General features: G+C 52.6%; 84 protein-coding genes, 1 tRNA gene and 1 pseudogene. 49 read left to right on the top strand and 37 right to left on the bottom strand.

Translation table 11 applies throughout. The annotated features are described in order from the left end of the window. Positions 1-39 precede the first annotated feature (39 nt). From B156_RS0124115 to B156_RS0124055, 12 genes are all read right to left on the bottom strand, one after another. Complete coding sequence (locus tag B156_RS0124115) at positions 40-777, bottom strand: SDR family NAD(P)-dependent oxidoreductase (protein WP_018622358.1); 738 nt, start codon at positions 775-777, stop codon at positions 40-42. A gap of 77 nt (positions 778-854) precedes the next feature. Continuing rightward, positions 855-1,424 (bottom strand): Crp/Fnr family transcriptional regulator, encoded by a 570-nt coding sequence (locus B156_RS0124110; RefSeq protein WP_018622357.1) that lies wholly within the window; start codon positions 1,422-1,424, stop codon positions 855-857. A gap of 204 nt (positions 1,425-1,628) precedes the next feature. Beyond that, complete coding sequence (locus tag B156_RS0124105) at positions 1,629-2,006, bottom strand: VOC family protein (protein WP_018622356.1); 378 nt, start codon at positions 2,004-2,006, stop codon at positions 1,629-1,631. 179 nt (positions 2,007-2,185) lie between these two features. Continuing rightward, positions 2,186-2,689 carry an SRPBCC family protein gene (locus B156_RS0124100; protein ID WP_018622355.1) on the bottom strand — a complete coding sequence of 168 codons (504 nt, stop codon included), beginning with the start codon at positions 2,687-2,689 and terminating at the stop codon, positions 2,186-2,188. Further along, on the bottom strand, positions 2,686-3,006 hold the full coding sequence (locus B156_RS0124095; protein ID WP_018622354.1) for an ArsR/SmtB family transcription factor: 321 nt from the start codon (positions 3,004-3,006) through the stop codon (positions 2,686-2,688). The genes B156_RS0124100 and B156_RS0124095 overlap by 4 nt, the downstream gene beginning before the upstream one ends. A 600-nt stretch (positions 3,007-3,606) precedes the next feature. After that, positions 3,607-4,101, bottom strand: a complete 495-nt coding sequence (locus B156_RS0124085) for a hypothetical protein (protein WP_018622352.1) — start codon at positions 4,099-4,101, stop codon at positions 3,607-3,609. A gap of 219 nt (positions 4,102-4,320) precedes the next feature. After that, positions 4,321-4,773: an IS200/IS605 family transposase gene (gene tnpA, locus B156_RS0124080; protein ID WP_018622351.1), complete on the bottom strand. Its 453-nt coding sequence runs from the start codon at positions 4,771-4,773 to the stop codon at positions 4,321-4,323. A gap of 952 nt (positions 4,774-5,725) precedes the next feature. Further along, positions 5,726-6,517: a winged helix-turn-helix domain-containing protein gene (locus B156_RS30560; protein ID WP_018622350.1), complete on the bottom strand. Its 792-nt coding sequence runs from the start codon at positions 6,515-6,517 to the stop codon at positions 5,726-5,728. A 93-nt stretch (positions 6,518-6,610) separates the two neighbouring features. Beyond that, complete coding sequence (locus B156_RS31865) at positions 6,611-6,820, bottom strand: hypothetical protein (RefSeq protein ID WP_018622349.1); 210 nt, start codon at positions 6,818-6,820, stop codon at positions 6,611-6,613. Between the two features lie 299 nt (positions 6,821-7,119). Then, positions 7,120-7,992 carry a hypothetical protein gene (locus B156_RS0124065; protein WP_018622348.1) on the bottom strand — a complete coding sequence of 291 codons (873 nt, stop codon included), beginning with the start codon at positions 7,990-7,992 and terminating at the stop codon, positions 7,120-7,122. Positions 7,993-8,180: 188 nt separating this feature from the next. Then, entirely contained in the window at positions 8,181-9,986 is a 1,806-nt protein-coding gene (locus tag B156_RS0124060; protein WP_018622347.1) for an AIPR family protein, read from the bottom strand. Between the two features lie 243 nt (positions 9,987-10,229). Further along, a complete protein-coding gene (locus tag B156_RS0124055; RefSeq protein ID WP_018622346.1) occupies positions 10,230-12,515 on the bottom strand; it encodes an NADP-dependent malic enzyme in 2,286 nt (761 codons plus the stop codon). A gap of 168 nt (positions 12,516-12,683) precedes the next feature. Here B156_RS0124055 and B156_RS0124050 point away from each other — a divergent pair, with 168 nt between their 5' ends. After that, on the top strand, positions 12,684-15,506 hold the full coding sequence (locus B156_RS0124050) for a hybrid sensor histidine kinase/response regulator transcription factor (RefSeq protein WP_026261023.1): 2,823 nt from the start codon (positions 12,684-12,686) through the stop codon (positions 15,504-15,506). Positions 15,507-15,594: 88 nt separating this feature from the next. On the opposite strand, the gene B156_RS0124045 is transcribed toward B156_RS0124050, so the two are convergent. Further along, positions 15,595-16,257, bottom strand: a complete 663-nt coding sequence (locus tag B156_RS0124045) for an outer membrane beta-barrel protein (RefSeq protein ID WP_018622344.1) — start codon at positions 16,255-16,257, stop codon at positions 15,595-15,597. 202 nt (positions 16,258-16,459) lie between these two features. Between B156_RS0124045 and B156_RS0124040 the strand changes: the two genes are divergently transcribed. The 9 genes and pseudogenes from B156_RS0124040 (at position 16,460) to B156_RS0124000 (ending at position 28,756) form a co-directional block, all read left to right on the top strand. Beyond that, entirely contained in the window at positions 16,460-17,686 is a 1,227-nt protein-coding gene (locus B156_RS0124040; protein WP_018622343.1) for a serine hydrolase domain-containing protein, read from the top strand. A 49-nt stretch (positions 17,687-17,735) separates the two neighbouring features. Beyond that, positions 17,736-19,223 (top strand): serine hydrolase domain-containing protein, encoded by a 1,488-nt coding sequence (locus tag B156_RS0124035; RefSeq protein WP_018622342.1) that lies wholly within the window; start codon positions 17,736-17,738, stop codon positions 19,221-19,223. Positions 19,224-19,255: 32 nt separating this feature from the next. After that, entirely contained in the window at positions 19,256-20,323 is a 1,068-nt protein-coding gene (locus B156_RS0124030; protein WP_018622341.1) for a DUF3500 domain-containing protein, read from the top strand. A gap of 198 nt (positions 20,324-20,521) precedes the next feature. Then, positions 20,522-21,622: an alpha-hydroxy acid oxidase gene (locus tag B156_RS0124025; protein WP_245563813.1), complete on the top strand. Its 1,101-nt coding sequence runs from the start codon at positions 20,522-20,524 to the stop codon at positions 21,620-21,622. 4 nt (positions 21,623-21,626) lie between these two features. Then, positions 21,627-21,994, top strand: a pseudogene (locus B156_RS0124020) (lactonase family protein). A 230-nt stretch (positions 21,995-22,224) separates the two neighbouring features. After that, a complete protein-coding gene (locus B156_RS0124015; RefSeq protein WP_018622339.1) occupies positions 22,225-25,335 on the top strand; it encodes a VPS10 domain-containing protein in 3,111 nt (1,036 codons plus the stop codon). Between the two features lie 286 nt (positions 25,336-25,621). Then, on the top strand, positions 25,622-27,328 hold the full coding sequence (locus B156_RS0124010; protein ID WP_018622338.1) for an IlvD/Edd family dehydratase: 1,707 nt from the start codon (positions 25,622-25,624) through the stop codon (positions 27,326-27,328). A gap of 120 nt (positions 27,329-27,448) precedes the next feature. After that, on the top strand, positions 27,449-27,871 hold the full coding sequence (tnpA, locus tag B156_RS0124005; RefSeq protein ID WP_018622337.1) for an IS200/IS605 family transposase: 423 nt from the start codon (positions 27,449-27,451) through the stop codon (positions 27,869-27,871). Positions 27,872-27,985: 114 nt separating this feature from the next. Then, complete coding sequence (locus tag B156_RS0124000; RefSeq protein WP_018622336.1) at positions 27,986-28,756, top strand: SDR family NAD(P)-dependent oxidoreductase; 771 nt, start codon at positions 27,986-27,988, stop codon at positions 28,754-28,756. Positions 28,757-28,788: 32 nt separating this feature from the next. Here B156_RS0124000 and B156_RS0123995 read toward each other — a convergent pair whose 3' ends face one another. The 5 genes from B156_RS0123995 to B156_RS0123975 form a co-directional block, all read right to left on the bottom strand. After that, positions 28,789-29,409: a DJ-1/PfpI family protein gene (locus tag B156_RS0123995; protein WP_018622335.1), complete on the bottom strand. Its 621-nt coding sequence runs from the start codon at positions 29,407-29,409 to the stop codon at positions 28,789-28,791. A 29-nt stretch (positions 29,410-29,438) separates the two neighbouring features. Further along, positions 29,439-30,404 carry an EamA family transporter gene (locus B156_RS0123990; RefSeq protein ID WP_018622334.1) on the bottom strand — a complete coding sequence of 322 codons (966 nt, stop codon included), beginning with the start codon at positions 30,402-30,404 and terminating at the stop codon, positions 29,439-29,441. A 127-nt stretch (positions 30,405-30,531) separates the two neighbouring features. Then, positions 30,532-31,944 carry a leucine-rich repeat domain-containing protein gene (locus B156_RS0123985; protein ID WP_018622333.1) on the bottom strand — a complete coding sequence of 471 codons (1,413 nt, stop codon included), beginning with the start codon at positions 31,942-31,944 and terminating at the stop codon, positions 30,532-30,534. Positions 31,945-32,136: 192 nt separating this feature from the next. Further along, the gene (locus B156_RS0123980; protein ID WP_026261020.1) at positions 32,137-34,233 is read right to left on the bottom strand and encodes a CehA/McbA family metallohydrolase domain-containing protein; all 2,097 of its coding nucleotides are present in this window, start codon (positions 34,231-34,233) and stop codon (positions 32,137-32,139) included. A gap of 46 nt (positions 34,234-34,279) precedes the next feature. After that, entirely contained in the window at positions 34,280-36,265 is a 1,986-nt protein-coding gene (locus tag B156_RS0123975) for a glycoside hydrolase family 127 protein (protein ID WP_018622331.1), read from the bottom strand. A gap of 294 nt (positions 36,266-36,559) precedes the next feature. Between B156_RS0123975 and B156_RS32295 the strand changes: the two genes are divergently transcribed. The 6 genes from B156_RS32295 to B156_RS0123935 all read left to right on the top strand — a co-directional run bounded on the left by B156_RS32295 (position 36,560) and on the right by B156_RS0123935 (position 43,234). Beyond that, entirely contained in the window at positions 36,560-37,141 is a 582-nt protein-coding gene (locus B156_RS32295; RefSeq protein ID WP_040586284.1) for a hypothetical protein, read from the top strand. A gap of 232 nt (positions 37,142-37,373) precedes the next feature. Further along, positions 37,374-38,477 carry an alcohol dehydrogenase catalytic domain-containing protein gene (locus tag B156_RS0123955; protein WP_018622328.1) on the top strand — a complete coding sequence of 368 codons (1,104 nt, stop codon included), beginning with the start codon at positions 37,374-37,376 and terminating at the stop codon, positions 38,475-38,477. After that, positions 38,477-39,295 carry an alpha/beta hydrolase gene (locus tag B156_RS0123950; RefSeq protein ID WP_018622327.1) on the top strand — a complete coding sequence of 273 codons (819 nt, stop codon included), beginning with the start codon at positions 38,477-38,479 and terminating at the stop codon, positions 39,293-39,295. Before B156_RS0123955 ends, B156_RS0123950 begins: the two co-directional genes overlap by 1 nt. Before the next feature lie 76 nt (positions 39,296-39,371). Continuing rightward, a complete protein-coding gene (locus tag B156_RS0123945; RefSeq protein WP_018622326.1) occupies positions 39,372-40,634 on the top strand; it encodes an MFS transporter in 1,263 nt (420 codons plus the stop codon). A gap of 153 nt (positions 40,635-40,787) precedes the next feature. Next, positions 40,788-42,623, top strand: coding sequence for a hypothetical protein (locus B156_RS0123940; RefSeq protein ID WP_018622325.1), 1,836 nt, complete (start codon positions 40,788-40,790; stop codon positions 42,621-42,623). A gap of 107 nt (positions 42,624-42,730) precedes the next feature. After that, on the top strand, positions 42,731-43,234 hold the full coding sequence (locus B156_RS0123935) for a methylated-DNA--[protein]-cysteine S-methyltransferase (RefSeq protein WP_018622324.1): 504 nt from the start codon (positions 42,731-42,733) through the stop codon (positions 43,232-43,234). A gap of 41 nt (positions 43,235-43,275) precedes the next feature. Here the strand turns inward: B156_RS0123935 and B156_RS0123930 are convergent, their stop codons facing one another. From B156_RS0123930 to B156_RS0123920, 3 genes are all read right to left on the bottom strand, one after another. Continuing rightward, positions 43,276-44,400, bottom strand: coding sequence for a GHMP family kinase ATP-binding protein (locus B156_RS0123930; RefSeq protein WP_018622323.1), 1,125 nt, complete (start codon positions 44,398-44,400; stop codon positions 43,276-43,278). 212 nt (positions 44,401-44,612) lie between these two features. Further along, positions 44,613-44,990 (bottom strand): hypothetical protein, encoded by a 378-nt coding sequence (locus tag B156_RS0123925; protein WP_018622322.1) that lies wholly within the window; start codon positions 44,988-44,990, stop codon positions 44,613-44,615. Between the two features lie 224 nt (positions 44,991-45,214). After that, the gene (locus B156_RS0123920; RefSeq protein WP_018622321.1) at positions 45,215-46,957 is read right to left on the bottom strand and encodes an alpha-amylase family protein; all 1,743 of its coding nucleotides are present in this window, start codon (positions 46,955-46,957) and stop codon (positions 45,215-45,217) included. 175 nt (positions 46,958-47,132) lie between these two features. Between B156_RS0123920 and B156_RS0123915 the strand changes: the two genes are divergently transcribed. Both B156_RS0123915 and B156_RS0123910 read left to right on the top strand, forming a co-directional pair. Next, positions 47,133-47,822, top strand: coding sequence for a DUF421 domain-containing protein (locus B156_RS0123915; RefSeq protein ID WP_018622320.1), 690 nt, complete (start codon positions 47,133-47,135; stop codon positions 47,820-47,822). A 7-nt stretch (positions 47,823-47,829) separates the two neighbouring features. Then, positions 47,830-48,519 carry a DUF421 domain-containing protein gene (locus tag B156_RS0123910; protein WP_018622319.1) on the top strand — a complete coding sequence of 230 codons (690 nt, stop codon included), beginning with the start codon at positions 47,830-47,832 and terminating at the stop codon, positions 48,517-48,519. An 81-nt stretch (positions 48,520-48,600) separates the two neighbouring features. Here B156_RS0123910 and metG read toward each other — a convergent pair whose 3' ends face one another. Continuing rightward, positions 48,601-50,664 (bottom strand): methionine--tRNA ligase, encoded by a 2,064-nt coding sequence (metG, locus tag B156_RS0123905; RefSeq protein ID WP_026261018.1) that lies wholly within the window; start codon positions 50,662-50,664, stop codon positions 48,601-48,603. A 128-nt stretch (positions 50,665-50,792) separates the two neighbouring features. Between metG and B156_RS0123900 the strand changes: the two genes are divergently transcribed. The 4 genes from B156_RS0123900 to B156_RS0123885 all read left to right on the top strand — a co-directional run bounded on the left by B156_RS0123900 (position 50,793) and on the right by B156_RS0123885 (position 54,953). Then, positions 50,793-51,914 (top strand): AAA family ATPase, encoded by a 1,122-nt coding sequence (locus B156_RS0123900; RefSeq protein WP_018622317.1) that lies wholly within the window; start codon positions 50,793-50,795, stop codon positions 51,912-51,914. After that, positions 51,907-52,410: a hypothetical protein gene (locus B156_RS0123895; RefSeq protein ID WP_018622316.1), complete on the top strand. Its 504-nt coding sequence runs from the start codon at positions 51,907-51,909 to the stop codon at positions 52,408-52,410. Before B156_RS0123900 ends, B156_RS0123895 begins: the two co-directional genes overlap by 8 nt. Continuing rightward, complete coding sequence (locus B156_RS0123890; RefSeq protein ID WP_018622315.1) at positions 52,388-53,413, top strand: NAD-dependent epimerase/dehydratase family protein; 1,026 nt, start codon at positions 52,388-52,390, stop codon at positions 53,411-53,413. Before B156_RS0123895 ends, B156_RS0123890 begins: the two co-directional genes overlap by 23 nt. A gap of 115 nt (positions 53,414-53,528) precedes the next feature. After that, complete coding sequence (locus B156_RS0123885; protein ID WP_018622314.1) at positions 53,529-54,953, top strand: tetratricopeptide repeat protein; 1,425 nt, start codon at positions 53,529-53,531, stop codon at positions 54,951-54,953. A gap of 75 nt (positions 54,954-55,028) precedes the next feature. Here B156_RS0123885 and B156_RS0123880 read toward each other — a convergent pair whose 3' ends face one another. Both B156_RS0123880 and B156_RS0123875 read right to left on the bottom strand, forming a co-directional pair. Next, positions 55,029-55,613 (bottom strand): hypothetical protein, encoded by a 585-nt coding sequence (locus B156_RS0123880; protein WP_018622313.1) that lies wholly within the window; start codon positions 55,611-55,613, stop codon positions 55,029-55,031. A gap of 282 nt (positions 55,614-55,895) precedes the next feature. Beyond that, positions 55,896-56,861, bottom strand: coding sequence for a mechanosensitive ion channel family protein (locus B156_RS0123875; RefSeq protein WP_018622312.1), 966 nt, complete (start codon positions 56,859-56,861; stop codon positions 55,896-55,898). Between the two features lie 51 nt (positions 56,862-56,912). Here B156_RS0123875 and B156_RS0123870 point away from each other — a divergent pair, with 51 nt between their 5' ends. Then, the gene (locus tag B156_RS0123870; RefSeq protein ID WP_018622311.1) at positions 56,913-58,091 is read left to right on the top strand and encodes a cysteine desulfurase family protein; all 1,179 of its coding nucleotides are present in this window, start codon (positions 56,913-56,915) and stop codon (positions 58,089-58,091) included. A gap of 41 nt (positions 58,092-58,132) precedes the next feature. Here B156_RS0123870 and B156_RS0123865 read toward each other — a convergent pair whose 3' ends face one another. Continuing rightward, positions 58,133-58,486 (bottom strand): hypothetical protein, encoded by a 354-nt coding sequence (locus tag B156_RS0123865; RefSeq protein WP_018622310.1) that lies wholly within the window; start codon positions 58,484-58,486, stop codon positions 58,133-58,135. Positions 58,487-58,561: 75 nt separating this feature from the next. Here B156_RS0123865 and B156_RS0123860 point away from each other — a divergent pair, with 75 nt between their 5' ends. The 13 genes from B156_RS0123860 to B156_RS0123805 all read left to right on the top strand — a co-directional run bounded on the left by B156_RS0123860 (position 58,562) and on the right by B156_RS0123805 (position 73,119). Then, complete coding sequence (locus B156_RS0123860; protein ID WP_018622309.1) at positions 58,562-59,020, top strand: OsmC family protein; 459 nt, start codon at positions 58,562-58,564, stop codon at positions 59,018-59,020. Between the two features lie 221 nt (positions 59,021-59,241). Continuing rightward, positions 59,242-60,036, top strand: a complete 795-nt coding sequence (locus B156_RS0123855) for a thymidylate synthase (protein ID WP_018622308.1) — start codon at positions 59,242-59,244, stop codon at positions 60,034-60,036. Positions 60,037-60,045: 9 nt separating this feature from the next. After that, complete coding sequence (locus tag B156_RS0123850; RefSeq protein ID WP_018622307.1) at positions 60,046-60,606, top strand: pentapeptide repeat-containing protein; 561 nt, start codon at positions 60,046-60,048, stop codon at positions 60,604-60,606. After that, positions 60,584-60,745 carry a hypothetical protein gene (locus tag B156_RS32290; protein WP_245563812.1) on the top strand — a complete coding sequence of 54 codons (162 nt, stop codon included), beginning with the start codon at positions 60,584-60,586 and terminating at the stop codon, positions 60,743-60,745. The genes B156_RS0123850 and B156_RS32290 overlap by 23 nt, the downstream gene beginning before the upstream one ends. Positions 60,746-61,091: 346 nt before the next feature. Further along, positions 61,092-62,837, top strand: a complete 1,746-nt coding sequence (locus tag B156_RS0123845) for a helix-hairpin-helix domain-containing protein (RefSeq protein ID WP_018622306.1) — start codon at positions 61,092-61,094, stop codon at positions 62,835-62,837. A gap of 137 nt (positions 62,838-62,974) precedes the next feature. Then, the gene (locus tag B156_RS0123840) at positions 62,975-65,383 is read left to right on the top strand and encodes a TonB-dependent receptor (protein WP_018622305.1); all 2,409 of its coding nucleotides are present in this window, start codon (positions 62,975-62,977) and stop codon (positions 65,381-65,383) included. Then, positions 65,383-66,444: a DUF4249 domain-containing protein gene (locus B156_RS0123835; RefSeq protein WP_018622304.1), complete on the top strand. Its 1,062-nt coding sequence runs from the start codon at positions 65,383-65,385 to the stop codon at positions 66,442-66,444. The genes B156_RS0123840 and B156_RS0123835 overlap by 1 nt, the downstream gene beginning before the upstream one ends. A gap of 52 nt (positions 66,445-66,496) precedes the next feature. Continuing rightward, positions 66,497-67,492 carry a glycosyltransferase family 9 protein gene (locus B156_RS0123830; protein WP_018622303.1) on the top strand — a complete coding sequence of 332 codons (996 nt, stop codon included), beginning with the start codon at positions 66,497-66,499 and terminating at the stop codon, positions 67,490-67,492. Between the two features lie 267 nt (positions 67,493-67,759). Then, the gene (locus tag B156_RS29815; protein WP_018622302.1) at positions 67,760-67,993 is read left to right on the top strand and encodes a hypothetical protein; all 234 of its coding nucleotides are present in this window, start codon (positions 67,760-67,762) and stop codon (positions 67,991-67,993) included. A gap of 203 nt (positions 67,994-68,196) precedes the next feature. After that, entirely contained in the window at positions 68,197-70,542 is a 2,346-nt protein-coding gene (locus B156_RS0123820; protein WP_245563811.1) for a T9SS type B sorting domain-containing protein, read from the top strand. Between the two features lie 142 nt (positions 70,543-70,684). Beyond that, positions 70,685-71,272, top strand: a complete 588-nt coding sequence (locus tag B156_RS0123815; protein ID WP_018622300.1) for a fasciclin domain-containing protein — start codon at positions 70,685-70,687, stop codon at positions 71,270-71,272. A gap of 115 nt (positions 71,273-71,387) precedes the next feature. Continuing rightward, positions 71,388-71,663 carry a hypothetical protein gene (locus tag B156_RS0123810; protein ID WP_018622299.1) on the top strand — a complete coding sequence of 92 codons (276 nt, stop codon included), beginning with the start codon at positions 71,388-71,390 and terminating at the stop codon, positions 71,661-71,663. 229 nt (positions 71,664-71,892) lie between these two features. Then, on the top strand, positions 71,893-73,119 hold the full coding sequence (locus tag B156_RS0123805; protein WP_018622298.1) for a L,D-transpeptidase family protein: 1,227 nt from the start codon (positions 71,893-71,895) through the stop codon (positions 73,117-73,119). Here B156_RS0123805 and B156_RS0123800 read toward each other — a convergent pair. Next, positions 73,089-73,826 carry a murein L,D-transpeptidase catalytic domain-containing protein gene (locus tag B156_RS0123800; protein WP_018622297.1) on the bottom strand — a complete coding sequence of 246 codons (738 nt, stop codon included), beginning with the start codon at positions 73,824-73,826 and terminating at the stop codon, positions 73,089-73,091. The two genes, B156_RS0123805 and B156_RS0123800, sit on opposite strands and share 31 nt — an antisense overlap. Positions 73,827-73,918: 92 nt before the next feature. Between B156_RS0123800 and B156_RS0123795 the strand changes: the two genes are divergently transcribed. Beyond that, positions 73,919-74,659, top strand: a complete 741-nt coding sequence (locus B156_RS0123795; protein WP_018622296.1) for an EcsC family protein — start codon at positions 73,919-73,921, stop codon at positions 74,657-74,659. Positions 74,660-74,719: 60 nt separating this feature from the next. Here B156_RS0123795 and B156_RS0123790 read toward each other — a convergent pair whose 3' ends face one another. Together B156_RS0123790 and B156_RS0123785 are read right to left on the bottom strand one after the other, a co-directional pair. Then, on the bottom strand, positions 74,720-75,241 hold the full coding sequence (locus tag B156_RS0123790) for an RNA polymerase sigma factor (protein ID WP_026261016.1): 522 nt from the start codon (positions 75,239-75,241) through the stop codon (positions 74,720-74,722). Positions 75,242-75,481: 240 nt separating this feature from the next. Beyond that, positions 75,482-76,480, bottom strand: coding sequence for a glycoside hydrolase family 43 protein (locus tag B156_RS0123785; protein WP_018622294.1), 999 nt, complete (start codon positions 76,478-76,480; stop codon positions 75,482-75,484). 128 nt (positions 76,481-76,608) lie between these two features. On the opposite strand from B156_RS0123785, the gene B156_RS0123780 reads away from it, so the two are divergent. Next, positions 76,609-78,123: a sulfatase family protein gene (locus B156_RS0123780; protein WP_018622293.1), complete on the top strand. Its 1,515-nt coding sequence runs from the start codon at positions 76,609-76,611 to the stop codon at positions 78,121-78,123. Between the two features lie 195 nt (positions 78,124-78,318). Here the strand turns inward: B156_RS0123780 and B156_RS0123775 are convergent, their stop codons facing one another. The 7 genes from B156_RS0123775 to B156_RS0123745 all read right to left on the bottom strand — a co-directional run bounded on the left by B156_RS0123775 (position 78,319) and on the right by B156_RS0123745 (position 85,612). After that, complete coding sequence (locus tag B156_RS0123775) at positions 78,319-79,173, bottom strand: DUF2911 domain-containing protein (protein WP_018622292.1); 855 nt, start codon at positions 79,171-79,173, stop codon at positions 78,319-78,321. 185 nt (positions 79,174-79,358) lie between these two features. Next, entirely contained in the window at positions 79,359-80,360 is a 1,002-nt protein-coding gene (locus B156_RS0123770; protein ID WP_040586281.1) for a 3-hydroxyacyl-CoA dehydrogenase family protein, read from the bottom strand. A 267-nt stretch (positions 80,361-80,627) separates the two neighbouring features. Then, a complete protein-coding gene (locus B156_RS30555) occupies positions 80,628-82,514 on the bottom strand; it encodes a tetratricopeptide repeat protein (protein WP_018622290.1) in 1,887 nt (628 codons plus the stop codon). A 128-nt stretch (positions 82,515-82,642) separates the two neighbouring features. Continuing rightward, positions 82,643-82,717 (bottom strand) — tRNA-Val (locus B156_RS0123760). Positions 82,718-82,748: 31 nt separating this feature from the next. Next, positions 82,749-84,095 (bottom strand): MFS transporter, encoded by a 1,347-nt coding sequence (locus tag B156_RS0123755; protein WP_018622289.1) that lies wholly within the window; start codon positions 84,093-84,095, stop codon positions 82,749-82,751. Positions 84,096-84,176: 81 nt separating this feature from the next. Then, entirely contained in the window at positions 84,177-85,064 is an 888-nt protein-coding gene (locus tag B156_RS0123750; RefSeq protein ID WP_018622288.1) for an alpha/beta fold hydrolase, read from the bottom strand. Positions 85,065-85,153: 89 nt separating this feature from the next. Further along, on the bottom strand, positions 85,154-85,612 hold the full coding sequence (locus B156_RS0123745; RefSeq protein WP_018622287.1) for a hypothetical protein: 459 nt from the start codon (positions 85,610-85,612) through the stop codon (positions 85,154-85,156). Positions 85,613-85,735: 123 nt separating this feature from the next. Here B156_RS0123745 and B156_RS0123740 point away from each other — a divergent pair, with 123 nt between their 5' ends. Next, on the top strand, positions 85,736-87,382 hold the full coding sequence (locus B156_RS0123740) for a T9SS type A sorting domain-containing protein (protein WP_040586300.1): 1,647 nt from the start codon (positions 85,736-85,738) through the stop codon (positions 87,380-87,382). 37 nt (positions 87,383-87,419) lie between these two features. Further along, positions 87,420-89,474 (top strand): thioredoxin domain-containing protein, encoded by a 2,055-nt coding sequence (locus B156_RS0123735; RefSeq protein ID WP_018622285.1) that lies wholly within the window; start codon positions 87,420-87,422, stop codon positions 89,472-89,474. 22 nt (positions 89,475-89,496) lie between these two features. On the opposite strand, the gene B156_RS0123730 is transcribed toward B156_RS0123735, so the two are convergent. Beyond that, positions 89,497-89,922 carry a secondary thiamine-phosphate synthase enzyme YjbQ gene (locus B156_RS0123730; RefSeq protein ID WP_018622284.1) on the bottom strand — a complete coding sequence of 142 codons (426 nt, stop codon included), beginning with the start codon at positions 89,920-89,922 and terminating at the stop codon, positions 89,497-89,499. A 30-nt stretch (positions 89,923-89,952) separates the two neighbouring features. Continuing rightward, complete coding sequence (locus tag B156_RS0123725) at positions 89,953-90,783, bottom strand: hypothetical protein (protein ID WP_018622283.1); 831 nt, start codon at positions 90,781-90,783, stop codon at positions 89,953-89,955. A gap of 200 nt (positions 90,784-90,983) precedes the next feature. Between B156_RS0123725 and B156_RS0123720 the strand changes: the two genes are divergently transcribed. The 9 genes from B156_RS0123720 to B156_RS30545 form a co-directional block, all read left to right on the top strand. Next, a complete protein-coding gene (locus B156_RS0123720) occupies positions 90,984-92,195 on the top strand; it encodes a pyridoxal phosphate-dependent aminotransferase (RefSeq protein ID WP_026261014.1) in 1,212 nt (403 codons plus the stop codon). Positions 92,196-92,378: 183 nt separating this feature from the next. Next, positions 92,379-93,179, top strand: a complete 801-nt coding sequence (locus tag B156_RS0123715; protein WP_026261013.1) for an LOG family protein — start codon at positions 92,379-92,381, stop codon at positions 93,177-93,179. Positions 93,180-93,648: 469 nt separating this feature from the next. Then, entirely contained in the window at positions 93,649-97,680 is a 4,032-nt protein-coding gene (locus B156_RS0123710; protein WP_169518275.1) for a hybrid sensor histidine kinase/response regulator transcription factor, read from the top strand. Positions 97,681-98,080: 400 nt separating this feature from the next. Beyond that, on the top strand, positions 98,081-98,584 hold the full coding sequence (locus B156_RS0123705) for a T9SS type A sorting domain-containing protein (protein WP_018622279.1): 504 nt from the start codon (positions 98,081-98,083) through the stop codon (positions 98,582-98,584). A gap of 45 nt (positions 98,585-98,629) precedes the next feature. After that, on the top strand, positions 98,630-100,945 hold the full coding sequence (locus B156_RS29805) for a hypothetical protein (protein WP_018622278.1): 2,316 nt from the start codon (positions 98,630-98,632) through the stop codon (positions 100,943-100,945). Positions 100,946-101,111: 166 nt separating this feature from the next. After that, positions 101,112-101,264 carry a hypothetical protein gene (locus B156_RS31595; protein WP_018622277.1) on the top strand — a complete coding sequence of 51 codons (153 nt, stop codon included), beginning with the start codon at positions 101,112-101,114 and terminating at the stop codon, positions 101,262-101,264. A 659-nt stretch (positions 101,265-101,923) separates the two neighbouring features. Beyond that, positions 101,924-106,285 carry a hybrid sensor histidine kinase/response regulator transcription factor gene (locus B156_RS0123690; protein ID WP_018622276.1) on the top strand — a complete coding sequence of 1,454 codons (4,362 nt, stop codon included), beginning with the start codon at positions 101,924-101,926 and terminating at the stop codon, positions 106,283-106,285. Between the two features lie 104 nt (positions 106,286-106,389). After that, entirely contained in the window at positions 106,390-114,120 is a 7,731-nt protein-coding gene (locus tag B156_RS30550; protein ID WP_018622275.1) for an FG-GAP-like repeat-containing protein, read from the top strand. Positions 114,121-114,491: 371 nt separating this feature from the next. After that, the coding region (locus tag B156_RS30545) for an Ig-like domain-containing domain (RefSeq protein ID WP_026261011.1) at positions 114,492-115,343 on the top strand (852 nt) is incomplete at its 3' end.

Below are 115,343 nucleotides of genomic sequence, written 5' to 3'. Positions count from 1 at the left end.
ATTAGGGCCGTTGGCGTTAAGGCTACTCCAGGCCGTTTTTCACCAGGGACTCACTTCCGTTCCGTCCTCTATATCGTTACTGAAAAATTGCCCGGTCGGTGCGTCATCGGCCGTCAGGGTGTGTTTTATGATGAAAGCAGCCGCACTCTCTACGGTTCCGGGGCCGCTGTGGTGATTGAAGTCGGTGGCGGTGTAGCCGGGGTCAATGGCGTTCACTTTGAAGGGCAACTCGCGCAGTTCGTATGCCAGCAGAATGGTGAAGGCGTTCAGCGCGGCCTTTGATGGCACGTAGCTTGCCAGTTTAACCCCGTAATATTGCCAGGTTGGGTCACTGTGTAGGGTTAGCGACCCTAGCCCGGAGGTGATGTTGCTGATGCGCGGGCTTTCCGACTTTTTGAGCAAGTCCAGAAAAATCTGCGTCACGCTGATAGTGCCGAAGTAATTGGTATCGAACACGTCCTGAATGTCGCTGATGGGAGTTGTCAGGGCACTTTCGGGAAAGCCTTTGCTGATACCGGCGTTGTTGATTAAGATGTCCAGCTTGCCCTGCTCCCGTTCCACAATGTCTTTGGCCGCCAGAATGGTATCCGGCTTCGTAACATCGATTTCGATAGCCCTGAGGTGCTGGAACCCGGCTTCGGTCAGCTCCTCTACGATTTCGTTTCCCCTGTTGATGTTGCGGCTGCCCAGGTAGACGAACAACCCTTTTTTCGACAGTTGTTTGGCTGTTTCCAGGCCAATGCTCCTATTGGCTCCGGTGATTAGTACTGATTGCATGTTGCTTTTGTGTTGATTGATGAGGCAAAGGTTGCCCGTTCAAACAGGATATCAGTTGCCATTTGGCAAAAAGCGAATCAGCGAATGTTTTTTCTGATTCGGCTTAGGGACGATTGGGTCATGCCCAGGTAAGAGGCCAGGTAGGAGAGGGGAATGCGGTTAATGAGATTGGGGTAGCGTTCCATAAAACTCAGGTAGCGCGTAGTGGCATCTTCCGAAACCAGCGGGCTGATTCTGGCTACTTTCTGGAGCAATGCTTTGGAAATGATTTTGCGAACCATGGCATCCCAGCCGACAATGGTATTCAGCAGGTCTTCCCAATCCTGCTTGGAAAAAACGATGAGGGTACAGTCAGTAACGGCCTGCACGTAGGAAGAGGAGGGTATATCGTTGTCGAAGCTGCTGAGGTCTACAACGAGGTTATTCTCTTCGATAAAATACTTGGTAATCTCTTCGCCCCTGTTGTTGTAGTAACAAACCCGCGTAATGCCTTCTATAATGAAGCCGACCTGCCGGGATACTTTCCCCGCTTCCGAAAAATACGCGTCTTTAGGCAGGGTCAACTCGATGGCCTTCTTCGAAATCAGGTCTATTTGCTGCTGGTTCAGGCTCCCGAACTGTAGGATATACTCGATCAACTGGTTCATGGGCGCAAGGTAACCATCGACTGTCTGTCGGCAGTTGCCATTTGGCAAAAAGTAGTTTTCAGGTAAGTATCCGTAAATGGCGGTCGCTTGGGTGAACTGCTTCGTGTTAAAAAGAGCCAGTGGAGAAACGGAAATTCGTCAGACTACTAAACGAAACAGGGTGCCGGGGCAGCAGCGGAGCGAGGGCAAAAGAAACCGCACGCCTTAACCAATGTCCTCCCAAAGCTCGATGCTGTTTCCCTCGGGGTCAAGGATATGAACAAACTTACCGTAGTCGTACGCGGCAATGTCATCAATGATGGTGACGCCATCGCTTTTTAGCTGCTCCACCAGGTCTTCAATGTGCTCGACCCGGTAACTGATCATAAAGTCTTTTTTGGATGGCTCGAAGTAGTCTGTGTTCTTTTCAAAAGCACCCCAAACGGTTGACCCCTGTTTGCTGGGGTCATCGGCATCGCGCCAGTGGAACGTAGTGCCGTACTCATTCATGGGCAAGCCAAGATTATGTGCGTACCAGTCTTTCATTTTCTGCGGGTCATCGCATTTAAAGAAGATGCCGCCTATGCCGGTTACTTTTTTCATGTCTCTAAAAAATATAAGTAGTGTAGTAAATAGGTAGTTAGCATTACTACCCCGTTCGGATTATCCGTTGCGGTAATAAGGCTAACTACTACCAGGCCCGTCTGGATTTTTATTATTGATGATTTTACGTCCGTATGGCCCCTGTCGACAAAACCTTCTGGTAGCGGCCGTTTTCCTCTCTACCGTCGTTGCGATAACGTTGCCAGTAATTCTTCCAGCTGCTTCGTTGTCATCGTAAAACCTTCCCTGAAGCCCATTTCCAGCATCTGCTCCAGGCGGGCAAGGGATTCATTGTAAATAGTAATACTGACTTTTGTCGTCCCGTTTTGTTCGCTGAAATTCATATCCCATTCAGAACCGGGTAATTCAGGATTTTCATCCTCGTCGGCAAAAGCATTTAACAGTTTGAAATTGGTTTTTGGCGTAATGGACGTATACGTCTGAATCGACCAGCGCTCTTGTCCTTCAGGGCTTACCATGGCATAAAACCGTCGTCCGCCAACGTCAAAATTCATAAATTTCGTTTTCGAGGTCCAGGGTTTAGGCGCCCACCACTGGTCGAGAATTTCCTGTTTGGTAAACGCATCCCATACCAGCGAAAGGTCGGCGGCAAATTCTCTGGTAAAGTGTACCGTCTTTGTTGTTTTGTCAACGGTGAAATCAACTAGCACATCGTTTTTCATTTTTTCTCCTGTTTAATGGTTGCTAATACCGTGTCAAGTTGATTGAATTGGGTTTCCCAGATTTTTCTGAATTGGTTTACCCATTCATCAACCTCTTTCATTTTGTCAAGCTCAAGTGAGTAGTAAATTTCCCGGCCCTGTTGTTCCTGTTTCACTAGTTCGCATTCGGTGAGTATGCGAAGGTGTTTGGAAACAGCCTGTCGGGTCGTGTTGAAGTTGTCGGCAATGGCGTTCGGTGTCATTGCCTGCAAGGCAATCAGGGTAATAATGGCCCGCCTTGTCGGATCGGCTATGGCCTGGAAAATATCTCGTCTCATACGGGTTGAATTAATAGATAAGCAATCAATCGGTTGCAAATGTATGCGCAACTGTTCGGTTTCTCAAATTTTATTCAGCCTAAAAGAAGATTAATTGGAATTGGCAGCCTGGAGGAGCGTGGCCAGGTTACTGCCAGCAATAATTACCGCCAGCCCACTTTCTGCGGTTCGACTACCGCCAAAGTCAACCTGTTTACATCGCGTTTTGAGAAACCGGGCCGGAGCAGGTGAGTTAGCAAAAAACGTTGATGAAGCCGATGCGCTATTGCCTTGACTAGCACAGCTGTCAGCTTTGCGAACGTTAATCTGCCATCTGCCTAACTACTTGTACAGACTGGCTTGCGCTTACCGGGTAGGAGAGGGAAGAAGCGGTCAAAACCCACCGGGCGGGGCCGACGGCTTAGTGAATCAGGCTATACACAATGCCATGGCTTTCTTATCTACAAAGATTTCATGCCTACGGCATTTTTAGCAGAAACTCTGTACACAATGCATCGCTTTCTGTAAATAACCGAAGGCCTGAGATGAGTATAGAAAAGCCAGTCTTTTTTTGTCTGCTCTGGGAAGCTAATTCCCCGGATTTGTGGGTGTTTATTCTTTTTAAGCCGCTGAAGTAATGACCGTCATATAGTAGTTTATACAGTGTAATACGGTCAATAGTAATAACTCCTTGTTTTTGAAATTATCAAAATCCTGGGTTGTTTCAATTGTATAATCAAAGTTGAGTTTATTCCATTTGAAGTCTGTTTCAGCAGCCATCAGTTCTCTTTTATCTGTATCGATCAGAATGAATTTACTGCTTAAAAGTCCTTTAAGTGTCAGTAAAAAAGCATTTTCCTGGTTGTCGAAAAAGGTTTTGATGATAATTCCTTTCCAACCCATTTCGAATGCCAGTAGGGTTTGGGTATCGTCCTTCAATTCAATTTTCGAATTCCAAAAGCCTACGGGTTCAAGTCGATAAGTTGCGCCGTCAGACAATACAATTTCAGCGTCGAACGAATACCATTTTTTATAGATTAATTCTCCCAGACTTTGATCCCCCGATAGTAAGCTGAAATTTCGAGAGTTTGTTGAATTTGCTTTGTACTGTCCCATTATGTTGAATTTTTACTGCGTCGATCAAAGGAATGGGCGTTACCCTTTTCTATGATATTACGAAATGGGCGTTACCCATTCCTTTGATGTTACGAAATGGGCGTTACCCACTTCTATGGTATTACGCCCTTTCAGGGCTATACATATCAGCCCTGAAAGGGCGGACTCTTTTAACACAGGGCAACAGCCCTGTGCTGAGCCCTAGAAGGGTGAAACATCTCAATCCCAAACATATCGTTCATCATACTCTACAGTATACTTCTTTAAGAAAGCCCGATATTCATCCTGAAAGCTCTTTTTACTGTGGTGCTCATGCTGATTGATAATATAAGCGATCACAGTATCTACTTGAGATGGATTGACCGAAAATGCCCCATATCCATCCTGCCAATAAAAATTATGGTAATCTTCTCCTTTCGTCATTATCCATTTAGATGAATGTGACTTTACTTCTTCCACCAGCTTCATCAACGCTATTTTTTTGGAGAGTTTACAAAGGATGTGTATATGGTCGATGTAGCCACCCACTTTTATAGGTTGGCATTCCAGCTTGTTACAGATACCTCCCAGGTAGCTATGTAATTCTTGTTCCACGGGTGGCTGGATGAATGGTTGCCTGTGTTTAGTGCTGAATACCAGGTGGATATAATTTTGCACCAATGATTGTCCCATACTTTACATGTTATCACGCCCCTTCAGGGCTTGGCGGGTAATGCTCGTTTTAGTAGGAACGGGCGATGCCCATCCCTAAGATAATACGCCCCTTCAGGGCTTGGTGGGTAATGCTCGTCTTGGTAAGAACGGGCGACGCCCATCCCTAAGATAGTATGCCCCTTCAGGGCTTGGTGGGTGAATAGCCCTAAAGGGGCGTAATCTGTTAGCGATGGGCATCGCCCATTGATGACAAAACAATCCCATAAACAGTCAAGCCCTGAAAGGGCGTAATTAATAAGTAGTTGACTATTCATGTGATGATTTCAGGAAACAACCTCTGCATTAAATCCATTTACACAAAGTCAATTTGCTCTATTCTCTCTGCTTATGTTGGACCGTTGGTGGCCATAATGTGGACGAGTTCGCCGTAGTACAGGTAGTAATGGTGACGCCGTTTTCCCGGAGTTTATCGACCAGCGCTTCGATGTGCTGGGTGCGGTAGTTGATCATGAACTCCTTATTGGCCGGAGAATAGAAGCCGTCTCATTGCTTGAACGGACTTCATTGCAGCACAGGTACCTCATCGAAACGGGCAAGGTCTGTAGCCTCAAAACTTACTTTACCCCATGCATTGATGTCGAACCCAAAATTTCTGGCGTTCTACGATCTGGTTCTCTCCGGATTGTCATGAAAAAGGTAAACACTGCCAATGCCCATTACTTTGGGCGTGGTGCCATTCGGAACTATAGATTTGCTTTCTGGTTCATTCATTTTATCAGGTCAGAATTGGTGAGAATTTTTGGGGACGAGAGCAGTTAATTAACCATAAAGAGATTTTTTCTTTTCTTTTGTTATAATGTAACGTTCAGATTGAACTACGAATCTTGAATTTTTGAATTTGGATAGAAAATAATAACGTAAAAATATACAGCGAATTAGCTTAAGATTATCATGATTAATAAAACGTACTTCACGTTAAAAAGATGTTTTTTCTGTGATATTCTAAATATTTTTTTGAATTTTCAAACACAAATATTTTCATATTACTATTAATTTCTAATGCTTCGGGTTTACTTAATTGCTGTGATATTATTATTCTTCCATCATTCTCAAATGTTATGTAACCTAAATCGAAAAGCTTGTCGAATGTTGGTATTAACAGAAATCCGTTGAATTTATCAAGACGCTCTGTGTTATCTGCAAATCTCCAAGGTTTTATATGCGAGGCAATCAATATGTTGGAAAACGTGTATCCTGATAAGCAACATTTTCCGTAAAGTCTCAGTAAATCTTTTCTGAAATTACCTTGACCAATTCTACTAAGAATTAAGTTTAATTTTTCAGTTTTACTTAATATCTTACTTGATTTTATCTCAAGTATCTTTCTTTCTATATTTACTATATTAATGTTTTCTAGAATATAGTTATCAATCTCATGTTTATTTATTCTAGTTGGGTTTGAATCGCTGGCCAATATTTCTGTAAGAAACTCAAAATATTCTTTTCCCTCATTTGTAATTTCCCATTTGTTTTTACTGGAATTTAATAAATATCCTTCTTTGACTAAATGGCTTCTAACAAATGCCAATTCATTTCTCCATTTTTCTTCGTTTCTTGAAGGTAGAATTTCAAAATCTTTTTCGAAGAGTTTGATTATTCCACTTTCGAGAAGATAGGTTAGCACTTCATTCTTTGTAAAGTTACTTCCTAAATTGTTGAGTGCGAAGAGTATAAGGAATCTATTTTGTTGTTCTTTTGTCATTTTATTTTAATGCGAAATTTATATTGTATTGAAAATTAGGGCTAGGCTAAACCAAAGATTTAGCCTAGAACCCTAATTACTTTGAACCGAAAACTATGTAAATCTCACGTGGACTTCATCGGGCCGGTCAACATTCCAGGACTCAAAACTCGCCGAATCCCAAGCACTGATTTCGAACCCTAAGTTTTTAGCATACCACGCTCTCGTCTCTTCTGGATTGTCAGAAAAAAAGAAGATACCGCCAATGCCGGTTACTTTGGGTGCTATGTTGTTGCCTGGCGTTTTACTTTCCGGGTGTTCCATTATATCAGATTGTAACTTGTGTGACTATTTCAATTAAAATCGGTATAATAAATCTACTCTTCTTGTTATCTTTTTTAGTATAGTGTCATTTGTAGATGGTCATGTAACGGACAGGGCTTTATGCAGGCTAGGAGTTAGTATTCCGTCTGCCCATAACCGCTACTGATTGAAAATATATTATTGAATTTATTTACAAAAGCTGATAGATATTTGTCGGCTGGAACTGAAGTTGGGATTTGCAATTAACTGATGTTGCAAGGTGAGGCCCAACTTGCATAAAACCCAATTTTATATGCAGTTTAGTCAGTCTGATTAAACATATCAAGTTCTAAGTCATCACCATCAAATTCTTTATAAATGAAGTATTTGTCGATATGATAAATTACCACCTCAAGTCCTTTCATACTTTTAGTTTCCTTGCTTAAAATTGATAATTTAAACATCAAAATATTATTTCTTAAAAGCTCTATAGTTTTATCACTAATTTTTACTGTTAAGTCTGCAATTCCTTGCAGTTTTGTAAAATAATCATGTTCGATATAAAATCCATTTACTTTGATATTTTGTTTTGAACCTAAACTGTCAATTGTAAAAGCTTTTGCAAATGCAGTATTCATTTGAAACTCAGCCGGATTGTACACAAATGTTGTATTTAAAAGCCTTTCCCCAAATTCACTTATACTCTCTTCATTATAATAAAGTGAGGATTGTCCACTTGTCGATGCTGAAGAATATTGCACTCTTTGCCCACCAGCCAAAATTGTTCTTACACCAACACCAAATAATTTGGTTAACTGCAACAAACGATAATGTGTAAATAGTAAGTCACGGAAAAAGAATAAAAAAATGTGAGCATGCAATTTGTCAATATGTTGTAAATCAACTGTCCCTGCTATGCCATCATTCAACACTATTATTTTCTCATTGGGGAAGGGGTCGATATTTATTAGTTTTGCTGTTCCAGCAATTAAATGCATTTCGCTAAGTAGATGAAAAACGTCATTCTTTTGCAAATTATTTAAGTCCCAATTATTCTTTTCTAGTAAACTGCCAAATCCGCAAATGTCTGTCCAACTTGAAATGCAATCACCAATAGAAAGTAATTTTTGCTTTGATTTCGCTCTCCATGTTTCTGCGTCCTGATATTCTTTACTGTCAAAAGGTTTTGCCATTATAGAGGGTGCTTTTAAATTGCATACAACGAGCAGGTATTGCCGATGGTGGGGAATTTTATATTCGTCCGCCCGGAACTGCTGCCTAGCTTTTTGATAAAGATAAATATTAAGAACTAAAGCTGGTCTTTATTCATCAAGCCACAAACCACAGCACAGAAGAATTACTGCTGATGATTGCTCCAATGTCAAGCCCCACTATTGGCAATACCAATGTTGGCAGAAGTTTTGGTCGAAAAGTAATCAATAATATCTTGACGGAATCTTGCACTGTCAAACCATTTGGAGTAATTGTAACTTTGGTAGGTGGTTACTTCTTGCGTCTTTTTATTTATTCTTGTTTTTGTTTCTGCAATATTATCCTTGTAATGTTCCAAAAATCCTTTCCAATGTTGGTTAACAAGTTTGTATGAATTGTCTGCTATAGCATTGTAGTCTACAAGTTTACCTGGTTTAAACAGCACCGTCATTACAAAAACTTTTGCATAAGTAGAGAGGTCAACCCGTTGAGTGGGTTGTTTCATCTCATCAAGTTTCTGAAAACATAGATAACCAAAATAAGAATTATCCAACTTATCACCTGCTGTCAAAGACTGGAAGGTGATGCCTTGCTTGAGAAACAGCTTTTTCTCTCTTGCTTTTGTAATTCTTCCGTTTGCACAATAGAACATTCTGAAAAAGAGATTTCTTTCCATGACTGCTTCTTGTGGGATGTATCCATTGAATACGCCATCTGCAAATTCACCTCTTTTTCGCTCATAGAGTAAGCCATATCTATCAAATAAACATTTTTGTATTTCAATTTGCAACTTTTCATTTGACATTTTATCAGCATGAATTACTGGTGTCTGCTTGTTAGTTGCTTCAGAAATATCATTTATTAACTCCACTTTGCTTTCATGCTTATTGTTTTCAAGAAGTGTAATTATTTTAAGTAAAACCTCTTTGTTAAGAAAAACTTTTTCGACATCTTTTTGTATGTTCTCTTCGTAAATTCTACTTAATGTATAGGAAGTTTGTCCGCCATTAATTATTTGTGGATTTTTTACTATTAACTGAGCTTTGTTTTTTTGACCGATTTTTTCATTGATATAAGTCTCATCAGACAGCATTGTTATACCGTTATTAAAAAGAGCAAATTCGTTTGTGTACTTTTCAATTATAGTTTCTCGGATAGCATTATTTACGTTCTTGCCTTCATGCCCCAAATAACTCCGAGGATTATATTTGAGTATAGAGTTTTTATACCTGTACATTATTCTTCCTAACTCAATTGTAGGTACAAACAAAACCGTTATTTCGCATTCTCCTTTTTTCGTTTGTACTGTATAACTTATTTTACTACCAGCATTCTTGTTGCTTAAATCAATATTAATATTTAAATCTGTCGCATTAAAAAAGGTACCTGTAATAACCGGGAATACAAGTTTGTCATAGCATTGTTCGAAATCGAAAACCTCGCTTGCAAATCCACCTGTTAGTTTTCTTAAGTCGCTTTGTTTAATATTGAAAAGATTTGCAAGGATAATTACCTGATTAGAATAACGAGCAATACTTTCTGTTGTCGATATTTCACGTTGGAGTTGCTTAATCTTCCCATTATACTCATTGCCATTTTCATCAAATTCTTCCCCATCAAGAACTCTATTTACGTCCATCACTAAAATTTCCTCCAAGGCAATTTCTTTAGTTTCAAAATTGCTACTATTCGTTCTAAACTTTGATTGGATAAAATATACTGTTTTATTCTCTTTATTTATATAATAGCCGTCTATTCCTCCGTCATAACTTTCGTCTGTAATAAAATGTTCTCTTTCATTGAAATCAAGAAGCCCAAAACTTACTTTTAAATACAAATGAATAAATGCTCGGGAACGAGCTTGATTTAATTCTTCTGTATCCTTCGGCTTCTTGGGATACTTCTTGGTCATTGAAGAGGGAGCCTCTTTAATGATTGTGTCAAGAATGTTTAGTAAGGTTTCGAATTTTGTCATAAAATTTCTGCCAGCTCGTAAATATACGCATGTTTATACTCATTCAATAAAGCACTATAGAGCTTTGACTGATAACCGATCTTTTTGTATATCTATTTGACAGTTAATTATTTATGTATACTTAGTTTGAAGTGCAATACGAAAAGCGCGTTGCGTATTTCGTATTGTTGCCATAACAATTAGTATTACCAACAATACAGAATACGCAATGCGCATTTTGTATTGTTGGGTATATAAATAGGCTCACCCAACCCCCTGCGCTTCCACCACCGCAATGGCGACCATATTCACGATTTCGCGTTCGGAGGAGCCGAGCTGGAGGACGTAGACGGGTTTGCACATGCCCAGCAGAATGGGGCCGATCGCGTCGAAACCAACGGAGCGCGGGCCGGCCGCTTCCCGCATCAGGTTGTAGGCTATGTTGGCGGCTGAGAGGTTGGGGAAAATCAGGGTGTTGGCCCCTTCGTCTACCAGTTTGCTGAGGGGGTAATTCTGCCGCAGCAGGTCGGTGTTGAAGGCCAGGTGGGCCTGCATGGAGCCGTCCACCACCATGTCGGGGTGTTTCCGCTGGAGAATGTCCGTTGCTTCCTGCATCTTGTCGGCGTCTTCGCCTTTGGCACTGCCGAAGTTGGAATAGGTCACCAGCGCAATGCGGGGCTTGATGTTGAACCGCTCCACCGCCCGCGCCGTCAGTTCGGTAATCTCCACAATATCCTGCGCCGTGGGATTCACGTTCACGGTGGTATCCGAGAAGAACAGCGGCCCCCGGTTGGTGAGCAGGATGTACATCCCCGCCACTTTCTGCACCCCCGGCTCTTTGCCAATCACCTGCAGCGCCGGGCGAATGGTATCCGGGTAGCTTTGCGTCAGGCCGGAAATCAGGGCGTCGGCCTGCCCGGTTTCCACCATCATGGCCCCGTAGTAGTTGCGCGACAGCATCCGCTTCCGGGCTTCGGCGGCACTGATGCCTTTGCGGTACCGCTTCTTGTAGAACTGCTCGCCAAACTGCTCCACCGTAGCCAGTTGCTCGTGCGCCCGTGGGTCAATGATGGGCACGTCGGCCAGGTCGAGGCTGTTCTGGGTAATCATGGCCTGAATGGTGGCCTGTTCGCCGAGCAATATGGGGTGGGCGATACCCGAATCCCGCACCTGCTGGGCCGCTTTGAGCACTTTCAGGTTTTCGGCATCGGCAAAGACTACCCGTTTCGGGTTGGTGCGGGCCTTGTTGTTGATGACCCTGGAAATCCGGGTATCCTGCCCCAGTCGGCGGGCCAGCTGACTTTCGTAGGCGTCCCAGTCGGTAATGGGGTGTTTGGCCACGCCCGATTCCATGGCGGCTTTCGCCACGGCCGGGGCCACCGTTTCGAGCAGGCGGGGGTCAACAGGTTTGGGAATGATGTAATGACGGCCAAACAGCAGGTTGTCCGTGCCATAGGCCATGTTCACCAGATCGGGAACGGGCTTTTTGGCCATGTCGGCCAGGGCGTGAACGGCGGCCAGTTTCATGGCTTCGTTGATTTCGGTCGCCCGAACGTCCAGCGCTCCCCGGAAAATGTACGGAAAGCCCAGCACGTTGTTCACCTGATTGGGGTAGTCCGAACGGCCCGTTGCCATGATGATGTCGGGCCGGGCGTCGATGGCGTCTTCGTAGCTGATTTCGGGCGTGGGATTCGCCATCGCAAACACAATCGGGTTGTCGGCCATCGACCGTACCATGTCCTGACTCACCGTGTTGCCCTTGGATAAGCCCACAAACACGTCGGCCCCCACGAAGGCTTCTTCCAGCGTGTGCATATCGCGGCTGGTGGCAAACAATGATTTCCGCTCGTCGAGGTCGGTGCGGTCGGACCGGATAACGCCCTTGCTATCGCACATCACCACATTGTCTACATTGGCTCCGAGGGACACGTACAGCTTGGTGCAGGAAATGGCCGACGCCCCCGCGCCGTTGATCAGGATTTTTACGTCCTGAATGGTCTTGCCCACAATTTCCAGCGCGTTGAGCAGGGCAGCCGCCGAAATGATGGCCGTGCCGTGCTGGTCGTCGTGCATAATGGGAATATTGAGGTCGGCCTTGAGCCGTTCCTCAATTTCAAAGCATTCCGGGGCTTTTATATCTTCCAGATTGACCCCGCCGAAGGTGGGTTCCAGAATTTTGACCATCCTGACGAACTCATCCACGTTTTTGGTGTCGAGTTCAATGTCGAATACGTCGATGTCGGCGTAGATTTTAAACAGCAGCCCTTTGCCTTCCATCACGGGTTTGCTGGCTTCGGGGCCAATATCGCCCAGGCCCAGCACGGCGGTTCCGTTGCTGATAACGGCCACCAGGTTGCCTTTGGCGGTATATTTGTAAACGTCTTCTTTATTTTCGGCGATGGCTAAACAGGGTTCGGCCACGCCTGGCGAGTAAGCCAGCGAGAGGTCGGCCTGGGTGCTGTATTCTTTGGTTGGGATAACTTCCAGTTTGCCGGGGCGGCCGTTGGCGTGGTACGCCAGGGCATCCTCACGGCGAATTTTTTGTTGCATAAAAAGGAGGGTAGACTAGGTTTTTCGTGGGCAAGATAAAGAGAGTTCCCTAATGCCGTTACATAAGAGGTAGATTAATGGCCGATTATAACCGCCGGTTCTGAATTGTTTTGTAGTCAAATACGCATAGATTATCTTTGGACAATACCAAAAACGGCTCCCTCCTCCATGCATCATTCAGCGAATCGGCTAAACAGGCAGACGGGTTTGTGTTCAGGCGAATATCGACCTAACCGGGCAACCCTCGCCCAACTGCTGATGCTGGTCGTCTGGATGGGTACGGTGGCCTGTCAGTCGGACTCTTCCGACAGTAAATCGCTCCGCATCGGCTTTTCGCAGCGCACCAGTGCCGACACCTGGCGCAAAACGATGCAGGAGAACATGAGCCGGGAGCTGTCATTCACACCCGAAATCGACTTCGTTATAAAAGATGCGGGGGGCCAGAGTAGCCGTCAGGTGAAGCAAATCCAGGAACTGATCGACCAGCGTGTCGACCTGCTGATTGTGTCGCCCAACGCGGCCCTGCCCATTACGCCCATCGTGGAAAAAGCCTACCAGCAGGGAATCCCGGTGGTTATCCTGGACCGGCGCACCGCGTCCGACCAGTACACGGCTTACGTGGGGGCGGATAACGTAGAGGTTGGCCGCACGGCGGGTACCTACGCCAGCGCCCTGCTGAAAGGTAGCGGAAACGTGGTCGAGATTGGTGAATCGCCGGGTTCATCGGCCGACATCGACCGGCACCGGGGTTTCATCGAAGCCATTGACCGCCACCCTGCCCTGCGACTGGTGACCAAGCTGGAAGGTGATTGGGATAAACAATCCTTCGCCGGTAAGCTGACGCAACTGCTGACCGCCACGCCCTCCATCGACCTTATCTTCGCCCAGAATGACCGAACGGCCCTGAAAGCCTACGCCGTCTGTCAGAAACTGGGGCTGCAAAACCGGGTGAAAATCATTGGGGTGGATGGATTGCCCGGTAAAAATGAAGGCATTGGCCTCGTGGACCGGGGCATCCTGAACGCCACCGTGCTTTACCCGACGGGGGGCAAGGAAGCCATCCGAACGGCGGTGGCCATCCTCAAAAAACAACCCTTCAAACGCGAGAATCGCCTGACCACCACGCTCATCGACTCTACCAACGTGCGGATCATGCAACTCCAGAACGAAAAAGTGATGGAGCAGCAACAGGATATTGAGAAGCAGATCCAGCGCATCGACGAACTGAACCGCACCTACGCGTCGCAGAAAAACACACTTTACCTCATCGTTACGCTGTTGCTGATAGCCATTGTGCTGGGAGGCTACGCGCTGTACCTGTTCCGGTCGAAGCGGACGGCGTACGAACTGCTCGAAAAACAGAACGGGGCAATACGGGCGCAGAAAGACGAAATCGAGCGCGTATCGGCGCAGGCACGGCTGGCCACGGAAGAAAAACTCCGGTTTTATTCCTACATCTCCCACGAGTTCAACACACCCCTGAGCCTGATTCTGACCCCCACGGAGGACATGTTGAGTCAGAAAACGGTCCCTCCCCACGAGTTGAAGAGTAACCTGTCGCTGGTGCAGAAAAACGCGTACCGGTTACTGCGCCTAATCGACCAGATGCTGGATTTGCGCAAGACGGACGCGGGCAAGCAGCGGTTGCACGCGGCCGAGCAGGACCTGGTGGCGTTTATTCAGGATATTGTGCAGGACTTTCGGCGGAAAGCCGAAAAGCAGCGAATCGACCTGCAATTCATCCCGTCCAGCCCCCGACTGCCGGTCTGGTTCGATGGGGAAAAGCTGGATAAAGTTATCGTCAATCTGCTGGCCAACGCCTTCAAATACACGCCCAAAGGGGGGCTGATTCACGTGCGGCTGGATACGCTGGATGGCCGGGTCAGGATTCAGGTGGAAGACAATGGCGACGGGATGACCCCCGATGAGCAGGCCCACGCCTTCGATTTGTTCTTCAGCGGAACAAAGACGTTCAATCTCTCCAAAGGGCTGGGGCTGGCCCTGTCGATGGAGTTTATCCAGCTGCACCAGGGCGATATCAGCGTACAGTCCGAAAAAGACAAAGGAACCACGTTTACCGTGTTGCTGCCCCTGGGGAATGCCCACCTGGATGCCGATGAGCTAGACGGTGCCATCAGCCAGAAAACCGCCCTGTATCAATCGCTGATTGACGACACCGAGGGCGAAATGGAAAGCCAGCAACCCGTTGCGCTGCCGGACAGGCAGGCGGCTACGGTATTGGTGGTGGAAGATAACGACGAGTTACGTGCCTTTCTGGCAGCCCGGCTGGGGAAGGAATTCGACGTAGTGGCCGAACGTTCGGGACTGGCCGGGTGGGAGCGGGCGCTGGAAACAATCCCCGACCTGATTATCAGCGATGTGATGATGCCCACCGGCGCTGACGTGTCGATGGATGGGTTTCAACTGACGCAGCGCGTCAAAACCGACTGGCGTACCTCCCACATTCCCGTTATCCTGCTCACGGCCAAAGGGCAGATGGAAAGCCGGATTGAAGGCACGCGGGCGGGGGCTGATATGTACCTGACCAAGCCATTCAACACTGCCTACCTGCTGGAGTCCATCCGCACCACGCTGGCGAACCGGCAGAAGCTGCAACAGCGTTTTGCGTCCGATTTCTCCGCCCAGACCGGTAACCGGGAAGACAAGAAATTTATCAATGAGCTGGCCGCCCTGGTGGAGCAAAACCTCACCGACCCGGCGTTTGGCGTAGAAAAACTAAGCCGCGACATGGGCCTTTCCCGCGTGCAGTTGTACCGCAAAGTACAGGCCGTGCTGGACATGAACGTGATGGACTACCTGACGGACATTCGGCTGAAACGGGCCAAGTATCTCCTTCGCGAAACCACCAAATCCATGGCTGATATTGCGGTAGAAACCGGCTTCAACTCCCCCGCCTATTTCACTACCTTCTTCAAGCAGCACACCCGAAAAACCCCCTCGGAGTACCGCCGGTCGCCAGTGGAGGTATGATGGTAAACACGATTGGCTTGAACAGGTCTATGAAGAAACACAGGCACGGCAAACGCTACCCCAATTCCCTTTTTGTTGGCTTGTTGCGTCAGAAGGAATAGACCAGTTGGGTTAGGGCGTTCAGTTGGTAGGCTACAAAGTGATCGTAGTCATTGGCGGGTCTGAACTGCCAGATGAGCATGGGTTGCACCAGGAGCGATACGTGGGTACTGACCCGATAAGCGATTCCGGCACCCACTACCGGCCGGTAATCGTCGGACCGGCTAAAAACCACTTTCGCTTCCGTTTGCCCCGAGTTGCTGTCGGGCCGGTAGAGCGTTGACCGGCGCAGGCTGGTAAGCACCCCAACCGAAAAATAAGGCGAGAGCCGCTGTTGACGGGAGCGGTAATTGACCAGCAGAGGAACCTGCGTGGTCTGCGAAATAATACGGGCGGAGATAGGTCCCGGCGCAAAGGGAAAGGGGCCTTCGTAGCCCAGCCGGTTGTACCAGACACCCGTAGACACCGACCAGGATGGCGTAAACCGATAGTGTCCCATGACCCCGGCTGCATAACCAAACGACGATGTGTTGGTAGAGAACACCGACGATTCAAACTGCCCATTGCCAACGGGTTGCAGGTAATTAAGCCGGGCACTCAGGTGGGCATAGGCCGGAGCCGCCGTTGCTGACACCGAAAACCGACCCTGTGCCGCAACGAATGCGGTAGACAGCAGCCACAAACCAACTAACAGATAGTACGTCTTTTTCATGACAAAGGGATAGGGGTGATGATAGCCCTTAAACAGCCGATGGGTCGAAATGGTTGAGACTGCCCAAACAGGTAACTGCCTTGCAGGAGGCAGGTATCAAAACGAAAAAGTCTGGCAAAGCTGGCTATTTGCCAACCCGGCACCGAAGGCGTCAAAAAAAGCCGTTTATTTAGGCGTTTAATCAACGCTAATGCTTCCTTAAATGACTGCAAAGCTACTTACACTTCTTTTGTTATTCAGTACCATCACCCTGGCCCAGAATAAGGCAAAAGTCAAAACCACTCCTTATTTCCCAACGGCGCAGGTCTGGCAACATAAAACCCCGGCCGAGATGGGGCTGTCAGCGGCTAAAATTCAGGAGGCTATTGATTTCCACCGGGCCAACGAAATAAAAAACCCCCGGAGCATGGAACAGTCGCACTACCAGTCGTTTGGTAAAGAGCCGTTCGGCTACGCGATTGGCCCGTTCAACGACCGGGGTGAGCCCTCCGGCCTGATCGTGTATAAAGGCTATATTGTAGCCGAATGGGGCGAGCCGCAACGCCCTGATATTACCCACAGCGTTACCAAGAGTTTCCTCTCCACGGTAGTCGGGCTGGCTGTTGACCGGGGGCTGATTCGGAGCGTTACCGATACCGTGGCGGGTTATGTGCCGCCCATCGAACTGTATGGACAGCCGGTCACCCGCCCGGCGGATGAGTTTGGCAAACCCGAACTACTCAACCTTTTCAACACTCCGCACAACCGCACCATCACCTGGGACGATATGCTGCGCCAGACCAGCGACTGGGAAGGAACCCTCTGGGGCAAAACCGACTGGGCTGACCGGCCTGATGCTGACCCGTCCAAGTGGCTTAACCGAACCCGGAATAAGCCCGGAACGGTGTACGAGTACAACGATGTGCGGGTCAATGCTCTGGCCCTGGCCGCTACTAGTGTCTGGCGGAAACCCCTGCCGCAGGTGCTGAAAGATAACATAATGGATGTTATTGGAGCCTCTACCACCTGGCGCTGGACGGGTTACCGCAATTCATGGATTGTGCTGGACGGGCAGGCCGTTCAGTCGGTGAGTGGCGGTGGGCACTGGGGCGGGGGNATGTTTATAAATGCCTTCGACATGGCTCGGTTCGGGTTGCTGACGCTTAACAAAGGCAACTGGAACGGGAAGCAGTTGATTTCCGAAAAATGGATCAGTCAGGCTACTACGCCTACCACGGCCCAGCCCACCTATGGCTACATGAACTACTTCCTCAACACCAATCAGAAACTGTTGCCATCAGCGCCAGCCAGCAGCTATTCGCACATTGGCAACGGAACCAACGTGGTGTACGTCGACCCCGAGCATGAGTTGGTGATGGTGCTGCGGTGGATAGACAGCAAAGCGGAAGATGGCGTTGTGAAACGCGTGCTGGACGCGTTTCAGCAGTAAGCGAACAGTCAACTAACCATCAGTAAATTAATGCCTTAACTCGTAACTCATGAATCGGTCTCTACTCATCTTCGGGCCTGCGTTCCTGTTATTATCTGGTCTGACCGGCAATGCTCAGGAAACGCCCCGCGCCAAACTGATTGCCCGGGGAAAGGTACTGGAATTGAAAACGCCGTACAAAGCCCCGCCCGGCGATGCACTGTCGCATAACACGTCGGGGTACGCCAAAATCATGTGCTCGGCGGTGTTTGTTACGGGACTGAAGCCCGACTTTGCCGCCGAGAATGTAGGGTATTTCACCAGTCCCTACACTGAGCGGGCGAAGGTGAGCAAACCCGTTATTGACTACGACAAAAAAACGGTGTCCATCACCCTGCCCAACAGCGTAACCCGTACCGCTATTTACACCGGCGATCAGGGCTGCGTGACCCTGCCGGAAGGAAAAAATTCGCTGGGCTACACCCCCGTTAAGGTACCCCGTAATCTGCCCGATGCTGCCACCACGCCCTGGCCCATGGGTGATGCGCTGCCCACCAGCCCCATGCCTGCCGAAGTGGACATGGCGAAGGTACAACAGGCCGTTGATGCCGCTTTTGAACCCACCGACGCCCTGACCGCGGCTTTTGTGGTCACCTATAAAGGGCGCATCATTGGCGAACGGTACGGCGAGGGTATTACGAAAACTACCCCGCTGGAAAGCTGGTCGATGGGCAAGAGCCTGAGCGCGACGCTGCTGGGTATGCTGATGAACCGGGGTGTGTATACGCTCGACCAGCCAGCCCCTTTTCCGCAGTGGCAGGGGAAGAATGACCCGAGAGCCAAGATCCGAATCAAAGACATTATGCACATGTCCAGCGGGCTGTATTGCCGGGCACCGCAGGACCCCGATTATGATCCGTCCCTGGGCTACCCTGATCATTTGTATCTGTACACCGATGCCGGTAATTCATTTGATTACGCGGCTAACCTGCCGCAGCAGTGGTTGCCGAATACCGTAGGACGTTACCGCAATTCGGACCCGGTGCTGACGAACTACCTCGTACGACTGGGGGTTGAAAAGCTGGGGGAGGAGTACCTGACTTTTCCGCAACGGGCGTTGTTCGACAAGATAGGCGTTCGGACTATGATTATGGAAACCGACCCCAGCGGTAACTTCCTGACGCAGGGCTACGAGTTTGCATCGGGTCGGGACTGGGCGAGGCTGGGTAACCTGTATTTGCAGGAGGGCATGTGGCAGGGTAAGCGATTGCTGCCCGAAGGCTTTACCAACTTTGTGAGTACGCTGGCAGAGCCCTGGGTGGCTGATGGCCGACCCATTTACGGCGGCTTATTCTGGATTAACGGCGATGGTGCCCGACCCATCCCGAAAGAGGCTTACATGATGCTGGGCGCGGGCGGGCAATCCACGGCCATTATCCCCTCGCACGACCTGGTTATTGTCCGGCTAGGGCACTACAAAGGCTCCAGCGCGGGGGGCAAGGCGCTCGACAAAGCGTATACCCTGCTCATGGAGGCTGTTCCCGCAAAAAAGAACTAAGTTTCAATTCCCCTACCTAACTACCCTTACTCATGAAACAAAGTACGTATTTCCTAGTCTTTTGCCTGCTGTTCACCCTCCGGGGACTGGCCCAGCCGGGTAGTACGGCTGCCGAGTCGGCAAGTCGGTTTTTGAGTACGCTCAGTGCCGAAGAGTTACGAAAGACTCAGTACGCCTTTACCGATAGCTTGCGGTATAAATGGACGAATTTACCCGTGGGTATGGCTCCTCGTCCAGGCATACAGTACGGTTCCCTGTCCGACAAAAGTCGGATGGCCTTTCATCGGGTGCTGTCGGCCATGCTCAGTTCGCAGGGGTACCTGAAAACAACCAGTATCATGCAACTGGACGATATTCTGAACACGCTTTACCAGCAGGCCTTCGACAAGGGCGAGATCAATCAGAAGATGCTGACCCAGATGCAGAATCTGAAGTGGGCACACGGGAACTACTACATCTCCGTCTGGGGTAAGCCACAGGCTACCGAACCCTGGGGCCTGAATTTTGGCGGGCACCACATGGCACTGAGCCTTACGTCGGATGGGAAGAACATCGTCATGTCGCCCTATTTTGTGGGTACCGACCCCGCCGAAGTGAAGTCGGCCAAGTACGCGGGTCTGCGGGTACTGAGCAAGGAGGAGGATTACGGATTTATGCTTATCAACGCCCTGACGGAGGCCCAGAAAAAAGTAGCCATGCTCCCGCAGGACGTTCCAAAAGATATTATAACCAACCCCCAAAGCAGCCAGCGCATTACCACTTACTACGGCATCCCGGCCGCGCAGTTTAGTGAGGCTCAGCTGGATATGCTGAAACTATTGATTCAGGAATACACCCATAATTTCGAGCACCAGAAAGCCCACCAGTTGTTCAGCAAAATCCTGAAATCGGGGCTCGATAAGGTGTACTTTGCCTGGGTGGGTAGTCTGGAAAATAACAAACCGCACTACTACATCATCAACGGCCCCGATTTTTTGATTGAGTACGATAACGTTGGTTTTCAGAACGACGGCAACCACATCCACGCCATCCTGCGCGAAAAAGGCAATGACTTCGGCGCCGATGTATTGAAAGAGCATTACCAGGCGGTGAAGCACTGAGTACAGTGTAACAAACGTTTTCTGTCCTTCCGACCGGTCCGCCGGTGCGGAAGGAGGAATCTTCAGTAACAGCAGAAAACTTACGTTCCAATGTACTAAATACATTGTGCAATAAGTAATTGGTAGTAAAAACGGGCTGAATCTGTCTTCAATTGGCGATACAGAAGGGCGTTTTTCTACCTAATAAGGCGCGTTTTTATGCGTGATTCAAACGGACAGAGCAGACAGATGGAACAGGATATAAGCCATAGAGTAGGTGCGCTGGGTACGTCACCGGGCCTGGCTTCGCCCCTGAACCTGTTCGATATCGAGCGCATGGCGGAGGGGAAAATGACCCCGATGGCCTACGAATACGTGGCGAGTGGGGCTGCCGATGAATTAACCCTCCGCTGGAACCGGCAGGCCCTGGACAGTATTAAACTCAACCCAACGGTCCTGACTGATGTGAGCCAGATTGATACCCGCGTTACGCTGTTTGGGCAGGAACTGGCGTACCCCATTTTAATTGCCCCAACGGCTTACCATCAACTCATGCACCCCGAGGGGGAACTCGCCACGGCCCGTGGGGCAGGGGCTGCGAACGCTACCTACGTAGTTAGCTCCTTCACCACCACGCCCATGCACGAAGTAGCCGCCGTGGCTACCCAGCCCCTGTGGTTTCAGCTCTATGTGCGCGACGACCGGGCACTTACCAAAGCCCTTGTGCAGGAGGCTGAGGACCAGGGCTGCCGCGTGCTGTGCGTAACCGTTGATACCCCCGTACCCGGTATTCGCAACCGGCAGGAAAAAGCGGGGTTTGCACTGCCCGACGGTGTACGAACACCCCACATGCCTGGATTCCTGTCCGAAACGAAGCCGTTTACCTGGCAGGACATCGACTGGCTGCAATCGTTTACCAGACTACCCATTATGCTGAAAGGGATTATTAATCCCGGCGATGCTGAAAAGGCCATTCAGGCCGGGGTGTCGGGCATTATTGTGTCCAACCACGGCGGTAGGAATCTGGACACGGTACCCGCTACCATTGAGGCTCTGCCCCGCGTGGCCGAGCGGGTAAACGGACGCATTCCCATTTTGATGGATGGCGGTATCCGCCGGGGAACCGATGTGCTGAAAGCCCTCGCCCTGGGCGCGCAGGCCGTACTGGTGGGTAAACCCGTTTGTTTCGGACTGGCCTGCGGAGGTGCCGAAGGCGTAGCCAACGTCATGAACATCCTCAGAAATGAACTTGAACTGGCCATGATCCTGACGGGCCGATCAACCATTGCCAGCGTTGACCGCTCTGTTATCTGGACATAAATTGATGAGAAGCTATGAAAATCAGGAGTCCGATGACTATATGGGCCGGAAGTGGGCGGCTAACATTCATACATCGCCCGATGGCCGGTTTCTGTACGCGTCTAACCGCGGCCATGAGAGTCTGGCTGTTTTCAGCATCGCTCCCAAAACGGGGCAGCTCACGCTGTTTGGCTATCAGCCCGTTAATAGCAAAACGCCCGTAACTTCGCCATTGACCCTACGGGTAGTTTTGGGCTGGAGGCCAACCACGATTCGGATAACATCACTATTTTTAAACGGGATAAACGAACCGGTAAACTGACAGCTACAGAAATTGGGATTGAATGTGAAAGTTTAATTCATGTCATTTTTCTTTTGGCAAATCCGTTATAAACCATTTATTATTGGTAATACGGGTTAAAAATCCGCTGAAAAAAGAATAGTCTGACTATTTTTGGGGTAGACTATCCTTTTGCTTATACACCGTTGGCTGAAGCCCAACGGCAATGGATTGGAAGTCCGTCGGGGACTTACGTTAGCTAGTCTCTCCGGGACTTTTTATGGATTGCCGCTTGCCTGACCGTCTACCCATATTCCCATTACTTTATCAACTACCCGTTCGTATGCTCAAACAACTCCTTATCTGCCTTACAGCCAGCCTGCTATTAATTCATGTTGCTCAAGCGCAGCAGCCCAAAGCCAGCGCATCGCTGATGTTTGACCCAGTCCTGTATGAGGGCATCAAATGGCGGGAGCTAGGGCCGTTCCGGGGTGGACGTTCCTGTACCGTTACGGGCGTAAAGGGCAAACCTAACCTGTATTATTTTGGCAGTGTAGGGAGCGGTGTCTGGCGGACGACCGATGCCGGGCAAACCTGGGGCAACATAACGGACAACTACTTTGGCGGCACCGTTGGGGCCGTGACCGTGGCCGAAAGTGACCCCAATGTGATTTACGTGGGAGAGGGGGAGCAAACCCTGCGCAACAACGTAGCCTCCGGCAATGGACTCTGGAAATCGACCGATGCCGGAACGACCTGGAAAAGCATTGGCCTGACGGATTCCAAACACATTGCCCGCATCCGGGTCCACCCCAAAAATCCGGACCTGGTCTACGTAGCGGCCATGGGTAATTTGTGGAAACCCAACAGCACGCGGGGTATTTTTCGCAGCACGGATGGTGGACAGACCTGGAAAAAGATTCTGTACATCAACGACCAGGCCGCAGCTGCCGACCTGATTCTCGATCCGAACAACCCACGTATCATGTACGCCAGCACCTGGAACATAAAGCGCAACGGCTACCGGATGGACAGCGGTGGCCCCGATTCCAAACTCTGGAAAAGTACCGACGGGGGGGACACCTGGGAGAACCTCTCCGATAAGCCGGGGATGCCTAAAGGAACCAACGGCATTATTGGCGTCACGCTGTCGCCCAAAAACTCCAGCCGCGTGTGGGCCATCATTGAAAACTCCGAAGCACCCGGCGTGTACCGCTCCGACGATGCCGGTAAAACGTGGAGCCGGATCAATCAGGACCGTGCCCTGCTCCAACGGGCCTGGTACTACTGCCGCATTTACGCCGACTCCCAAAACGAAGACCTGGTGTACGTGATGAACGTGAGCTACGGCGTATCCAAAGATGGCGGCAAAACCTTTGAGCTGAAAAACGCGCCCCACGGCGACCACCACGACCTCTGGATTGACCCCGATAACAACCAGCGCATGATCATTGGCGATGACGGGGGTGGGCAGGTGTCCAACGATGGCGGTAACAACTGGACCACCTACCACAACCAGCCAACGGCGCAGTTCTACCGGGTATCGACCGACAACAGTTTTCCGTACCGTATTTACGGGGCTCAGCAGGATAACACCAGCATCCGTATTCCGCACCGCACAACGGGCAGTGCCGTAACCGAAAAGGACTGGACGGCGCTGGCCATTGGCGAGAGTGCCCACCTGGCGCCCGACCCGCTACACCCCGAGGTGGTGTATGGTGGTGATTACAAAGGATACATGACCATGCAGGATCTGGCTACAGGGCAGGAACGATCGACCAACGTATACCCCGACCTGCCCGCCGGTTCCGGTGCCGACGTTATGAAATACCGCTTCAACTGGAACTACCCCGTCTTTTTTAGCCCGCACAACCCCAAAAAACTCTATGCCGGTTCCAACCACCTGCACGTCAGTTACAACGGGGGTGAAAGCTGGGACGTGATAAGCCCCGACCTGACGAGGGCCGATCCCGAAACCATCAAATCATCGGGTGGGCTGATTACGCAGGATAATACCGGAGCCGAATATTACGCCAATGTTTTTGCCGCTGCCGAATCGCCCTACACGGAAGGCGAAATATGGACCGGCTCCGACGATGGGCTGGTACAACTGACTACCGACGCCGGAAAAACCTGGAAAAACGTTACCCCTTCCCTGTCGCCAAAGTTCAACATGATCAATGCGGTGGAGGTGAATCCGTTCGTGAAAGGTGGGGCGTACATTGCCGCTACGGCCTACAAATTTGGCGACTACACGCCTTATATCTACAGAACGCTTGACTATGGAAAAACCTGGACCGTAGCCACCAAAGGTATCCCCGCTGATGAATTCGTGCGGGTTGTTCGGGCCGACCCGAAGCGAAAAGGGCTGCTGTACGCCGGTACCGAAAAAGGCGTTTGGGTTTCGTTTGATGATGGGGAGCGCTGGTCGAAACTACAGCTTAACCTGCCCCCGGTGCCCATCCATGACCTGGCCGTAAAAAATGACAACCTGATTGCCGCTACCCACGGGCGCAGTTTCTGGCTGATTGACGACCTCACTCCCCTGCATCAGCTCAATAAGGATCAGACAGTAAAGGACGTTGTGCTGTATAAGCCTATGCCGTCCTACCGTATGGCGGGGAGCAGCAAACGGGAGGCCTCACTGGAAGGCGAAAACCACCCCAACGGTGTGCTGATCCATTATTTTGTAAAGAATATCGATGGGAAATCAGATGTCCGGCTCGATATTCTGGAGAGCGATGGCGACACCATCCGGTCGTTCAGCAACAAAGCGAAGGAGAAAGCCAATCAGCTGACCGTGAAAGCCGGTGGCGCCCGTTTTGTGTGGGACATGCGCTACCCCGGCTACAAAACATTTCCGGGCATGGTGTTTTACGGTTCTCCCAACATGGGACCCAAAGCCGTACCCGGTATCTACAAGGTTCGGCTAACGGTGAACGGCCAGTCACAAACCCAGGACTTCGAGATACTGAAAGACCCGCGCCTGACGACTACCCCGGCCGATTTTCAGGCCCAGTTCGACTTCCTGATGAAAGTGCGGGACAAGGTAACACAGGCCAATGAGGGCATACTCAACATTCGAAAAATCAACGAGGACCTGAGTTACCTGAAAAAGAAAATGGAAGCCGACCCTAAAAATAAAGACGTCAACGAGGCCATCAAAACGTTTGAGGATGAGCTGAAAAGGCTTGAAAACACCATCCACCAAACTAAAAACAGCAGTGTTCAGGACCCACTCAATTATGGTATCAAGCTCAACAACCGGCTGGCTCACCTGATGTCGGAGCAGGCCCAGGGCGACTATCCACCCACCAAACAGGGGGAAGAGGTCCGGCAGCAACTCTCGAAACAGGTGGACGAACAACTGGGGAAACTCGCCGAAACTATCGGCACCAACCTGCAAAAAATCAACCAGATGGCGAAAGAAAAGGGCGTTATGTTCGTGAACTGACAAGCCCTTTTTAGTAGATCAGTGAAAATACAGTAGGGTATTTTGTCATGCTGAGGCACGAAGCATCTCTATGTAGTTTAGTTCTGACTGCTCTACATAGAGATGCTTCGTGCCTCAGCATGACAAAACCGGCTTTTCAAATAATCTAACCTTACTTTAGACGACCTATTTATGTCTGAATACATATAGGAAAAACCATCCGTTTTGGCGACTAAAACGAAGCTCTTAAAAGTATAACGGCCCATTCACCGGCTTTACTGATTACTGTTTATTGATACCTGAAAAGATGCCCCTACGCTCAAGAGACTGGTTTGGCCGCACCGGAAAAGACGGCTTTATTTACCGCGCCTGGATGAAAAATCAGGGTTTCCCGCACCATGAATTTGAAGGGAAACCCGTCATTGGCATTTGCAATACCTGGTCGGAGTTAACGCCCTGCAATGCCCACTTCCGCGAACTGGCCGAAGCCATCAAGCGGGGCGTCTGGGAAGCGGGCGGCTTTCCGCTGGAATTCCCGGTGATGTCGCTGGGGGAGTGCCAGATAAAACCCACCGCCATGCTGTTTCGTAATCTGGCCAGTATGGATGTGGAAGAAAGCATCCGGGGCAACTCCATCGACGGGGTTATTCTGATGTGCGGTTGCGACAAAACGACGCCTTCGCTCGTAATGGGGGCGTGTAGCGTCGACATCCCCACTATGGTGGTATCGGGTGGACCGATGCTGGCGGGCCGTTTCCAGGGTCGGCGCATTGGCACCAGTGACCTCTGGCGGTTTGCCGAATCCTTCAAAATGGGGGAGATGAGCCAGGCGGAGTTTATTGCCGCCGAAGCCAGTATGGCCCGCAGTCAGGGGCATTGCGCCGTAATGGGTACGGCCAGTACCATGGCGGCCATGGTCGAATCGCTGGGGCTGGCCTTGCCGGACAATGCCACCATACCAGCGGCCGATTCGCGCCGGAAAGTATTGGCCCACATGACCGGTGTTCGGATGGTCGAACTGGTTAAAGAAGATGTAAAACCCTCCCAGATATTGACGCGTCAGGCGTTCGAGAATGCTATCATGGTCAATGCCGCCCTGGGTGGTTCAACCAATTTTATCCTCCACCTGACGGCCATTGCCGGTCGCGTGGGCGTGGATTTGTCGCTGGACGATTTTGATACGTTGTCCGCTAAAATACCATTGTTGGCTAACCTCCAACCTTCGGGTGAGCATTTCGTGGAGGATCTGTTCTACGCCGGTGGTTTACCCGCCATCATCAATGAACTGCGTCAGTACCTGAACAACGATGCCCTGACAGTGAATGGCCGCTCAATTGGCGAAAACTGCGCTGAAGCCCAACGGTACGACAAAGCCGTAATTGCTTCAGTTGATGAACCGTTCAAACCTGAATCCGGTATCGCCGTTCTGCGGGGAAATCTGTGCCAGAACGGAGCCGTTATCAAGCCCTCGGCAGCTTCGCCCGAACTGATGCAGCATACCGGCCGGGCGGTGGTATTCGAGAACATCGACGACTACAAAACCCGCATCGACGACCCCGAGCTGGACGTCGATCCCACCTGCGTACTGGTCCTGAAAAACGTAGGGCCGAAGGGCTATCCCGGCATGCCCGAAGTAGGCAATATGCAGCTGCCCGCCAAGGTGCTGGCCCAGGGCGTACACGATATGGTGCGTATATCAGACGGGCGTATGAGCGGCACCGGTTTCGGCACGGTAGTCCTGCACATATCACCCGAATCGGCGATGGGGGGGAACCTCGCACTGGTACAAAACGGTGATCTAATCACCCTCGACGTTGACAACCGGAGCCTGCACCTGCACGTGTCCGATGAGGAACTGGCCGGGCGGCTGGTGCATTTCAAACCACTGGATTTAGGCTACGACCGCGGCTACGTGAACATGTATATCCGGCACGTAATGCAGGCCCACGAAGGCGCCGACTTCGATTTTCTCCGGGGTGGTTCAGGCAGTGAGGTCAAGCGTGATTCGCATTGATGGGTTGTCCCGTTTTTTTCCATCATCGCGTTTCGTTCCGCAAGCGGGGGAATTAATTCCCCCGCTTGCGGAACGAAACGCGATGATGATTGCCGAATCTTTACAATTAACTCATAGTCAATGGGGAATCACGTTGCCGTTTACGTTCATCTGATCTGGACAACGAAAAACCGGGAATCACTCTTGCACAAGAAGTTGCGGTATAATCTGTTCGATCATATCCGAACAAAAGCGGTGGATGATAACATCGACATCTGCATACTCAACGGTGTTGATGATCATGTACATTGCCTGGTAGCTCTCCGTTCGACGCAAACCATAGCGGGTACTGTTAAAGTAATAAAAGGGGAGTCGTCACGGTGGATAAACGAGGGGAAGTTAACTGACGGGCTGTTTGTCTGGCAGGAGGGATATGGTGCCATTTCGGTAAGTCCGGCCGACGTACCCCGTATTACCCGTTATATTTTCAACCAGGAGCAACATCACGCTGACCGTACAGTAGAGGAAGAATTACAGAAATTTGCCCTGTACGCCCAGGAATGATAAAAAATACAGGATTTTCATTTGTGTGTTCCGCAAGCGGGGGAATTAATTCCCCCGCTTGCGGAACGAAACGCGATTCTGATTTCCGAACTATAGACCATCACAAAAGATTGCATGAATAATTTCTCTCAGCAAACTGCCATCATCACCGGAGCCGGAACCGGTATTGGTTTTGCCATTGCAAAAGCATTAGTCCAGCAGGGTGCTAACGTGTTACTCAATGATTATGACGAGGCTCTGGCTCACAAAGCCGCTTTCGCTATTCAGCAGGAGGGAGAACGGACGGGCCAGTGCGAGGCATGTTTTGGTGATGCTTCCGATGTTCAGTTTATTCAGTTTATGGTCGATACGGCGGTGAACCGGTTTGGGTCAGTGGATATTGCTATTGCCAATGCCGGAATCACCATCTTCGGCGACATCTTCACAACGACGCCGGAATCGTTTCAGAAAATTGTGGACCTGAACCTGCGGGGAAGCTTTTTTCTGGCCCAGATGGCCGCCCGGCAAATGCGGGCCCAGCAGCGGGGTGGTAGTGTTCTGTTTATGTCGTCGGTGGTAGGGCATCAGGCACATCCGGGATTGCCCGTGTACAGCATGACCAAGGCAGGGCTGGAGATGCTGGCTAAACAACTGGTCATTGATTTTTCGCCCCTCGGCATTACCGTCAACGCCATTGCGCCCGGTGCTACATTAACCGAACGCACCCTGGATGATCCCACCTACATCCCCATCTGGTCGCGCATAACACCCATGGGCCGCCCGGCCACGGTGGAGGATATCACAAATGCTGCGCTCTTTTTAATTGCCCCTGCCTCAAGGCATATTACCGGCCAGAGTCTGGTGGTTGATGGAGGCTGGACGAGTATTAGCCCACCACCGGTTTAACCGGGAGAAGCCCATAGCTGGTGGGGGGATAGTTACTGCCAGTAATCGTACTGCATGTACCGGGCGGTTTCGTCGGCTACGTCCTTCCCCAGCAAGCGGCTTACCACGTACAGCGACATGTCGATACCGGCTGAAATACCCGCCGAGGTGACGATTTTTCCGTTGTCGATATACCGTTCTGCCGGACGTAGTTCCGTGTCTGGTGCTGCCTGACGCATCCCGTCGATGGCCATAAAGTGCGTGGTGGCGGCCAGCCCGTCGAGCAAACCGGCTTTGCCCAGTATGAACGAACCCGTACAAACCGATAGTACCAGTTCCGAACGTTCGGCCGACTGGCGTACCCAGTTCAACACAACGGGGTTGTTCATTTCCCGGCGCGAACCAAAGGGCGTCCCATCGGCCTGAAAGCCACCCCCGCCCGGCACAATGATGATGTCCGCTTTTGGGTGGTTGTCGAGCCGGTATGCAGGATTTACCGACAGGCCATTGCGGGCATTGACCGGCGTAGTTTCGGCTACGGTAAAGACGGCAAACGGCGGTTCGCTGAAACGGGTTTGATTTGGACTCCGGCCCGCTACGCCAAAGACCTCAAACGGCCCGGCAAAGTCGAGCACTTCAATCTCATCGAAAAGAAGAATGGCGACGTTTCTCATAATTTTAAAGAGCGAACCGAAATGAATAGCTATCGTACAGGCTTTTCACTCCGGTTCGGCGTTCCGATTCGTTCTTTACCCAGCGTAATCAGGACCACACCCACCAGTGCCACAGCCGCTCCCATGAACGACTGACTGGAGAAGACTTCACCGGCAAACATAGTACCCAGCATGACCGCCACTACGGGGTTCACAAACGCGTAGGTCGAGAGTAATTGGGGAGGAGCATTCCGGGCTAACCAGGAATAGGACGAAAACCCGATGATGCTCCCGAAAATAACCAGGTACAGCACCGCTCCGAGGGCTTTGGTCGGGGCGTAGACAATACTCCAGGGAACAACCGGTTCTACGGCCAGACTGACCAGCAACAGAATAAAACCGCCTACCAGCATCTGGATCCCGCTCGATAACATACCCGATGGCAAGGTTAGCCGGGGTGTGAGCAGGGTGCCGATAGCCCAGGAGAAATTCCCGAAAGCAATCAGGCCTGTACCAATCAGGTTGGCATGGATACCACCTGTACCGTGCAGTTTATCGGGTTTTATCAGGAAATAAATTCCAATCAGGCCTAGTACCAGACCCGCCAGAGCCAGGTTTGTTGGTCGTTGTTTGCCAAAGGAAACCCAGTTCAGCGACAGCAGAAACACGGGTAGCAGCCCACCCAGTAAAGCCGCCATGCCCGTTGGAATATATTGAATACCAACCGTTAAACAGCCGTTGGCAATAGTCAGTAACAGCACACCAATGATAGCCGCCGATTTCCACTGAACCCTGGTAGCGCGGGGCGTACCCGTTAGTCGGGCGTAGGTGTACAGTAGCGTACCCGCTATGATGTACCGGATCGAAGCCATATACAGGGGTGGCATCTGTTCGGTCATGAAGTGAATGAACAGATACGTTGAGCCCCAGAGAATATAAACAGAGAGCAGGGCCGCCCATAACGTAACACGATTGGGAACGGGCACAGTAGAAACGGGTGAAATAACGGCTTGCATACGGCTAACTGACAGACAGTTGAGGAACACAAAATTATTGTATTTTTCTCCGTTGCCGACTGTTTTTTTACCCGTTCTATGATTGATTATGAAAATTCTAAGCAGAATTTTATTTGGTTAGTTTTAGTCAATATGTCACCTGCGTTTTGTTTGCTTCAAGCTGCTTTATCATCGGCGCGTAGGGACTGCTCATGGCTTCCCGGCCAAAGAGCGGATTGCTGCCCAGGTACACCCGTTTCAGCCTCCTGATGGATAGCAGTACGGTCGGAAACTCCTGTAAGTTGTTGTTATTCAAGTCCAGTTCTTCCAGCGCGGGCAGTGAACTCAACACGGGTGGTACTACAGTCAACTCATTGTAACCCAGATCCAGCACGTGCAGATTGGCCAGTTTGCCGAATTGCTGCGGCAGGTTGTCCAGCTTGTTATGATGGACGAACAGCGTTCGTAACCGGCGTAGTTTGCTCATGGAGGCCGGTAATTCACGCAGATCATTATAGGCCAGTGCCAGTTGGTCGAGCCGCTTTAGGCGGTTTAGCTGCTTCGGAAGGGCGGTGAGGTGATTGTAGTACAAATCCAGCACTTTCAGGCGTTTTACTTGTCCGATTGATTTAGGGAGTCGGGGCAAGCCTGCTCCGTACAGATTCAGGTCCGTTAGCCGACGCAGGCCACGGAACGAGTTGTTACCGAGCTGGGTAAGGTTATTGTTGCCAAGCCATAAGCTCTCCAGCCGACGGTTTTGGCGTACCGTTTTTGGCACACGGGTCAGGGAGTTTTTCTGCATGTTGATAGATCTGACGGACTTGTTTCGTGAGAAAAACACGCTGTCGTCTACCAACCGGTTCGACATCAGATTCAGCCGCTGTAGCCTGGGTAGGGCCGTTAACTTAGCCGGTAAGGCGGTCAGGTAATTGGTACCCAGGTTGATTTCTTCGGCGTTTGTGAAACGGTATATTACGGGTGGTACCTGGTCCAGGTCCAGCCCGCCAAACTGAATAATTTTAACCGTATCGGGGCGGGTTGTACGGCTGGCTTCGGCCAAATCGCCTATAATACCTGCTCCCCGTGGCGCTTTTCGAGGTTCGGGTGTTGACACATAAAGATTGCTGCCAATACGAAAGGGGGTCCAGATGAGTGACGACCTGACCGGCAGCGGATACTCGGCAAGATAAGCAGAGAGTAAGGAAATAAATACGGTTTCGGTGCTGGCTGGAGGTCGTTGGCCGTTAACCATGTATTGGTACAGCAGCAGGTCCGCATGGCCATCGGCCCGGAAAAATCCCTGTACGTTGAGCATAAAGGGCGTAGCAGGCCGAAAATTGTTCTGTTTGAGAAATCGCCTGAAATCATTCCAGTAATCGGCAGTTAGCTTCTGGAAAACCACGTCGCGGGCAACGGCGTTTTCGCCCGGACCAACGACGGGGGCGTAAGCGCGGTAGAGCGTCTTATAATCCACCGAATCAGTCGCGGGGGACACCTTTACCTGTGCTAAACTCGGTATCATTATCAACCCAAACCATACGGAAAACAGGTGCTTTTTCATGGTATAACGTATATTCTAGGTAAATAACGAAATTTGTAGTTAAATAAGCAACTGGCCCCTGAAATCGTTTGTGCAAACTTGGGAAGCAGTACATGATAGTGTGGACACGGCGTTTTTCCGCAGCGCGACTTTAGGGTTGGTATCTGGCTGTAATCGGCTGGTGAAGCCGGATGCTGTAAAGCGATGGTGTGTTTACTCTTCCAGCCAAACCTGCTGGGTAAAAGCACCGTTCACGGCGGCATCCCAGACCTCTACCCGCACCCATTTTCGGCCTTTGAGGGTAGGTGTAAACCGGAACGTTTGTTTGCCAAACGGGAGGGTTTTAGTGAGGTCGATTCGTTCCCGGAAAACCTGTTGCCCGTCGCCCGATATGACTTCGGCAAAGGTCAGGGGGAAGGTCCAGTCAATAGTCATTGCGATGGTGGCCTTGCCATCCTTTGGGAGACGAGTAGTTTCACCGGCCCCTTTGCCATTCACCGTAAACGCTGGCAGCAACACTTCCCCCGTGGATACAAAAAACTTCCCCTGTTGCATAACGTCCAGCACGGGTTGCCACCCAGCCTTGTAATCCGGTAGTTTATCCAGTTGCAGGTAGTTGACGTTTAGGTGGGCGTACATTTCGTTGGCGGGTTCAATGCTGAAGAGGTCGGCCTCGGCGATAACGTGTTTTTTAAATCCCCAGTTAGCCATGTCGTCCATCAAATCCAGCACCCTTGCACTTAGGCGCGGTTTCGATAGATCGGCCGGAATGTTTTTCCAGGCAGCCCCGAAGAAATGATCGGATTTGTAAAATGCTTCGTCTTTGTAGGCATCCGGAAAACCCGTCGACCCTTTGGTACGGGCGTGGGCCGTCCAGGCCAGCCCATTTTCGGCTTCCAGCAGGTGCAGCATATCGGCTTTATCGGCAATGCGATATACCTTCCCATAGCGGGGATCATCCGTCACAAAAGGCATTTCGGGCTGGCGGGCCATAATCCAGTACACGGGCTTTGGGAAAAAACTGAGCCAGTGCCCGCCAAAAAACTCATTGGGTTCTTCACCGGGCAGCAGCAGAAAATTGGTGTCCGACCAGCGTTGACACATATCGTGAAGGGTTTTTAATTCCAGCAGTCGCTGATCGTCGGGACCTTTGGGGTGCGCCGTGTAATGAAACTCCGCCAGATGGACAATGTCGATACCCGTATTTTTGAGGACCTTAACGAACGTGGGTGTTTCCGGCACGGGCTTGTTGGCGAGCAGCACCTTCATGACAAACTCGTTATGAAAATGACTCGACATGGTTTTGTACCCCGCCAGTGTCGGGTATTTGTCATTGTGCGTAAACCGCTTGACGGCCTCCAGCGTGGGCGCGGCAACATCCGTACTGAGCAGGCAGAAGAAGTTCATCCGCTGCTGGGTTTTGGGCGGTGCATTCACCCAGGGTACCCAGCGGTTGTCGCCCATCAGGTCCTGTCGGATGCCAAGGCCAAAGTCCGGTATCAGGCTCCGGTAATTACGCCCATACCACGTAAAATCCAGGTTATAGGCTTCATCCAGTGGGTAGAAATATTGGTGTGGTGCCGGAAAAACAGCCAGGCTACCCGCTGTATTCGAGCCGATGATGGTCCGGTATTTTACGCCCTGTGCCCTGTTAAGCTGGCTTATATCGGCCGGAACGCTCTGCATCCGGTTCGTCGTATCGGCCCAGGCAATAGTTTCCCAGACGGGCGGTCGGCCGTTGCCGTCTTTACTAACCATACCGGCATCGTACAGGTAAGCGGTAGAGTCTGCCTCCGTTGCCATCACGGCTGCTACGTTGAACAGCGGGCTACCCTGATACACCGTTATTTCGAGTGCCCCACCAAACGTAGCGGCCTGTACGTCGCCCACCCGGATAATGGTGCGGGTTCCTTCGGTGCGTACGCTGGCCTTTCGTTTGTTCAGGGTGACAGCGTAGGATGAATGAGGCAGTTTGTTTGTCTTATCAAAAAAGATGTTCCAGCCATTCTGGGAGATTAAATCACGCTTTCCGAGGGTCACGACAAAGGCCGGGTAGATGGCCCGCGCAATTTCCTGAAACCTGCCCTGTCGGGTCAACTGCATACTGCTGAACAGAGGGGCATCGGGCCTGAGGTCGATTACCAGTTTCGCCTGCTGATTGGCGCCACCCGGCCAGCGTACGGTCAACTGATTATTCCGACTGACTACATCCGTACCACTCTGTTTCCGGTAAGCAACTAAATCAACCGGGCGTTGGGCATGCATCAGCGTACTGATGAGCAGGCTGACCACTAGACTAATTCGCTTCATGAAATTGGGCATGTAATAGCTCGCTGACTGATAATTAGTGGATGGTTCAGTCCGTGATGTTAATTTCTTTGATTCGACTGGGCAGCCAGACCTGCATGGGGCTTTTTCCGCGGTTGGCCCAGGTGTAGTAGGGGATTGCCGTGATGGTTTTTGGTCTTGTCTGCACCGATAAACCATCGGCCGCTGGCGCCACAACCGTGACGCGGGCCTGAATGGCTACTACGGATTCGTTCAGTACCTGATAAGGCTTCGTATCGAAGGTGGCGTTGGCGGGCACCATTATATTCCAGGCCCGCCCCTCATTATCGGCCCCTTCCACGCAGTACACCAGCGGGCCGCGTTGCAGGGCAATACGGTCTTGGTCGGCTTTAACATCCGGCCGGGCGGCTACCTGCCGAACGGGCATGGGTAATTTTACCTCGACAACATCGCCCTTTTGCCAGGTGCGGTCAAGGATGGCGTACCCTTTTTCGGTCTGGTAGGGGACGGATTTTCCGTTGAGTAATAATTCCGGTTTTGCTGCGTCCGCGTCGGTAAACCGGTACAGTCTGCCCGGTACGGGTACATTTCCTGCCCAGCCGGGAATGCGGATATGCAGGGCGTAGGCCACTTTTTTAGCGGGGTTGGCCGTAATTTTTACGTTGCCTTCCCAGGGGTAGTTCGTTTCCACCCGGAGCGGTACGGCCGTTTTGCCCATCGGGATGGTGGTATTACTGGCCACGAACAGGTTGACCCAGATGCCCTGCGCTGATTGCCCGTAGACATACTCCCCCAGCGAAGCAACCAGCCGGGCGATATTGGACGGACAGCAGGCCGTACCGAACCACTCGCTGCGGGCATTATTACCTACCGACGACAGCGGGTTGCCGTAGAAAAACCGGTCACCACTCAGGCTCAGTCCATCCAGGGCACCGTTGTACAGGCTCCGTTCCAGCACGTCGATGTATTTGCTTTCGCCGGTGAGCAGGTTCATGCGCTGATTCCAGAACACCATGCCTACCGACGCGCAGGTTTCGCAATAGGCCGATGCGTTGGGCAGGTCGAAATCGTCCGAAAATCCTTCGTTCTGCCCCGACGAACCAATGCCACCCGTGAGGTACATATTCCGGTGAACCACGTCTTCCCAAACGCTGGTCATGGCGCCGAGATAACCGGGGTCGTTGGTGGCGGCTGCTACGTCGGCGGCACCCGTGTACTGGTACATGGCCCGCACGGCGTGGCCGGTAATTTCTTTCTGGTCTTTTACCGGTACGTCGTCCTGGCAGTATTTAGGGTCTTTCCACTGGTCCCAGATTTTTCCCTTCCCGTAGCCATGCCCCCGCTGTTGCAGAAACCAGTCGGCCAGCTTCAGGTATCGGTCCTGTTTTGTCTGGTGATAGAGCCGCATCAGGGCCAGTTCAATTTCCTGGTGCCCGCTCACCCAGTGCCGGTTCGGAATCCGAAAGGTTGAGTCGATATGGTCGGCAAAGCGGATGGCTACGTCCAGCAGTTTCCGTTTGCCGGTGGTGTTGTAATAGGCTACGGCGGCTTCCATGAGGTGCCCGGCGCAGTAGTCCTCGTGCTTTTCCATGTCGGTCCAGCGTTTGTCGAGGCCCGTCAGGGTGTAGTAGGTGTTCAGGTAGCCGTCGGGCAGTTGGGCAGCCGCAATCCTATCAATCCAGGCGTCGGCTTTTTGCTCGATGGCGGCATCGGGATGGTTTTTGAGCGAATAGGCTATCGCTTCCAGGGCTTTGTACACATCGCTGTCGTCATAGTAAATCCCTTCGTGCGTGGTGTTATCCGTCGCTCCGGCTAGTTTCCGGGCTACTTTCTCGAAGTTGCGAATGCGGCCCGTTTTATCTTCGGTCTGCACAATGCAGGCGTTCAGCGTAGCCGTGGCTACCTTGTCCATTTTAGGCTTCCAAAACTGGTCGGTAATGGTTACCTGCGAAAACCGGACGGGTTCAAAGCGCTGAACCAGTAGCTGAGCCTGTGCGGGAAGCACGGCGGTGATAAACAGGGCAACAAAACAGCGTAATCGGGTGGTAGTCATAGGTGTACTGGTAGAAATTTTGTCCTGTCAGTACACCTTCCCGTATAACCCAACCGGAACGTATGCCGAAGAGGATGCGGGAAGACGATTAAGAACAGATTAGAAAATAGGGATGAAATAAAACGTTAACGGCAATTCCGGTATTTTTGGTTTTTAGTTGAGCTTGTTTCGACTCCTGATCACGGCGAAATTGAGGTTTTCCAGCAAGCATGGGGGTAGCCTGCCAAGCTGGTCAACCGTTTCTTGGTTATGGTCTTCGGCTCTCCATATCTTTTCTCAAGAACACCGGAACCAATGACTACTATTTTTACTAAATCCTTGTGCACGGCGCTGATAACCATCGCTATGCTTACTTCATGCAGCCGTCCGGTTGCTTATTTTCAGCGCGGACCCATTACCTTATCCACTCAATCCAACGCACAGATTGTGGTGCTGGCAACCCCTGATCAATACCCCGCCGAACCAATTCAGTCGCTTAGTCAAACGAGTGCCGTAACTGGTCAGCCTGAAGCTTACGTTCGGAAAGATACCAGATTATCGACCTCCAAAACCCTGAGCAAGCGGATGATTCGGACGGTACTAACCTCAACGGCTGGAATACGGAGTTCCGATGCGATTCGTGCTCCCTACAAAGTGAGCGGCATCGAGCGGCTATTGCTGAAGAAAATGAATAAAAAAATCAGCAAACAACTGGCCCCCAATCATCCCGAAAAAGCGTTGGTAAACAAAGGGAAGCTGTTTGGTAGTCTCGTTTTACTGATAGCCGGTCTGTTAATGCTGATTTTAGGTACTGGAACGCTTGCCTTCATTGGCCTGATTGTAGGGCTGGTTGGTGCTTTGGGCGTACTGGTGAGTGTACTTGGCATTGATTCCTAGCCAGGTTTACCTGTTGCCGCACCAAACGGAATGAGGTGCCGGAAGACTCAGGTTTCTGGTGCTTCGTCGGGCTAACGGGTTACTGCAAAATCCTGCAAGCTGTAAGTAGCCCTACCGTTCTGCTCGTTGTAAGTAGGAAGTTTTAGGGCATCACTTTGTTTTCGACGTGATTCATGGGGATTCATCCGGTCAACACCCGAACTGAAAACCATAAACCGAAAACCATAAACCAATGCAGGTTGAAGCCGCTATTGCCACCGGAAACGGACGTTTTGATATTGACATAATCGAGGTAGGTGAGCCGCAGGGCGACGAAGTATTGGTGGAACTGAAGGCCGCCGGTATCTGCCATACGGACTATGATTCGCTGTCCTGGGGGAAACCCATTGTGATGGGCCACGAAGGAGCGGGCCTCGTTCGGAGTGTGGGGCCGCTGGTTCGGAAGGTGAAGCCGGGGGATGCGGTTATCCTCAACTGGGCCATACCCTGCGGTCACTGTTTCCAGTGCCTGGAAGGAAACCAGCATATCTGTGAGATTAACTCACCGGTTACGGCTGGCAATAAAGTCAGTGGGGGCCATGCCGCCCTGGAGCGTACAACCTACAAAGGCCAGCCCATCGAACGGTCGTTTAGCCTCGGCACCATGTCGGGGGCTACCGTGGTGCGGGAAGCAGCTGTGGTAAAAACAAACGTCCCCATACCTTTCTCGTCGGCGGCTATTGTGGGCTGTGGCGTCATGACGGGCGTGGGGTCGGTGGTCAATGCGGCCCGGGTAAAACCCGGTCGATCGGTGGTGGTGGTCGGGACGGGGGGCGTGGGCCTGAATGTGATTCAGGGTGCCCGCATTGCCGGTGCCGGGATGATTATTGCTGTGGATGTGAACCCAGCCCGACTGGAGATGGCCACCCGGTACGGAGCCACCCACACCCTGCTGGCTGACCAGGCCGACAAGGGTCTGACGCAGTCGGTCATCGCCGTAAAACAGCTAACGGGTGGCCGGGGAGCCGATTATGCGTTTGAATGTACGGCCATTCCCGAATTGGGCGCAGTGCCGCTGGCCATGGTTCGGAACGCGGGGGTGGCCTGTCAGGTGAGTGGTATCGAGCAGGAAATCAGCATCGACATGACCCTCTTCGAGTGGGATAAAATCTACATAAATCCCCTGTACGGTAAATGCCGTCCGGAAATTGACATCCCCATTCTACTGAATCTCTACCAGAAAGGCGACCTGCTATTGGATGAACTGGTGACCCGGACGTATTCATTGAACCAGTTAAACGAAGCCTTCGACGATATGCTCAATGGGCGTAATGCCAAAGGCGTACTTGTTTTCTGATGGATAACCCGTTCCGAACCATCGAACTATCCGACCCTGCTTATGAGCACGACGGGTTGCGCTATATCACGGTGAAAACGCCCAATCTGGCGGGTAGGGGAGATATTACCGTCTGGTTACCGGCCCCTGAATTGATGGGGACGGAACCATTGCCACTCGTCATACTCCTGCACGGCGTGTACGGCAGTCACTGGTGCTGGTCGCTGAAAGGTGGTGCCCACCGAACCGCCGACCGGCTGGTGCGGACAGCGCAAATCCGCCCGATGGTGCTGGCCATGCCGTCTGACGGACTTTGGGGAGATGGCAGTGGCTACCTGCCGCACAACGGGCGTACCTTCGACCGCTGGATTGTGGACGATGTGCCGAAGGCAGTCGCCGAAGTTTTGCCCGAAAATCGACGGTCTGGCTTTCCATCTCAGCAATTTATTGCGGGTTTGTCGATGGGCGGATTCGGTGCGTTGCGACTGGCGGCCAAGTACCCTGACCAGTTCGGGGCGGTGCATGGCCTGTCGTCCATTACCGACCTGAACCAGATGCCGCTTTTTGCGGAAGAACCGCTCCGCGAATACCGGCAACCGGACCCCACCGACGAATCGGTACTGGCGCTGATGGTGCAAAACCGGGACCGGCTACCACCCATTCAGTTCGACTGCGGTACGGACGACCTGCTCATTGAACACAATCGAACCCTGCACCGGGCGTTGACGGAGCAGGGCATTCCCCACCAGTACACCGAATATCCGGGTGGGCACGAGTGGCCCTACTGGCAGGAACACCTGACCGACGCACTGCTGTTTTTTAATCGGTGGATGGGGTAATTTTATAGCCGGTTAATGGTTAGCCAGTTTAGTCAGGTAGTTACCAAAAGGCACACCAAGAATAAAAACTCGTTTTATGACACCCACCCAAGTCACTACTACCACTGCTGAACCCGGATTACTGTCGCGGGCCTGGCTGGTGGTGGGGCTGCTTTTCATCGTGGGCATGCTGAACTACCTCGACCGGGTCATGATCACCACCATGCGCGGTTCCATTGTGGAGGCTATTCCCATGACCGATACCCAGTTTGGGTTACTAACGGCGGTGTTTTTATGGACCTACGGACTATTGAGCCCGATGGCGGGTTTTCTGGCGGACCGGTTCAGCCGAAGCCGGGTCATTATTGGCAGTCTCTTCATCTGGTCGGCCGTTACCCTACTGACTGCCTATTCCACAACCTTCGGCGAGTTGCTGGTAACGCGCCTGTTGATGGGCGTAAGCGAAGCCTGCTACATTCCGGCCGCGCTGGCCCTGATTGTCGATTATCACCGCGGCAGCACCCGTTCGCTGGCAACGGGCATTCACATTGGCGGGATGATGCTGGGGCAGAGCCTGGGGTTCGTGGGTGGCTGGCTGGCGCAGGACAATACCTGGAACAGTCCCTTTCGGATTTTTGGCATTGTGGGCATTGCGTATGCCCTGATACTGGTTTTCTTCTTGAACGATGCGCCGTTGAGTCCGGTGTCCGCCGTTTCGGACACACCAAAAAACAGCGTTCATTTTGCATCGGCAGTGAAAAATCTGTTCAGTCGCGGAACATTCGTGCTGGCCCTGCTCTTCTGGGGTTTTTTGGGGATGGTGGGCTGGCTTGTTATCGGCTGGTTGCCTACTTATTACCAGGAACACTTTCAACTGTCGCAGGCAGAAGCGGGTCTGTACGCCACGGGGTACGTTCAGACAACGGCCCTGGTTGGGGTATTGCTGGGGGGCGCGCTGGCCGACCGCTGGAGTCGGACCAATCCCCGCGCCCGGCTGCTGTTACCCGCCATTGGCCTGTTGATAGCCGCGCCCAGTGTTTTTCTGGCCAGTGTAACGACTGTATTGCCAATCGCCATCATCGGCTTTGTGGTCTACGCCTTCACCCGCATGTTCAGCGATGCCAACATGATGCCCATTCTCTGCCTGGTGACCGACGAGCGGTACCGGGCAACGGGGTACGGAATCCTCAATTTATTCAGTTGTATTGTGGGCGGAGTGGGTATTTACGCGGGTGGGGTGCTCCGGGACCGGCACATCGACGTAAGTAGTCTGTTTCAGGTTGCCGCCGTCCTGATGGTGGTGTGTGCCGGTATCCTGTATCGCATCCGCCCCAAGCCGGAAACGGCAGGCGTAGTATAGGGGCGGGGTATGGGAGTTTATTGCCCAGATAGGGCCTCATAAAACGTGCGATTTCTGTCATTCCGACGACAGGAGGAATCTCAAGTGGGATGCCTGAGATTCCTCCTGTCGTCGGAATGACAAAGAATAATCAAAGCTTTACGTTACTGTGTAGTGAGTGGTAAAAAATACCTGAAATCCCGGCGGCAGTTTTTACGTAAAACATTGGCGGGCGTGGCGGGAACAGCCCTGTTACCTGGTTCATCCAGCGCGGCACCCGGCGTCGTTACGCCTGGCCCCGGGAGTGATGCTGCGGCAGGGGTACCGAATCCGGTTGTCGGGATGCACCGCAACCTGTTCAATGGGGATACCTGCGTTTATTTTTACAATCCTGAATTGTGGCTGCCCGAGGATGTTACTCTGAAAACGGTAACCAACACCCGAACGGGTAAGCTGAACGCCAAACCCAAGCCCGAAGGAGGACCGTTTTCTGCAAAGGCTATTCACCGCTACGTAGCGATGCTGGCAGGCTCAGGCATCGACACATTTGTTATCAACGCCAATGCATCCCGGGCCTGGTACCCCAGCCGCACCATGCCGAGTATTCTGGATGGCTATAAGCGGGGCGACCGGGATTTCTTTCGTGGTCACGCCGTTTGTGTGGGGGCTAAGAAACCGGCCGAAGAAGAAGCGTTTATCGATTCGATTATGCCGTTCATGAATCAGTATCAGGACTTGCTCGATGTCGGGGTAGACTGGCTGGCAGAAACGACTGTCGCCTGTCGGGAACAGAAAATTGCCCCCTGGGTCAGCATCCGCATGAACGATATGCACGGTTCGACCAACGCAGCGGGCAGTTTTTACAACGTACCCCTGCTCAAACAGCCCGAAATGCGACTCAAAAACTATTCGTATGGGCTGTATAATCTGCCAACCCGGCAGGGACTTAATTATGAGAAGCAGGAAGTCCGTGACTTTATGTTCGCCCAAATTCGGGAGGTTGTCGAGGAGTATGACTTCGACGGGCTGGAACTGGACTGGTGGCGAAATCCGCTCTGCTGCGAACCCAATGCGTCGGCCCAAACGCTCGCCATGATGACCGACTGGTTTCGTCAGATTCGCGCCCTGACGGAACGGCAGGCCAAAAAGAACGGGCGACCCTATCCGTTGGGGCTGCACATACCGGGTCGGCTGGGTATCCTGAAAAGCATCGGGCTGGACGTTGTAACCCTCTGCCAGGAAGGAATTATCGACTTTATCAGCCCGTCGGGGTTCTGGTGTACGACCTGGGATATGCCCCACGACGCGCTTCGGGCGCAGGTTGGAAACCGGGTGGCTATCTACGGTGTCATTGAAGACGGGGTAAATAATCTGCCGACGATGGACCCTGTACGCGACCAGACCCTGCCGATGCGCTACCTGTCGGCCAGCCCTGAACTGATGCGGGGCAATGCCGCCGGGAAACTGGCCATGGGAGCTGATGGTATCGAATGGTTCAACTTTTACAGTACAGACGCACCCCGCCTACCGGACCTGCGAGCCGATTATTCGTCGATGCGGGACATCGATAAACTGGATTCGTTGCGGGGGCAACCCAAACACTACTCCTTTGGTATTGGCGGGCGGAATTCAAATATGATTCCCTATGATTTACCGGCTCAACTCCCGGTGACCCTGGAATTTAATGCGCACCACGCCTTCACCGTCGCGATGTGCGCCGAACCAGACTCATCGGGGCTGGCACTGACCATTCAGATTATCACCAGCGCAGCCGACGACGTGACCATTTTAGCCGTTTCCTTCAATGGCACCTGGCCCCTGACAAAGCGTGACTGTGTCGAAAAACTCCTTTTCCCCTGCGGACCGCTTACGCATTTTACCAAAGAACACGTCGGGTATAATTACCACTTTCCCGTGGCATTGATACGGGACGGCTGGAATGAAATTGTGGTAGAAAATGCGGGTAAACAACCCATAACCGTGTCTTGTATTGAATTAGGGATAGCCTAGCCGAAATGCCGCTGATTCATTATCAAAACTACCCGCCTTTTGTCCGTTAATCGGTTAATTTGCGGTAATAATAGGAACGGGTCAATAAGGAATAGCTGACCAGCGAAATGACAACCACCATTTTTGATTCACCCCTCGGCCTGGTTCGGATTACCGGCGATGCCGAGGGCATTGCTAAGATTTCCTGCACGGATACCCCTACGTACAGCGAGATACTGGATATGTCGCCCGATAGCCTGCTCGATAACCCGGTTCGGCAGGCGGTCGAACAACTGATGGCCTATTTTGCCGGGACGCGTCAAACGTTCGATTTTCGACTCAATCCCGTAGGGACGACCTTCCAGCAAACCGTTTGGCGGGCGTTACTCGATGTACCGTTCGGCACCACCGTATCATACCTGGCTCTGTCCCGGCAGATTGGCGACGAAAAAGCGATTCGGGCCGTGGCGGCTGCCAATGGCCGTAACCCCCTCTGGATTGTGGCGCCCTGCCACCGCATCATCGGCTCCGACGGCTCACTGACGGGCTATGCCGGTGGGCTCTGGCGCAAGCAGTGGCTGCTGGAGCACGAAGGTGCCTTCGCCCGGTCAACGCAGCTATCCTTGTTTTAACACGGTATGTTTGGCCCATCCTAACAGAAAAACCTGCTGACTCACTCATTGACCGATTCCCGCATAACGGGGGAGTAGTTTTCGGTGGTCGTGCCCATATCGACCGAGACAATGTAAGCGCGTCCGCCTTCCCGTTCGATGGCTTCGGCAACCTGTTCGGCATTTTTGGGGGCGTAGGCAAACATGCAGCCTCCCCCACCCGAACCGTTTATTTTGCCGCCCAACGCCCCGGCTCCCAGGGCGGCATCGAGCATCCGGTCAATTTTTGGGGTCGAAATGCGCTGGGCATCGCGCAGATTGGCGTGGTGTTCGGTGAGTAACCGCCCGAACTGCGCATCGTCCAGCGGTAAATCATCAGTTGCCCGGAGCAACGTGAGGGCTTCCCGCAGCAGATCCCGGTTGGCCAGTGTTCCTTTCAGCAGGATATAATCGTCTTTTGGCAGGATATCCCGGTATTCTGAAATCGCCGTGATGGGCGTGGTTTGCAGAGAGAAAGCGGGAGTAAGTTCGGTCAACTGTTTGGCAATCCGTAACATACCGTATTTTACCCGGCCCAGAATACCAATGGTGTCTTTGGGGTCCTGCGAATTTCCGAGCACGAACGTACCGAGGGTCGGGTGGTAGGTTTCGAGGTGAATGGCGGGTTGTGATTCCAGGTAGATGACACCGCCGACGGCGGTTGAATAGTGGTCCATCATGCCACCCGGTTCGCCAAACTCCAGCACCTCGGCCCGGTAGGCCAGTTCGGCCAGTTGTTCGGGGGGGAGCTGCTGTGGGTTGTCGGCCAGTTGGGTTAGCACGCTGAGCCAGGTAATCAGCAGGGCCGACGAACTCGACGTACCCGCATTGATGGGGATATTTCCCCGCACCTCGCCGTCAATACCCGCACTGAACCGAAACCCGGTGCGGGCCAGTACGTTGATGGCACTGCGGAAGTAGTCGCGGTCGTGCTGGTAGGGGAGTGGTAACGCAGTCAGATCAAACTGTTCGGAGTGACTAATATCCGGCAGGTTCAGATGAACCCGCTGTCCGGCCGTACGTACGGCGGTGATCTGAATGCGGCAGGAGATAGCGGCCGCAATGACGGGCAGACCCAGGTAGTCCTGATGTTCGCCGAATAGACAGATGCGGCCGGGTGTCGATGCCGTAATGGCGGGGTTAATCATGGGGGTTGAAATGCGCTAAATGGACGACGAACATACACTCTTTACCGCAAATGGCCGTGTCTCATCAGGGATTCGGGCGTTTAAGCGCAGCATGACTGATGAGACACGATTCGATTTGGTAATACAACAGATCCTCAAATGAGTTGGAACATGAGCAGGAAGGCAGTTTTACGGCGCCCCTCCAGCTTTGATAGCGAACGAGCTGTTACTGCTTATTTCACCCGTTTGGCAACCGCGTCGAAGTTGTACACCTCCCCTTTGAGGGTATCCGCATCCACCTTCGTCAGGTTTAATGTTAAATCGGCCGCCTGGGGCGAATCAAAGGAGATGGCCAGTTTGTCGCCGTTCTCCTCTATTTTAGTAATGGCCATTTTGGGCTTGGTGGCATCGACCGCATCCGTCAGTTCGCCGGTGAGTTTGCCATCTTTCCGAACCAGATCGGTTACCAGTTTCACATCGCCATTGGGGGTTCCGGCAATCGAAATTTCCCATTTCCCGGCAAAAAAGTCAGTGGTTGGAGTGGTTTGTGAAAAGCCGTTACTGGCAATGCCCAGGAATAAAACGACGAAAAGCATACCGATTTTTTTCATTGTTGTACGAGATTTAGAATGAGATTTTAGTGACTTACCTACCGTAAATCCGGGTCAAGTTAACGCCTTATTCACAGTTTTGGGTCGTCGCTGTTTATTTTGTGATGGCGTGGCAAGCTATATCCGGGAATTAACTTTCCGGACAGGTAAACCGGAGAAGCGGGAACGGTTCGTTTCAGCCCGTTCAGTGATTGATTTGACCGGTGTGTAACCTTACTGGGTAACTAATCACGTTGTAACCGGTACCAACTGTAGCCATAGCCTGCCAGCGGAACCTGGTATACGCCGTTAGCGCCTGCCCGACTGGTCTTGTTGGTCGTCAGGCTAACCAGTGAACTGCCGGATTTCAGGCCCGTCGTTAGCTGGCATTGCTGGGGTTCGGAACTGAAATTATGAACCATGACTAATGATTTCCCTTTCCAGCTATACTGAATAGCCAGCACATGCTCTGAACCCGTGTCCAGCAGTTTCCACTTTCCCCAGCCAATTTCGGGACACTGTTTTCGGAGGTGAGCGAACCGGGTAATCTGGTTCAGTAAAGACGTTGAATCTGCCTGTTGAGCGGCCACATTCACCACCGGATACCGGTAGGGGCCCCGGCTAATGACGGGCCGCACTGGTTTTGCCGCTTCCGAAAAGCCGCCATTGAGTCCACCCGACCATTGCATGGGCGTTCGGATAGACAGGCGCTCCTTCAGGGACAGGTCGTCGCCCATACCGATTTCCTCTCCGTATCGGATAACGGGCATGCCGGGCAACGAGAATAGCAGACTATAAGCCATTTCGACCAGACGGGGGTCGCCCAGCATGGGAGCCAGTCGGCGACGAATGCCCCGGTCGTAGAGTTGCATGGTTGTATCGGCCCCCATGCGGTCGTATACTTTACGCCGTTCCGAATCGCTCAGCCTACCCAGATCAATTTCATCGTGGTTTCGCAGGAAATGCGCCCATTGCGCCGTAGGGGGTATGTCTTTGGTATCCTCCAGGGCTTTTCGCAGTAGCTTAGTTTCGCCGGTAGCCAGGGCGTAGAACAGGTGCTGATTGGCAAAAAAGTTGAACATCGTCTGCATGTTCTGCCCATCTTTCCCAAAATAAGGTTTCTGTTCGTCGGGGGCAACATTGGCTTCCCCCAGCAGGATAGCATCCCGTTTGTGCCACTGAATGTACTGATGCAACTGGGTAATTATATCAAACTGGTGTTCCGGATTTTCCGGGTCAAAATCGGGAGTGGCTATTTCAATCAGGAAGGGTACCGCATCTACCCGAAAGCCAGCAACGCCTTTATCCAGCCAATGCCGGATAATTTTTCGCATCTCCCGCTGCACGGCCGGATTCTGCATATTCAGGTCGGGCTGGAAGTCGTAGAAGCGGTGGTAGAAATAGTCACCGGCCTGTTTATCGAAGGACCAGACTTGTTTTTGCACCCCCGGAAATACCATCCCTTTATCCCATTTTTTGGGCCTTTCCTTTGACCAGACGTACCAGGAGCGATAGGGCGAATCGGCCCGTTTTCGGGCCTGCTGAAACCACGGATGCTGGTCGGAGGTATGGTTCGTAACCAGATCCATAATGACCCGCATACCCTGCTGGCTGGCCTGCTTCATGAAAGTGTCGAAATCCTGATCCGTTCCCAGGCGCGAATCGACGCTATAAAAATCGGCGATGTCGTACCCGTCGTCTCTATTGGGCGTTGGTTGAAAAGGCGCCAGCCAGATCGTTTCAACACCCAGTTTCTTCAGGTAACCGAGTTGATTGGTGAGGCCTCTAAAATCACCAACACCATCCTTATTGGAGTCTTTGAAAACCTCCACGTCTACACTATAAACAAGGCTGTTTTTGTACCAGAGCTCTTCAATAAAGTCGGTTGGCGTTGGAGTGGGGGGTGTTTCCTTCGATTGTGTTTCGGCAGTATCCTGCTGGCAGGCTGTCAAAAAGAGGGCTAATAAAAGCAGGGGGAGTTTTTTCATGAATGCCATGGGTGTTCCTGCACCACCAACATATGGGCAAATCACTCTGTTTGATGAAGCTCCTATTCCCGATTGTACGGCCTGCTTTTTTAGAAGTAACTTATAAAATATAGGAATAAAACAGAAAGTTTTGTCCTTCGCCAATCATTTAGCCTGCATGAAAAGTTAGAGGAAAATGGACAAAGAAGCTATCCATCTGGGCGATTGGCATCGCCTGTTAATTGGTGAAGCCCCGGTGGAGTTTTTGCTGGAGGTATTCATCCGTACTACGTTTATCTACCTGGCTGTGCTGGTGGTGATGCGCCTGCTTGGCAAGCGCATGAACGCGCAGCTTACCAATCTGGAACTGGCCGTGATGCTCACCATGGGCGCCATTATTTCTCCTGCCATGCAGCTACCGGACCGGGGCCTGCTGGCGGGGGTGCTAGCCCTCCTGTGCTCGCTTACTTTTTTAAGAGGCACCAACTGGCTTGGATTCAAGAGTAGTAAAGCGGAAAAAATAATTCAGGGAACCGAAACGGTAGTGGTTAGAGATGGGATCATTCAGCTCGATGCCATGGCCAGAAATCGGCTGTCGCACCAGCAGATTTACGCTGCGCTACGGGCAGACAAGGTCTATAACTTGGGTATGGTGAAGCGAATGTATCTGGAGGCTTACGGGATGTTCAGCATTTATCAGGGTAGGGAGAACAAGCCGGGTTTATCCATACTACCCCTCCCCGACACCGAGATTCGTTCCATTCAGTTACACCCTGATAGCAGCACCCTTGCCTGTACCAATTGTGGTCATACGGTTCTGGCAGAACCCGAACAGCAGCCCTGTTCCGTTTGCCAGGCCAATGAATGGGTAGACGCAATTTTATAAATCAAACATGGATAAGGAAGCTATTCATTTATACGACTGGGCCCGGATTCTGATTGGTCAGGTTCCAGGTCAGTTTTATATCGAAATCCTGATACGAACGGCTTTCATTTACCTGCTGCTGGTTGTTTCTATGCGGTTAATGGGTCGGCGTATGGCTTCCAAATTGAGTCGGAATGAAATGGTAGCCATGGTTTCACTCGCGGCTGCTGTTGGGGTGCCAATTCTGGATGCACAGCGCGGGCTGTTACCCATACTGATCATTGCGGTGGTCGTGGTATTTACCCAGCGGCTTGTTTCCTACTGGGCTGCCAGAAACCAGAAATTTGAAGGAATATCGCAGGATATACTGAGTACGCTGGTGGAGAACTCCGTTATGCAACTGGCTACCATGGAAAATGCACAGATTACCCGTGAGTTGCTTTTTGCGGTGCTGCGATCAAAAGGCATGACGCATTTAGGGCACGTTAAGCGGCTGTATATGGAAGCTAATGGTTCGTTTACCCTAATTGAAGAACTGGAGCCGAAACCAGGCCTTTCGATACTGCCTGAATGGGATGCTGAGTTTATCCGTCAGCAGCCTCAGGCACCGGAGCAGTCCGTTTGCTACCATTGTGGTAAGGCACGCTCACCATCTGGCGCTCACCGCGACGAGTGTAGCAACTGCGGGCATGATGAATGGGTTTCTGCGCTGAAATAAATAAGCCCGTTACCCCCGCTAGCCTGCTTAATAATGAAGGCTAGCGGGGGTAACGGGCTTGTTTCCGCATCGGAAAGGGATTTACGAAACCGTGCCTCCATTCCAGACCGCGTCGGGTGGGGCAATGAGGGCCAGTTTACCGTCGCGGTCTTCGGCCATCAGAATCATCCCCTGCGACTCATGGCCCATCATCTTGCGGGGAGCCAGGTTGGCCAGAAAGGTTACCTGTTTGCCAATAATTTCCTCAGGGGTGAAGTGTTTGGCAATACCGCTCAGAATCTGCCGCCCGCCCAGTCCGTCGTCTACTGTCAACTTCAGGAGTTTATCGCTTTTGGGTACGCGCTCGGCTTCGGTGATGGTACCGATACGAATGTCCATTTTAGCAAAATCATCGTAAGTAATCTCATCCCGAACAGCCGGAACGGCTTTGGTTTCCAGCTCATTCATACGTTTGGCATCCAGTAATTTCTGAATCTGTCTGTTTATTTCGTCGTCTTCAATTTTGGCAAAAAGCAGGTCGGCGGGTCCGGTTGGAGCCTTTCCCAGGGCGTGGCCTTCGATCAGGAGGTCGGCGCGGCCCGCGTTCGTCCAGTCAAAATCTTCCGTGATGTTGAGTTGGGTGCGTAGCTTCTCCGCCGTAAATGGCAGGAAGGGTTCACAAACAATGCTCAGGTTGGCCGAGATTTGCAGGGCTATGTTCAGGATGGTATTTGCCCGGAGCGGGTCCGTTTTGATGGCTTTCCACGGTTCGGTTTCGGCCAGGTATTTATTCCCCAGTCGCGCCAGGTCGAGCAGGTAGCCCAACGCTTCACGAAACCGGTACTGTCTGATAGATTGCCCGATGCGGTCGGGAAACAGCACCAGTTCATCCAGTACCTGCTGGTCATAGGCTGTCAGTTCACCAAGCACCGGAACGTGGCCTTCCGTCATTTTATGGGTCAGCACCACGGCCCGGTTCACGAAATTGCCGAAAATCCCAACCAGTTCGGCGTTGTTCCGCGTCTGGAAATCTTTCCACGTAAACTCGCTGTCTTTGGTTTCGGGGGCGTTGGCTGCCAGCACATACCGCAATACGTCCTGTTTGTCGGGCATTTCCTCCAGGTACTCGTGCAGCCAGACCGCCCAGTTGCGCGAGGTGCTGATTTTGTCCCCTTCCAGGTTCATGAACTCATTGGCGGGTACATTGTCGGCCAGGATAAAGCTACCCTCGGCCATGAGCATGGCGGGGAAGATGATGCAGTGAAAGACGATATTGTCTTTGCCGATGAAATGGACCAGTTTTGTGTGTTGGTCGCGCCAGTATAACTCCCAATCCTTCCCCTGTTCGGCAGCCCATTCTTTCGTCATGGAAATGTAGCCGATGGGCGCGTCGAACCAGACGTACAGTACTTTACCGTCGGCATTGGGCAACGGCACGTTAATACCCCAATCCAAATCGCGGGTCATGGCGCGGGGGCGCAACCCCTCTTTTAACCACGACTGGCATTGACCCGACACGTTGGTTTTCCATTCGGGATGGCTGTTAACGTATTGCTCAATGGCGGGCTGCATCCGGTCGAGGGGCAGGAACCAGTTTTTGGTCGAACGCATCACCGGTTTTGAGCCGGAGAGTGTGGAGTGTGGTTCAATCAGCTCCGTTGGGCTGAGGGCCGTGCCGCAGCGTTCGCACTGGTCGCCATAGGCATTCGGGTTGCCACAAACGGGGCAGGTACCCACAATGTAGCGGTCAGCCAGAAACTGATTGGCTACTTCGTCGTAGTACTGCTCGGTCACCTCCTCATCGAAATCGCCTTTTTCATAGAGCTTCAGGAAAAACTCCTGCGACGTGTCGTGGTGAACCGGGCTGGACGTCCGCGAATAAATATCGAACGAGATACCGAACTGGCTGAACGACTCCTTTATCTGCCCGTAGTATTTATCGACAACTTCCTGGGGGGTAATGCCTTCTTTTTTCGCTTTAATGGTGATGGGTACGCCGTGCTCGTCGGTACCGCTGATAAAGGCGACGTCCTTACCCGTTGAGCGGAGGTAGCGTACGTAAATGTCGGCGGGCAGGTAGCATCCGGCCAGGTGCCCGATGTGAATGGGGCCATTGGCGTAGATAAGAGCCGCCGTAACGGTATAACGTTGGGGATTTTCCAGCATCGGGTTGATGTTCATAAGCTGAAGAGCAACGGGCAGCATGGGGTTATCGCTGACCGCAAATTTGGGCAAAATTAGCAATTCAGTCCCGAACCTTGTTATGTTTACACAAAGAGAACCGCCGGGCTGCCATGGAGAACAACATACCGAATACGAATAATTTCCTGAACTGGGTTGATATTAAAAACTTCAAGTCTATCAAAGACCTGCACTTGGACTGCAAGCGCGTGAACGTCTTCATCGGCAAGCCAAACGTCGGGAAATCAAATATTCTGGAAGGGTTGGGGTTGTTGGGGGCAGGGTACGATAAGGGGAAGTTGTTAAAAGGTTTAGCCAGATACCAAGACGTTAAAGATCTGTTCTGGGATTTTGATACTAGCAAATCTATAGAAGTTGCAAGCAACAGAAAAGTAGTAGCTGTTAGTCGTGGATTTGGATTAGTTGCTCATAATAATAATGAAATTGTAGGGAAGATAACCTCTTACGAAGTCGGTGGATTTGAGCCGGATGATTTTCAAGTGAACCTGGATGAAAGACGAAAGTTTGGCATGTTAACAGGTACAGCCAAAGCTCACCGAAGAATCAATGAAAATGGTTTTGCAAGTGAAAGTATACCTGACAATCCTGAAAGGAAGCGTTTATTTGAAGAAAAGCTGAAAGTCGTAAAAAAGTATGATTTTGCTAACGTAACGCAATTTGAAAATTTATTTCAGGACTTTTTACTACCCCCTGATGGAGCAAATCTTTACGCTGTGGTAAGAAGAAATAAAGAACTATGGGCCGACTTTGCTAGACTATTTACTGACCAAAAACTTGAATTAGTATTATTTGATTCTACACAAGAATTTTTGCTCCAGAAAAAAATAGAACATTACGTTTGGCAGTATCCATACTTCTCCATTGCCGATACTTTCCGGCGGTTCATGTTTTACATCACGGCCATCGAATCCAATAAAAACTCAGTCATCATTTTTGAAGAACCGGAAGTGCATTCCTTTCCACCCTACACGCAGGAAATGGCCTACCGGATGATATATGACGAGGATAATCAGTACTTTATCTCGACGCACAGCCCGTATATGCTGCATCCGTTCATTGAAAAAATGGATTACAAAGACCTGAACGTTTTCATTACCTACTACAAGGATTATCAGACTCATGTCAGGGCATTGACGGAAGAGGAGTTGACGGATATTCTGGACTACAGCACGAACGTATTTTTCAATCTTAACAAGTTCGAGCCTAATGCCTGATCGTATTCGCCTGTATCCCGAATGCCATGCAGACACGGCTCTTATCACCTATTTCAGTACAAACCCGCTGATAATTGAACATGCTGCCGGTATAAACGAGGTTTCGAAGGCGCTGGAAACCGTGAAGTCAGATGCGGTCACCTTAATTGGTATTATCGATAATGACAAACACAAACCCCGGTACCTGCGTACATTTCAGACGATTGAAGAGGCTGACAAAGTCTGCTTCCGGCACATACCGGAATCAAATCAGTATTTGATTGTTATTGACAAGGCTATCGAAACCTTTTTGCTCTGGAACGCCAATCAGGTTGATCTGAATCTGGCTGATTATGGGTTTGCTGCCGATGTTCGTATACTGGGTGCAAAGTTGAAAAGCCAATCCATCGAAACTGATTCTAACTACCTCCGCCTGCTCACTGATCTCCACACGCGTCAGGCACCCGGCTTCCTCACGCTCGAACGTATTCTGAATGATTTCATCCCAGTCAACTAACGCGGTTTTTATTACCGGAGCCACCGGGTTCGTCGGCTCCCACATTACCCGGCGGTATCTGGCCGATGGGTACGCGGTTTCGGCTTTGTACCGGCCAGCCAGTGGCTACGGATTGCTGGCCGATATGGCGGAACGCATTGATTGGCACGAGGGAGATGTCCTGGATATTCCGTCGCTCGAAGCCGCCATTGCTCCAAACTGCGACGTTATTCATGCGGCTGCGGTGGTCTCTTTCTTCCCCAAAGATCGCGACCGGATGGAGCATATCAATGTGGAAGGTACTGCTAACATCGTGAACGTGTGCCTGAAAGCGGGCGTGCGTAAACTGGGCTACGTTAGCTCGGTGGCGGCCATTGGCCGGCCAGTTGACAAACGTGGCAAACCGGATGAACCGATGACGCTCGACGAGGAGCAAAAGTGGGAAGAATCCCCCAATAATTCGGGGTATGCCATCACCAAGTACCAGGCCGAACTGGAAGTGTGGCGGGGGGTGGCCGAAGGACTGAATGCCGTAATGGTTAGTCCGTCGGTGGTATTGGGCGTGGGTGACTGGAGCCGCAGCAGCCTGCAACTCATTAAATATGTGTACGATGAGAAACCGTTTTATCCGGCAGGGCTGGTCAACTATGTGGATGTGCTGGACGTAGCGGATGTGGTAGCCGGGTTGATGCAGTCCAATATAACGGCTGAGCGCTACATCCTGAACGGGGGCACCATTCCCTACCGGTCTTTGTTAGAACAGATAGCCGGTGCCTTACATAAACGACCTCCCGGCATACGGGTTGCTCCGGCATTAACGCGGCTGTTATGGCCGCTGGAAGCCATGAGGGCCTGGGTAACGGGAACGAATCCCCTGATTACGCGGGAAACGGCCCGGTCATCGGGGGCGCTGTATCAGTACAACGGGCATAAGATAGAGCAGGTGCTTGATTTTCAGTACCGGACATTAAAAGACACATTGGGGCGGGTGTCGGACGCGTTTAATGAGGGGAAAGCGGGTTAGTAAATTTTCGGGCATTCGGTTGGTGTTTTGATTTTTTGAGTATATATTGAATGGCCAAAGGATAAATCGCGCCATTGGCGCGGCCCCTATCCGCCAAAACTTTTAAGGCAATAGCATGGAGCAAGAGTTCGAAGAACGAGAAGGCGATATCAAGGAAGCAATCCGGCGTTTTGAGCAAATGCTGGACCAACAGCAAAGCCAGTTTTTCGACCTGGATGTCTACGAGCAAATGGTTGAACATTACCTCAACCAGGGCAACCTAGACAAGGCATTTAAAGCCGCCGAATCCGGTCTGGAAAACTTTCCTTATGCGCTGGAGTTGATGCTCGACAAAGCCCAGATTCTGGCTAATTTTCAACGATTCGACGAGTCGCTGGATTTGCTGGAACGGGCTTCATTGTTTAATCCCGGTGACCTTGATGTGCCGTTCATGCAGGGTTCTGTACTGAACATGGCCGGGCGATACGAGGAATCTATTCAGGTGCTGGAAGAACTGCTGGACCGGACTGAAGATAAGGATGATATCCTGTTTCAGCTGGGACAGAGTTACCAGAACTGGGGGAAATTCGATGAAGCCATCACGCAATATAAAAAGTCGATTGCGCTGAACATTAACAACGAAAATGCCCTGTATGAACTGGCTTTCTGCCTGGACATTACGGGCGAACTGGAAAACAGTCTGTCGTATTATCAGCAGTTGATAGACGCAGACCCGTATTCCTACAATGCCTGGTACAACATCGGTATTGCATACAGCAAACTGGCGCGTTTTGCCGAAGCGGCCGAAGCCTACGATTACGCCGTTATTATCAAGTCTGATTTTGCGTCGGCGCACTTCAATCTGGGCAATACATACATGAACCTGGGTCTGTTCGAGAAGGCGGAAATTTGCTACCGGGAAACCCTGAAATACGAAGAAGCTACCGCCGATACGTATTGTCATCTGGGGGCTAGTCTGGAAAAACAGGACCGCGTTCCCGAAGCTATCAAGGAGTACCGCGAAGCCATCAAGATGGATGCGATGTGGGACGAAGCCTGGTATGGACTGGGCGTTTGTCTGAGCGAATCGGGCGAGTGGTATCAGGCCCTGCCTTTTCTGCAAAAGGCCGTAAAGCTGAACGACCAGAATGGGGAGTATTACATTGCCATTGCCGAAACGGAGTACAAAATCGGGAATGTGTTATCGAGCGTGGAGGCTTTCGAGAAGGCCGCCGAAGTAGATGCCGAAAACCCCGATGTGTACCTGACCTGGTCACTGGTACCGTTCGACCAGGGCGACTTCCTGCGGGCCAACGATATTATTCAGGCAGGTATAAATGATATGCCTGCCGATGCTGATTTGTATTATCGCTCGGCGGTTTATCTGATTCACGCCGGTCATTACCGCGAGGCTCTTATCCAACTGGAAGCGGCCCTCTCGCTGGATTACGACGCTCACGTGCAATTGTTTGAATTCTTCCCGGAACTGGAAAAGCAAAAGGCACTGTACAAGATTATTCAGCAGTATAAGAAAGAAGAAGAGGAAGGCGAGGAAGAATAAGCGCGTATGATCCTCCCAAAAAGAGAGCACCCATCCGGCCGGGCCGGATGGGTGCTCTCTTTTTGGGAAACCGGTTTAGTTAAGCCTGGCTACGGCTTTGACAATTTCGTTTTTATTCAAATAGGAATCGGGTATCTGGCTACCTGTCTGCTCTCGATAGCCATAGAACCATCGGTTAAATTTGGGGAGCGATGTAAACTTTTTGACGTTACCCGCGTCGTCCTCCACGTAGACTTTCCGGCCTATTTCACCCGGTACTTCATCAACCAGGAAATGGCGGTCTAAAACGCGGGTTGAGCCACTCGCTAACTGCCGATAGAGCCGATGGCCTGAGCGGAGAAAAATGGTGGAGTCTGCCCGGTCAGTAACGGACGTATCCGCACCAGCCAGTATCAGTCTATTGATTATAGACAGGCCTAGACGTTGCTGTGTAGCCTGACTGTTAGCGCGGTATATGAAGGTAGATCTTCCGTTGAACTGGAATCGTCCCGTCAGCAAGGTGCCGTCGGTCAGCAGGGCAGTACCATCGTGGTACTTATAGTCGATTGTCGGCGATTGGTTCACGAAAACATACGTTGTGTTGCTTGGCGTGAACTTTCCACTCTGTCCCCAGGAATGAGTGGCGATGAATAGTAGCGCGAAGAAAAGAGTCTGTTTCATAAGCGGATGTGATGGCTATTTTTCACTAAAATAAGTATAAAGTGATTGGATTGTGTCAAGTACTCAGTGTTTTAGAATGAGCCGGAAATTCGTCGGCACCCTCCTGGCGGATGGGACTACGTACCAATGGGTTTATTAATAAATTAACCCCTACGCCGACCTTGCCCTGCGCTATCAGCAAAATTCAAACGTGAACAGATCATGTTTTGTCTGTCACCCTTTATTGCATGGGCACGTTGCTGATGGTGATTTTACCGCACGGTAGCTATGGTCAACCGGTTGTCAATCCGGGCCGATTTCCTTAGCTGCTGTTTCGTTTGGCTGATTTGGTTGCTGCTGTTCGGCCAGTTTCTGTTTCAAATCGAACGTGCCTATCGGAAACATTAACAGAATATGGTTTTCATCGAAGGCGCGTTTGAGGGCCATTATGGCTTCACTTTGTGCAGACAAGGCACTGGTAGTAGCCGGATTAATCCAGAACCAAAGGATAAACTGAACGCTGTTATCACCAAAATTCCGGTAATGCAAATCGACGGATTTGTTCGGTATCAGAAACGGCAGGCTGGAAATAGTGGCTTTGGCTACCCGCTGAGCCGTTGCCAGATTATCCAGATAGGACACCCCGGCGGTTAGTTCGATGCGTCGCAGCCCCATCCGGGAGTAGTTGGTGATGGGTTTCTGAAACACGTCTTTACTCGGTATTTCGACCGTTTGCCCTTTTCCGTTATCAATCACGATGGAGCGTAGTTTGATATCCAGTACGTTGCCCATAAATCCGTTGGTTTCGACCAGGTCGCCCACCTGAACCGGGCGGGCCAGGGCAATCATCGTTCCCGAAATGAAGTTAGCTGTCAGGTCCTGAAAGGCAAAGCCAACGGCCAGTGCAATAACCCCGGCACCCGCCAGCAAGGAGGTCAGGGCTTTATCCAGCCCTAGTACACCCAACGCCACGAATAACCCCACGGCTATAATCAGCACGCGGATAAGTGCCCCCGACAGGTTTATCAACGAGGCATTGTGGCTGAACCGGTCAAATCCGCGCACGACCTGACGACTAATCAGACGGGCCAGAAACGTGAAGACGATCAGAATCAGAATAGCGACTGCCAGATTGGGTAAGTAACGAACGGCGGTACGAATCCAGGTGGTGAGTTCGGCGTAGATAAGACCGGTAGCCTGCGTAATATTCATGCTGACTGGTGAAATAGTAATTGTCCATAGAACGATACCAACCTGATTGTGTTTCATCAATAAGCCGATTGGCCGTACCTTTGCCCGCTACACAAACTCGATTAGTCGATGACACCTCCTGATGCCGTTTATCTCGATAACGCTGCCACTACCCAGCTTGACCCCGATGTGCTGGAAGCCATGATGCCACTCCTGACGGCGCAGTTTGGAAACCCATCCTCCATTCATAGCCATGGTCGGGCGGTGCGGACAGCCATCGAGAAAGCGCGAAAAACAGTAGCGTCGTTACTGAACACTTCCCCCGCCGAAATTTTCTTTACCTCGGGCGGGACCGAAGCCGATAATACGGCTATCCAGTGTAGTATCGAAACCTACGGACTAACACACGCTATTTCTTCACCACTGGAGCACCATGCCGTGCTGCATACCCTCCAGCACCTGGAAAAGCAGGGCAAAATACAATTGAGTCTGGTTGATATAGACGAGAAAGGCCGCGTAGATGTGGGGCATCTGGAAGCGCTGTTGACACAAAATTGGAGCGTTGGCGCAGCCCGCTCGCTGGTATCGTTAATGCACGGCAACAATGAAATCGGGAATCTGCTGGATCTGAATCGGGTGGGGGAGTTGTGCCGGTCATACGACGCTATTTTCCACTCCGACACGGTGCAGACGATGGGACACTTCCGGCATGATTTACAGAAGCTGCCGGTTGACTTTATCGTGGGCGCGGGCCACAAGTTTCACGGTCCCAAAGGCGTCGGGTTTTTGTACGTCAATGCCAGTAACGTAAAAATTCACCCCTATATCTACGGTGGTTCGCAGGAACGGAATATGCGGGGAGGCACCGAGAATGTATACGGTATCGTTGGGCTGGCGAAGGCGCTCGACATTGCGTACCGTGATATGGAAGCGCACCAGCAGCACATCACGGCACTGAAACGCCGGATGATTGAGCGGCTGGTCGAAAAAATGCCGGACGTACAATTTAACGGCGATTCGGCCGATATCGACAACAGCTTATACACCGTGTTGAACGTAAGTCTGCCCGCGTCGGACATCAGTGATATGCTCCTGTTTAGTCTGGATATTGCCAAGATTTCGGCGTCGGGCGGGTCGGCCTGTTCGAGTGGGTCCGATGTGGGTTCGCACGTATTGGCTGCGTTGCCCGGCCTGGACGCCAGTCGCGGCTACGTTCGCTTCTCGTTTGGTAAGTACAACACCACCGATGAAATTGACTACGCCGTCGATACGCTGGTGGGGTTGTATCAGAGAGAATTGGTGAAGTAGGGGCCTGATTTTACGGCTAAATTCCCCACCTTATCGGCCCGTTAGAACAGGCCCTGACCCAGGAGGTGCTCCAGTGAAAAGGGCTTGTTGTTCAGAATGAAGAAGTAAACTAAACCGGCCAGCACGACGTAACTGATAGCCAGCCATTTCTTTTTCTGGGCAAATTCAGCGGGGTTATGGTAGTAGTCGTAAATCATGGAAGTCGACAGGGCCATCACCATCAGGAAGAACGAGAACACCCCGAAATCTGTTCGGTAGATGCGTACCGACTGCATAAACCGGGCACCGGAAACGATATATAGTAACCAGGCAACAAAGCCAGCCCGGTACAGATAAACGCTGAGCCGCCGGTCGTTTTTGAGGTCGAAGATATCATCGGTGTATTTTTCAGACATGGCTTGTATACAGTTGGGCAGAAACGCTGCCTGAGTGAAAAGTAACGGTTCTTTTCCATAAACGCAAAAAAGACAATGATTGATTCACAACCAGTTGAAACGGTTCAGGCCTATAAAACAATGCAGGTAGAGCTAGCCCGCGTCGACGATGCTTTCCATTTTGAGGCAGTTGGAATGTCGGGGGTGACGCAGCACATCGATGCGGCTACCGATATTGGTGGGCACAACGCTGGCGCAAGGCCCATGGAAATGTTACTGATGGGACTGGCCGGGTGCTCGGCTATCGACATCGTGTTGATTCTGAAAAAACAAAAACAGGTCGTCGACGATTTTCGGATGAAAGTGGATGGCATGCGGGAGAAGGATGCCACGCCTTCGCCCTTCAAAAAAATTCACATTACTTACCTGTTTAAAGGGCAACTGGACCCGGAAAAAGTAAAACGGGCCATTGACCTGTCGATGGATAAATACTGCTCGGCAACGGCTCAGTTTCGCCCGTCAACCGATATTACGTACTCCTTTGAGATTAATTGATAAGGCAACAGGGATAATGTAGGATGACAGGCATTGATTACTCAGGCAGATTAGTTAGGTTATTTTTTTGTCATCCCGACGCAGGAGGGATCCCAAACATCAGGACAATAGAGATCCCTCCTGCGTCGGGATGACAAAAATAACTTGCTGTGTTTCCACTACCCTGCTTATTAGAAGCTATCTCCCATTGTTCATTTTACGGTGCCTATTAACCAAATCTTATGCAACAATACCACGACCTGCTCCGCCACATTCTTCAGCATGGCACCCGCAAAACCGACCGCACCGGCACCGGTACCATCAGTGTATTTGGCTACCAGATGCGCTTCGATTTACAGGCTGGTTTCCCGCTCCTGACGACCAAAAAAGTGCATACCCGCTCAATCATCCACGAGTTGCTATGGTTTATCAAGGGCGATACGAACATCAACTACCTGAAAGACAACGGCGTGTCAATCTGGGATGAGTGGGCCGACGAGAATGGCGACCTGGGTCCGGTATACGGCAAGCAGTGGCGTAGCTGGGCGGCTCCGAATGGGGTGGTCATTGACCAGTTGACCGATGTGCTGAACCAGCTCAAAAAAACGCCGGATTCGCGCCGGATGATTATATCGGCCTGGAACCCGGCCGATGTGCCGAATATGGCCTTACCCCCCTGTCATTTGCTGATGCAGTTTTATGTGGCCGATGGGAAACTGTCCTGCCAGCTTTACCAGCGCAGTGCGGACGTATTTTTGGGTGTACCCTTCAATATTGCCAGCTACGCCCTGCTCACGATGATGATTGCGCAGGAGTGCGGTTACACGGCCCACGAGTTCATCTGGACCGGTGGTGATACGCACCTGTACCTGAACCACCTGGAGCAGGTAGATACCCAGTTGGCCCGTCAGCCCCGCCCACTACCAGCGATGCGGTTAAACCCTGATGTGAAATCGGTTTTCGATTTTACGTATGCCGATTTTACGCTCGAAAACTACGAGCCATACCCGGCGATTAAAGCACCCGTGGCCGTATAGACAGGAGCAATGGAGTATTATAACCAGGTCTTCGACCAGACGTTTCCGGCGCAATGGATGGGTCAGGAATTTGAGGAGTGTACATTCCGAAAGCTGGATTTGTCCCGAACAGCGTTCACGAACGCCAACTTCGTCAACTGCCATTTTGAGGGTTGTAACTTAACGAGGGCCGAACTGAAAAACACGAAGTTATACGACGTCCGCTTTTCCGGCTGTAAACTGCCGCATGTCGATTTCAGCCCCTGCAATGCCTTTGGGTTTTACATCAGTTGTCAGGAATGCCAGCTTGATTACACCATTTTTATTGACCGCAAGCTGAAGAAAGCGCAGTTTGTCGACTGCTCCATCAAAGAAGCACAGTTCGTTAAGTGCGACCTGACCGGAACGGTTTTCAAGCACTGCAACCTGGAGCTAGCCCGGTTCGAGGGCAATAATCTGAGTCAGGCCGACTTCGCCAGTTCGTACAATCTGGAGCTGAATCCAGACGATAACAAAGTGAAAAAGGCCCGGTTCTCGCTGCACAACCTACCTGGCCTTTTGACCAAGTATGACCTTGTCATCAGTCAGTGAATGGATTGTTGGTGAGGTATATTGCGCGCACCCAGCCCGGCTCTCCTCATCGCTGCTGATTAACCAGTTTCTGGTATTCGTCCTCGACCATGTTTCGTTCAACACCGCCCCGATAAACGGCAAAGTAGTGCGATATTAAGCCAATGCTCCAACCAGTCATGGAAAAAAGCGGCCACGGAAAAGTCCACCTGAAATGGGCCGAAGAGAAGAAGGCGTAGCTACTTAAGGCTCATATAAGTCAGAAACCGGTATTGATAATCAGATACGTGCGCAGGTGTATTTTAAAACCAATGCGGGTTTTGGCCTGTTTCCACAGATAAGGATTACGGTTGGGGCAGTTGGGGTGAATTCCATCGACTTTTTGTTATTTTTAAAGGTTAATTGATTCCGATTGCCGGCTGATGGGATAAAGGTATAATTACCCGTAGCGACGTCCACGGAAAACGGACCGATTGCCTAACTTGCCGCGTAAACTGCCATTTTCCATGACCAATGCCGACATCGTTGACCGACTCGAACAAACAAGCCGGTTAATGGAACTCCACGACCGTGGCGACGGATCGACGGATGCGTTTAAAATCCGTACGTACCAAAGTGCCGCTTTTACCCTCGATAAATCAACCACCGATGTAACCAGCCTTTCCGTCGATGAACTGGTTAAAATTCCTGGTATCGGGAAGTCTATTGCTCAGAAGATTCGCGAAATTATTGACACCGGTCACCTGACCGAACTCGATGAACTGCTGGCGCAAACGCCCACCGGGGTACTCGATATGTTTCGTATCAAAGGACTGGGTGTCAAAAAAGTGCGTACCCTTTGGCGGGAATCCGGTATTGATAACCTCAATGACCTTCAGCGGGCGGGTGAACAGGGCGAGATTGCGAAGATTAAAGGATTCGGGGCCAGTACACAGGAGAAAATTCTGGCCGAACTGGCCTTTTTGCAGGAGCAGCGGGGTAAAGTGCGGATGGACAAAGCAGCCGTGGTGGCCACACTCCTGCATGACGCACTGATAACCCATTTTGACCGGGTTGAGATTAGCGGACAGGTTCGCCGGAAAGCGCAGGAAGTCGACACGGTACAACTGCTTATCCAAACCAGCGACCCCGTTTCCGCCATGCTGACCATCAATCAGGTTACTGGTCTGGAGCAGCAGGAGTTGGATTCATCCCCTTTCGCCTGGCGGGGGCGGCTGACCGGTTTCGATGTGCTGGTAGAGTTATTGTTTTACCCGGCCGAGCAGATAAACCGGCAATTATTCATTCATACCGCTACCGATGCCCACCTTCAGCAGGTAAGCGATGGGGGGGCTCCGTTGTTGCAAATTGCGTACACCAGCGTTGTGTCGGAGGCTGTCGATACGCCGACGCAGGCCGTGGAACAAGCCATCTACGCCAGGGCTGGTTTGCCCTATATCGTTCCCGAAATGCGGGAAGACGACTTTGCTTTCCGGTGGGCCAGCCGCCATCAGAATGATGAACTGGTAACCTGGGAGGATCTTCGTGGTACGCTCCACAACCACAGCACCTGGTCGGATGGGAAGAAATCGGTGGCCGACATGGCCGCGTACTGTCGCGAACTGGGCCTGACGTATTTCGGTATTGCCGACCACTCCAAAACGGCTTCTTACGCCAATGGCCTCGATACAGACCGGGTACACCAGCAACAGGCTGAAGTGGACCAGCTCAATGCTGGATTCGGGGGTGATTTCCGGATTTTTAAAGGAATTGAGTCCGATATCCTGGGTGATGGCTCGCTGGATTACGATGATGCCACCCTCGCTACCTTCGATTATGTAGTAGCTTCCGTCCACCAAACCCTCACCATGTCGCTGGAAAAAGCCACTACCCGTTTGCTGAGGGCTATTGAGAATCCCTACACCACGATTTTGGGACACCCCACGGGCCGGCTGCTACTGGCTCGTGAAGGCTATCCCATCGACCATCGCGCCGTCATTAACGCCTGCGCCGAGCACAAGGTCGTTATCGAAATCAACGCCAGCCCCTACCGTCTCGACATCGACTGGCGGTGGATTGACTACGCCATGCAGCAGGGCGTTCTGTTGAGCATCAACCCCGACGCGCACGACCTGCCCGGTTTGCTGGACATGCACTATGGGGTGGCCATCGGACGGAAGGGCGGCCTGACAAAAGCCATGACCTTCAACGCACTGACACTGGCAGAGATGACGGATTACCTGCAACAGCGTCGAAAGAGAATACAGGGCTAACCGAGTTGACTGACTACCAGGAAATTAATAATCAGCTAATGAATACCTGCTGATAGGGTAAATAGAGATGTTTGCCCCTTTATACTGTTAACCCACACTCTTACCAGTCGATTGTGATTTACGTTCAATTCTGCTCTATGCGCTTATACGGTGTACTGTTATTGTCATTTTGTTTGCTCAACGTTGTAATAGCTCAACAGAAAATAAACCCGGCCGGCCCTACGTATTCCGCAACGGGCTATGTGAAGGATGCTAAAACCGGTAAACCTATTCAGGGAGTCAACATCGTTGTACTGGACGTGTCCAAAGGGTACATAACTGCTAAAGATGGTTTTTACGTTGTCCAGTTACCCCCCGGCAACTACATCCTCCGGTTTTCTCACGTAGGGTACCGCTCCCGGCAGGATACCGTATCCCTGCAAAAAACCCTCTTCCGCGAGATAATGATGGAAGATGATTCCAAAGATTTAGAGGAAGTGGTTGTTACGAGCGAAGCCCCGGACCGTAACGTCCGTAAAATTGAGATTGGTGTATCGCAGTTGAGTATCCGCAGTATCCGGCGCATTCCGCCCCTGATGGGAGAGGTCGATATTATCCGCAGTTTATTGCTCCTGCCGGGGGTAACAACGGTAGGCGAGGGGGCACCGGGTTTCAACGTTCGGGGGGGGAGTACGGACCAGAACCTGATTTTGTTCGATGAGGCCCCCGTTTTCAATGCGAGTCACCTGCTGGGTTTTTTCTCCGTTTTCAACCCCGACGTAGTGCGCGACGTAACCCTGAACCGGGGTGGCGTGGCGGCAGCGTATGGAGGCCGGGCATCGTCGGTACTGGATGTGAAAATTAAAGAGCCGGACGCCGAGAAATGGGGCATCAATGGGGGCGTGGGTATCATAGCGAGTCGGCTGGGGATCGAGGGGCCAATCATTAAAAACAAACTGTCTTTTCTGCTCGCAGCGCGGGCGTCGTTCAATGATTTCCTGTTCAAACTGGCTCCGCCAACACTACGTGGCACAACCGCTAACTTTTACGATCTGACCACCAAGTTCAAGTACCAGCCCAACGAAAAAAATACGATTACCTTAACGGGTTACCTAAGTACGGATGTGTTCAAACTGGCCTCCGATTCGCTGTCGGGGCAGGAAATAAATGCCTCATCAACGAAGTTCAACTACCGGACCATGAACGGCGTTTTGCACTGGAACTACTTCCTGAGTAAACAGGTCAACCTGGCTACTGCCCTTATTCTGAGTCGTTACCGGGCCGACCTGTCTTCGCCCGATTCATCCAATGCCTTCCAACTGGAGTCGGGCATCCTACATCGGCAGATAAAGTCAGACCTGACGTATACGCCTAACGAGACGCACCAGTGGCAGGGGGGCATCAGTGCCATCGACTACCTGGTGCAGCCCAACACCCGTACGCCCGGCCCTTATTCCAACGTACTTCCGGTGGACTTGGCCCGCGAACACGCTTATGAACTGGCGGCCTACGTGCAGGATGAGTGGAAGCTGAATGCGGACGTCGCTATTATTGCCGGATTACGGTATTCGACATTGCTCAATCGGGGACCGGCAGCCGTCAGGACGTACCAGGAAAACGGACCCCGTCAGGACGAAACGGTATCGGCTACCCAAATGTACGGAGCCGGTACTATTTACCATACGGCGGGTGGGCTGGAACCCCGGCTGGCAGTCCGCTGGCTGGTGGGCGAAGGCAGTGCCATCAAAGCGGGTTACAGCCGGTTGCGCCAGTATCTGTTGCAGGTGACGAATGCTACCGCGGCACTGCCTACCTCGCGCTGGCACCTGAGCGACAATTACACCAAACCAACCGTTGCCGACCAGTGGTCGCTGGGGTATTTCCGGAATACCGCCGATGACGCCATCGAAGCATCGGGCGAGGTGTATTACAAAACCCTGACCAATGCCATCGACTACCGCGACGGGGCCGAACTGCAACTGGCGCAGGCCATTGAGACCCAGCTTGTGCAGGGCAGCGGTGAGGCCTATGGGTTTGAAGGGTTACTGCGGAAAAACAAGGGCCGGTGGACGGGATTCATGAGCTATACCTACGCCCGTACGTTCCTGACCATAAACAGTCCGTACGAAGATGAGCGGGTAAACAACGGGAATCCGTATCCGGCTAACTACGATAAACCTCACACGCTTAATATGCTGGCTACTCACCGACCCACCAACTGGTTTAGCATGTCGTTCAATTTTACCTATAGCACGGGGCGGCCCACGACTCAGCCATCGGCCATTGCCCGCGTGGCTGGCGTTGCTGTACCCATCTACCTCGATCGTAACCAGCAGCGCATTCCCGATTACCACCGGCTCGACTTCTCGATGACCTTTGAACAGAATGCGCTCAAACGAAAGCGGAAAAATGAGAGCAGTTGGGTCTTTTCTATTTATAATGTATACGCCCGGAAAAATGCGTATTCCGTCTTTTATAAGCTAAGCCCGGCTTCCTTGACCGATGCGTATAAACTATCCATTTTTGGAACGGCCTTCCCGTCTTTAACCTATAATTTTAAATTCTGATGAGAGGACGGAGCTGGCTGTATGCCCAGGTATTGTTGTATGGATTACTGGTTGTTTCGTGCGTAACGGAATACGAGCCAGGCAGCGTTAGTATTCCCCCTTCGCTCATTGTGGAAGGGAACATCACGGACGCACCGGGTCCTTACGCAGTCAAATTAACCCGCACGGCCGATTATTCCTTCAAGAGCCTGAATTTGCTCGAAACGGGCGCTACGGTTATTATCCTGGATAATATGGGTAATCAGGAAACGCTGAAGGAACAGGCGTCCGGCGGAGTTTACCAGACCACGCCCACGGGCATTCGGGGAGTGGCAGGCCGCACGTACAAACTGATTATCCAAACCAAAGCGGGCAAGCGGTATGAGTCCCAACCCGAATTATTGCAGGCCGCACCACCCATCTCGAAACTATACTATACGTATACGAAAGAGCAGGGGAACGGTAGTTCGGCAAAAAATCAGGGATGGGATGTGTACCTGGATACAAAAGACCCGGAAACACCGGGCAATTACTACCGCTGGGTCTGGACGCACTACGAATTTACGGAGGTATGTTTCAAGCGTGAATTGCCCAATGGAAGCATAACGGGTCTGGGTTGCTGCTCCAATTGCTGGGATATCACGCGTTGTTACAACTGCATCAGCGTTAGTTCCGACGTGAATATCAACGGTCAGGCCATAAGCGGACAGTTCATTGCCCGCGTGCCGTACAAATCAACCAGTATGTATTATCTGGAAGTGCAGCAACAGGCACTCAGTAAGGGCGCTTATGCATTCTGGAAGAGCGTGAAAGGGCTGGTGAACAACACCGGGGGGCTTTTCGATGCAGCTCCTGCTACCGTGCGAGGCAATCTGCGTTGCGTGACTGATTCAACAGCCTACGTATACGGGTACTTTGGCGCAACTGGCGTATCGGAACAATACATCAACGTGGACCGTAGAAACGGTGAGGGTACGCCGGATGTGGATCCTCCCGTAGTTGTTCCCCAGCCTTCGGCCTGCGTGGTGTGCGAAAACAGTATCTATCGAACGCCTAATAAACCCAGGTGGTGGCAGTTTTGATTTGTTTGGTGGGCTGATTTAAATGAAATATTTTTGTATAAATGATCATACCATGACTCGTCCGGTAAAAATATTGGTTTTGCAATTTGCTTCTATCGGCGATGTGGTGCTGACAACCCCTGTATTGCGCTGTTTGACGCAGCAAATACCAAATGCTGTTGTCTACTATTGCACGAAACGGCTCTATGAACCAATCATCGAAGCCAATCCATACATCACAAAGGCGTATTACCAGGATGGAAGTGTATACAAACTGATCCACCAACTTCGGGCCGAGTCGTTCGATTACGTAATTGACCTACAAAGTACCTTTACAACCGGATTGATTAAGGCCGTTGTTGGCAGTCGTTCGTACAGTGTTGACAAGCAAAATCTACGGCAGTGGGCTTACATCCGGTGGAAAATAAATGCCATGACCGATCAGCACATCGTTGATCGTTTTATGGCAACGGTATTGCCACTGGGTGTTGAAAACGATGGGCGGGGACTGGATTATTTTATTCCCTACCGGGATGAAGTAGAAACCGACTGGCTTCCCGAAACGCACCGGCAGCATTTTGTCGCGTATGCCATTGGCGGGCAGAGCCTGACCCGGCGGCTACCCGTATTACGGATGATTGAGCTATGCCTAAAAATAAACTACCCGATCGTACTGCTGGGGGATAAGGAGGATCGCAAAACCGGCGAAGAAATCGTGCGGGCTGTTGGCGAACAGCACATTTACAACGCCTGTGGCCTCTACAACATCAATCAATCGGCCTCTCTGCTCCGGCGGGCGCGGATCGTATTCAGCCATGATACTGGGCTGATGCACATTGCGGCTGCCTTCCGCCGGAAAATCTATTCTATCTGGGGCAGTACAACGCCCCAATTCGGGTTTTATCCTTATAAAACCCCGCACGTCCGGCTGGAAAATCCCGGCCTTGGGTGTCGGCCCTGCTCGGTAACCCCAACCGGTAGTTGCCCCATGAATCACTTCAAGTGCATGAACAACCTCCCGTTCGACTTTGAAGTCAACGAGTTACGGACGAAGAAAAATTTTGACTGATTGGTTAGTCAACAGCCTGTATTGTGCCCAAAAAACGATGGGTCAGTACCGCCTGTGTTATTGGGAGAACAGGTTCCTGATACTGTCGAACAGGCGTTCGAGCACCCGGACATCGTTTGTGATTACCTCCGCCGTTCCTTCCAGACCATACCGCACCGGCTCCGGATTCTGTCCGACACCTTATCGAAACGGCCTTGCACAAGCTACCGGACCAGCGTTTTGCCTCCGCCGTAGCCATGAAGGTGGTCAGTGCCCAGGCAGTGTAAATTGCCGGTAGAAACCCAACCGTCGTTCCTGGCCAGTGCCGGAATCGTCCGGCCCGATAATGACCGGTTGCCCGGCCGGGGAACGAGTGGAAATAGCTACCTTTGTAGTATGAATGAGCGATTCAAAATGTGGCTTAAACGTGTGGGGTGGCTGGGTTTTCTCTTCTTTCTGGTCAAAGGCCTGCTCTGGCTATTGATCCCGTACCTGATTGCCAAAGGGTTTCTGTCGAAATAAACATCATCCGGTCGGCGCGTTTTTAAAACAATGGTATTTGTTTTGCCGTAAAGTAATAGACTGGGGTCAGCCTGACCAACTACGTCATAAATTTGTGTATAGTCAATTGAGTTTCGAGTACACGTATTGAATCTGGTACCGGTATCATGCATTTGGGGAGGAGAGGAGTATTCCGTCGGTTTGGCGTGGGCATGTTGCTAACCATGGCCTGGTTACTCTCGCTGGAGAGTAGGGCAAATCATATCATCGGCGGTGATGTAAGCATGCGTCCTGTTGGCACAACACCGGGCCTGTTCACCGTAAGCCTGAATCAGTATTGGGATGCCACCAAAAGCACCGTTGGTAATCAGGACCCCACCGTCACGCTGCTGGTATACCGGAAGAATAACCCCATTCTGGTGGAACGGATTACCCTCCTCCTGCGGGAAGTAGTGCCGCTCACGTTCGCCAATGCCGCCTGTGCCTCCCTGCGTCAGTTGAGTTTTACCCAGGGTCGTTACTACGCCGACTTTCAGTTCGATACCCAGTTATTTACCGATCCCGGCGGCTACTACATGGTTTGGGAGCGGTGCTGCCGGAATGATGCGCTCACCAATGTCGATAGTTTCGTTGCCAACGGGGTGGCTATGGCGTTTTACCTTGAATTTCCGGCTATGCTCAAAAATGGGGCGAATTTTTATAACGCGTCGCCCAATTTCCGCCTGCCAAACGGCGACTATGTCTGTCTGAACAAACCTTTTTCGTTCGACGTGGGGGCAACCGATGCGGATGGTGACCAGCTTCGTTATTCCCTGGTAACTCCCCTCAATGGGTACACCACCAGGACCGAGCCTACCGTTTCCAACGAGTCGCCCCGGAGTAGTTACCCCCCTATAAACTGGAAAGCGGGGTATAATTTGAGTCGTATCATTCCGGGAAATCCAGCCCTGCGTATCGATCCGGCAACGGGTGTACTGAACGTTCGGGCCACGGAGGTAGGCCTGTATCTCTTTACCGTACAGTGCGAAGAGTTTCGAAACGGGGTACGCATTGGCGTTGTCCGGCGGGATTTCCAGCTTCCGGTGGTCGACTGTTCTATCAACACCCCGCCCCCGGCCGTAGTGACGGCCAATGGAAAAGTATCCAATGACGTTATCTGGTGTGCCAGCCAGCCGCTGGTTCTATCGGTCGATAAAAACCCGCTTTGGGCCTATCAATGGCAAAAGGACGGGGCGAACCTGCGCGGGTCTACCAGCGATACGCTGCAGGTGCGCACACCGGGCACGTATACGGTCATTAAAAGTCTGGCTAATCAATGTGCTAATGATACCGCTTCGCAGGGGGTGAAAGTGACGTTTGTGACGGCTCCGCTCGTTACTTTATCGCTACCCAAAACAACCCCGTACTGTGCCGGTGATACCCTCACGCTCCAGGCCAAAGGTCAGCCTGATTATCAATACCGCTGGCGACGCGACGGCAAGGATATAACGGGAGAGCAGCAATCGTCCCTCCGGGTGTACCAATCGGGGTTATATGAAGTACTCGCCCGCCCTACGCTGGCACTCTGCGACGGGCAGGATAGCGTTCAGGTAGTGGTACACCCCAGACCGATTGCGCTGATAAAGCCTTCCTCCTTAACCTTCTGCCCCGATGAATCTGCTTCACTGACCGTTCAGGATACGATTGGGAACCGGTACCGGTGGACGCGGGATGGGGTCGCACTCAGCGAGACCGTCAGTCAGGTAGTGGCGAAGCAGGGAGGTGCCTACCAGGTTGCAGTAACGGCAGCAACGGGCTGTACGGCCCTGTCGCCGGATGTTTTGCTCACCCAGGCCACCCGGCCCATTCTACTGCTGGATTCCATTGCGCCTATCTGCCTCTCTGCGGGCGTGTCTTTCTCCCTAACCGGGCAACCGGCGGGTGGCCTGTATACCGGACCGGGGGTGCAGGGAACGCAATTCGACCCCAACCGGGCGGGCGTGGGCAAACACCAGCTAACCTATACCGTTGTGTCGAACATCGGTTGCCGGGCCGAAAAAAACCAGTGGGTCGAGGTAGTGGATTCGCCCCGGCTTACCGGCTCGGCAACGTATTTGCTGGTGAAAGGCAGAAGCGTTCAATTGGTAACCCAGTCCAGTGAACCCATTAGCCGCTACCAGTGGGCACCTCCCGTATCATTAAATCAGGCGGATATTGCCAGTCCACTTGCCAGTCCGGATGTCACGACTCCCTATACGCTGACGGCCACCAATGCCGCCGGTTGTACGGCTACCCTGGCCGTACTGGTGGAGATAACCGAACTGCTCTTTATCCCGTCGGCCTTTTCGCCCAACTCGGATGGGCTGAACGATGCCTGGATTATACCTAACCTCCGCTTGTTTCCGAACAACACGGTGACTATTTACAACCGGTGGGGGGAATTGGTTTTTTCCTCTCAGGGATATGCTACCCCCTGGGATGGCACCTATCGACAGGAACGGGTCCCGCCCGGTTTATACACCTACCAGGTTCGCACGGGCAATGGCCCGCTGGACACCGTTTATCGGGGTCAGTTGATGGTTATTCATTAACGAGTGCCGGACCATTCGCTAAAATTCAGGTTCAGAGGACAATTTTTATGGGGTCGGCTGCCGTTTAATCAACGTAATGAAGCGGTAGCTTCAGGCCCGTCGGCAGGATGGGCCATATGTTCCATTTTTAACTATACCCAAAATGAACAGGAAATTTCGGTTAGGTTCGGCATTGGCATTTGTGCTTCTCGCAGGCACGTATGCATCGGTTTCTGCACAGAACCAGAACGCAGGTACTCAAACCCCGACAACGACCAATTCAGCCATGAGTGCTGCCGCCCCTACGCTCAATACGACGGGCAAAGACCTGGCTATCAGTGCTGCTAAATCGGCAAATCATACCATTTTGTTCAGGGCGCTACGGGTATCCGGTCTTACCGAGCAAGCCAGCGGAAAAGGCCCCTACACCGTATTTGCCCCCACCAATGAAGCCTTCGATAAACTGCCAACTGGTACCCTGGACGAGTTGCTGAAACCAGCTGCCAGAGCGAAACTGCAAAAACTACTGGCCTACCACGTGGTAAAAGGTGAGTACACAACCGACAAGCTTCAGGATGGACAAAAGCTTAAAACCGTAACGGGAGGAACGCTGACCATCAGCAAACAGGGCGATACCATGACGGTTACGGATGGGGCTGGTAATGCCGCCACCATAAGTCCGGAAGCAGCGGAAGCTACCAACGGAATCATCCATTCGATTGATACGGTGCTGATGCCAACCAGCAAATAAGGACTGGGTTGAGCAATAAACGCCTGAACTATTCACCCTGGCGAGGGTATGTTGTTATAAACATTTGCCTATGCAGCGGGTTTAAGTACGTATAGGCTACTTAAATAAAAACGGTATGGACAAGCAAGGCAAAGACGCGATTGATATGGATGAGTCGAACCGGGAAGATATAATTCGGGCCAAGCAGGCTATTTCACCCGATGGACTGGAAGACCAGTCTGTCGAAGGAAAAAGCGGTGTTGGCAGTGAGGTGCAAACGAAACCGTTGCCCTCCGATGAACTGGAAGATACCTACATGGATGGGGATGACATTGCTGATAACGTTCGGGTGAACAACCCGAACCGAAACCCAGGCTCTAAGCCGGATATTGACAAGCCAGCGTATAACTAATTGAAAAGGCAACTCGCTCCGGGTTGCCTTTTTCATGAATATGCATCAGTAACATTCAGCCCTGCACCACAAACAACACCCGGTCTGACACGTTATTATAATAATTCGGATGAGAGCAGTCGTAAGGGAGAAGAGTCAATGGGGGGGCTAATAGTATATTATTTATTTTGTCTTACCGCCTTTCAACGCTGAATTAGTGGTATAATCGGAACGAATTCATACACTGCACATGGATAAAGAGAATAAAAAGAAACTTGGCATTGGCGTGGCTATTGTAGCCGGTATAGTGCTGTTATTTTTTGTTGGAAAATGGTTTATTGCCCGACCATCGGGTGAGTCGACAATAGCCTCCGGGAACGAGGAAGAGAAAGAAAAGAAAATCGAGCAGGCGCAGGTCAGCCTTCATGCCCTCTGTAAGTATGCCGACTCGGTTGGTATCGACACGGCGCGCTATAGTGTTACGTCAACGAGTCTGGCTGCCGAAATCGACGCTAAACGGACGGGTTTGTTAATGGAGATTCGCTATGGTAAAAAACCATCACGGCAAGCCTTTAGTGGCCTTAAAGAAAAAGTAGACTCGACCTGGGCACCCAAAGCCGATGACGCCAACCCGTTGGAAGCCGTGGCCAAACTAACCACGTTCGGGCCGTACAATCAGCTGGTTGGGCACTATAACCGGATTCGGCGGGGGAACCGGTCAACCTCGCTCACGACCGATTCACTGCGGTTGATTCGACAGACACTCAACTTCTATCGGTACACCAACCGGTTCGATGCCGATAAGTTTGTGGTGGTCAATATACCAGCCGCCGAACTGAACGTGTTCGACCGGAAAGGCACCCGATTGCTGCCGATGGACGTAATTGTGGGAAAGCCAGACCGTCAGACGCCCAGCATGACCACGTACGTACAAAATGTGGTTGCTTATCCGTACTGGAACGTACCCCGCAAGATAGCCTTGGAGGAAGTGTTACCCCGTATGCAGAAGAATATTTCGTACCTGTACAATCAGAACTTCCAGATTATCGACGAGAAAGAACAGGAAGTTGACCCGGAAGAGGTAGACTGGGAGAGTTTATCTGCCACTAATTTCCCGTATCGTATCCGGCAGGCGTCGGGCTGCGAGAACTCGCTGGGGTTACTAAAGTTTGTGCTGGCTAATCCACTGGCCATTTACCTGCATGATACCAATAGTCGGGATTTATTCACGCAGTCGACTAATCGCTGGCGCAGCCACGGGTGCGTACGGGTGCAGAAACCGGTTGAACTAGCCAATCTGGTGCTGGGTGCGCAAACCTTCACGCCCGACTTTATGAACAAGTGCCTGATTGACCAGAAGCCCCGGCAACTTTCCATTCCCAAACAGGTGCCCGTATTCATTGCCTACAACATTGCTGATGTAGATGCGGGGGGAAAACTGACGTTTTATAAGGACGTATATTCGCTGGATAAGTAAGCGGAGCGCTTGAGGTAATCCGAATTGGGGGCGTAAACAAACAGGCAGGAACCGCCCTTTACCGCCTGAATTATACCCTTCGATTCGGCGTACGGGACCGCCGGGCAACCCTGGCTACGGCCTAAACGTCCGTTTTTACGAATGAACTCCTCGCAGGCATAATCGGCTCCGTGCAGAACAATGTTTCTATCGTACACGTTGTCGTTGAAACCCTTCTCCAACCCTTTCAGCTGCAGGGAAAGGCCATGTTTGCCCATGTAGGTGTTCAGCGTTTTGTAGAAACCAAGGCTGGTCTGAAAGGAGGATTGCGTATTGGAAAATTCGTTGGCAACCAAACCGCCGGACTTCTGTCCGTGTGCTACGTAGGTATTGAAAAGAAGCTTCTTTTTCGCCAGGTCAACGACGTACAGACGTTTATGCGTGGAGGGCTGACTAAAGTCGACGATGGTCAGCATGGACTTGGCGGTGTCTATTTTCTGCCAGCCGTGCAGGGCATAGTCAAAAATGGCTTTCTTCAAACCAACCTGCTTTAGATTCAACTGATCGTACAGCGAGGGCTTACCAGCGGAACTGTCCTGCTGGATTGATGAATCCGGGGAAATAACGGGAGTAACGGTTCGGGAGGCTTTATAGCCGGTGCTGGCAAAGTAAACGAAAACCAGGGCGAACAACAGAAAAAGGACATTCTTCATACCGGCAACTGCCATTGGAGGTTTAGGAGGATGTAGGTTGTAAACACCCGCTGCGCTTTTTTAATTCGATGAAGATACTGGTTTTTCGCTAAAAAACAGACCCGCCCATGACTCCTTACCTACAAGCCGTTCAAACGGAATTGCTGCGGTGGCAACAGGCTATGCAAAAGCCCCCATCCCGCTTTGGAAAATTATCCACGTCTATACAGCAACGGATGAACCGGTTTATTCCCAACCGGATTCACGCCGTTATTACGGCCACAATCAAGCAAATGACCCGGGCTGTGCTGTTCGGGGCTGGTTACCTGACCAAAGTCCCTGTGGAAGGTAAGACGCTGACTCAGCGGGATGCTGCCGTAGCAAGGCGCATTGAATTCTACAAAAAGACGAGCGCTGCCGAGGGAGGAGTCACGGGGGCGGGCGGCTTTCTGCTCGGGTTGGCCGACTTCCCTATCCTGCTGAGCCTGAAAATGAAAATGCTGTTCGAGATTGCCTCGCTGTACGGTTTTTCGGTTAGCGATTACCGCGAACGGGTTTACATTCTCTACGTTTTCCAACTCGCCTTTTCGAGTCAGGAGCGTCGTCAGATCGTGTACCAGCACGTAGCCAACTGGGAGGAGCACAGCCGCCAGTTGCCGGATGATATCAACCAGTTCGATTGGCTGACGTTTCAGCAGGAGTACCGCGATTATATCGACCTGGCCAAGATGGCGCAACTGATTCCGGGCATTGGCGCGGCTGTAGGGGTGGTGGTCAATTACCGGCTGGTTGGCCAACTGGGCCGCACGGCTATGAATGCCTACCGGATGCGGCTGTTGCAGGAGAAACCTTCCCTGTTTATTGATTAACGCTGGCCGCACTTCTGTCTGGTGCGCAACAGCCGGTCAACGCTAACACCCGAAAATCGTTTATACGTTGTCTCGTAGTTTCTGCAACGCCCGCCGGACCCAGGTTTTAACGCTGCCCAGGGGATAGCCAAACTCATCGGAAACCTGCTGAAAGGTGTATCCCTGAAAATAGACCAGGTCAATCATGCACTGCTCCGTTGTATTCAGTGTTAATTCCACCAAGGAGGCCAGGCCAATCAGGTCAATGGGCAGGTAGATAAAGGGCATGGCTTCCGGCGTACTCTCCTCCAAAGGGCAGCAGACAGGTGCCTGTAGCGTACGAAAGGCTGTATTGCGAACGATGGTCAGCATCCAGGTGTACAAGCGCCCTTTATCCGGGTCGAAGTGGTCCAGATGAAGCCAGATTTTCAGGAAACTATCCTGTAGTATATCCTCGGCTTGTTCCTCATTGTGAACAATCGAAATCAGGAACCGCAGGAAGGTGGGCGCAAATCGGTCATAGAGTTCCTGAAAGCCTTCGTGGGTATTGGTCTGAAGCCGCTTTAGCAAAGCAGACTCATCATAAGGTTGAGTAAGAGACAAGTGCGTTTTTGTGTATTGTCAGACTCACGGCTGCGCCCGAATCTGGCTATGAAAAACCTACATGTCCTATATGTACGAAAGGATAGTTGTGGAGAGATTGCCGGATTATAGTAAAAGTTCATTAGTAAACGGCTATGGAGCCTGTAGAGTGGGTACCGGACCTGCTGCTGATTTTGGCAGGAATTTAACGTCCGACTATCAACCACTACACCAGATAACGGCCTAGTCACCGACGGTTAATCAGGGTTTGTACGGCTTACCGACAACCAGCTTATCACCCGAAAAGTCCACGGCGAACAAACGGGGAATCCGCACCGTACGGCCATTCCTATTTATGTGACTGTGAACGGACATCAACCAGTTGCCCTCCAGGGTACGGAACAACATGCCGTGGCCATAATTGGGCGGAGTGATAGGGTCGTTCTCCTGTACCCACGGGCCGTCCAGGGTGCCGCTTTTAGAATAGGCAACCCCTTGCGTATAGACATCGTAGATCCAGCTGGTCCATATCATGCCAAGCCTGTCCGTTCCGGTACGGAACAGATACGGCCCGTCCGTCACCTTGTTCGGGCCAATTTTGTCCTGCTGTTTCTCCCGGCTCCACGGACTCTCGCTGGCCCGGAAAAGCAGTTTGCCTTCGCCGATCGTACCACTCAAATCAGGTTTCAACTCTATTTTTTCGATGGTTCCATTCAGGTTTTGCAGCCACTCGTAGCAATAAACCATGTACGGCTTGCCATCTGTATCCACCCAAAGCGTGCCATCCAGCGTCGGTTTAATGGCGGGCAGATAGATGGACTCTTTCATGGGAACGTAAGGCCCTTCGGCTTTGTCGCTGACCAACACATGACAGGCGCGACGTTCGATGATATTCTCGCCAACCGTGTCAATTTTCACGTCCCGGTTGGTGAAGGTGGCAAAATAGTAGTACTTGTCTTTGTAGTGGTGTAGCTCGGCTGCCCAGATCATCGGGTTCTTTCCCATCCAGGAGGCAGGGTCGGTTTTGGCGACCTGAAACGGGCCGGTCCACTTTTTCAGGTCGCTACTTTTCCACAACAAGCCGCCCGTACCCGTCATGTAGTACATGGACGTATTTTTATCCGCCAGAATAAACGGGTCGCTCAGGCGAATAGAATCCAGGGGAACGTCCTGTCGTAGGGCCGGCACGCGGTTTTGCGAAAAAACCGAGGGTAGCATACCGATAATCAATGCTACCAGTGCGAATGCTTTTTTTACCATTTTCTGCTATACTACGTTACAACAAACGCCAATTAACCGGACCTAAGGTAGCGCATAACCGACCTACTAGCCAGTAGAATACTGGAAATTTTCTATTCTTAGGGTGGTACAACACGAAATGAAACCCTATGGGAGTGAAATCAACCATACTAATCAGACTTGGCATTGGCCTGGCAATTCTTAGCAGCTTTACAAACTGTAGCAACCAGCGTGATAAGACGAATGAGTCAAAGCAGCCGAACGTAGTTATCATTCTGACCGACGACCAGCGGTGGGATGCCCTCAGTGTCGGCGGGAATCAATACCTCAAAACGCCCAACATCGATAAGCTGGCTGCGGAAGGGGTATATTTTAAAAACTACTTTTGTACTACCTCCCTTTGCTCGCCCAGCCGCGCATCTATCCTGAGTGGCTTATACGCCCATGCCCATGGTGTAGTCAACAATTTCACCGACTTTCCAACCAGCCTGCCCAGCTTACCCGGCATCCTGCAATCGACGGGGTACGAAACCGCCTACATTGGGAAGTGGCACATGGGGGAGGAAAACGACAAACCCCGCCCCGGCTTCGACTATTTCGTTACCCACAAAGGGCAGGGTAAATACTGGGACACTGAATTTAATGTCAATGGCCAGGGCGGTAAAGTGGTTAAGGGCTATTACACAACCGTCGTTTCCAACATGGCTAATGACTGGCTGAAAAAGAAGCACGACAAACCGTTTTTTCTGATGCTTGGCCATAAGGCTCCGCACAGCTTTTACACCCCCGAACCAAAATACGAAAAGGCGTTCAATGGCGTTCGTATCGCCTATCCGCAAAGTGCCTTCGAACTGGCCGATAAACCCGAATGGATCAAACAGCGGCTAACGACCTGGCACGGTATTTATGGCCCCCTGTTCGACTGGCGGGCGCAATTTCCGGATACGACGGCCGCCGGGGTAAAGGATTTTGAAGCAATGATTCACGCTTATTGGGGCACCATTCTATCGGTCGATGATAGTGTCGGGGAGATTTACCGCACCCTGAGCGATATGGGCGAGCTGGACAATACCATCTTTGTATTTACGTCCGATAATGGCTTACTCAATGGGGAGCATGGGATGGTGGATAAGCGGACCATGCACGAACCCAGTATTCACATTCCCCTCATCGTTCGGTTTCCGGGTTTAACGCCCGCAACGAAGCCGGTAGTGGTGGATAAACAGGTACTCACGATTGATATGGCACCGACGCTGCTGGAGTTATGCCGTGCCCCGGCGTTGAAAACCAGTCATGGGCAATCCTTCCTCAGACTAGCCCAGGGCGACACGACCAACTGGCGCAGGGCGTGGTTTTACGAGTACAATTACGAGAAGCAATTTCCCTACACGCCCAACGTGCGCGGCATCCGGACAGACCAGTGGAAATACATCCATTACCCAACCGGTAACGGGCAACCCGATAAACACATGGCGGAATTGTATCATCTGGCCGTTGACCCGGCCGAGGACCGCAACCTGATTAGTGACCCCCGGTACGCCAGCCAGTTGACCCAACTAAAAGCACAACTAGCTGATTTGCTGCAAAAGACGGGGGCTAATCCGGACCGGATGCCGGTAGATGAAGGAATTAAACCCCAGCTACCGGACAAGGCAATTCGTTAGGGTTTATCGATCAATGCGCTTTACGCTATAATGATTCGGCGTTTTATCTGAACGGCAGTAGGGCAGGAGGGAGGTATGGTTGTCGGGCCTAAGACATTGCACTGATGCTGTATGGTGTTGGCTAAACGTACTCGCTAAACAGGAACGGCGACCCACTAGTGGGGTCGCCGTTCCTGTTTGATGGATGACAGGCTATTACTTCTTGGCGGAAGCAATCAGGTCGTTGGCCATTTTAACGTAATCCATATTTTTAGCTTCCGTTGCCAGTGCTACGGTTTTCTCGGCGCTGGCGATGGCACTGGCCTTTTCGTTCATCTTCAATTCAATCCGGGATTTTAGTAACATGATCCAGAACGCTTTCGGATTTTGTTCCGTGGCTTTGGTCACCCAACCCAGTGCCTGCTTTAAATCGCGGTTGGTATCGTAGTAATAACTGGCGGCCTCAAAATAAGCGGGCTTGTCCGACGCCATTGAAGCCTCGATGTTTTTCACGATTAATGGATCGATATCGGCAGTAATGGCAACGGGAACGCGGGTTTTGTCCCACATAATTTCCAGTACGGCGGAGCTGGGCATAATCTCGGCCAGGTTGATGGTAAAGGTCTCTGCCTTGTTGGCCAGCATGGTCGGCTTTACCTGAACCCGTACTACTTCGTTTTCTTTCTTGTAATCACCCACGTTGGCACCCAGGTTCAGGTCTTTGGACAGCATGACATCCCAGGTGGTTTTTCCCGGAATGGTGAACAGGCCGTACGTACCCGCTTTAACCTCTTTGCCTTCCAGTTTTACGTCGGACGAAAACGTAATTTTTGAGGTACCATTAGCACCCGTGCGCCATACTTTGTCGTAGGGAACCAGGTCACCGAAAACGGTCCGGCCCTTTACCGCTGGTCGGGAGTATTCGAGGGTAATATCGCCCAGGGCGAAACTCTGTTTGGTGATTTGCATCGGGCTGGCAGCCGGTACTTTAAGCTGTGCCTGTACGGTAGCGAGTGAGCAAAGTGTTAGCAGAATGGCCCCGGCCAGTGCTGGTACATGTAGATTCTTCATGATGAACGAACGATGAAACTGTTCCTTATGCGTTTAATTTTTGAACCCCAAAGGTAAGGGTTATTGCATCAGATATACCTCTTCCGATATTCGGTAAAGAGTAAGTGTTCAACGAAGCAGGCATTCGGTCTTCATCCAAACCGACTGTCTGGCAGAACTTCGCCGACAGGCAACGGTCGCGCTTTTTAGCTGCCACCATCGTCTTCAGGAGCCAGTTTCTTTTTTACTACATCGGCCGGGTATTTGAGCGCCAGCTGACGAATGTCGTAACTGAACTCTTCGTAGGTTTCCTGCCAGAGTTTAGCTTCTTCGGGGGTGTAATCGTAAAAACCGTGGGCGTTTGAAACCCCTTTGCCCCCTGCCTTTACAATATCATCAATCAACGTAGGCACTTCTGTTTCATTGCTCAGGGTCGGAAACAGGTCTTTCATGACGGTGTGATAAGCCGCTACGCCCGTGAGGTCCATCCACCGGAAAACACCCGCGAGCGTCATCCAGTAACCCGTATTGTTGCGGCAGGCCCGGTCTACATCGTCCACCGTTGCATAGCCATTTTCGACCAGGTTGAAGGCTTCCCGGTACATGGCATACATCAGCCGGTTGGCAATGAATCCCCGAATATCTTTACGCACCAGCGTGGGTTCTTTACCCCACTGGTGCGCCAGGGCATAGAGCCATTCGGCCACCTGTACATCGGTCTGTTCACCACAAATCACCTCCAGAAAGCGGGTCGTATGGGATGGCTCCGACCAGTGTAATCCCAGAAATCGGGCGGGCAATTGAACCTGTTGCTGAAGCAGGCTGATGGGTATCGCTGAGGTGTTGCTGGTAATCAGGGCATCTTCGGCCACCACGGCTTCAATCTTTTCGTAGACCGATTTTTTGATGGCGACGTTTTCCAGCGTACACTCCATGATTACCCGACTATCCTTCAGGAAACCGTAGTCTTCGGTGATGGTAAGTTGATCAAGGTAGGCCTGTGGGCTGTTGGTAATCAGCCCTTTCTGAAAGGCTTTGGCCAGGTGTTCCCGAATGCGGGGCTCCGCGGTTTCCATATCCGCGGGAAGTGGAGCAATGGCTACCACCGGATGCCCGGCTATGAGCAGGCACGTAGTAATGCTGCAACCCATTAACCCCAAACCGACTACGCCCACGGGTATTGATGCTGTATGTATTGACTCGTTCATAGTAAAAAACGGGGTTCAGTAGCTTGCCGGAATATGGGCAGTTCAGTTTCAATTCCCTCTCCGAAAGAGGCATTATAGTACAAACGATTAGGCCCCACGGCTGTTCAGTAGTACAGGGTTGTTTTTCCGCAACGGGTAGTCTTTATGGGCATCCGCTAAATTTTTTTAATAGTTTAATTTATTGGTTTTTATAATCAAATTGTCTTCTTTGAAAAAAAGCAGAGAAACTAAATTGTTCTCGATTAGGATAGTTATATAGGGATATTGTCATTTGAAAGGCAAATGAGAGATTACTATTTCTACCTTTTTCTGCCTATTGATCAGTTGATCTTTAATGTGGTAGTTAAAAGCAGCCGCCCACTCATCCGCCCGTTCTACTTTAGGACCTAATGTTATTTTATTTAGTGCTGGTATTATATCTACCAGTTCAATGTAAACTTTAGGGGCATTACCTTCTTTTTTGATCTTTTTCGTAAATCCTACTCCCTGAACGACTAACCTCACTTCATTCTCGTATTGATACTCCGAGCTTTTAAACAAATAAGCTATCTCGTTCAGAAGTTTAACTACACTAATCTTTTGGTCATCATTTAATTCAATCGCTTTATCTTTCAATTCACTCATTAATATGTTTAACTTATTTTCATCCGGATCACTCTTGCCAGGAACGATGAACCTGTTTTTTGATAAGTATGCTACATTATAGAAAGTAAATTGCTCCTCACTCTGTGACTGAACTTCTGCTTCTTTATCTGTTGACCTTATTTTCTTTTTTAAACTATCAATAAAACTTGTTCTGTAAATTGTCAAAGCACAACCTTTGGCCTCCGCTTGAGCTTCTTTTCCATACATACGCCACAAGGTCAGATCATTATGTTTACTCTCTGCGACAAAGCTTCCAATAAATGGCCTCTCCACAAATAACTCTGCCATTGTCTCGTCAGCAGTGCGCTTCGTTGTTTCAAAAGAAAGATAATTGAACAGTTCACGTCCTTCAGATGTGTCGTTGAGAAAAGACCCTTCTGATAGCCGAAATGGCTTATTATCTAATATTATTGCCCGAGCACCTGACAAGCTTGTATAATGGGTTAAACAAGGACTGTCAAACAGCAACAAGTCTTTTATTTCGTTAATTATACCATCAAGATCATCGTACCAAGCATTTTCTATTTTTTTTCTAAGTTGCTCAATTTTATCTAAAGTAACCTGTCTGTAATAATTATCAGGATTATCAGACAAAGTTATAAAGTGGTTATAATCCGCAAGTGCCATATTATATTCTTTCTTTTCAGCCCAAGCATTGCCTCTATTGCCGTATGCATTTATGTAGTTTGGATCAATTCGGATAGCATCCGTATAGTCTACAATCGCTTTGTCATATTCTTTCTTCTGAGCCCAAACAAGACCTCGACTACCGTATGCGTTTGCGTAATTCGGATCAATTCTAATGGCATTCGTGTAGTCCTCAATCGCTTTGTCATACTCTTTCATTTCAGCCCAAGTAAGGCCTCGATTGAAATAAATAATTATAGAGTTTGGGTCAATTCGAATAGCATCTGTATAATCCGAAAGCGCCTTGCTATACTCTTTCTTCTCAGACCAAGCCAGGCCTCTATTGTTATAAGCTATCGCAAAATTTGGATCAATTCGGATAGCATCCGTATAGTCCACAATCGCCTTGTCATACTCTTCCTTCAAAGACCAAACAACGCCTCGATTGTAACGAGTAGATGCGTAATTTGGATCAATTCTAATAGCATCCGTATAGTCCGCAATCGCTTTGTCATACTCTTTCTCCTCGGACCAAGCATTGCCTCTGTTATTGTAGGCTTTTACATAATTTGGATCAATTCGGATGGCATCTGTATAGTCTGCAATCGCTCTGTCGTAATCTTTCTTTTCAGCCCAAACAGTACCTCTTACCCCATATCCTATTGGCAATAAAGGATCTATCTCAATAGATTTTTGGGCATCATTAAAACTTAGGTCTGGTTCACCAATTTCTTTATAGGCTCTTGCCCGCCAGACGTATAACGTGGCATGAGCATATTGTATAAGTAGTGCATCATTTAGAAGCGTAATGATTTCCTGATACCTTTTCTCATCAAACAGTTGTTCGACTTTTTGTATGATTTGTTCGAGTGTTAGCTCCATGTATAGTTAAAAGAAAAGTGGGTGTGAAGTTTAATACAGTCATGAGAAAAGAGTAAATACAAATGACCTACTGTTGACAATGAAAAAACCCCATTCACAGGCTGTAAATGGGGTTTCGGGATATCATGTAGGAAGTAGCGGGCTCGAACCGCTGACCTCTGCTCTGTCAAAGCAGCGCTCTGAACCAACTGAGCTAACCTCCTTTGCTGTCCGATGCGTTGGACCGGCACAAACTTACAAAACTTCTGTTTCTTCCAAACGCAGTCCGTAAACTTTTTGCGACGGAATGCGCCACAACAGTACCAACCCCACGATAAACAGCACCAGCAGGCCCAGTACACTATTCCGCATGCTGCCCGTGATTTGCTCAATCAGGCCGTACACCAGCGTGCCCAGTACAATGGACATCTTTTCGGTCACGTCATAAAAACTGAAGTAGGAGGCTGTATCGGTCGTGGTGGCGGGCAGGAGTTTGGAGTAGGTGGAACGGGAAAGTGACTGAATCCCACCCATCACCAGCCCCACCACAGCCGCCAGCCCGAAAAACTGCGATTCGGTCTGTACGTAATAAGCACCGGCACAAATGAAAATCCAGATGACCACGGCCACCATCAGGGCGTAGGTATTCCCGATTCGTTCGGAGAGCCGCGAGAAGCCGTACGCCCCCGGAATGGCGACCAACTGAATGAGCAGAATAGTAATAATCAGGCTCTGTCCGGGCAGTTTCAGCTCGTCGCTCCCGAAAATAGTGGCCACGTACATCACCGTCTGCACCGCCATGTTATACACGAAAAACGCCACCAGAAACCGCTTGGTCAGGGGTTGCTGCTGCAAGTGGCCCCAAACCTGCCGCAACTCCCTAAAGCCATTCAGCAGGTAGTTGCCCGTTTGCTGTCCGGTTTTCTGAACGCCATCGGGCCGGGTCCCGGTGGGGAACCGCGCGTCGGGCAGGCGGCTAAACGGAATCTGGGCGAAACCAATCCACCAAATCCCAACCGTCAGAAATGCAATCCGGGAGGCCAGTCCTTCGGAGATGTTGCCGAACCACTCACGCTTGAGGATAACCACCAGGTTTATAATCATGAGCAGCACACTGCCCAAATACCCCATGGAATACCCCCGCGCACTCACCCGGTCATATTGGTCTTCGGTGGCAATGTCGGGCAGGTAGGAGTTGTAAAAGACGATGCTGCCACTCCAGCCAATGAGGCTGATCCAGAAGCAGATAACGGCAAACGTGGTGGTTTCCTGCGTGAAGAAGTACAGCAGGCTGCAACTGATGGCTCCGGTGTAGCAAAAGACTTTCATGAACGCTTTCTTGCGTCCGCTGTAGTCGGCGATGGCCGTGCAGATAGGGGAGAGCAGGGCCGTAAACAGGAAAGCCGCCGAAATGGTGTAGGAGAATAGAACCGAGTTTTTGATGGATAACCCCAGGAAATTAATGACCGGACCCCCCGTTTCGTTCAGAGCCGTTGCCGAGAAATAAACCGGAAAAATACTCGATACAATAACGAGCGAATGAACCGAGTTGGCCCAGTCGTAGTAAGCCCAGGCGGTAAGGGTACGGGGGTTATTTTTCAATTTTTAAAGAGCGAAAGAATGAAAGAGTGAACGAATGAAATCAGATCGCCGATGCGGAGCGGTTCAAGATACTGCGCTCTTTCATTCTTTCGCTCTTTCAATCATTAAAAATTCAATCACTGCCTTAGTAAAAGCATGATTTGAGTCGCCCGCAACCATGTGTCCGGCATCGGCCACGCTCACACTCTGCGCGTTTGGCACGGCGTCCAGAAACTCAGCCATCACTTTTTCGCTCACCACATCGCTGATGCCCCCGCGTACAATAAGCGTCGGGACGGTAAGGGCACGGGCGGCCCGGTACAGTCGATCGGTATTGTGAGGTTGCTTTGCAGGCTCATTGATGTGTTGCCACACGGCCAGCATGGTTGGGTCCCAGTGCCAGTAGTAGCGCATGGCACCGTCAGGACCTTTTCTCAGCCGCAGATTTTTCTCCAGTCGGCGGTGGTCCGAGGGGCGCGACCGATGGGGTAAGTAAGCGGCCACGGCTTCGGCGGCTTCGTCCAGGCTGGCGAACCCATCCTGATTGCGACTCATGAAAGCAAAAATGCGTTCGATGCCTTTCTGCTCGGCACGGGGGGCAATATCGACCAGTACAACCGCCGAACAGATAGAATCGGTACCCGCTGGCTGCCCAGCCCGTCCCCGTTCCCCTTCGGCAATCAGGGCGGTCATGCCTCCCATCGATGCACCAACGAGCGCGGGTTTTTGATTCAGTTGCGCACAGATGGCGCGCAAATCACTAGCCAGGCATTCGATGCCGTAGTGACCCTCCGCCGACCAGTCACTGTCGCCATGCCCCCGTGCGTCGGGGGCGATAGCGTACCAACCAGCGTCGGCCAGCCACCGGCCCGTGTCGCCCCACGAATGGCGCGTTTGCCCTCCCCCGTGCAGGAGCAAAACGGGCGGGTGCGCCGGGTCGCCCCAGGCATCGGCGGTGATAAAAAAGCCCGGTTCCGTTTCGAATTGCATAAAGGGCGAAAGACTGAAAGAGCGAATGAGTGAAAGACGGAGAAAGGCAAGGAATAGATTGAAGATCTTTCGCTCTGTCGTCCTTTCACCTATAAAGTGGGGTCAAACTCCAGATTGATGGCAGCATCTTTGCCGTCGACCGGGGCACGCTGGCGAAGAACCAGCTTATTTTTGTTCAGCGTGACGATGGGGAAGTTTCCTTTGAAGCCCGAAACATCAACGTCGATGGATTGGAAATCAGGTGCCAGCGTCCAGGTGCCGCCGTTGACAACGGAGTTGGATTGCCGGGGGTCCAGGGCGCGGACGGTGCCGTTGTTCCGAAACTGCATATTCAGGTCATACAATACCTGCGTGGCCAGATTCAGTCGGCTTTTATTAATTTCTGCGCCATCGGGTGTCGATACGCGCACGGTGCGCCAGTTGTTAGCTACCAGCAAATCGGTTTGCGACGTTGCAGTAGGCGCGGGGGTAGCGCCATCGTCTTTTTTGCAATGCGTGAGTGTTGTTGACAGGATAGCGGACAACAGGAAAAGTCGGATAGTTTTCATAGTGGAATAACGCCTTTTTTATGTTCTGGTTTATATGAATAACGGGAACCGGTTCCCGATTCGTTTAGCAACCGGGCCACATTGCGCCCCTAAAATTCCGTAGTTTTGGCCAAACTTCAAGCAATGCGGGTTTCCTTTGGCATTTTCTTTATCGGGGTTATCCTATGCTGGCTACGGCTAACCAGCCCGGTTGCGGCCCAGCAACAGTGCGCTGATCCGCTGAACTCCACGCCTGTTAGCCAGCCGAACCTGATTGAATGGAGCAAATTTCCCGACTTTACCCTCCCATTTCCCGTCATCTACGGCGGCCCCCGCTTTACCGATAATCAGGCCAGTCCGTTGCGGCACGGGTTCAGTCATTTAGTGGATGTAAAGGACAGTGAATACGGCTCGCTGGTAAAGGCCAGTCAGCGGGCGGTGGTCTACTACGGCGTGGCGACCGGCCTGAACCAGCCCTGGGGCGATATTGAAAGTCCGTGGGGCAACGACCTGAACACCTACCGGGCCAAATGGGACCAGTTTTTGTCGGACCTGGCGGGGGGGCAGAAAAATGCGGCTGGCCTGTACGTGCTGCCCGTGAGTCGGTTTGCGCTGGACATCGAGCGATTTCTGGAAACCGACACCCGGATTCTGCGACTAAAAACTGACGCCCGTGTACCGGCGCAGTACCGTACCCTCACCGACGCGGATTTTGTGGCGACCTACAAAAAGGCCATGCGGAACCTCTACGCCGAGGCCATCCGCTACATGCGGCAGCGCGCCGACTTTACGACCGTCAGCGTGACCAGCTACGCCGACACGCCCGTACTGAACACCTACCTCAATGTACCGACTTTTACCTGGACCGACTGGACCACCAACCTCAGCCGCACGAATTACATGGTGCAGGATTCCCTGGGTCGGGGCATTGGCGGGCCGTATTACGACCGACTCGACGCGCTGTCGCCGTCGGCTTATTATTACTACGATTACCCGAATCCGCTGGCTCCCGACTACCTGGCCTATCTGCTGTTTCATGTGGAGGTAAACCGGGCGTGGAGCAGCAAGCCGGTGGTGCCCTGGGTGTGGCTGCGCTACCATGACAGCTCGACCAGTTACCCTAACTTTATTCAGCCGTTCATGGCAGAGGCTACAGCCATCTTTCCATTTTTTTCGGGTGCCTCGGGCCTGTGGCTTTGGGAAAATCCTACGCTGGCCCCCGCCCGGACGGATAACTATGCCGCCTACGAGCACTTCACGCACGGGTTATACCGACTGTCGCGCTTTGCCGATATGTTTCAGGGAGCGTACGAGCTGGTCATCGAAACCCCCGCCCGCGATTTGATGGATGGACAGCTACCCGTTTGGCGGGGAGTAGCCAAAGGCAATCGAATCCTGATTGCAGCCCAGAATCCGTACGCAGCGAACGGGCAGAAAACCAGCCTCACGGTACGGTACAAAGGCTGGCAGCAGGTAATTGAACTCACAGGCCGGGAGGTGTACCTGTGCCGGTTCGACATGGGGACCGTGACCACCACGGAACCCGCACTGGCTGATGTATCGGTCTATCCCAATCCGGCGCAGAGCACGCTGATGGTGTCATTCGGGCAACTTCCCACTAGCCCAACAACGCTGACGGTACTAAACACAAACGGTCAGCCGGTGGTTATAAAACGGGTCGACCAGGCAAAGCAAGTCATCGACCTGGGCCGTTTGCCCGTTGGCTTGTACGTACTCCGGATTGAAAACGAAGCCGGAACCCAAACGAAAAAAGTGTTGATCACAAACTGATGGATGACGCAGTTTTGTCTGTCTATTCGCTCCTGTAATGCCGAACCAACTTCAATACGAAACCAGCCCTTATTTACTTCAGCACGCCGAAAATCCGGTCGACTGGTACCCGTGGGGTGACGAAGCCCTCAATCGGGCCGTTGCCGAAGACAAGCCCATTCTGGTCAGTATTGGCTATTCGGCCTGCCACTGGTGCCACGTAATGGAACGCGAATCATTCGAGAAGGAATCCGTAGCGCGGGTGATGAATGAGCATTTTATCTGTATCAAAGTAGACCGGGAGGAACGCCCCGACGTGGATGCCATTTACATGGACGCCGTGCAGGCAATGGGCGTGCAGGGTGGCTGGCCACTAAACGTGTTTCTGATGCCCGATGCCAAGCCGTTTTATGGCGTCACGTACCTGCCCCAGCCGAACTGGATCAACCTGCTGGATAGTGTCCAGTCGGCCTTCAGCGAACACCGCAATGATCTTGTCCAGTCGGCGGAGGGGTTTGCCCGGGAACTCAACCTGACGGATGCCGAACGGTATGGCTTGTCCGAGAATACCCCGCTGTTTTCGACCGAAAACCTGGAATCACTCTACCGCAAAGTGGCCGTAAAGGCCGATGATGAGAAGGGGGGGATGCGCCGGGCACCGAAGTTTCCGATGCCCGCCATCTGGCGGTTTATGCTGCGTTATCACGATGCCACCGGCAATGAGTCGGCCCTCTTGCAGGTGAAGATCACCCTCGACCGGATGGCCCTGGGTGGTATTTACGATCAGCTTGGCGGAGGGTTTGCCCGGTACTCGACGGATGGCGATTGGTTTGCGCCCCATTTCGAGAAAATGCTGTATGACAACGGCCAACTGCTGACGCTGTATGCCGAAGCGTACAGCCTGCTGAAAAGTCCCCTGTATAAGCACGTCATTTACCAGACCATTCACTTCGCCCAGCGCGAATTACTCAGCCCGGAAGGTGGATTTTACTCCGCCCTCGATGCCGACAGCGAAGGCGTGGAAGGGAAGTTTTACACGTTCACCACCCCCGAGATAAGGGAGGCACTGGGCGAGGACTACGACTGGTTTGCCGACCTGTACAGCCTGACAGAGTCGGGCAACTGGGAACACGGGCGAAATATCCTCCACCGGACTGAATCCAACGAAACCTTTGCCGAACGGATGGGCTGGACACTGTCCGACCTGAGTGTACGGCTGGATGCTACCCATATCCGACTGATGCGCATCCGCGACGAGCGCATCCGTCCGGGGCTGGATGATAAGATTCTGTGCTCCTGGAATGGGCTGATGCTGAAGGGACTGGCCACCGCCTACCGCGTATTCGGTGAACCGGAATTCCTGACCCTGGCTTTGCGCCAGGCGTACTTTCTATTGAAGAAGATGCGCGATAGTCGTAACGGGAGGCTGTGGCATACCTATAAAAGCACCGCTGGCGTGCAGGGACGGGCCAAGCAGGCAGGCTTTCTGGATGATTATGCCGCCGTGATTGATGGCCTTCTGGCACTCTATCAGGCCACTTTCACCGAAAACTGGCTGGCGGAAGCCGATCAGCTCACGCTGTATGTGCTGGCTAACTTCAGTGACGCAACAGTAGATGACCTCACCGGCCCCGACCCGCTGTTTTTCTTCACCGATAAAAACAGCGAAGAACTGATTGCCCGCAAAAAAGAGCTGTTCGACAACGTGATTCCTTCGTCAAACTCCATGATGGCCGAAAACCTGTACACGCTGAGCCTATTGCTGGAAAGGCCCGACTACGCGGAGCGGGCCGATCAGATGCTGGGACGGATGCAGCCGTTGGTGGAGCAAAATACGGACTACCTCACCAACTGGGCGGCTCAGTTGGCGCTACGGTCCCGACCAACGGCTGAGATTGCTATCGTCGGCCCGCAGGCCGATCAGTTCCGGGCCGAACTCGATTCGGAATTTTACCCCAATAAAGTGCTCACCGGCACCACCGATAAAAGTGAACTGCCCCTGCTGCAACAGCGCGGCCCCATCGACGAAAAAACGGCTATCTACGTTTGCTATAACCGCGCCTGTCAGCTACCCGTTACGAGTGTGGCCGAGGTATGGCAATTGCTGCGTTAGCAGGGCATCGTTGCGCAGTGGGTTAGTAGATTCCCCAGGCCGTCAGCACCAGTCGCCGACGGCCACCGTCGTTGCGGTGTTCGCCCAGGTAAATACCTTGCCAGGTGCCCAGGTTCAACTGCCCATCCGTAATGGGAATCATAACCGAATGCCCCAGCATGGCCGCCTTTAGGTGGGCGGGCATATCATCAGACCCTTCGTAATCGTGCTGGTAGTAAGGGGCATTTTCGGGTACTGTTTTATTGAAAAAACGCTCGAAATCACCCCGAACGGTAGGGTCGGCATTTTCATTGATGGTCAGGCTGGCGGACGTATGCTGAATGAATACCTGTACTACCCCCACCTTGATCCGGCGCAGGTCCGTAAATTCCCGTTCAATGTGGCTGGTGATGAGGTGAAAACCACGCGGGTAAGCTGGTAATAAGATTGACTGCTGCTTGATATTCATTGCCGTTGCCCTGAACGTAAAACCGGTTTGTCAATTACTTTTCGGCGAGGTATATTCCATAAAGCGGTACACCTCCTGACGCACCACATCGAAGGTCTGGTCCATCTGTTTGCGGAGTTGCTTGTAAGCGGGAGCCGCCATGATGGGTTTGCCTGAACTGGCCAGTACCGGGTCGGCAATGGCACCCAGACTGGTAACGTACTGGGCGATGCTGAATTCGTACCCTTTTTCGCTGCCGTTAGGAACCACCAGGGTCGAAAAATCCCAGCCCGTCAGGTTGTTCTGGGCAACGCGCTGCTCCGCCAATTTCTTTACCTGACCAACCAGCCCCTCGTAGTCTGCACCCGGTGTCCGGCGTTTTATGCGCTCCACGACCATCGTCTGGGTATTGTCGGGGGCAAAGTTGGGGCCGAAGGTGCCATCGGTAATTTCCCATATCTCTATTTTTACGACCGGGGCCGTCATCCGGTCGCGCTTTTGCAGGTCGGCCATTTTCGCCTGAACACTGTCGCCGTAGATGCGGACCATCGCTTCGGGCGAGGCTCCTTTCATGGCCATTTCGGGCGAAACGATACGCGTCACGTAGTCATACTCGGTCTGGTTGGGGTTGGAGGTGAACTGCTTCACGGTCATGTACCAACCTATCAGTTTCCCCTCATCTACGGCCGCCTGGTTTATCTTTCGCCATTCCCGCTCTACGGGCAGCGCATCCTGAATGGTCAGGCCCGGATTGAGTTTGTGGTAAATCAGATACATGTAAGCTTTCTGGCCCGGTTTCATCTGGGCAACAGCCAGCGAACCGCTGGTAAGCAGGAAAACAACTAGTAAGAATAGACCGGTTTTGGGTAAAGAATAGCGCATAAGGAGGCTTTGGGGTTGACTGTCTGAAACGAAACATAATCGGTTCGTCCAGTTCAAAAGACGTGGAACGTCATCGGGTACTCATTTGGCTGGTCAAATACGAAAAAAAAGCACACCCCTGACTTATCCCGGCAGTTCCGTATTTTTGTGGCATGGAATTAGCCTTCGCAGAAGAAACCGACGAGTTAGTAGTGCCCGCCATGGAAATACGCAAAAGTGATCGACTGGAATACCTGAAATATGACATCCGTGGTCCCATCTATGAAAAATCACTGGAGCTGGAAAGTCAGGGATATAAAATAATCAGTCTGAACATCGGCAATCCGGCCACGTTTGGCTTCGACGCACCTGATGAAATCGTGCATGACATCATCCTGAACATTCGCAACGCGCAGGGCTATTCCGACTCGCGGGGCCTGTTTGCGGCCCGGAAGGCGGTTATGCACCACACGCAGAACATTGGCCTGCCGGGCATCGAAATCAACGATATTTACATCGGCAACGGCGTTAGCGAGTTGATTATGCTATCCATGCAGGCCCTGCTCAATGAAGGTGACGAAGTACTGGTGCCCTCGCCCGATTATCCACTCTGGACAGCCTCCGTGGCGTTTTGCGGTGGCAAACCCGTCCACTATGTTTGTGATGAAGCCGCCGACTGGAACCCCGACCTGGCCGATCTGGAACGGAAAATAACGGCCCGGACCCGCGCTATTGTCGTCATTAACCCTAACAACCCAACCGGAGCGGTTTACAGTAAAGACGTGCTGGAAGGCATTTCCCGACTGGCCGAGCGGTATAAACTCATCGTTTTTTCGGACGAGATTTACGACCGTATCGTTTATGATGATGCTGTTCATTATCCAATCGCCAAAATGATTTCGGACACGCTCTGCATCACCATGGGAGGGTTGTCCAAAAACTACCGGGCCGCTGGCTTTCGAGGAGGATGGATGATTTTGAGCGGGGCACGTCACCGGGCCAAGTCGTACATTGAAGGACTAACCTTGCTGGCAAGTATGCGGCTTTGTGCCAACGTGCCCACGCAATATGCTATCCAGACCGCCTTGGGGGGCTATCAGAGTATCAATGATCTGGTGATGCCAGCGGGTCGGCTGCACAAGCAAATGATGCTGGCGTATAACCGAATGACCGCCATTCCGGGTATTACCTGCGTAAAGCCCCGGGGTGCCCTGTATATTTTTCCGAAAATTGACCTGAGTCAGTTCAATCTGGTCAATGACGACGATTTTGTGCTCAACCTGCTAACAGAACAGAAAGTTCTGGTGGTAGCGGGCAATGGCTTCAACTACATCAGCAACGACCACTTTCGCATTGTTTGCCTGCCTACAGTCGATGAACTGACCGTAGCCCTGGACCGAATCGAAAACTTTCTGGAAAGCCGTCGGAAGTAGAACGGGCTACACTAAACAGAGTTATCCCGTCTCTGAAACGTTTTTCCTGCCGCATGTGTTACTACATTCCGCCCTCCAAAAAATAGCAGAGGAATAACCCTGTATGGATACGGGAAGGGCGGATTATCTTAGTGTTTACCCGGTGAGTCCATTTTGCGCACCACTGCCTTTTTTAGTATCTACATGGAAGAAACAAAAGAAAATGTTCACCGCTCTGAGACGCAGAGCACCGAACGCATTGCCAAAGATTTATCCAAGCGCGACGAGTTACTCCTAACCCCCGACGAGCAGCGTATCAAAGATGCGTTCCAGGATCATGACTGGAATGAGATCAAAACGGCCGATTCATGGGTCATCTTTAAGGTGATGGCCGAGTTTGTGGAAGGGTTCGATAAACTAGCCAAAATCGGCCCCTGCGTCTCTATTTTCGGGTCGGCCCGTACCAAGCCCGACAATCCATACTATAAAATGACCGAAGAAATTGCGGCCAAACTGGTGCGGCATGGCTACGGCGTTATCACCGGTGGTGGGCCGGGTATCATGGAAGCGGGTAACAAAGGAGCCTTTGAACAGGGCGGCAAATCCGTTGGCCTGAACATTCAACTGCCCTTCGAGCAGCATAGCAACATCTACATCGACCCCGACAAGAATATCAACTTCGACTTCTTTTTTGTTCGTAAAGTGATGTTCGTCAAATACGCGCAGGGCTTCGTGGTGATGCCCGGCGGCATGGGTACGCTGGATGAGTTGTTTGAAGCGATAACGCTCATTCAGACCCGCAAAATTGCCCGTTTTCCCATCGTACTCGTTGGGCGGCAATACTGGCAGGGCCTGATCGACTGGATCACCAATGTCATGCTGGGCGAGCAACACAACATCAACGAAGAAGACATGAAACTCATCAGCATTGTCGATACGCCAACGGAGGCCGTCAGGGTTATTGACGAGTTCTACAACAAGTACCTGCTGAAACCGAATTTCTGATTGGCGTCAGTATTCATAAAAGACCCTCACCGGCTAGCCGGTGAGGGTCTTTGTGTTACGAGCCGACCGATTGCTGAACTGTTGATCATAATCCGTGAGATTCGCCTACTTCCTACGCCTGTTAGCAAGCCAGTTTCAGGAGTGACAGGCCAATCTTACGCCCAATGTTAACGTACAGGTGTCCTGCTCAGGCGATTCACCTTACCCCGGGGGACTAAACAGCAATGTCTAACCAGTGCCAGCTTACTTCAGGTTGATCTAACAATTTAATAGTATACTGGAGAGCGCTTTATACTCATTTTATCCGCTTATGTTGCCCTAGAAAGAATTATAAATGAGCATTTATTAGTTCAATAAAGTAATCTTGTGAACGATTTAGCAAACTAGACCCACCAAACCGAACTGTGATTCAATCAACCCTGAATACATCCCTAGTGTGAATCGTGCTGTCGGCACCCCCTTAATGCCCATGAGATACCCGCAGTTTTTTGGTCAGTGGTCCCGCTTTACCGCAACGCTGCTTGGCGTGATTGGCTGGCTGAGTCTGCTGACAACTGTGCTGGTTGCCCAGCCCAACCTGCCCCCGCCCGAGCGTATTACCGACCGCCAGGGACTGCCCCAGGCGTTCGTACCCGCCATTACGCAGGATCAGCAGGGGTTCATCTGGGTGGCCACCCGCGACGGCCTGTGCCGCTATGATGGGCACCACTTCAAAGTCTTCCAGCCCGACCCCAATGGGAAACCCTCGCTCTCGTTCACCGGGCTGGACAGGCTGTTTACCGATCACCACGGGCGTATCTGGATTACCTCCGAGCAGAAGGATATCGACGTCTTCGATCCCCGAACTGAAACATTTACGAACATCTCCCGACGAGCCATCTATCGGCAGGCGGTAGGAAATGAACAACCCTACCAGCTTTATGTAGACCGGGCCGACCGGCTCTGGGTGCCGCTGTGGGCCAAGGGCCTGCTGTGTCTCGACCGGGCCACTAACCGGGTGTGGCACTTTCGTCACCAGCCCGGCCAACCCCGTTCATTGCGCAGTGACAGCGTCATGCAGGTCAGCCAGGCACCCGATGGTACCATCTGGATTGCCACCCGCAACGGATTGGAACGCTTTGACGAAACCACCCGTCAGTTCACGCACTACCAGCATCAGCCTGGCCAACCCGGTTCCCTGCCCGACAACCAGTTGCGCGGCCTGCAAATCAGGGCCAACGGTGAGATACTGACCATCTCACAACGCTTTGTGAGTTGGCTCAACCCGGCTACGGGACTGTTTGGCGCGTATCCTTTACCGGCCTACAATTTATCCCGGTATGATTTGAGTGGCTATCCTACGCTGGACAGCCTGGGTCGACTCTATTTTCATCACGACAACACTCTCTATCGGTTCTCCAGCCAGCAGGGCCTTGTAGAAGTGGAGAAATCGAACCAATTGATCGAAGGATGTGTCAGCCTGTTCGTCGACCGGTCGCAGGTGCTGTGGGTTGGTACCCGGGGGGCCGGCATTCGCAAATACGACCTGCGGGGCGGTGATTTTCAACAGATACCCTATCGCACGAACTTTTATCAGGACGTGCTGAGCTCCCGGTGGCTGGGACTGCCGGCCGCCAGCCTGCCCCCCCCGGCGGCTTTCGCCCACGGGTACAGCTATGACTTTCGTTACACCATCAGCCAAAACCGGTATTTGTGGAGTAATATGGCAAACGCTACTATCTACCGAACTGACTTGCAGGCTAAACGCATTGAAGCAGTACCATTGCCGACTCGCCTGCCTCGGGAGGAGGCTAATCTGCTGCTGGCTACGGACCCGCAACAACGGGTGTGGGCTATTAACGGAGCAGCGGTCTGGTGCTATGACGACGCAAACCGGCAATGGGTTAGTCAGCCTTACCGCATCCCCCGGCCGCAGACCTTCGGCGCACTCACCTTCGTGGTAGATGAGCAGGCCCTCTGGTTTGCTACGGAGAGTAAGGGGCTCTGGCGACTCGACCGGGCAACGGGCCAGTGGCGGCAGTACGTCAACCAACCCCGCAACCACCAGTCACTGTCCAGCAATTCCCTTTTTTGCCTCAGCAATGACCCCACCGACCCCAACCGGTTATGGATCGGTACGTTTGGAGGGGGCTTGTGCGCCTTCGATAAGCGGACGGGAACCAGCCGCCGGATCACGCAGGCCGATGGGCTGCCCAATAACGTGATCTACTCGGTCATCCCCGACCAGCAGGGCTATCTGTGGATGGGTACTAACAAAGGCATCTGCCGCCTGGACCGCCGAACCTTTGCCACTCGAACGTTCACCCACGCCGACGGGCTGCTGGCCGATGAGTTCAATCGCTTTCACTGGCTGCACCTGCCCCCGATGCCAACGGGTCAACAGTCGGACCAGGGTGAACGGATTATCATGGGTGGGCTGACGGGCATTACCGCCTTTTACCCCCGACAGGTGCGGGAAGACACATTTCAGCCGCCGGTTGAACTCACCGAGCTACAGGTGAACAACCAGCCTGTTTCACCGGCTCTGCTGGATTCGCTGCCTATTCAGGCTGTCGATCACCTGACGCTGCCCTACAACCTGAATTTCATCACGGCCAAATTCGCGGCTCTGGAGTTTAACCGGCCGGACAAAAACCGCTACCGCTACCGGCTGGAGGGCGCCGAAACGGACTGGAAGCAAACCGATCAGCCCGTGGCCACCTACACCAACCTGCTGCCCGGTAGCTACGTGCTGGTGCTGAATGCGTCCAACACGTCGGGCCAGTGGAGCCGGTGGCAACGGCGGTTGGCCATCACCATCCGCCCGCCCCTGTGGGCTACCTGGTGGGCCTACCTGCTCTACGGGCTGGCACTGGGAGGGCTGATCGTAACTGGTTTGCGGGCGAGCAGCAATCGGCTCCGGCAGTCGCTGGCCCTGCAACGGCGCGAGACGGACCTCAATCGACAGGAAACCGAGCAACTCAGAGCCGTTGATGAACTGAAATCCCACTTTTTCGCCAACATTACCCACGAGTTCCGCACGCCACTGACGCTGATTCTGGGTCCCATCCAGCACCTCAGCCAGCAACTGCCCGACCCTACCGTACAGTATCAGCTAGCCACTATCGACCGTAACGCCAACCAGTTGCTGGGCTTGGTCAATCAACTACTGGACCTCTCCCGGCTGGAAGCGGGGGCCTTGCCGGTGGTCAATGTACGGGGTGACCTGGTAGCGGTGGTAGCCCAGACCGTCGACTCGTTCCGGTCACTGGCCAGTACTAAGGGCATAGAACTGACCTGTTCTGCCGACGGGCTGGCGGCTGCCTATTGGTTCGATGCCGACAAAGTTGCGCGCATTCTGTACAATCTGCTCGCCAACGCGTTCAAATATACCGACATGGGCTGGGTCAGGGTGCAGCTAACCCCCGCTGACAGAGGTATTGCCCTGAGCGTAGCCGACTCTGGCAGGGGTATGACGGCTCTTGCCCTGTCCCACATCTTCGACCGCTTCTTTCAGGCTGGCTCATCGGAGTCGGTTTCGCCGGGAACGGGGATCGGGTTGTCACTGGTGCGGGAGTTGGTTACCCTGCAGGGGGGCAGCATCCGGGTGCAGAGTGAGCCAGGCCAGGGCAGCTGCTTTACAATTGATCTGCCCTATCAGGCTGTGGTGCCTGATACCGATACCGGCCTGTCCCAATCCGCCGAAAGTAGTGTTGTCGGACTGGATAACGACAGAGAGGAGCTGCCCGACGAGTGGCCTCTGATCCTGCTGGTGGAAGACAACGACGACCTGGCCCGCTTCATCGCCGACAGCCTGCCCACCACCTGCCGGATTCTGCGGGCCGCCAACGGACGTGAAGGACTTGCCCTGGCCCAGGCCCGGCAACCCGACCTGGTACTGTCTGACGTGTTGATGCCGGTTATGGACGGCTACACGCTGTGCCGGGAGTTGAAAGCGCATCCCCATACCCACCACCTGCCGGTTATTTTGCTGACGGCCAAGGCCACCCAGGAAAACCGGCTGGAGGGCCTGGAACTGGGCGCCGACGATTACCTGACCAAACCGTTCCAGGTGGCCGAGCTGCAACTGCGGGTACGCAACCAGCTCGACACCCGCCGTCGGTTCCGCGACCGGGTACGGGCCGAACTAAACCAACCGGCCACCGGTCCCGCGCCCTATACGGCCCCGCAGCCAGTCGATTCCATGTTGCAGCAGCTTTACGAGGTGCTGGAGGAGCATTTGGAGGACTCGTCGTTCGGTCCCGAACAGTTAGTGCTACAGCTGGGTATGAGCCGTATGAGTCTGTATCGCAAGCTAAAGGTGCTCACCGGCCTGACGCCCGCCGAGGTGATTAGATTGTACCGGCTCAAACGGGCGACCGAGTTGTTGCAGGGAGGGCTGGGCGTGGCAGAAACGGCTTACAAAGTGGGCTTTGAAACCGCTTCCCACTTTGGTAAAGTTTTTCGCGATCAGTATCAGATGACCCCCAGTCAGTTTGCCCGCCAGCACGGAGCTGCCTAACGTAATTGCTTAATCAACTGCCTTTCTGACAATGGATTTTTCACCTGAAACAGGAAGTGAATCCTGTTTTGGTACGCTCACGATAGTATTTGGGAAAGCTGCGATAGTCGGTTGACGCTATAATCACCACTTTTGTACCGGCTGAACAAGGCCAGCGGATACTGACTTTCGACTGACTCTGCCCCCTATCCTATTAAAGCGATTCTACCTTCCTTTTTTCAACCCAGTTACTTTGTTCCGGCTCTTTGAGGAGCAGGGTAACTCGGGTATGAGAGGCAGGCTCCGTTCTAATCAGTGCCCATGTAGTCGGCGAGTTTTTAGGTTTACTGCTTTATACCATGCGGTAGCAAGCCTTGCCCTGACCGCAGAAAATTGCTTTTAATGCTAACCCAATATACATATGAGAAAAAAGTATTTACTTCTACTGGGCGGCCTGGGCTTATCCCTGACAGGGGTTGCTCAGCGCTTAAGTCCGAGCGTGTTGGCCGTGAGCGGAGGAACGGCCACTACGCAGACTATGACCCTGGACTGGACGCTGGGCGAGGCTGTCGTTGAAACGAGTTACACGCCTGAGCGACTTTATACCCAGGGCTTTCACCAGCCCCTGCTCCAGGTCAGTGAACTACAGAATCAGATCAACCCCGACGCGGGCTACACCATTACGGTAGCCCCCAATCCAGTGACCTCTTATCTGACCGTTGGCATCACCGCCCCCCAGGAAGACCCGCTGCAATTACGACTGACCGACCTCAACGGGCGACAGTATACCTTACCCATACTGCCAGCTAGCACCCAATCGACGCAGGTAGACATGACGCAGTTTCCGACAGGCACTTATCTGTTGCATATCAACAGCGTGGACGGGCGGTTACTGAAGTCCTACAAAATTATCAAAGCCCAGTAACCCTTATCTTATTACTAAATAAAACACCCATAAATCAAAACATTCATGAAAAAGTCTTTACTCTTTCTTCTCTTTCTTTTTAGTACGGTTGTTACCGTTTCGCAGGCCCAGCAGGTGCCTCAGGGTATGAAATACCAGGCTGTTGCCCGCAGCTTGTCGGGGCAAGTTATGGCCAACCAGCCCGTCACCCTCAAAATCAACCTGAACAGCAATCTACTAGGCTCTGCTAAAACCCACTACAGCGAGACGCACACCGTTACGACCAACACCCTCGGCTTGTTCGACTTAACGATTGGAACGGGCGTCGTGAGAGCAGGCACGTTTAAAAACGTACCATGGAGCAGCGAAGACATCTGGATGGAAATTTCCATTCAGGACGGTGGTAAAAGCGGCTTCTCAACCGTTAGCAACAGTCGTCTGCTGGCCGTTCCCTACGCCTTTCATGCCATGACGGCCAACGAGTTGGTGAGTAACCCTAAGGCCCGGGCGGCAGCGGCTGGCCCGTCTGATGGCGTCCCCGGTAACGTGTGGTCAACGTTTGGCAACACTAAAACCGATCCATCCACCGACCGGATTGGCACGATGGACAACGTAGACCTGATTTTCGTCACCAACAAAACGGAACGCCTGCGGATTACAAAGGAGGGTGATATCAACATCGCCAATAGTCTGAAAGTGGGAAAAGATGTGGAAGTGGGGAATAATCTGACCGTCAAAAATGACGTGTTTCTAAATACCACGGGTGGAGCTACTATAAACAACGGGCCGCTGACGGTGGCCAACGCCAAGCCTACAATCCTGACGGGTACCTTGAACGTAAATGGCAACACGACGTTAAACGGTCTCACCAATAGCACCAACACTACGGAGTCAACTAATACCACCACGGGCGCTGTGGTCGTAGCCGGTGGGGTTGGCATTGGCAAGCGCATCAACGTAGGCGGAGCCGCGCAATTTAATAACACCCTGGGTGTTGATGGAGCTACTACTTTGAAAAGTACCCTGAATGCGGATGGAGCTACTACTTTGAAAAGTACGCTGAATGTTGTTGGCGTAACGACACTGAACAACGCTTTGAATGCCAACGGTCAGGTAACAATCGAAAAAACTGGACCAGCGTCCGATAGCAATTACGACTCCTATCCCTTACGGGTACAGGGCAGTAGCCAGGGTATTGCCATCAAGGTGAACGGCACGCGTAGCACGAGTAACAACTTCGTTACGTTCATGGATGCCGACGGTATTAAGGGCCGCATTGAAGGACAAACACTTACTGAACTTCAGGACAGCGAGGAATATAAAATTCAGACGGCATTGTTTGCATTAGAGGTTGTCAACTTAACTGCGGATGGAGCGGGATTGGTTGCCGAAGGAGCTGCCCTTGCCGCAGCGGTCATTACCGCGCCTGCAGCTGTAGGTGTTGGTGCGCAGGCAGCCGCTTTAGTGGCTAAAGGAATTGCTTTGGGACTTGAAATAGATAAGTGGAAACGCGATGTCGAAACTAATGCGGGCGTAGCGTATGAATCGGGCAACGGTGACTACGCCGAATGGCTCGAACGGGGTAAGGGTGAAGCCGATATGGTTTTTGGACAGATTGTTGGTGTTTCTGGCGGTAAAATTTCGCTGCGCACAGACCAGGCCGATCACTACATGGTTGTTTCAAAAAGGCCCATTGTACTGGGTAATATGCCAGCGGCCAACCGGGAGAGTGACTACGAAAAAGTGGCTTTTATGGGTCAGGTGCCGGTACGGGTAGTGGGCCAGGTTGCTATTGGCGACTACATCATCCCCTCGGGCAATCATGATGGGATGGGCATTGCCGTTCACCCGGCCGACATGAAACTGGGCGATTATTCCCGCATCGTGGGCGTCGCCTGGCAGGCTGCCAAAGATGCCTCGTTAAACGTTGTCAACGTAGCCGTGGGTATCAATACCAATGACCTGACTACCAAGATGGTAGCCATGAGCCAGCAACTTGAGTCGCTGAGCCGAAAAACCGATGACATCCTGGCATTCCTGCAAGGAAAAGGTCCCTTGCAAATGGGTACAACGGTTGCTCAGACGACGGTTAATCCGAGTACGATGACCACCTCCGCTCGGACAGAGACCACCCTGACTAAAACGGTTTCGGATGTTGATTTTGACCGCACCGTTGACCAAAAAGCTGCGCAAGTGATCAAGTACTTTGGTGTGGCAAAAGAACAGTTGATAGCCAGAGGAATTGATGTTAATGCAAATGCGGAAATGGTTCAGTTTTTCAGCGATCCCATTGCTTCCGTCAAGCAGCTACGGCGTAATCCGATCATGAGCACCCAATGGGGTCGCTTTGATCAGCAATTGGAAAAGAAAACTAACAAATAATCATAAACAGTATAAAAAGACCGCTTCCGAATGGTTGGGAAAATAACGACTCTGAAGCACGCAGGCAACTCCACGTTTTGCCAAACTGATTGACGAACTGAAAGTTGTCGGAATGAACTAGTGATGACGGCTGACCGGATGGTTTTCGGTTAGTCGTCAGCATTAGTTGAAAGCAATTTCAGCTACGGCTGGCTATCAACCTGCACCGGGGGCGCCTGGTGTGCTCCTGGAAGTGGTCCTGACCGATATACCGGGCCATACCATCGCTGAAAAGCGCATTGAGCAGGCAGGTCTGGTCGAACGGGTCAGTTTCCGTTGACTCACCAACCAATGTCCCCTGTGTTGTTGCGCGAACATACCCTCACCCATTTGGTAGTAAAAAAACTGCCGCGGCCCTGGTCCGACTCTACGGGCTGAAAATGAGGTAATTTCTCCCCCAACTTAACCTTCCCGAAAGTCCCCGTCCAGATTCTGCTGGCGGGGATTTTTTATGACCGTGATTAAATGAGTACTTTCAGGCAGGGCATTTTTATGGGTTGAACAGTAGTCCGTCGTGGGAGCAGCCTTGTTCGTTGCCGGATGGTATGGTGGTGGGGTGAGTGGCTGAACCAGGGAAAACCCAAACAAGTACAGGAGTATGTAAGGGCACCGCTATGCTGTTCGCTTACGGTAATGATTCGCCTTTCGGTCTGCATCTTTGCAACGGACTGGCGGTAGCTACGACCAGACAATAAGTTGGATCGGCCCGGTTGATAGAAAACCCGTGAGTGGTTAAAGTCTTCTATCCCCCGCAAAACCGATTCGCTGGCGACTTCGTATATGATGAAATCTGTGATGAACTCCTGGTTAAATAATATATATTCCACCTAGGGTTATTTTACCAGTTGGTTGACTTGCTTGATCAGCCTGTTTTCGTAGGGCTCCTTATTGAGTAATACGGATGGCAATCTTGCTTTTTCGAAGTAAATTAGAGTACGTATGCCAGCAGTACCAAAGGCTGCATTGATAGATTATCTTAATTCGAATGATGACTTATGGTCTGCCTCGACTTACGTTGGCAGGCATGTCGGGTATAGCCCTTACCGATTCGGTCTGGTAATTGAAAAAGGGCTGGCCTTTGCACTAATCCTGCTGCTCTATTTCTCTACGGCGGCACAAGCACAGCCGGATGCGGCCCAGCCAGGTGTGGCCCAGCCGTATACCGCTTCGGTGAAGTATTATGGCCCCGAGCAGGGCTTGTCGCACCGGGAGGTGAACGCCATTTTTCAGGATAAGCAGGGGTTTATGTGGTTCGGTACCAAGTTCGGTCTTAACCGCTTCGATGGCCGGACCTTTACGACCTATACCAAAGAACGAAATGGGCTTAATTTCGACGATGTACAGTCCATTGCCCAGGATGCTGAGGGGGTTTTATGGCTCATGGGACCTTTTGGCCAGTCGCAGATTACCCTCTTCGATCCACTGACGAATAAGGCCACCTCCTTCGAAGAAAAGTTTAAAAAGCAAGCGCCTGCCAAGTCAAACGACCTTTCCCCACGCCTGCTCAGTAGTACCAACGGCACCATCTTTTTTACCGACCAACAGCCCGCCCGGTTACTATCGTACCACCCAAAAACCGGGCTGCGGTCGGTGTCTCTGCCCTTTAAAAAACTGGTTGCTTTTCAGGTCACCGCCCGCCAAACGGTCTGGGCCGTGGCCGATGATGCATTAGTTCTTGAATTAACCGCCGATGGCCGCATCCTGCATCAGTTTGCCCATCCGGGGTCAATAATTAGCACTTGTCTGGGGCAGCGAAACGCGGGCATTGAATTTTTCTACTTCGTCACTGGCCCGGCAACGGGGGGAGAGGATGTGTTTTTTAGCGTGGACGAGTCGGGCAATCGGCGGGTGAGACCGCCATCCCTGCTAAACTCGTTGACCCGGCCCCTTCATCCGGTTTGTTACGCGTTTGACCGTTCCGGCTTACTGTGGGATGGAATAAGTCTGCGGGATTCAACCAGCCGGGCCCTCCTGACCATTGCTCTGCCAACACCAAATGGGCCGGTTATCAACCGGAGTTTTTTTCGGGACCGCAGTGGACTGTTCTGGTTGGGAACCAGTTTTGGCGTGTATCAGGTCAAGCTGGCCGAAAACAATTTCCACCGACTGTTTCACCAGGAAACTGACCAGCAAACGGGTTTAACCCCAATTCGGGGGATTACCGTTTTTGGCAATCAGGTTTTTGCTAATTTGGAGAGTCAGGGCCTGTACACCGCTCAGTGGCCGGGCGGCTCACCCAGGAAATTGTCTATTCTGAAGAACAGCGTGCCTTTTTCGCGTGCGTATGGATTGACCCAGGATAAACAGGGTACGCTTTATGTCGGCCTTGTGAGTCATTTCGTACGGTATGCACCCATTACCGATGCCAGTTCCATGTTGCATCTTCCTGATGGGTATATTCTCTGGACACTGCATCCATTTGGCCCTAAGCAGTGGGTACTGGGCGGGCAACCAGGCCTTTTACTGTTTGACACGAAGCAGGAGACGTTGGCCCCTTTTTCGCAGTACAATGGGTTTACCGAACTGGCTAAGGCCCATATCCTGCATATTGCTCCCGACCGGCAGGGCACCCTCTGGATTTGCGCCAACACCGGCTTGTACACTGTAGATCCCCAAAAAGGGGTAACGGCCCGGTACTGGAGCGGGGGAAAGGAGCGTTTTTATCTGCCCGCCGAGAGTTACCAGCATTTTTACCAGGACCCGCAGGGTATCTACTGGCTGGCTACGGCCAACGCGGGCCTCATCCGGTGGGACCGTCGGCAGGGTCAGTATCGGCAGTTTCGGCGCAGTGAGGGGTTGTCCAACGATAATATCTACGCCGTGTATGCCGATGAGCGGGGGCACCTCTGGCTCAGCAGCGACTACGGCATCATGCAGTTCGACCCCGTCCGGTTCACTACCCGGTCCTATTTTGTGGAGGATGGCATTACCAACAACGAGTTCAACCGGATTGCGCATTATCAGGACAAGGTCGGCCGGATTTATTTTGGCGGACTTAATGGCATCACCGCCTTCGACCCGCGTGATTTCCAGGCCGAGAAACCGGCCGCCGGGCTACCCCTGCGCGTCCTATCATTTCACCAGTATGACAATGCGACGGATAAACTCGTCGACAAAACGGATGACATAGTCAGCACCAATACGATTACCATTCCGCCCGGCGACCGCTCCAGCGTGCTGGATGTTGCCCTGCTCAACTACACCAACGCCGACAAGAATGTGTATGCCTATCAGTTTACCGACATTGACCAGGGATGGACTTACCAGACGGAGCCTACCCTGCGGCTGAGTAATCTACCCTACGGCAACCATCGGTTGTTGATTAAAGCACAGGCGGCTAACGGGCGGTGGTCGGCTAATACGCTGGCCATCAACCTGACGGTGGTGCGGCCGGTGTATCTGCGTGGCTGGTTCCTGGTGCTGATGGTCCTGCTGGCAGGAGCCGGTATCTGGGCCTGGCTGCGCTGGCGAATCTGGCAGCACCGGAACGAACAGGTCAGGTTGCAGCGGGAAATCCACCAGGCCACGGCCCGCATTGAACAGGCTAAAGAAATTATTGAGCAGCAGGCCCGGGATCTGCTCCGGCTCAATGAAGCCCGCTCCCGGTTTTTTGCCAATATTTCGCACGAGTTCCGTACGCCCCTCACTATCATACTGGGCATGGCGGCCGAACTGGAGAACCACCAGCCGGAGGCCGAACAGCCACTGGTTCGGAAGGCGGCCGGACTGATTGAACGCAGCGGCACCAATCTGCTGCGGCTGATTAACCAGATTCTGGACCTCTCCAAACTCGAAGCCGACGAAATGCACCTGCATCCGGTGCGGGCCGATCTGGTGGGCTTTGCCCGTTACGTGGGCGAATCCTTCCAGTCGCTGGCCCATAGCCGGGGTGTCGAGTTGCATTTTCTTTTCGAGGCTGAAACGTATGAAGCTGAATTTGATCGGGATAAACTCCAAGATATTCTGTCCAATCTGCTGGCCAACGCCCTCAAGTTTACCCCCGCGGGTGGGCATATCGACTACCAGTTAAAGATCCTGGAAAGCTGGCAACCCCTCAGCGCACAAGGCTACCATGAGGAACTTACCCCAACCGGGCATCTGGAGGGTCCCGGACTGGAGGGTCACTGGGTTCAATTCATCGTCAGCGATACCGGCCCTGGCATCAGTCCGGCGAGTCTGTCGAAAGTCTTTGACCGCTTCTACCAGTCCGACAATCAATCGACGATGCCGGTTAGCGGTACCGGCATCGGGCTGTCGCTGGTGCGGGAGCTGGTGGGGCTCATGCACGGCGGGCTGGCCGTCCGAAATCGGGGCGGAGGGGCCACAAATGGACAGGGAGCTGAGTTTGTGGTGAGTATCCCGCTTGCACGTCAGATTCGGCCTGAGGTGGCCGGGCCCTTTCAGGAGTGGGTGCCCAATCCGGTTGTGGTTAGTCCGGAACCCACGCCGTGGAATGAACCTGAACCGGTACCTGCCGGAAACGGGCCCGTGCTGTTGCTGGTGGAAGACAATGACGATGTAGCCGCTTATATTCAAACCTGCCTGGGGGCCGATTACTATATGATCCGGGCCGAGAACGGACAGGCGGGTATTGACCTGGCACTGGAGAAGGTGCCGGATCTGATTCTGAGCGACGTGATGATGCCCCTCAAAGATGGGTTCGAACTGTGCGATACGCTCAAGAACGACGAACGAACCAGCCATATCCCCATCGTCCTGCTGACGGCCCGGGCCGCCGTCAGTGACCGGATGGCGGGCCTACGGCGCGGGGCCGACACTTACCTGGTGAAACCCTTTCTGCGGGAAGAACTATTGCTGGTGCTGGCTAACCTGATCCAGACCCGGCGGCAGTTGCAGGTTTACTACAGTCAACTGGCCCTGGGCGGCACTCCGCTGGGCGGCACCTCGCTGGGCGGCAATCCGCTAAGTACCCAGCCCGGCGAAACTACGCCGACTGACGCGGGAGAGGTTCTGGAAGACCAGTTTCTGACAAAGCTCCGAATCAAGGTAGAAGCGCAGTTAGAGAATCCCGAGCTTTCGGTGGACACCATCTGCCAGCAGCTGGGCATGAGCCGGACTACCCTTCACAAAAAGCTGACGGCCCTGACGGGGATGTCTTTCAGTCACTACGTGCGCGCCCTGCGTTTACGGCAGGCCCAGGTGCTGTTAACCACCACGAAACTCAACGTGTCGCAGGTGGGCTACGCCGTGGGCTTCAACAATCCCAAGTATTTCAGCCGGTTGTTTTCCGAAGAATTTGGCATTTCGCCCGGAAATTATCGCCAATCAGCCAGGGGCTGAACAATAGTGCACCTTTTCGGAACAATAGTGCACCTTTTTTTAATCAGATACCCGTACTCTTGCACTGCTGTTTTGTAGCCACTAACCCACTCAGCGTACAGCTTATGTACCTACCTTTTACCTCGTCCGGGTCCGCTCAGCGAACCCTCCGGTTTTCTCTTCGTTCAATCCTTCACAGAAGCCCGCAGCGGCAAGACCCCAATGGGCTGGCTTTCGGCTGTCGGGCCGTTTGTCGGTTGCTGGTACTGGGAGCGCTGGGGCTGACCAGCCTGAGCGCCTGGGCCCAGACGGCTACCGTCACGGCCTTATCGCCCACGCGCAATGCCATCGCGGTGGCTAAAAACACCAACGTTACCGTTACCCTGAGCCAACCCCCCACCAGCGCCAGCGCCCTGACAGTCTGGAGCCAGCAGGCCGGGGGCAAGAAAGCCGGTACGGCCACGGTGAGCGGTAATTCGCTTACGTTTAATCCCACCACGGATTTCAAGCCCGGCGAGGTGGTCTTTACCACCGCCACCACGGCCAGTGGGCTGGCTAAGCCGCAGGTCTACCAGTTTACCACCGCAGCCGCCCCGGCCCCGGCCACCTTCCCTAATGGCTCCGAGGTAGGGGTGGGCAGTACTCCTTTAAGTGTGGCGGTTGGGGATGTGGATGGGGATGGCGACCTGGACTTCTTAACCGCTAATAATGCCAGTGCCAATGTGAGTGTGCGGCTGAATGACGGCAGTGGCAGCTTCAGTGGCACCACCAACGTAGGGGTAGGCAGTAATCCTTATAGTGTAGCGGTGGGGGATGTGGATGGGGATGGCGATCTGGATATCTTAGCCGCCAACGCGGGCAGTAACACGGTAAGTGTACGCTTGAATGACGGCAGTGGTAACTTCAGTGGCACCACCAACGTTGGGGTGGGCAGTACTCCTTATAGTGTAATAGTGGGGGATGTGGACGGGGATGGTGACCTGGATCTCTTAACTGCTAACAGTGGCAGTAACAGTGTGAGTGTGCGCTTAAATGACGGCAACGGTAATTTCAGTGGCACCACCAACGTTGGGGTGGGTAGTTTTCCTCAAAGTGTGGCGTTGGGGGACGTAGATGGCGATGGCGACCTGGATATCTTAACCCCTAATTATTTCAGTAACACGGTGAGTGTGCGTTTGAATGACGGCAGTGGCAGCTTCAGTGGGGGCTCGGACGTAGGGGTGGGCAGTAATCCCACTAGTGTGGCGGTGGGGGACGTAGATGGCGATGGCGACCTGGACTTCTTTACCGCTAACAGTGCCAATGTGAGTGTGCGGCTGAATGACGGCAGTGGTAACTTTAGTGGTACCACCAACGTAGGGGTTAACGGTGGTCCTCAAAGTGTGGCGGTGGGGGATGTGGATGGGGATGGGGACCTGGACTTCTTAGCCTCCATCGGTGTCAGTAATACGGTGAGTGTTCGCTTGAATAACGGCAGTGGTAACTTTAGTGGCACCACCAACGTAGGGGTGGGCAGTGGTCCTTATAGTGTGGCGGTGGGGGATGTGGATGGGGATGGCGACCTGGACTTCTTAACCGCTAACAGTGCCAATGTGAGTGTGCGGCTCAATAGGGTGCCCCCCGCTACGGTGACGGCTCTATCGCCCACGCGCAATGCCAGGGCGGCAGCTAGAACCACCAATGTTACCGTTACCCTGGATCAGCCATGGCCTTCGGGCGAGGCCGCCAGCCAGGCCGTTCGGGTCTATAGCCAGCAGGCGTGGGGAAGAAAAGCCGGTACCGCGACGGTGAGTGGTAATTCACTTACGTTTAATCCCGACACGGATTTTAAGCCCGGCGAGGTAGTCTTTACCACCGCCACCACGGCCAGTGGGCTGACCAAAGCGCAGGTCTACCAGTTTACCACCGCAGCCGCCCCGGCCCCGGCCACCTTCCCTAGTGGCTCCAACGTGGGGGTGGGCAGTACTCCTTTTAGTGTAGCAGTGGGGGATGTGGATGGGGATGGCGACCTGGATATCCTAACCGCTAATAATGGCGGTGGCAGTGTAAGTGTGCGGCTCAATAACGGGGATGGTACCTTCGGTGGCGGCTCCAACGTACCTGTGGGAGCTAGTCCTTTTAGTGTGGTGGCGGCGGATGTGGACGGGGACGGCGACCTTGACCTCTTAACTGCAAACCTTAACAGTGCCAATGTGAGTGTGCGCTTGAATGACGGCAGTGGCAACTTCAGTGGTGGTTCCAACGTAGAAGTGGGTAGTAGTCCTATAAGTGTAGCGTTGGGGGATGTGGATGGGGATGGCGATCTGGACCTCTTAACTGCTAATCAGGGCAGTACCACGGTGAGTGTGCGCTTGAATGACGGCAGTGGTAACTTTAGTGGCACCACCACCGTAGGGGTGGGCACTAGTCCTTATAGTGTGGCGGTGGGGGATGTGGATGGGGATGGCGATCTGGACCTCTTAACCGCTAATCGGAACAATGCCAATGTGAGTGTGCGCTTGAATGACGGCAGTGGTAACTTTAGTGGCACCACCAACGTAGGGGTGGGCACTAGTCCTTATAGTGTGGCGGTGGGGGATGTGGATGGGGATGGCGACCTGGACTTCTTAACCGCTAATAATGCCAGTACCACGGTGAGTGTGCGCTTGAATGACGGCAGTGGTAACTTTAGTGGCACCACCAACGTAGGGGTGGGCGATAGACCTTATAGTGTGGCGTTGGGGGATGTGGATGGGGATGGCGACCTGGACTTCTTAACCGCTAATAATGCCAGTACCACGGTGAGTTTGCGCCTGAATGATGGCAATGGTAACTTTAGTGGCATTACCAACGTGGGGGTTGCCGGTGCTTCTCGAAGTGTGGCGGTGGGGGATGTGGACGGGGATGGCGACCTGGATTTCTTAGCTGCCATTGAGGGCAGTAACACGGTGAGTGTGCGGCTCAATCAACTCCCACCCCCAACCATCACCGGCTTTAGTGCTGTCGACAACACGGTGTGCGTGGGTAGCCCTATCAGCTTTACCGCCACGGTGGGCAACGTGACGGGCACCTACTCCTTTACCCTCTCCAACGGCACCAGCCCCCTGAGTGGTACGGCCACGGGCACAGCCTTCAGCCAGAGCCTGGTAGCCAGCGGCAGCGGCCCCCAGAGCTTCACCCTGACGGTGGGTGACAACGGTCAGACCGCGACCGCCACGGCCACCGTCACGGTTACGGCGGCTCCTTCCGCCACTATTTCCTATCCTGGTTCGCCTTTCCTGACCAGCAGTGGTCCCGTCAGCGTTAGCCAAACCGGCACGGTGGGTGGCACCTACAGCAGTAGTCCGACGGGCTTGAGTCTGAACACGAATACGGGCCAGATCACCCCCGCCAGCAGCAATCCGGGTAGTTACACGGTGACCTATGCTATTGCGGCCAGCCAAGGCTGCGCGGCCTTCAGTACTACAGCCAGTGTGGGTATCCAGGAACTTCAGGCCGATCTGGGCATCACCTGTACCAATGGAGTAGCAACGGTACAGGCGGGTGGCGGGGTTACGTACACCATCACTGTCTCAAATGTGGGGCCCTCGAATGCGCCGGGCGCGCTGGTCGAGGATACGTTTGTGCCCAACCTGACAGGGGTGAGCTGGATGGCCGTCGGATCTGGTGGCGGCAGTGTGGCCGGAGCATCGTCGGGAACGGGCAATATCAACCAGAGGGTGAATCTGCCCTCCGGTGGCTCGGTGATTTTTACCGTGACGGCTACGGTCAGTTCGTCGGCTACGGGTACGTTAGTAAATACGGCCACGGTAACGGCCCCGGCAGGGGTCACCGATCCCTTTGCAGGTAATAATTCGGCCACGGATACGGATACCATCACACCGCCCTCGCCCACCATCACGGGCTTTGCCGCTGTCGACAACAGCGTTTGCGTGGGTAGTCCCATCAGCTTTACCGCCACGGTGGGCAACGTGACGGGCGCCTACGCCTTCACCCTCTCCAACGGCACCAGTCCCCTGAGTGGCACGGCCAGCGGCTCGGCTTTCAGTCAGAGCCTGGTAGCCAGCGGCAGCGGCACCCAGAACTTTACCCTAACGGTGGGTGACAACGGCTTTCTGGCCATGGCCACCACCCCCGTGACGGTCAACGCCCTGCCTATAGCGGGCCTGACCAGCAACGGTCCGTTGACCTGTGCCCAGACATCCGTCACCCTGACGGCCTCCGGGGGCAGTTCCTACACCTTCACCAGCCCGGGCGGCAGCGTGCTGGCCGGCAGCGGCAACACCCGGGTGGTGAGCAGTCCGGGTAGTTACTCGGTGCTGGTGAGCGATGGAAACGGCTGTTCGGCCAGTGCCACTACTTCCGTGACGGCTAATCAAACCTTGCCTACGGCCAGTTTGACTAACAATGGCCCCATCACCTGTTCGATGACCAGCGTGACCCTGACCGCTTCGGGGGGCACTAGCTACCGCTTCAGCAGCGGGGCTACCCAGATTGGCACCTCCAATCAGGCTACGGTGAATACGGCAGGGCCCTACTCGGTGACGGTGACGGGGGCCAACGGCTGTTCGGCTGTGGCCACCACCACCGTCACAGGGGACCAGAGTGTGCCCATGGCAGGCTTGAGCAACGACGGCCCGCTCTCGTGTTCGAAGACCAGTGTAACCTTGACGGCCAGTGGCGGGGGCAGCTACCGCTTCAGTGCGGGGGCTACCCAGATTGGCACTTCCAATCAGGCCAGTGTCAGTACCTCGGGCACCTACTCGGTGACGGTGACTTCGGCCAACGGCTGTTCAGCCGTAGCCACTACGACGGTGACCGGTGACCAGACCGCCCCCACGGCCGGGCTGAGCAACGATGGACCATTAAGCTGTTCGAAGGCCAGCGTGACCTTGACGGCCAGTGGCGGAGGTACCTACAAGTTCAGTGCGGGGGCTACCCAGATTGGTACCACTAACCAGGCCACCGTCAACACGGCGGGCACCTACTCGGTGACCGTCACCTCGGCCAATGGCTGCTCAGCCGTAGCCACGACAACGGTGACCGGTGACCAGACCGCCCCCACGGCCGGGCTGACTAACAATGGTCCCTTGAGTTGCAACACCACCAGCGTGACCTTGACGGCCAATGGCGGAGGTACCTACAAGTTCAGTGCGGGGGCTACCCAGATTGGTACCACTAACCAGGCCACCGTCAACACGGCGGGCACCTACTCGGTGACCGTCACCTCGGCCAATGGCTGCTCAGCCGTAGCCACTACCACCGTCACGGGGGACCAGACCGCCCCCACGGCTAGTCTGAGCAACGACGGTTCGATCTCCTGTTCGAAGACCAGCGTGACCTTAACCGCCAGTGGCGGAGGTACCTACCGCTTCAGTGCGGGGGCTACTCAGATTGGCAGTGGCAACACGGCCACCGTTAACACGGCGGGCACCTACTCGGTGACGGTCACCTCGGCCAACGGCTGTTCAGCCGTAGCCACTACGACGGTGACCGGTGACCAGACCGCCCCCACGGCCGGGCTGACTAACAATGGTCCCTTGAGTTGCAACACCACCAGCGTGACCTTAACCGCTTCGGGCGGGGGCAGCTACCGCTTCAGCGCGGGGGCTACCCAGATTGGCACTTCCAATCAGGCCACCGTTAGTACCTCGGGTACTTACTCGGTGACGGTGACAGGGACCAACGGCTGCTCAGCCGTGGCTACCACCACCGTCACGGGCGACCAAAGCGTGCCCACGGCTAGTCTGAGCAACGACGGCCCGCTCTCCTGCACGAAGACCAGTGTGACCTTGACGGCCAGCGGAGGAGGTACCTACCGTTTTAGTGCGGGGGCCACTCAGATCAATGGGGGCAACACGGCCAGTGTCAGCACTTCGGGCACCTACTCGGTGACGGTGACCTCAGCCAATGGCTGCTCAGCCGTGGCCACCACCACCGTCACGGGTGATCAGAGCGTGCCCATGGTCAGCATCTCGGCCAACCCCAGCCTCACTATTACCCAGGGAGAAACCACCACCCTAACGGCTAACGTCAGTGGCGGCACTCCGCCCTTTGGCTACGGCTGGTCAACCGGGGCTTCTTCCAGCACCATTACGGCCAGTACCGATGGGCCTTACTCGGTGACCGTTACGGGGGCCAACGGCTGCTCGGCTACGGCCAGTGTGACGGTGAGTGTTGTCCAGCCCAGCGGTCCTTTCGCCATCACGGCAGTGACCACCCTGAGCTGTGAGACGATCTCCGCCGACCAGCGCCGGGTGAGCTTCAACCCCCGCTACGCCCGTCTGGATGGCAGTCCGGTCAGCTTCTCGGTGGTCAACGAGATGCTACCCACCACGGCACCGGGTCCCTACACGCTGCGTCTGTACACGGATAACCCGGTCATCACCCTGAGTGCTACCCAGAGCGGGGCCACCACCCTGTTTGCCTACAACTGGCTATCGGCCTGTAGCTCCTCGACGGGCAACACTCCACCCACGGTAGCCAATCCGGTTTCGCCCCAGTCGGCCACGGTGGGTATCGCCTACACCCTGTCGCTGGCGGGTGTGTTTACCGATGCCGAGACGCCCAACAGCCTGGTGCTGTCGGTAGCGGGCCTGCCCGCGGGGCTCAACTTCGTGGCCCCCTCCACTATTTCGGGTACACCCTCCACGAGTGGGGTGAGTCAGGTGACGGTGACGGCGACCGATCCGGGGAGCATGAGTGCCAGCACCAGCTTTACCATCACGGTGAGTCCGGCAGCCGGTACCCCACCCCCGCCATCGGGCACCTTCAGCATCACCAGCGTGCAGACTATTAATTGTGAGGTGCTCTCGGCCGGTCAGCGCCGGCTGACCTTCAACCCGCAGTACGCGGGGGTCAATGGCGCGCCCATCAGCTTCTCGGTGGTCAACGAGTTGCCGGCCACGACCAATCCGGGCCCTTACAGTCTGGACCTGTACACGGATAACCCGGTCATCACCCTGAGAGCAGTGCAGAGCGGCATAGCCAGTAGTTTTGCCTACAACTGGCTATCGGTGTGCAGTTCCTCGACGGCTAACACCCCGCCCACGGTAGCGAATCCGGTTAGTCCCCAGTCAGCTACGGTCGGTGTGGCCTACACGCTTTCGCTGGCGGGTGTGTTCACCGATGCCGAGACGCCCAATCAGCTAACCTTATCGGTTTCGGGCTTACCCGCCGGGCTGAGCTTTAGTCCCCCCTCGACCATCTCGGGTACGCCTTCGATGAGTGGGGTGAGTCAGGTGAGCGTGACGGCGACCGACCCGGGGGGGATGATGGCCAGCACCAGCTTCAACATTACGGTCAATCCGGCCGGTGGTACACCCCCAACGGGCACCTTCAGCATCACGGGGGTACAGACCATCAGCTGTGAGGTCCTGTCAGCCGGGCTACGCCGGGTTACGTTCAACCCCCAGTACAGTGGGCTGGATGGTACTCCCATCAGTTTCTCGGTGGTCAACGAACAACTACCCACCACCAATCCGGGTCCTTACACCTTAAACCTGTATACCGACAATCCGGTCATCACCCTGAGCGCCACCCAGAGCGGGGTAAGCACCAGTTTCAGCTACGGCTGGCTGGCGGCCTGCAATGCAAGTGCCCGAATGGGCGCGGGTTCGGATGCCCGGCTGCGGGTGGTGGTGCTGGGCAACCCCGTCCAGGAAAGCCAGGTGTGGGTAGAGGTGCAGGGCGAACAGGGCCAGACCGTCACCTTGCGGGTAACCGATGAGCAGGGCCAGGCCGTCAGTCTTATCCAGGTTGTGCTGACCAGGGGAGTGGACCGGTTCCCGGTCCGGATTGGCCGCCAGGGGGGTGTTTATCTTTTGGATGTCAGCACGACCAGCCAGCGCCAGACGGTCAGGATCATCAAGCACTAAGGCAGGTGGTCTTTTACTGAAACCCGCCACAAAAAGCCTGCTGTTTACGTCACAACCAGCCACCGCTTTGGCCCTAGATGGGCTGAAGCGGTGGCTATTAATTATCCCCAAAGCTCGTGTGAGCAACTCACCCCAACCGTCCGTCTGGCTGGATGGACCAAGTCTGTTCAGGAACGGCTTCGAGGATCCCACGTAGTTCAGCCGGTTGTTTTTCGAAGAATTTGGGTGTTTCGCCCCAAAATTATCGCCTTTTGGCCGGGGGCTGAACAATAGTGCACCTTTTCGGAACAATAGTGCACCTTTTTTAAATCAGGGAGCCGTACTCTTGTGCCGCTGTTTTATCCTTCATTAACCCACTCAGCGTATCGGATATGAGACTACCGTTTATCTACGTCAAGCCCAATCAACGACTCCCCCGGTTCTCGGTGAACCCCGTCATCCGCCCCGGCCTACAGGGGCAACGCCTGGGCTGGTTAGCCTGCTGCTATCGCCCGGTAAGTATGCTGGCGTTGCTACTGCTGAGCCTGTCCGCGCTGGCGCAGACGGCTACGGTGACGGACTTATCGCCTACGCGCAATGCCAGGGCGGCCAGCCGGGCCACCAACGTTACCGTTACCCTGAGCCAACCCCCCACCGGACCCGCCAGCGCCCTGACGGTCTGGAGCCAGCAGGCGGGGGGCAAAAAGGCGGGCGCAGCCACCATCAGTGGCAACACGCTCACCTTTGATCCCACCACCGATTTCAAACCCGGCGAGGTGGTTTTTGCGACCGCCACCACGGCCAGTGGCCTGGCCCAGCCGCACGTCTATCAGTTTACCACCGCAGCCGCCCCGGCCCTGGCCACCTTCAGTGGGGGCTCTGGTGTAGGGGTGGGCGATCGTCCTCGAAGTGTAGCGGTGGGGGATGTGGATGGGGATGGCGACCTGGATTTCTTAACTCCTAATTATGGCGTTGCCAATGTGAGTGTGCGCTTGAACGACGGCAATGGTAACTTTAGTGGCGGCTCCAACGTAGGGGTGGGCAGTGCTCCCGAAGGTGTGGCGTTGGGGGATGTGGATGGGGATGGCGATCTGGACCTCCTGGCCGCTAATAGTAACAGTGCCAGTGTGAGTGTGCGCTTGAATGACGGCAATGGTAACTTCAGTGGCACCACCAACGTAGGAGTGGGCAGTTTTCCTATAAGTGTGGCGTTGGGGGATGTGGATGGGGATGGCGATCTGGAT

It is taken from the genome of Spirosoma luteum DSM 19990 (genome assembly GCF_000374065.1).
GTDB lineage: Bacteria > Bacteroidota > Bacteroidia > Cytophagales > Spirosomataceae > Spirosoma > Spirosoma luteum.
The sequence above is the reverse complement of the archived record's forward strand: the minus strand, read 5'-3'. Positions and strand labels throughout refer to the sequence as shown.

Coding starts and splice junctions, on each gene's coding strand:
- B156_RS0124010 (WP_018622338.1), top strand. CDS start 25,622: ATGCCCCTACGCTCAAGAGACTGGTTTGGCCGCACCGGAAAAGACGGC.
- B156_RS0123845 (WP_018622306.1), top strand. CDS start 61,092: ATGACCAATGCCGACATCGTTGACCGACTCGAACAAACAAGCCGGTTA.
- B156_RS32290 (WP_245563812.1), top strand. CDS start 60,584: ATGACCTTGTCATCAGTCAGTGAATGGATTGTTGGTGAGGTATATTGC.
- B156_RS0123730 (WP_018622284.1), bottom strand. CDS start 89,922: ATGAATATCAAGCAGCAGTCAATCTTATTACCAGCTTACCCGCGTGGT.
- B156_RS0123955 (WP_018622328.1), top strand. CDS start 37,374: ATGCAGGTTGAAGCCGCTATTGCCACCGGAAACGGACGTTTTGATATT.
- B156_RS0124100 (WP_018622355.1), bottom strand. CDS start 2,689: ATGAAAAACGATGTGCTAGTTGATTTCACCGTTGACAAAACAACAAAG.
- B156_RS0123805 (WP_018622298.1), top strand. CDS start 71,893: ATGGATAAAGAGAATAAAAAGAAACTTGGCATTGGCGTGGCTATTGTA.
- B156_RS0124115 (WP_018622358.1), bottom strand. CDS start 777: ATGCAATCAGTACTAATCACCGGAGCCAATAGGAGCATTGGCCTGGAA.
- B156_RS0123770 (WP_040586281.1), bottom strand. CDS start 80,360: ATGAACGAGTCAATACATACAGCATCAATACCCGTGGGCGTAGTCGGT.
- B156_RS0124035 (WP_018622342.1), top strand. CDS start 17,736: ATGAATCGGTCTCTACTCATCTTCGGGCCTGCGTTCCTGTTATTATCT.
- B156_RS0124015 (WP_018622339.1), top strand. CDS start 22,225: ATGCTCAAACAACTCCTTATCTGCCTTACAGCCAGCCTGCTATTAATT.
- B156_RS0123975 (WP_018622331.1), bottom strand. CDS start 36,265: ATGACTACCACCCGATTACGCTGTTTTGTTGCCCTGTTTATCACCGCC.
- B156_RS31865 (WP_018622349.1), bottom strand. CDS start 6,820: ATGGAACACCCGGAAAGTAAAACGCCAGGCAACAACATAGCACCCAAA.
- B156_RS0123810 (WP_018622299.1), top strand. CDS start 71,388: ATGGACAAGCAAGGCAAAGACGCGATTGATATGGATGAGTCGAACCGG.
- B156_RS0123840 (WP_018622305.1), top strand. CDS start 62,975: ATGCGCTTATACGGTGTACTGTTATTGTCATTTTGTTTGCTCAACGTT.
- B156_RS0123900 (WP_018622317.1), top strand. CDS start 50,793: ATGGAGAACAACATACCGAATACGAATAATTTCCTGAACTGGGTTGAT.
- B156_RS0124110 (WP_018622357.1), bottom strand. CDS start 1,424: ATGAACCAGTTGATCGAGTATATCCTACAGTTCGGGAGCCTGAACCAG.
- B156_RS0123945 (WP_018622326.1), top strand. CDS start 39,372: ATGACACCCACCCAAGTCACTACTACCACTGCTGAACCCGGATTACTG.
- B156_RS0123950 (WP_018622327.1), top strand. CDS start 38,477: ATGGATAACCCGTTCCGAACCATCGAACTATCCGACCCTGCTTATGAG.
- B156_RS30550 (WP_018622275.1), top strand. CDS start 106,390: ATGTACCTACCTTTTACCTCGTCCGGGTCCGCTCAGCGAACCCTCCGG.
- tnpA (WP_018622337.1), top strand. CDS start 27,449: ATGGGGAATCACGTTGCCGTTTACGTTCATCTGATCTGGACAACGAAA.
- B156_RS0123865 (WP_018622310.1), bottom strand. CDS start 58,486: ATGTCTGAAAAATACACCGATGATATCTTCGACCTCAAAAACGACCGG.
- B156_RS0124085 (WP_018622352.1), bottom strand. CDS start 4,101: ATGGGACAGTACAAAGCAAATTCAACAAACTCTCGAAATTTCAGCTTA.
- B156_RS0123915 (WP_018622320.1), top strand. CDS start 47,133: ATGGACAAAGAAGCTATCCATCTGGGCGATTGGCATCGCCTGTTAATT.
- B156_RS0123820 (WP_245563811.1), top strand. CDS start 68,197: ATGGCCTGGTTACTCTCGCTGGAGAGTAGGGCAAATCATATCATCGGC.
- B156_RS0123850 (WP_018622307.1), top strand. CDS start 60,046: ATGGAGTATTATAACCAGGTCTTCGACCAGACGTTTCCGGCGCAATGG.
- B156_RS0123995 (WP_018622335.1), bottom strand. CDS start 29,409: ATGAGAAACGTCGCCATTCTTCTTTTCGATGAGATTGAAGTGCTCGAC.
- B156_RS0124055 (WP_018622346.1), bottom strand. CDS start 12,515: ATGCAACAAAAAATTCGCCGTGAGGATGCCCTGGCGTACCACGCCAAC.
- B156_RS0124030 (WP_018622341.1), top strand. CDS start 19,256: ATGAAACAAAGTACGTATTTCCTAGTCTTTTGCCTGCTGTTCACCCTC.
- B156_RS0123860 (WP_018622309.1), top strand. CDS start 58,562: ATGATTGATTCACAACCAGTTGAAACGGTTCAGGCCTATAAAACAATG.
- B156_RS0123775 (WP_018622292.1), bottom strand. CDS start 79,173: ATGAAGAATCTACATGTACCAGCACTGGCCGGGGCCATTCTGCTAACA.
- B156_RS0123895 (WP_018622316.1), top strand. CDS start 51,907: ATGCCTGATCGTATTCGCCTGTATCCCGAATGCCATGCAGACACGGCT.
- B156_RS0123980 (WP_026261020.1), bottom strand. CDS start 34,233: ATGAAGCGAATTAGTCTAGTGGTCAGCCTGCTCATCAGTACGCTGATG.
- B156_RS0123855 (WP_018622308.1), top strand. CDS start 59,242: ATGCAACAATACCACGACCTGCTCCGCCACATTCTTCAGCATGGCACC.
- metG (WP_026261018.1), bottom strand. CDS start 50,664: ATGCTGGAAAATCCCCAACGTTATACCGTTACGGCGGCTCTTATCTAC.
- B156_RS0124095 (WP_018622354.1), bottom strand. CDS start 3,006: ATGAGACGAGATATTTTCCAGGCCATAGCCGATCCGACAAGGCGGGCC.
- B156_RS0123715 (WP_026261013.1), top strand. CDS start 92,379: ATGGAAGAAACAAAAGAAAATGTTCACCGCTCTGAGACGCAGAGCACC.
- B156_RS0123935 (WP_018622324.1), top strand. CDS start 42,731: ATGACAACCACCATTTTTGATTCACCCCTCGGCCTGGTTCGGATTACC.
- B156_RS0123985 (WP_018622333.1), bottom strand. CDS start 31,944: ATGAAAAAGCACCTGTTTTCCGTATGGTTTGGGTTGATAATGATACCG.
- B156_RS0123720 (WP_026261014.1), top strand. CDS start 90,984: ATGGAAATACGCAAAAGTGATCGACTGGAATACCTGAAATATGACATC.
- B156_RS0123990 (WP_018622334.1), bottom strand. CDS start 30,404: ATGCAAGCCGTTATTTCACCCGTTTCTACTGTGCCCGTTCCCAATCGT.
- B156_RS0123925 (WP_018622322.1), bottom strand. CDS start 44,990: ATGAAAAAAATCGGTATGCTTTTCGTCGTTTTATTCCTGGGCATTGCC.
- B156_RS0123835 (WP_018622304.1), top strand. CDS start 65,383: ATGAGAGGACGGAGCTGGCTGTATGCCCAGGTATTGTTGTATGGATTA.
- B156_RS0123880 (WP_018622313.1), bottom strand. CDS start 55,613: ATGAAACAGACTCTTTTCTTCGCGCTACTATTCATCGCCACTCATTCC.
- B156_RS0123930 (WP_018622323.1), bottom strand. CDS start 44,400: ATGATTAACCCCGCCATTACGGCATCGACACCCGGCCGCATCTGTCTA.
- B156_RS0124000 (WP_018622336.1), top strand. CDS start 27,986: ATGAATAATTTCTCTCAGCAAACTGCCATCATCACCGGAGCCGGAACC.
- B156_RS0123795 (WP_018622296.1), top strand. CDS start 73,919: ATGACTCCTTACCTACAAGCCGTTCAAACGGAATTGCTGCGGTGGCAA.
- B156_RS0124105 (WP_018622356.1), bottom strand. CDS start 2,006: ATGAAAAAAGTAACCGGCATAGGCGGCATCTTCTTTAAATGCGATGAC.
- B156_RS29805 (WP_018622278.1), top strand. CDS start 98,630: ATGAAAAAGTCTTTACTCTTTCTTCTCTTTCTTTTTAGTACGGTTGTT.
- B156_RS0123690 (WP_018622276.1), top strand. CDS start 101,924: ATGCCAGCAGTACCAAAGGCTGCATTGATAGATTATCTTAATTCGAAT.
- B156_RS0123745 (WP_018622287.1), bottom strand. CDS start 85,612: ATGAAAACTATCCGACTTTTCCTGTTGTCCGCTATCCTGTCAACAACA.
- B156_RS0124065 (WP_018622348.1), bottom strand. CDS start 7,992: ATGGCAAAACCTTTTGACAGTAAAGAATATCAGGACGCAGAAACATGG.
- B156_RS0123785 (WP_018622294.1), bottom strand. CDS start 76,480: ATGGTAAAAAAAGCATTCGCACTGGTAGCATTGATTATCGGTATGCTA.
- B156_RS0123750 (WP_018622288.1), bottom strand. CDS start 85,064: ATGCAATTCGAAACGGAACCGGGCTTTTTTATCACCGCCGATGCCTGG.
- B156_RS0123735 (WP_018622285.1), top strand. CDS start 87,420: ATGCCGAACCAACTTCAATACGAAACCAGCCCTTATTTACTTCAGCAC.
- B156_RS0123800 (WP_018622297.1), bottom strand. CDS start 73,826: ATGGCAGTTGCCGGTATGAAGAATGTCCTTTTTCTGTTGTTCGCCCTG.
- B156_RS30560 (WP_018622350.1), bottom strand. CDS start 6,517: ATGACAAAAGAACAACAAAATAGATTCCTTATACTCTTCGCACTCAAC.
- tnpA (WP_018622351.1), bottom strand. CDS start 4,773: ATGGGACAATCATTGGTGCAAAATTATATCCACCTGGTATTCAGCACT.
- B156_RS0123890 (WP_018622315.1), top strand. CDS start 52,388: ATGATTTCATCCCAGTCAACTAACGCGGTTTTTATTACCGGAGCCACC.
- B156_RS0123920 (WP_018622321.1), bottom strand. CDS start 46,957: ATGAAAAAACTCCCCCTGCTTTTATTAGCCCTCTTTTTGACAGCCTGC.
- B156_RS0123705 (WP_018622279.1), top strand. CDS start 98,081: ATGAGAAAAAAGTATTTACTTCTACTGGGCGGCCTGGGCTTATCCCTG.
- B156_RS0123875 (WP_018622312.1), bottom strand. CDS start 56,861: ATGAAACACAATCAGGTTGGTATCGTTCTATGGACAATTACTATTTCA.
- B156_RS0124060 (WP_018622347.1), bottom strand. CDS start 9,986: ATGACAAAATTCGAAACCTTACTAAACATTCTTGACACAATCATTAAA.
- B156_RS0124050 (WP_026261023.1), top strand. CDS start 12,684: ATGCATCATTCAGCGAATCGGCTAAACAGGCAGACGGGTTTGTGTTCA.
- B156_RS0123780 (WP_018622293.1), top strand. CDS start 76,609: ATGGGAGTGAAATCAACCATACTAATCAGACTTGGCATTGGCCTGGCA.
- B156_RS0123910 (WP_018622319.1), top strand. CDS start 47,830: ATGGATAAGGAAGCTATTCATTTATACGACTGGGCCCGGATTCTGATT.
- B156_RS0123885 (WP_018622314.1), top strand. CDS start 53,529: ATGGAGCAAGAGTTCGAAGAACGAGAAGGCGATATCAAGGAAGCAATC.
- B156_RS0123740 (WP_040586300.1), top strand. CDS start 85,736: ATGCGGGTTTCCTTTGGCATTTTCTTTATCGGGGTTATCCTATGCTGG.
- B156_RS0123815 (WP_018622300.1), top strand. CDS start 70,685: ATGAACAGGAAATTTCGGTTAGGTTCGGCATTGGCATTTGTGCTTCTC.
- B156_RS32295 (WP_040586284.1), top strand. CDS start 36,560: ATGACTACTATTTTTACTAAATCCTTGTGCACGGCGCTGATAACCATC.
- B156_RS0123830 (WP_018622303.1), top strand. CDS start 66,497: ATGACTCGTCCGGTAAAAATATTGGTTTTGCAATTTGCTTCTATCGGC.
- B156_RS0123870 (WP_018622311.1), top strand. CDS start 56,913: ATGACACCTCCTGATGCCGTTTATCTCGATAACGCTGCCACTACCCAG.
- B156_RS30555 (WP_018622290.1), bottom strand. CDS start 82,514: ATGGAGCTAACACTCGAACAAATCATACAAAAAGTCGAACAACTGTTT.
- B156_RS0124025 (WP_245563813.1), top strand. CDS start 20,522: ATGCGTGATTCAAACGGACAGAGCAGACAGATGGAACAGGATATAAGC.
- B156_RS0123710 (WP_169518275.1), top strand. CDS start 93,649: ATGAGATACCCGCAGTTTTTTGGTCAGTGGTCCCGCTTTACCGCAACG.
- B156_RS0124045 (WP_018622344.1), bottom strand. CDS start 16,257: ATGAAAAAGACGTACTATCTGTTAGTTGGTTTGTGGCTGCTGTCTACC.
- B156_RS0123725 (WP_018622283.1), bottom strand. CDS start 90,783: ATGCGCTATTCTTTACCCAAAACCGGTCTATTCTTACTAGTTGTTTTC.